Genomic DNA, 112,510 nt, shown 5'->3' with positions numbered 1-112,510 from the left:
CGATCTCGGTCACCAGGTGGGGCACGGACTTCCAGTGCTCTCCGCGCGAGCGGAGGTGAGCCGCTACTCTTCGGCGGTCCCGACCGAGGGCGGTCGTGCTCTCCGCGCGAGCGGAGGTGAGCCGCCTTTTTGGAAAGAATGAAAGTAGTTCAAAACGTGCTCTCCGCGCGAGCGGAGGTGAGCCGCGCCACGCCCACGACGAAAAGGTGAAGGAAGTAAGTGTGCTCTCCGCGCGAGCGGAGGTGAGCCGCGATCAGGAGACCCGGCCCAAAACCAGCAGTCGTGCTCTCCGCGCGAGCGGAGGTGAGCCGGAGGTCGATGTGTACTTCGACTCCCGCGTGCTGTGCTCTCCGCGCGAGCGGAGGTGAGCCGTAGAGGTCGAAGGCGAGGGTGCGTCGACCTTCGTGCTCTCCGCGCGAGCGGAGGTGAGCCGCGTGGGACGCGATCCTGGAGACGACGGCCCGCGTGCTCTCCGCGCGAGCGGAGGTGAGCCGGCCGAGGAGAAGAAGGCCGCCACCGCCAGCGCGTGCTCTCCGCGCGAGCGGAGGTGAGCCGAACGACGAGGAAGCCGCCCGGTCGGTCATGGCGTGCTCTCCGCGCGAGCGGAGGTGAGCCGGCCCAGGAGTCCGCCGACCTCAAGTCGGCACGGTGCTCTCCGCGCGAGCGGAGGTGAGCCGCCGGACGTCGACATCTGGGAGGCCGGGAACAAGTGCTCTCCGCGCGAGCGGAGGTGAGCCGCACCTGGACCACTTCTGGAAGCGGTTCGAGCGGTGCTCTCCGCGCGAGCGGAGGTGAGCCGTACGTGGTCGGCATGCCCATGTGGATGTGGGTGTGCTCTCCGCGCGAGCGGAGGTGAGCCGGACCCGGGCGACGGCATCCACCGCTACCAGCTGTGCTCTCCGCGCGAGCGGAGGTGAGCCGCGGCTTCGCGCCGAGCCGATTGCCCAGCTCTAGTGCTCTCCGCGCGAGCGGAGGTGAGCCGCCGGGTCGCTTGAGCGGGTGCAGACGGCTGGAGTGCTCTCCGCGCGAGCGGAGGTGAGCCGTCGTCATCGATCAGGCGCGGTCCATGTACCGGGTGCTCTCCGCGCGAGCGGAGGTGAGCCGTCGCATGCGGGTTGGTCCCGCCCCATCGAGCAGTGCTCTCCGCGCGAGCGGAGGTGAGCCGATCCTGCACAAGCGCAGCGGCTCGTACTTCAAGTGCTCTCCGCGCGAGCGGAGGTGAGCCGTATCCCTTGGGGCGCTGAGGGACGATTAGGCCGTGCTCTCCGCGCGAGCGGAGGTGAGCCCCTCGATGGGGAGGCCTACAACATCAACGACTCGTGCTCTCCGCGCGAGCGGAGGTGAGCCGACGATCAAGGTGTGCGATAAGGCTGCTCCGGCGTGCTCTCCGCGCGAGCGGAGGTGAGCCGCCGCCTGACCACCCGCCCTTCGCGCCACCGCAGTGCTCTCCGCGCGAGCGGAGGTGAGCCGGGGCAGTCATCGGCCTGGCTCCTCGGTCACAGGTGCTCTCCGCGCGAGCGGAGGTGAGCCGCCCGCTGGGAGCTCCCGGTATGGGGCCCGTCCGTGCTCTCCGCGCGAGCGGAGGTGAGCCGCCGAAGTGGGCCCGGTCGCTGACGGTCTGGCCGTGCTCTCCGCGCGAGCGGAGGTGAGCCGCCCCGCCCGTGAAAAGGACGGACGCTTCGAGGGTGCTCTCCGCGCGAGCGGAGGTGAGCCGGCGATGAAGACGATGAGGAGCGCGAGCATGATGTGCTCTCCGCGCGAGCGGAGGTGAGCCGCCCCGCCGGACACCCGGCGGGGCTTCTTACGGGTGCTCTCCGCGCGAGCGGAGGTGAGCCGGCCGATCCCTCTGCTTCGAGGGGGACGATAACGTGCTCTCCGCGCGAGCGGAGGTGAGCCGGAATACCCGTTCATGATGAGGTTGACTGATGGGTGCTCTCCGCGCGAGCGGAGGTGAGCCGCCCGCGGGCGTTGTCACGTTGTTGGGTGTGTGGGTGTCTGACTGTGCGTCGAGGCGTGGTGGGGCCGGGTGCCGGCCTGGGCTCAGGCCGCGGTAGGTCGGCCGGTGACGCCGGTGATCTGCTCCCAGGTGGTGAAGCGGATGGTCATTTCGGCTCGGTGTTCGGATGCGGTCATCAGGTGGCGTCGGGGCCGGAAGTGGGGTGAGATGCCGCTGAACGCGGACAGGAACCGCTGGGCCCCGCCCACGCTGCGGAAGCCCTTCATGGCCCGTTCGCGTTGCCTCGTCGGCTGGTGACTGTTCTCGGCCCGGTTGTTCAATCCCTTGTGGGAGCGGTGCTCCACCGAGGGCATGACCTCGCGGTGGGCGGCGCCGTAGGAACGCAGCCTGTCGGTGACGACCACTCGCGGCACCCCGCCCGTCGTCGTCATCAGCCTGCGGAAGAAGCGCCTGGCCGCGGCCGTGTCCCGCCGCTTCTGCACCAGGATGTCCAGGACATTGCCGTCCTGGTCGACAGCCCGCCACAGATACTTCTGCTCACCGTTGATCTTGATGAAGACCTCGTCCAGATGCCACTTGTCCCCCGGCCGTGGCTGTCGGCGGCGCAGCGCGTTGGCGTACGCCTGCCCGAACTTCAGACACCAGCGGCGCACGGTCTCGTGGGACACGATGACACCGCGCTCGAGCATCAGCTCCTCGACTTCACGGAAACTGAGCGGGAACCGGAAGTACAGCCACACACAGTGCGCGATGATCTCGACCGGGTACCGGTGCCCCCTGTACGACGGCGACACGCTCCCCACGGACGATCCCCCTCCACCATGATCAACCCGAGGATCCTCCCACGCCACCGCCAACGTGACAGCGCCGTGTCGTTTTGTCGGTGGGTGTTCGTCATTGTTTTGTCAGTGGTTTGGTGGGGTGTCCTGGCTGGTGGTGCGGGGTGCTGGGTTCTGACAGTGGATGCCGATGAGTGACTGTCGTTTTTGCGGGGTGTGGTGGTCGGTTTGCTGCTGATCGCTATGAGGGGTGGGGGTGTTCGTGCTGGTCAGCGGGGTGGTGTGGCCGGAGTTGGCCATGCGGGGTCGCCGGTCAGGATGCTGATGGCGGGCGTGATTCCTGATGCTGCGGCAGTCTCGGTGAGTTGGTTGTGGTGGTGGAAGTTGGTGTGCTGGAACAGGTGCCTGCTGGGGTGGTGGTGACCGTTGAGGTAGTGCCAGGCCCGCGCGGCGATCAGCAACGGCTGCGCCCATGTGGGGACGGGGTGCCAGTGGCGTGTGCTGGTGGGCCGGTACGGCCGGCGGGGGAGGGCGAGGGCGGTGGCGTCGGGTGCGAGGTCTGCGAGCCGGACGGCGGCGAGTTGTTCGGCCTGGTCTGTGTGGCTGAGGAGTTGGGCAGCGAGGAGCCCTGCGTGGAGCGGGTGCCCGATCTGCTGTACCTGCTGGATGAGTTTGCGTCCGCTGCCACGGGCGTGGGTGTCGGGGCCGTCTGTGTGCGGCCTCGTGCCCGGGTGTGCAGGGCCTTTCTCCCGGAGCCTGTCCCGGGCCGCGTCGAAGTCGTCGGTCCTCTGGTTGGCTTCGTTGATTTCTGGGAGCAGCGTTTGTCGACGCGTTCCGGAGCCAGATGGCGATCACTCGGATCGTGAATGTTGATGAGAAATGGGTTCTGGCACAGATCTTGGGGAGCGATCGCGGAGGGTGACGGCATCGTTCGATTGCAAGGGATAGTCGCGGACCTCGGGCCCGTCACCGCGCACCCCGACCACCACAGGCATGAGGCCGCCCTGTCCGACCCGGCACATACGCTGTCGCCACGAAACTGAGATCCTGAAGCTGGAGGCGGCGTGTCTTTGACGTGGCTGGAGACGGAGGGCGGCCCGTTCATCGTGGTTCCACGCTCCGCGCTGGTGCACTGGTCGGGAACGGAGGGCGACTACGACCGGGCTTGCGAGGTGATGGATCTCGTTGGAGTCCTCGCACTGGCCGACGGAGCCGAGGCGCTCGTCCTCGGGGACGAACCTCTGTCCACCGCCTACCTTCCTGAGTACCGAGTCCTCGTCCGCTGGTGCTACGCGGAGAGCGAGGAAGGTGTCGCTGACATCATCCGGGTTGGACTTCTCACCGCAGAGTGGGAGGAAGGGCCTGAACTGAGCACTACTGGCGAGCTCGTCATGTTCGACGCCGCCTACTTCGGCACCGAAGTAGGGACACTCACGGCCAGCACCGCTCTCGAACTCGGTGCTGGCCGCTACCGGGTGGACTCGGCAAGCGTCGAACCCGATCACCTGACGTCCTTTCGTGTCCACCGATTTGTCGAGCTGGCCTGACCCGACGTTGGTACAGATCCTGGGGAGTCGTGGCTGAGGGTCACTGAAGCAGGATCATCTTGCGTAGGAGTTCGAATCCGGCTCGCCCGTAGAGCTGCCTCTTGATCTTCTTGATGCGGTTCACGGCGCCTTCGATGCTGCCGGAACTCCAGTCCAAGGTGAGGCCGGCTGTCACGGCGTCGCGGTCACGGAGCAGGTGAAGTGCGAAGCCGGTGAGGCCGGGTAGTTGGCTGGCCTCGACCGCGTCGATCCAGGCAGGGAGCATGGCGCCGAGGCGGCCCGTGAGTAACTCTCCGAAGCCACGGACATGCCCGGCGGCCACGTCCAGTTCGGGACAGCGAGCCAGGACATTCTTCAGGGCGGTACGTTCCTCCTCGGTCAGGGCCGTGGGGTGACGGGTGAGCCAGCCGGTTACCTGCCGCACTGTCGGAGGCCGCGGCGGCGCGCTGGCCGGAGCCGTGCGCAAAGTGGCGATGTGGGCGCGAACCATCTGGTAGGTGACGGGCGCGTTGTCGGCGAGGAGTTCACGGTGGAGGTGGGTGACGCTGGTGCATCCCTCGGCAAATCGCCGTTCCAGGTAGGGCTTGTAGGGGTCCAGCCTGCTGGACCGGGGCCGGTTCTCGCGGATGGTGTCCTGCCAGCGTGCGGCGGTCGCGTACCGGAGCACGGTGTTGAGGCCCCAGCCCAGGTGCCGGGCGATCGCCCGGCGTGAGTGGCCTTGGGTGAGCATCTGGTGGACCAGGGCGTGTGCGGCCTTCTTGCGCTCGGCCCGCCGGCCGATGGGTTCGCAGTCGTCCTGCGGCCGACTGGACTCTGGGCTGATCGCCTCCAGCAGTGTGCCGCTGGGCGACGGGCTGCGCAGGCAGTCGCGGTGGGCGGCGACGCAGGTCTCCACGGCCCGGCCGAGGCCCTGCCACAGATGGAACCGGTCAGCGACCTGCAGGGCATCGGGGGCACCGCGCCGGGCACCTTCGGCGTAGGCGCCGGATCGGTCCCGGCAGATGATCTCCACGCCGGGGTGACGGATCAGCCACGCGGCCAGCGGCCCGGCTTCACGCGTCGGGAGCACATCGACCACGCGATGGGCTTCCACGCAGGTCAAGACGGTGGAGTAGGTCTGCCCGCGGCGGATCGCGAAGTCGTCCACGCCCAGCACACGCGGCGTGCTGAACTGCGGATCGGGCAATGCCATGACCCTGCGCAGCAAGGTCATCCTTCCCGCGCCGAAGCCCAGCTGGGCGGCCAGCCGGGCGCCGGCTCGCCCGGCCAGGGCGAGCCCTACTCGCTCCAGGGCGTGGTTGAGCCGAGTGGTGAACCGTGCGTACGGGGCGGCCAACCGTGAGAACGGCTCGGCGAACGTCCGGCGCGGACAGTCCGCCGCCCTACAGATGAAACGCCGGACCATCAACCGGATCACGAAGCCCTGCTCAGCGAGCGGAAGATCCTTCAACCTGCGGTGATAGCGGTCGTGCACCCGGTTTGAGAAGCGGCCGCAGTCGGGACACTCCGCCCCGGCCACCCGGCCTCTCGCCACCACCTCGACTGTGCCGAAGACAGCGGTCACCGCTTCGACGTCCACCTCGTCGATACCGTCGAACACGAGCGAGTCCCAGAATGATGCATCGGTTTGCATGACCAGCACGATCACCGTTCACGGCCGACCACGGCAGAGACGACCAAAGACTTGACGGAGCGTCATTTTTGGCTACCGGACGACCAGGCGTACGCGGTCTCACGCGACCCAGCCCCTCACAATCGAACACCAAGGTGACGCTCAGCGACCGCTCCCCAAGATCTGTGCCAGAACCGAGAAATGACGGCGCCGCGAACGCTCGGCCCCGCATCGTGCCGGTCTCCGGCTCCGAGGATGAACCGAGCCGTGGTTGGCGTTGAGATTGATCAGACCCGGCAGCGGGCGCAAGGGCATCGACGCGGTTCTCGTATTCGTGGCGGGCCTTGCGCTGTGCCGGGATCAGTCCGGAAGACGTTCGCGAAGGGCCCGGCGGTCGGCGAATTCCAGGGGTCGTTGCAACACGTGATCACCGACGTGTGGTGGCGAGCAGTTTAGACAGGCGCTCGGCTGGGGTTTCCCAGCCGAGCGCCTTGCGTGGGCGGCTGTTGAGTTCGGCAGCGACTGCGTCGAGGTGGTCCCGGGTGTGGCCGGACAGGCTGCTGCCCTAGAGACTGCCCGATTCGCGACCAGCGTACGGGCCCCAATCTCTCGCCCCATGGCAGCTCCAGCCCAAAGCCGCTCCCGCCGACCTCATCGGGCCCGTGTGCGATCGTCACGCCTCCCAGGTACGTTGAGCCGTCAGCCGAGGGAGAACGCTCGCGAGGGAGTCGCCCCGCAACGCGTGGCTGCGGGGCGCCGATCCACTTTCGCAACGGGTCCTAGTGGGGTTTAGTCGACCGTCTGCCCGTCGTACATACCACCCCTGCAGGTCGGGAGCACGGGCGTCGACCGATCGATCGTTCCGCCGCCGTCTGTGCACTCACCCGGGGTGACGCTGGCCGGGGTGACGCTGGCCGGGGTGACGCTGCCGGCGGTGGCGGTGGCGGCGCCTGTGAGGCCGAGTCCGGCGAGGGCTGCCGTGGCGAAGACTGCGGCGAGGATTCGTCGAATGCGCATTTGGTTCGCCTTTCACAGATTGCCTCGGTTGGGGCACTAGCCAGCTTGATCTTCACCCATGTGGGTGGCACGTCATGTTGGGCCATTCGGGTGACAGTGTTGTCGGGTGCGGGGCCTGCCGGGCCGGTCAGGGGCGGCCGCAGTTGTCGGAGGGCTGGTGATCGGCGCCGTTCTGTCGGTCCGGGTTCGGCGTCGTTTTGTCAGTGGTTTGGTGGGATGTTCTGTCTGTTGGTGCGGGGTGCTGGGTTCTGACAGCGAATGCCGATGTCTGACTGCCGTTTTTGCCGGGGTGTGGTGGTCGGTTTCCTGCTGATTGCTAGTAGTGCTTGGTCAGGTCGGTATTGGGGCGGGTATGTCGCGGTGGCAGGTGGGGCAGGCGCCGGTCCAGATCGCGAGCAGGGTCTGCAGTTCGCGGACGACTTGGTAGAGGCTCAGGCCGGCGCCGCGTCTTTTGGGGCCCGGGCCAGCCGCTGCAGGGTGCAGAAAGCGTGCGCGGCGGACACGAGGGTGACGTGGTGGTGCCAGCCGGCCCAGGTCCGGCCCTCGAAGTGGGCCAGGCCCAGGGCCTGCTTCATCTCCCGGTAGTCGTGCTCGATCCGCCAGCGGAGCTTGGCGAGCCGGACCAGGGTGGTCAGCGCAGTGTCGGCGGGCAGGTCGGACAGCCAGAACTGGACCGGCTCGCTCTCACCGGCGGGCCACTCGGCCAGCAGCCAGCACACGGGCAGCTCCGGGCCGTCGGTGGCCTGCCGGACCTCGCGTCCGGCAGGCCGGATCCGCAGGGCCACGAACCGGGAGTACATCCGTTTCACTCCGGAGCGGCCCGTGCCGGGCCGGGAACCCTCCCGCCATTGCACGGGCCTGGCCGCCTTCCGGCCAGCGGCGACCACCAGCTCTTTCACCGACTGCGGCTTGTCCGGGTACTTCGCCACCGGCGGGCGTCCGGTCCCGGAGTACGGCTCGGTCACCGGCGCCGCGTCGTCGGGCTGGGCCGACAGCGTGGTGGAGATCCCCACCACGTAGTTCAGGCCGCGGGCCTGCACCCCGTGCCGGAACGCGGCGGCGTCGCCGTATCCGGCGTCCGCGATGGCCAGCGGCACCTCGATGCCCCACGAGCGGGTCTCATCCAGCATGTCCAGGGCCAGCTGCCACTTCTCCACGTGCCCGACGTCCTCGGGGATCTGGCAGACGGCACGGCGGCCGGTTTTGTCCGGGTCGGCCTTCGGCGAGTCGGGGTCCCACGTCTCGGGCAGGAACAGCCGCCAGTTGACCGCCGCCGAGGCGTGGTCATGGGCGAGATGCAGCGAGACGCCGACCTGGCAGTTGGTGACCTTGCCCGCCGTGCCGGTGTACTGCCGCGACACACACGCCGAAGCGGTCCCGTCCTTCAGGAACCCCGTGTCGTCGAAAATGAGCGCGGACGGCCCGATCGCGGCCTCCATCCGCCAGGCCACCCTGGCTCGCACATGCGCCGGATCCCACGGACTGGTGGTCACGAAGTTGGCCAGCGCCTGCCGATTCCCGTCCTCACCCAGCCGGGCCGCCATCGGCTCGACCGACTTGCGCCGACCGTCGATCAGCAGCCCCCGCAGGTAGACCTGCCCCCACCGACGCTGGTCCTTCCGCGCGAACGGCTCGAACACCTCCACCGCGAACGCTTCCAACTCACCACGCACCGCCGCAATCTCGTCCGGAGTCACACACTCACAACGCCACCCGAACCCAACAGACACGCACCACCACAGCCGACCTGACCAAGCACTACTAGGACAATGGAGGTATGGGCGAGCGCGACGTGGAACAGGGCGAGTCCGCCGTACCGGCGCCGGTGCCCCTGGACGCTGTCGGCGCGCGTGTGGTGACGGCAGGGCTGCGGGAGGCGATGGATGATGTCCGGCGGTCGGTCGGCGTCCTCGCGGCCCGTGTCCGTGACGCGCACGCCGCCCGGGTCTGGGCACCGCTCGGCCATGCCTCGTGGGCAAAGTACTGCGCCGGGGAGTTCGGTATCAGCTGTCACGGGTCAGTGAATCTGCACAGTGGTCGCGCTTGTGACCTGGGGTTGTGCAGGTTGGCTGAGCGGGTTAGTGGCTGTGCTGGCTCACTGAATCTGCGCAGAGCACGGAGTGGGCCAGTGGTCTGACCTGCGGAGTTCCTAGCTCCGGGTCCGGTTGCGCAGGTTGGTTGGTACCGCGCAGTTTCACTGGTCCGCGATACCAACCAAGCGGGAAGAGGCCCGCCGTTGTTGAGTTTTCGGCAGAACTGTCAGCGGCTGCCGGGCACGTAGGGAGAGGGGCGACGGCATGACCGACCGCCAGGCGTTAGGTTTGGTGTTGTGCTTCCTCCTCGGGGCGTTTATCGCATTCCTGTGGTCGGAGGGGTTCAGGTTCGGCGCTCTCGCTATCGGCCTGATCGCCGGTTCGCACATCTATGACTGGATGGATGAGGCATCAGCAGATGAGGCAAAACGTCCAGCATTGACCGTATTCGTAGAAATCGCCGGGATTGTCAGCGCGCTGATCGCCCTTGGCCAGCTCATCAAAAGCTGAGCCCGATCCCCGACCAGCACGGCATGAGCTGGCAGACTGCGGCGGCAGGGCGGGGCGCCGCCCTCACACGCTCCCCGCCTACCAGCGCATCCCGAGCTGATCGAGGTCTGTCCGGCGTTGTTGGGGGAGTTTCGCGGCACGTTTGCGGGCGTTGTCGAGTCGCAGATCGGGCAGCGCGCAGGCGTGGGCCTCGGGAACGGGAGTTTTTCGACGGCTCGGGAGTCACTCACGGCTGCGTGGGTGGTTTCCGGGGCCACCCTTCGGCGAAGGCCCTGAGTTGTCTCCAGCGCTGCCCTGACGGCCTGTCGAGCCGTCCTCCGTCTCCAGCTCCTCGGCGTGCTTCCGGGGCACGCGTAGGTGTCCTTCCCGGGCGTGGAACTGCTGTGCCGCCGCGAGGTTGAGCGCCCACTTCGCATCCTGCGTCCGTTTCACCGGCCGCTCGTCCTCCTCGGCCGGTGTGATCTCGAGGGTGTTCTCCAGGATCCACGGCGCTGTCACGTTGGCGGTGGCGTGGGAGGATCCTCGGGTTGATCATGGTGGAGGGGGATCGTCCGTGGGGAGCGTGTCGCCGTCGTACAGGGGGCACCGGTACCCGGTCGAGATCATCGCGCACTGTGTGTGGCTGTACTTCCGGTTCCCGCTCAGTTTCCGTGAAGTCGAGGAGCTGATGCTCGAGCGCGGTGTCATCGTGTCCCACGAGACCGTGCGCCGCTGGTGTCTGAAGTTCGGGCAGGCGTACGCCAACGCGCTGCGCCGCCGACAGCCACGGCCGGGGGACAAGTGGCATCTGGACGAGGTCTTCATCAAGATCAACGGTGAGCAGAAGTATCTGTGGCGGGCTGTCGACCAGGACGGCAATGTCCTGGACATCCTGGTGCAGAAGCGGCGGGACACGGCCGCGGCCAGGCGCTTCTTCCGCAGGCTGATGACGACGACGGGCGGGGTGCCGCGAGTGGTCGTCACCGACAGGCTGCGTTCCTACGGCGCCGCCCACCGCGAGGTCATGCCCTCGGTGGAGCACCGCTCCCACAAGGGATTGAACAACCGGGCCGAGAACAGTCACCAGCCGACGAGGCAACGCGAACGGGCCATGAAGGGCTTCCGCAGCGTGGGCGGGGCCCAGCGGTTCCTGTCCGCGTTCAGCGGCATCTCACCCCACTTCCGGCCCCGACGCCACCTGATGACCGCATCCGAACACCGAGCCGAAATGACCATCCGCTTCACCACCTGGGAGCAGATCACCGGCGTCACCGGCCGACCTACCGCGGCCTGAGCCCAGGCCGGCACCCGGCCCCACCACACCTCGACGCACAGTCAGACACCCACACACCCAACAACGTGACAACGCCGCTCGCCGAGCACGGTGACACCGAAGACGCCCCGATCCCGGTCGCCATCGAGACCACCCGTGGCCTGCTCGCCCACCAACACCTCGGCGTGCGCGAAGAACAGCTGGTGATACCGCAGTGCCGGCAGCAACGACTCCGCCCTGGCCCCGGTGGCCGCGGCGTCCGTACGCGCTTGGCACCAGCACAGCCGGCAGTATCCCTTCCGCAGCGGGCCGTATCCGGTGCAGCCGGTACACCGGCCGTCCGAACCGGGGCGGGCGAAGGAGGAGCATCCTCCGCAGCACCGTATGAACAGCAGTCCCCAGCCCAGGCAGTGTGGGCAACTCTTTGGCTCCAACATGGAGTTACCGTCCTCGCGCCGACCGCCTCGTCACTGCGGCGGCAGGGACCGGCCGTCCCGCCGCCGCGGCAGCACCGCAGGCGCGGAGGCACCGACGGCGACAGCCTGCTGGCCAGCCTCCTCGCCGGGGCGGGTGACCTTGTCCGGTTCGGGGATCAGCAGGTCGCCGATCTCGCAGCCGAGAACGACGCAGATGACATCCAGATCCTCCAGCTTGAGGGAGACCGGCTGTCCGGACCACAGCCCGGACATCTTTCCCGCCGAGATCACCAGCCCGTGCTCGGCCAGGCCCCGCTGGAGCTCGGATGCCTTCCAGATACCCTTGTTCGCGGCGGTCAGCCGCAGGTTCCACCTCATCGGATCAGCCCTTCCAGCCGCTTCGCGGCCCGCTCGGTCCCGGCGGCCCAGGCGTCCTCGACCCGGGTCTGCTGGACGTGGACGTATCGCATCGTGGTTCTGGTCCTTCCAAGTGCCCGACGTCCCCGCGGATGGTGCCGTCCGCCAGGCCCGCCGAGGCCCGTGCGAGGACGAACCCGGACAGCGCGTCGGTCTCGAACCGCTCCAGCTCCTCCGCCGAGGCGGGCGCCCAGTGCTCACGCAGGTCCCGTACGACTGCCAGCGCCGCCAACCCGAGCCTCCTCACCTTCGGCCCGACTGCGGATCGGTCGGACGAGATGAGAACGCTTCAAGAATCCCGAAGTTACGTCACGAGACAGCAGAACACTCGAAGGAGGAAGAACCCCCTGGCCACAGGGACAGAGACTCAGCGGGGCTCAGGGGAACTCGCGGGATGTCGCACACTGGTGGGCTCGCCTATTCAGCTCTCGCCAGTTCTCCGTGGAGTCCACCCTGCTGGTGACCGTGTGTGGTCGCTGGGGGCGTATCGGCTCCAGGTTCCTCCGGCCTCGGACGTGAGGCGGGCGTGGTGACCTGGTGGTAGCCGAGGGCATCGGCGGGGCCGGCATCTCCAGGACCTGCTGGCGGATCGCTGCGGCCCGGCTGGCGGTCGTGGGGACACCGAGGTCGTTGACCAGCGCGGCGAGAGTGAAGGGATGCAGCGGCTGGCCGGCGCGTCGGCCGGGGAACAGCCAGTGGGAGTCGCGGTTCGTCGCGGTGTTCGGGTTGTCCCGGTTGGCGATCCAGGCGACGGCCGATCCCCTGAGTCACCCGAACCGGCGATGGCACCACACCTGTTGCACCGACTACCGTTGGCGCTCCGCGCGCTGAGCTGCCCGAACAGACCCCCAGCCGCCTCGCACCACACCACCTCCCCCAGAGAACCCGCTGTGCGGCCGCTGCCGGGACCGGCGACGCGGGAACCGCGAAACCTGACCCTGCACAGATCAGCCCCAGTTGGACCTATTGGAGCTAACAGGTCCAGCCAGGGCTGACGTGCGTCCGGATGCGGTCGCAGCACTAGGGCGCGTGTGAGGTCGTGATCAATATTCGTATTTCGCTGCCGTGCTGGGGCTGGGCGCGGTAGAACGCCGTGTGTGACACGCCGACAACTCACCGATGACCAGTGGAAGCTCATCGAGCCGTACCTGCCGATCGGCGAGTACGGCCCCTACCCGGCGAGGCTGCGTGACCAGTTCGAGGGAGTGATCTGGCGCTTCCGGTCCGGTGGCCAGTGGCGGGAGATGCCCGACGCGTTCGGCCCCTGGTCGACCGTCTACGGGCGCTTCCGCGTCTGGCGGGACGCGGGCGTCTTCACCGCCCTGCTGGAAGGCGTGATCGCCGAGGCCGCCCGGCAGGGGAAGGTGGACCTGTCGCTGGTCAGCGTGGATTCCACGACCGCTCGCGCGCATCACGACGCCGCCGGGATGCGTATCGACCCACAGGTCATGGAAGCCCTGGAGAAGGCCGCCCGGGAACAGGAGCAGGCCCGGTCAAAGGGGGCGGTATCGAGGAACAAAGCGGGCAGGGAGACCAGGACGATCCCGGCCGCGAGGAACGGCGACGTCTCCGGCGCAGACGCCGGGCCCGCCTGAAGCACGCCCTGCTCGGCAGGTCCAGGGGCGGGCTGACCTGCAAGGTCCATCTCGCCGTGCCGCTGACCGTAAGTGCCGCCCACTGGCGATCGTAGTGACCGCTGGACAGGCCGCCGACAGCCCGCAATTCATCCCGGTGCTGCAGAAGGTCCGCGTCCGGCTGCCTGTCGGCCGCCCGCGCACACGGCCCGCTGCCGTGGCCGGCGACAAGGCGTACTCCTCCCGCGCCAACCGCGCTCACCTGCGCAAACGCGGAATCAAGTCCGTCATCCCGGAGAAGAAGGACCAGGCCGCCCACCGGAAGAACCGAGGCAGCAGAGGCGGCCGGCCCGTCACCCACGACGCAGAGCTCTACAAGGACCGCAACACCGTCGAGCGCGTGATCAACAAACTGAAAGCCTGGCGCGGCATCGCGACCCGCTACGACAAGACCCCCGAGAGCTACGACGCCGGGCTCCACCTACGGGCCTCCACTGGATCAACGACCTCCTGCCCACGACAGGATGATCGCGACCTCACACAGGCCCTAGACGACCGTCGCCTTCGGCGTCGTCTCGCCGACGGGAAACGTCAGCTGTCCCGGATCAGGCTGCTCGGACGGATGCCGATGTACCCGCCCCTTCAACTGCTGAAGGTAGCGCGTCGCGCACGTCCCCGGCCCTGAAGTACGACTGGAGGCGGCCGGAATCCGGGTGCGGGCCGTGGTGGAACGCCTTCACACCGAGCCGGTGCATGGTCTTGGATGCCTCCTTGAGCGGCTCCAGGAACGCTGACGGTCGCGGCGTGCGAAAGCGGATGCGGGCTCATCGTGACTGCACCCGTGGCCGGGGTGAGCACGCGTGCATCAGCTCGCCGGGCGGTGAACCACTGCTGCTCGTACGGTCGGACATGAGCGCCCTGACAGGACGGTGCTCCCGGGACGGCCCTGCGGCCACTTCGCACGTTCCGCAGGGCCAGCCCATCTTTCAGATGTGACCACCCGCCAGCACGGCAGCCGGCACCCGCAGCCCTTGAAGGCAAGGGCCCGATGCTGGTCGACGTGATCAACGGGACGAGGCCATATCGCATCGCTGCCCGTACACGCGATGCTGCCCCGGGTGATAGCGAACATGCCGGGATCGGCTGACCACCACACCGCCCTGCCGCCGGCGGGGCCGATCCGCGGTCGGCTGGACATCCGTGCGCTGTGCTGCTGCCGGCAGAGGGTGAGGTGGGGTATCAGCGGCTACGGGTGGGGGGGAGCCGCAGTCCGGGCGGATGTCGTCGCAGCGTCCTGACCTGCGCGGCTCCGGTCGATTGTCAGTGACGCCCTTTACAATCCGGCCGTGGCAATCGATATCCCTGAAGATCTGATCATGCTGGAACGTTCCGCCGTCGCGGAACAGGAGAAGGCGCGCGCCGAGCCGTACACCGCAGAAGGCTGGGCCGCGTGGCGTGAGGCTGCGGCGAAGTTCCAGGCCGCGGTGACCGCGCACACCGAAGCCGCGGGAGTATCCCGGTCCGAGCTGGAGATGGCCGTGAAGAAGGCTGTCCTGCACCCGGAGCCGGAAGGCGACGGCTGACACACGTCCGCCCGCTCCCGGGCGCTGTTCCAAGGGGTGGGTGTCGGTGCTGGGCCGCCGTGACAGCCGGGCCGGGCCGCAGATGGCCCCGCCGACGGGTGATGCGGCGGGATCCAGACCATGGACGAAGCCGACGGCAGGCTCAACAGGACTAGAATCGAACTTATGTCCGATAATCCGTCGCGCCTGGTCATGCTGCGCTTCCTGAAAAGAGTGCAGGAGCAGCAGCTTGCCCAGACCGATCGTTGGATCGCCGACGAGGAGCGCCGGGAGGCTGAGCGGCTTCAGGGTGAGGAGCGACGGCCATCCGCCCCGGAGTGGGTGATGGAGCTCAGCATCGGCCTCGGCGCGCGCGCCATCGAGGTGCATGCCGGGTACTGCTATGCCATCGGGAAGCGTCACCGGCCGATCAGTCGCGAGCAGGCCCTCGCCGCTCTCGCCGAGGGGATCCGGGCGTGCGCGCACTGCCGACCGGACACTGAGCTCGGAGTGCTGTGAGCAGCAGTCCGGCGCACGCTGGAGGGATGAAGTCGTCCACGGCCTGTCCCGTTGTGGCGGGCGGAGGGTCGCCGTCAAGGGGAAGGTCGTCGGGCTCGCCCGTAACGACAGCGACCTGGTCGAATTCCTGAGGCGGGCCGGGCTCGATGATGCCTGGGAACTTGTCGACGACCCGCACTGGATCGAATGGCGCGGCGCACAGGTGCGAAGCAGCGCCGTTCACCTTGCCGGTCAGGGACTCAGCCCGTCCCGCCGTCCCTCCGGCCGGCGGGACGGGCCATCGGGAGTGCGGTCCAGGGGCTGGAGCTCATCGGCTCGGGCGGGGTTTCGCGCAGATCCGCTACCCCGGCGGCGACCGCGACGGTGAGCTCGGCCTGGGCGACGGCTACGGCGTCCGGGGCCGCCGGGGTAGCCGTGTTGCAGTGCTTCGGCCGAGGCTATGCGGCGAAGCCGATGTTGGTGACGTACTCGTACTGCCCCCACTGGGAACCGAGGTCCGGGAGGATGTCGGTGGTCCATGCGTCGTCCAGACTCTGGTCGTCACCGGCCGCCCATGCCTCGACGATGCGGTTCCAGCCACGGACGTTCATCGTCCGGTACTCCACCACCCGTTGCAGAGGCCTCGCCACCTGCGACTGGTTCAGCGGGTGGATCTCCACCCTGGTCCCGCGCCCGTCACGGTTGAGACGGGCCAGGAGATGCCGGGCCACATTACGGCGGCGCACCGTCCGGTAGGCGGCGTCGATGCGTTCCAGGTTGGCCTTCGACGGCCGGCGCTTGCCCTCCAGCCACGCCTGCAGCGTCCGGTCGGCCACGGTCAGGCCGGCATCCTTGGCGGCAGCACGGCTGTGGTCGGTCTTCGTCAGGTAGTGCAGACGGGCCATCAGGCCGCGCTTCACGGTGACCGGGGTGACGATGCCGCCCGCGAGGTCGTCGAGCTGCCTGATGACAGCGTCGCTGCCCTTGATGCCCCGGGCGCCGAACTTCCCGAAGTCGATGTTCCTCTCCGGCACTTCGCACCCTTCCGTCCAACTCCGTTGCCTGAAACGGTAGTTGAGATTCTACTGTATGCATGCCTATCAGCAGTTATGTGAAGCTTTCCTCTGGCGATCAACGCCTTGCCTGACAGCTGAAGCGCCCAGAACGCCGCACGGCCCCCTTCTCGATGGCACAGCCCTCCCCTTCCGCCCTGCCCCGGCCCGAGAAAGGGAGCTGAGATATGCGGGGCCTTACGGGACGGGGTACGGAGGTACCGGAGCCGCTCGGCCCTCCAGGGCCGAGCGGCGGAACCTGCCACCGGCACCAGCCACGCCCCCACGCCTTTTGAACGTCACGGCCAACACCACCCGAGATCAGTACCGCTGATACCCCCTACGATCCTCACGACTCCGCCAAGCCGCACGCGAAGCCTCCTCAGCCCCGTTCGCGGGCCGACGCGCAGCAGTTGGTGGGCCGCCGGCGGATGGATCCTCGGCCTCGCCTGCAAGGCCGCCGCCTGTCGCTGCATGCAGCGGTTGGAGGGGCGCGGCGCCGACCCCCTGGGGCGCGCCTCTAAAGATCAGATAGGAGCGAAGCTGTGACCTGCGACAACGCGAAAGTTCTATTCCCCTGCACGCATAGATCTCGGTCGTACGGCCCGAGTTCTATGCGCCCTAGCCGACTAGATCGACCCTGACTAGGGACACGCCCGAGGTGAATGGATCTCACGCATAACATCACCCATGAGGTATGTTATGCGCGTGATGATCATGGAGGAGAGCTAGTGGCCCAGTCCTTGCGGAGCCGTGCGCAGACGTCGTCGAAGACGTCGCCGCTGGTTCCGGTCCCGGCACCCGAGCGGGACTCCGTCAATGGCCTGGAGTCCGCTCGTGACCTGCTGAATCAGTTCCAGGAGCTGGCGAAGGGCGGGTCACTCAGCTACGAGCGGCGGCGGCGCCCCTATTCGTTCTACGGGGGGAACCACTCCAGCGTGTCCGACGCGCTGCAGGCGAACCTGTGGAAGTTCCGGCTGACGACGGTGGCGCGTGACGTGCTGGACTACATGGTCACGCATCACGACAAGCAGGCCCTGGTGGAGACGACGCAGGCGAAGCTGGGTGTGCACTTCGGCTGCTCGCAGACGAAGGTCAGCAAGGCCATCGGGCAGCTCTCCAGCCACAACTTCACCTGGAAGGAGAAGCGCGGGCTGTACCGCCTCAACCCGCTCTACGCTTATGGGTGGGGGAGCGACAACCAGCGGGTGTTGGTCGTGTCGCTGCAGAAGGTTCTGTTGGCGCACCAGATCGAGATTCCGACGGTTCGGAAGAAGGAGACCTCGTGATGAGCACTGTCGCTGGATTCCACAATCCGCAGCTGTTCGAAGTCCTGCCGAATGCCTGCCTGTCGGCCACGGCGCGTGACATTTTCGACGTGCTGACCGCTCGCCAGGAGCCCGGCGGCCTCGTGCACATCCGTCAGCAGGAGCTCGCCGAGCGCCTCGGTCTGTCGCAGTCCGCAGTCTCCCGAGCTATCGGTCAGCTACGCGACAAGGGCATCATCAGCGAGCGGCAGCGCAAGGGCACTCTGCTGATCCACCCGCTTCTGGCCGGCTACGAGTCGCTCGCCCACATGACCAACCACCTCAAGGCCCCGGACACGCACGTGTGGCCGATCAACTTCCCCACCGGTGACATCCGTCCCCCGCGGGTACGTGACGTCCGCACCGGCACCGACTTCGACCCCGACCCAGACGGCGGCGAGGACGCACCCACCCCCGAGGCCCGGCCCACGCTCCGGCTAGCCGGCTGAACTGCCGCCGCACGTCACGCACCACGACGGCGCCCCTCCCGGGAGGGGCGCCGTCGGCTGCTAGGCAGGCGGAAACCTTCTGGCGGGCCTGGCTGGTGAGCTCGATGACCTGGCCAGCAGGAGTCTTGGCTTTCCCATCGTCCGGTGCTTCTTCAACACGTATTCCTTTGATCGTCGTGGTCTTGTCCAACGATCAGTCGCTCTGCCCGATGCGCCCGTGTCCGGACCTGCTGTACGACGCCCGCGCCAACCCGCCTACGCCCAGCACCGCAAGGGTTCGTACGGAGCGTCGAGTTGCCTCGTCCGCGTGGGGCGGCCGGCCAACGCGGTTCTCCACGCTGGGGCCCGTACATTTGCAAGTGGTCCGGAGTCAGCTGCAATGACTCTGGACCACCTGTCTGTCTGGGGTGTTGCTTTTTGGGGTCAGGCGTCGTCTGCTCGGTCTCGTTCGCACGGGTCGCACATCGGTACGCGCCTGTCCGTGTCGAGTTCCCAGGCGAACGGGTCTCGCCTGATGGTCACGTCCGGCTTGTCCTCGTTGCAGAATTCGCAGTTCACAGTGCCTCCTTGCGGGCCGTTTGGATCAGAACCAGTGAGGGCGGTAGGCACCGCCGGCCCGGGTGGGGCAGTCATCGCCGGGCTTGAGCGGCAGTCGGCCGGCCTGGTACGCGGCGTCGATCTCCTTGGCGGTCAGCTCGCGTTCACCGACGGCGTCGAACTGCCACAGCCGCGACTCGACTTCCTTCCAGCTGTCTGGGGCGATCTCGTAGACGCGTCGCACGGTGCCGTCCACGGCAACGATGGCGTATCTCGCCTCGGCCCGGACCTGCTTGCCGACGGGCCACCTGCCCCTGTCGTTGCCGTACTGCTCGGCGCCGCCGACTTCCCCGACGCGGACGCGCGGGTCGTCGGCGTACTCGCGTACCCGGTCGCGGCGGGAGATGACCACGGCAACGTTCTCGCCCTGCCGGAGGTGGCCCCACCGCTTGGTGACGGCCTGGCGGGTGACTCCCAGGGCCTCGGCAATCTCATCGACGTCCGCCCCGTGGTCCAGGGCAAACAGCGCATCCTGCTCGGTCAAGAGGTCGACGTACCCGGCGAGGTGCTTAAGGACCCGGAGCCGGGTCAGCCGGACCGCCTGCGTGCGCTCGTCGCCGTGGTCGACGTCGTACGGAGTGAGCGGCGGTTCCCCGCCCCTGAGTCCCGCGAGGGTTCGGCCCCAGTCCCAGGTCAACTCGTCGACGGCCAGGTTCAGGCGGCCCCGGTCATTGCCGTCCATCGGACGGCCCTTCATCTCTTCCCGCATGGACGCAACCCTAGTAATCCCCTTTCATGATCACAAGGGGGGATCACCAAGGTTGCATCCTCACCAGGAGGGATCCCGGCTGGGAGCACCACGATTCGAACGTCTGCTCTAATAAGTGAGTGACGTCATTCCGTTTTCCCAGCGACCTGGTCGATCTCAGGCGCCGGCAGATCCGCATCTACAACCAGCTCGCCCGCCGCCCCGACAGCGGGGCGGCGGAGCTGCGGCGGGAGCTGATCCGGCTGTCGTGCCTGATCAGTGCCCACCCGTACTGGGCGGAGAGTGGCTGGAGCATGGCGGGCCGGGTCGAGCTGGTGCGGGCGGCCCGGAGCGGGCCGGACGGAGTCCGGGAGGTGGTTGTGCGGTGGAACGGCGAGGAGTTCGTCGTCACCGAGCCCGAGGAGTGTTCCCGAGCGGGTGGGAGGCCGCCGCGGCGGGGTTATCCACAGGGCCCGGCAGGGGCGGCGGGCATGTCGTAGCGTGCTGCCTCTGTCGATCACCAGGGGGCTCGGGATGTGTGACGTCCGGCTGGAGTGGCTCGCTGCCGAGGTTATGGACGAACTGCCGTCCGCCGAGGCGCGGACGGCAGTACAGGCCCTGCTCGCCGATGTCGCCGGGCATCCGGGCCGGTGGCCAGCGCCCGGCGGCGAGGAGATCGCCCACTCCTTCGGAACTTGGTGCTGGATCTCGTACGTGGCCTACGCGGGCGGCCTGGAAGTACGCGACATCGGCTGGGCTTGGTAGTCGTAAGGCGAAGCGGGGCCGCTCTGGAGCGATGCGGCGAAGCCGATGCTGGTGACGTACTCGTACTGCCCCACTGCGATCCGAGGTCGACGATGACGTCTTCCCGGGAGCCGTCCGGGCCCTGGGTCGCCGGTTGCCCAGGCCTCGACGATGCGGTCCCAGCGGCGGACGTTCATCGCGCGGTACTCCACCACCCGCTGGAGCGGACGGGGCACCTGGGCCCGACAGACGTTGTACCGCTGGCGGGCCGGCGCCTCCGAGGCAAACAAAGAATCCGGGGGCGACGCGGGAAGTCCGCGGCGCCCCCGGATTCTTTGCTTCTTTCAGGCTCCGCCGTCCCGGCGGGCTGCCTCTGCCAGTGTCTCCGCCAGCTCTCGGGTGGCGTGGCTTCGTACACGACAGTGAGCAGCGTTTTGACAGCAGTTCGGGAGGCGCTGCGGAGGCTGGCCCGCGTCGAATGTTCACGGCTTTGAGCAGCAGCTCGGGGGCGTAGGTGAGGTCGGCCGTCTGCCGCTTCCAGAGGGGCTGGGCAAAAACGCTGGCTACGGGGCAGGTGGTCCGTCGTGGCGGCACCGTTGCCGGGTGCCAGACCCGTGATCCGTGTTGCTGCTCAAAGCCGTGAACATCGGTATCGCCGCCGCGCAGGTGCCTCCCGCAACGGTGAACAACTGCTGACGCGAGTCGTGAACAAAGCCAGGTGGCGCGCTCCTGCTCTTCGAGCTGGCGGCGGAGCTGTTCCTGGAGTTCCTGGTCGTCCATGGCTTGTCCTTTCCGGTGCTTCGAGGATTTCTTGGAACCTTGCGGTGGGCTGGGGCTAGCTCCAATACCGTTCAGTTAAGTGCTTCTGGGTTATCGTGGGGGATGCCGCGTTCTGGTTGGGTGAAGCCGTCGTCTGATGTCCGGTTGTCGGATTTGGTGTCTGTGGGGTTGCTGACGCGGGTGTTTCCCGCGGATGTGGTTGACGCGGTGATCGAGGAGGCGGGGCGTACCGAGCGGCGTCACCGGTCGTTGCCCGCACGGGTGATGGCGTACTTCTCGATCGGGATGGCGCTGTATTCGGATGGCTCCTACGAGGATGTGTTCGCGCAGCTCACGGACGGGCTGTCGTGGGCGTCGGGGTGGTCGGAGTCGTTCACGCCGCCCTCGAAGTCGGCGATCTTCCAGGCCAGGTCTCGTCTGGGGTTCGAGCCGGTGCGGGATCTCTTCGCTCGGGTTGCGCGTCCGCTGGCGGGGCCTGGCACGCCGGGGTCGTGGCTGGCCGGGCGTCGCCTGGTGGCGATCGACGGGACGTGCCTGGATGTGGCAGACACGGCAGCCAACGCGGAGTTCTTCGGGCGGCCCGCTTCCAGCCGGGGGGAGCGGGCCGCGTTTCCGCAGGCCCGCCTGGTGGCATTGGCGGAATGCGGCACCCATGTGGTCTTCGACGCTGCCACCGGCCCGTGCAGCGTGTCGGAGATCGAGTTGTCCCGGCAGCTCGTCGGGCGGCTGGAGCCGGGCCAGCTGGTCCTGGCAGACCGGGGCTTCTACGGGTTCCGCCTCTGGCAGCAGGCCGCGGCCACGGGTGCGGATCTGCTCTGGCGAGTGAAGACGAACCTGCGGCCCCGGTATCTGGAAACCCTGGCCGATGGGTCCTGGCTGGCCCGGATCGTCCCGACGTCGGGCACGAACCGGGCCACGACGGAGCCGCTCACGGTCAGAGTGATCGACTACACGGTCGATGACGGCCGGGACAACGCCGAGGAGTACCGGCTGTTGACCACGATCCTCGACCCTGCCGAGGCCGGCGCCGAGGACCTCGCAGCCGCCTACGCCCAACGGTGGGAGATCGAGACCACCTTCGACGAGCTGAAAACCCACCAGCGCGGGCCCCGCGCGGTACTGCGCTCGAAAGCCCCCGACCTTGTCCAGCAAGAAATCTGGGGACACCTGTGCTGCCACTACGCCATCCGCACCCTGATGGCCGACACTGCCGCACTCTCCGGCCACGACCCCGACAGAGTTTCCTTCGTCAAAGCCCTCCGCATCGCTCGCCGTTCAGTCGCGCAGAGCGCATTTCCCCCCTCCGGGCGCTGACGCAGCCGACGCGATCTGGCATCACGCCATCCGATGGCTCACCCAACACCTCAACCCAACACGCCGAAAACGCTCACACCCCCGAGTCGTCAAACGCAAAGTCCTGAAATGGGCCGCGAAACGCTCCCACCACACACACTGGCCCCAGCCCAAACACAGCCCCCACATCACCATCCAAGCCACTAACTGAACGGTATTGGGGCTAGCTCAGGCCGGTGACGGCGAGGGCGGCGACTGCCAGAGCAGTGACATGGGCGACCTGATCGACATAGGGAGCACCACTGCCGTGCTTGGCGAACTCGGTCTGGCGCATGAGCTTCATCCATGTCGGTAGGTTCCGATATTCGGGCGTGCGGAATAGGGCAATGAGGCCCATGCCTCCAGCTCGACCGGGACACGGTGCCACAGGAGGCACAGGGGGCCGGAGCCTGCTGTCCCTGGGCTACTCGGTAGCGTCCTTCTGGTGAATCTCAACCTCTTCAACGATGTGCCCGACGGCCTGACTCGACGAGCTCGATCGTTCGTCCAAGTGCACGGAGTCAAAGTCGACGTCAGGCACGTCGAGGACCACAGACAGTGGTGGCTTGAGCGAGACATCCCGGCGGCGGTCATCGACCGGATGGCGGCTTATGAGGAGCGCTGGGGCGGTCTGGTCCTACCACCCGCATCTCGGTACGACGGCGGCCCGAGGTACCTCGAAGCAGACTCCCCTGAAGGCTCTGAATCTGAAGGTTGGTGGTTCGAGGCTGGGATGCAGAGGAGCGCGGTCCCGTACAGGTTCACGATCGGGCCGTCTGGCGAGTTCGGCATTCACTCAGGTCAGTGGGTGCCTCTCCATGCCACCGTCGAGGGCTGGGTGGAGTCGCTCGCGCTGACCCACCACGCGTCCATGTGGGCGGAGCAGATCATCAAGGTCACCGGCGACGATGTCGATGGCATCGTGCTGGACGGGTTCGAGCCGGTGCGCGAAGTGATGGGACTGGCCGACACCTGGTGGCGAGGAGCCGACTCGCTGGTGGCGGTCTATACAGGTGAGGCCGAGACCCTCTCCTTTCCGCGGGGCCGCACCGCGTTGATCTATTCCGGCTTGGATGAGTGGGGCCTGCGAGGAGGCGTCAAGGACAGCACCAGCTGAGGACATCAGGAGTGATCCAGAGTCTCGCCGGCGTCTGATCGGCGGGCCACCTCGGCTGCGTAGGCGGTTCTGACGGCTCCGGCTGCCCATCGGTCGGCAGCGGCGGGGCTGATGCCGAGGAGCCGTTCGAGGACGCCCGCCGGCATCGTGGTGCAGATGTCGAGCAGGGCCGCGCAACGACCGGACTCGGAGGGAAGCCCGATCTTCCGGAGTCGGGCAAGGAGCTGTTTGCTGGTCAGGTGCTTCCCCGGCTGCTGGGTCGGGAAGAGCCAGGGTGCGTTGGACTCGTTCGCCATCACGGTGTTCTGGTGATCGTCGGCGATGTCGACGATTCGGAGGACCAGGGTGTCCAGGGGCGACGGCAGCCTCAACGGGATCTCGTGGAGTTGAAGGGCGACGCCCTTGTCGTCCTGGATGACGTGTGCGGTGGTCAGACGGCACGTTCGGGCGGGGGTCTGGCCATAGAGCAGAACCATCAGCCCGGCGACGCGGTCCTTGGTCTCGATCGAGTCGTCGTTGAGGAGCCGACGGGCGATGCTCCAGCGTGCGTCGGCGTCCAGCGGGAGGTGGGAGACACGCCGGGGGCGGGCAGGGATGCTGATGTTGAAGGCGAACTTGCTGCGGACCGCCCAGGTGACGAACGGGTTTGCGGTGTAGGGGCCTTGGTGGTCTTCTGAGGTGAGCCAGAGGTCGATATGTGCTTGCTGGCAGGTGGCCAGTGTCTCGCCCTGGTCCTTGATCCAGTCGAGCAAGGCGATGGCCTTGACGATCTGGGTCTGGATGATGTCGGCCGCTTGGGCGGATATCGGCTTGCCGCGGGAGCGTCGCCTCAGACGTGCGATGCGGTCCCAGCGGACGAACGCGGTGATCAGCTTGCGGTCCTCGGCGTCGTCAATCGTGGCGATCTTCCGATCGATCCACTGTTCCAGCCGGGCCATGTACTCGTCGCGGACGGGCAAGATGCCGGCGGAGACGAGGACGGCGCGGAAGTAGTCGAGGGCCATGTCCTTCTGCCCGGCCCTGCGGGCATCGAGGGCCTCGTGTGTGAGGTCCCGGCAGGCCGCCGACCACGGCTACATCCTCGCCCTCCCTCGCCTGGCCGAGATGCGGGAGAAGGCCGGGGATCGGGACGGCGCCGAAACCCTCTACCGGCAGGCCGCCGACCACGGCGACAGCTTCGCCCTGCTTCACCTGGCCGAGGTGCGGGAAAGGGCCGGGGATCGGGACGGCGCCGAAACCCTCGCCCGGCAGGCCGCCGACCACGGCAACACCGACGCCCCGCTCCACCTGGACGCGATGCAGAATATCTTCAACGGGCTGTGGCCCTATGGCCTGGACCCGGATGGCACACCGACATCACCCTGGTAACCGTCCGTGTCCGTTGAACGGAGGGAACACGTACCGCCGGGCCCGTCGTAGGGATGCCGCCGTTTGCGGCTGGTGACGATCCTGCTGGGTACGGAATAAGCCAGCAGGATCGGTGACAGAGTTCTTACCGGAACCCCATCTCGTGGGCCGAAGGCGGGACCAGGCGGTCGCGGCGCGGAGGCCGCCCGACCTGTCCGGTGATCAGGGGAGTACCTCGGAGCGCATTGTCGTGACTCACGCTGCATGTACGCGGGGCGGGCAGCTCAGTGACGTGTGCCCCAGGGGTACAAACGCAAGTCGCCCCGGGCGGGAGACCCGGGGCGACTGACTGGCGCTCAGAGAGGTGTACAGGGTGCTCCAGGCGGCGAAGCCGATGGTGGTGACGTACTCGTACTGGCCCCGCTGCGGCCGTTCGGCGCGACCCTCTCCGGGGCAGGTGTGGTCTCCAGGCGGTCCAGGCGTTCGTAGAGGGCGCGGACGAGGCGGGCGCGGTTCTGGGCGCAGCGCGCGGTGCCTTTCAGTTTCGCGGACAGCCGGCCTTCCGCCTCGGCCAGGACGATGTCGGCGAGTGCCCGGGGGCCGCTGTTCTTGGGGAATTGGTCGGCGCGGTGGCGGACGTCGGAGGCGATGGCGCGGGCGTGGCCGGTGAGCTGGAGTGCGATCTGCTCGTAGTCGCGGGTCGTGAGCGTGTCTTCGCCGGTCCAGGCGAGGACGGCTTTGACGAGGCTTTCGTACGGCTCACGGTCGAGTGGGAGCCCGGCTTTGATCAGTCCTTCGGGGTCGTACAGGACCGTGTGTGTGCTGGGGTGCATGGCGGGCCTCGCTGCCGGGGGGTGTCTCGCGCGGGTGGCCGGCGGTCACCGCTGGATGTCCTCGCCGCCGTCGGCTCTTTCGTCCTGGTCCTCGGTCCGCTGGGCGAGGAACCGTGCGTAGCCCCGGTCCGCGCGGGCCAGCAGGGCCGGGGAAGGAACGCCATAGGCGGGCGAGGTGAGGCCGCGGCCCTCCGGGGCCGGGGCGGTGATGTCGGTGTGTGCGCGCATGCGGCCCCGCCTCTCCGGCTGATGGTCCGTCGGTGCCTTCGACGCTACGCAGCTACAGGCCGCGCCCTCAACCAAGTTGCGAGATATTGCAGAGGTTCACTCCAGGGCGTCGATCGCGGCCCGGATCAGGGCGCGGGCGGCGTCGCCGTACACGGCCATCTCCGCGAGGCCGGCGAACGCCTTCGCGTAGTCGGCGATCTCGCGCGGCTGCGTCACCTTGATCTCCGCTGTCAGCGTCTCCACCACGGCCATGGTGTCGTCGTGGACGTAGAACGCCTCCAACGGCCAGACGGTGCGCTTCGCGGTGAACGGGATGATGCCGAGCGAGAGTGACGCGAGCGGCATCACGGCCAGGAGGTGGCGCAGCTGCCCGCGCATCGCGTCGGGGTCGGCTGTTTGGTAGCGCAGGACGGATTCTTCCATGAGGACGACGTAGCGGTGGCCGCCCTCGTAGAGGAAGCGGGAGCGGGCGATGCGGGCGGCGACCGCTTCGGTGACGTCGTTGGGGGTGCCCTGGAAGGCGGTGATCTGTTCCATGAGGGCGGTGGCGAAGCCGGGGGTCTGGAAGAAGCCCGGCGGCACGTTGGAGACGTAGACCCGGCAGATTCGGGTCTGCTCATGAAGGGTGGTCCAGTCCTGTTGGACCTTGCGCATGCCGTTGCGGTGCAGGCGGCGCCACTCCAGGTACATGGAGTCGACGGCGCGGGCGGTGGCGATGAGGTCGTCGGCCTGGTCGTTGGCGCCGCACGCCGAACACCAGGTGCGGATGTCGGTGTCCGAGGGCGGGGCGTCGCCCTTCTGGATCCTGGTCGTCTTCGCGGGGTGCCAGCCGCACCGGGCGGAGAGTTCCTTCCCGGTGAGGCCGGCGTCCTTGCGCAGGTGCTGCAAACGCACGGCGAGCGCCTCGCGGGCGGCCTGGGCGCTGGAGGAGGGAGAGGCGGTCATGGTCGCGGGCAGTCCAGGGGTTCAGACGGTGAACTTCTCGTGGGGAACACCGCGTTCCCAGACGGTCTCGAACGCGGTGGAGCACAGCGCGGCCGCGGTGGGGTCGTCGGTGCGTTCCTTCCCGTCCGTCGCCCAGTCGCCGGTGCCGGTGAAGTGGTGGAACTGCACGACGCGGCCGTCCAGGAGCCAGAAGTCGTTGCCGGGCAGCGGGATGTCGCTCGCGTGGCGGCGGGGCAGCCAGCGCACGTCCTCTCCGGCCTGGAGGTTGAGCGGGGTGATGGCGTGCTCGTAGCGGATGTAGTCGGTGACCGGCTCGGAGACGATTCGGGCGCGGCGCATCACTACGCCGCGGGCGACTGCCTCCTGGACGAGCGGCATCCACTGAGGCCAGAACGAACGGGCCGGATCAAGGTTCGGGACGCCGGTGCGCAGGAAGTCCTCGAAGTCGTCCGTCTCGTCGCCCACCGCGTAGACGTCGCGCATCTCCAGATGGACGGCGCTGCGGTGGGTGGCCTCGAGGAGGTCAGCGAACGTCGCGCTGTTCAGCAGCTCGTTCCGCCGCATCGCACGCCTCCCTCACGATCGACACCATGTGGGCCGGAATCCGGATCACCCGCTCGTGCGGGGGGATCCCGACCTTGTGGCCGGGCACCCACTGGGTGGAGCCGACCTCGGTCTTGAGGAGTGCGTCGGCCTCCTCACCCTGGAAGATCAGATCCGAGCTCTCTTCTTCCACCCACACCGTCGGCGATCCCTCGCCTCCGGTGTTCGGGTCGATCCCGACGAACCGTAACGTCATCGCGTACTCCCGTGTCGAGTCGGTTGCGCTTAGTTGCGTGATGACCGTCCCGCGCACCGGCACCCTCGGTCAAGGCCGCGGCTCCCAGCTCTCCTTCGTCAGGGCCGCTGGCGGAACCAGCCGCGGCCCTGGTCCGGCTCCTAGTTGTCCTCCGGCTCTGGCGGCGCGGCGGCCTGGAGCGGGCGGCTTCGGCGCGGGTGACGTCGTCGGCGTGGCAGGTGCCGCGCACGAACACGTCACCGGCGCTCCAGGCACCCCTGTGCGCGGTGGTCTCCTCCCAGCGCTGGTCGGTGAATTTAAACGCAAAAAGCCCTGTCCCCCGGCTCAGGCCGGGGGACAGGGCTTTGGTGTGCCGGGGGCAGATCCAGGGTGCGGATGCTGGCGGCGGTCACGGGTGCAGCTGGGGGGTCACAGGGCGGTGATCGGGACGGCGCCGGGCTCGGGGCCGTCCCGATCACGGCGCCCGGCGGTGCAGCCGCGTCCCGATCCGGTAGCGGAGCGAGGCGTGCTCCTCACTCTTCTGGATGGCGTCTGCGAGCAGGTCCTCTTGATGCTGTCCTCACGGAAGGTCATAGGGCTCTCGCTCCTTGCGGGTGGAGGGTGCGGGCAGCCCAGAGCAGGCTCATCGGGTCGGCTCTGTTGCGGAGGCGGCCGGCTCGTCGATGTAGAGCCCCGCTGGCTGCGGGGCCGCCGTGGCTCGACTTCGGCCTCGTGGCTACCGGGGGCGCTTGGCGGTGAGCAGCGCGAGGGCCGCGGCCGCCGTGTCGGTCAGGGTGGTGCACACCGGTACGCCGAGGCGGCGAGCTACGTAGATCAGGTACCTGTTGCGCTCCGGGTTGGGGCAGTCGGGCGGGCAGCCCAGCACTGCCCTGCCCGTCGGCGCGTCCAGGCCGAACTCCACGTTGGTGGTCATGCCCGGCATGGTGTGCAGGTCGCGGGGGATCCAGAACAGGATCGCCGTGGCTGCCGCGCGGGCCTCGGTCTCCCAGTCGACCTGGGTCTCGTAGCGGTCGGCGCGCAGGCCATGGCGGGACTCGGGGCTCAGGACGGTCAGCGGCCGGTCGCCGGTCCACTGTTCGGCCAAGGCACGGACGGCGTCGGGCCGCCAGGACGGAACAGGTGTGCTCTTGTCCGGGGTAGGGCCGGCGAGGAAGACGGAGGGGTTGGCGGGCAGGGGTTCGCGGGCCATGATCAGGTGGATGTTCACTGGTGCTCTCCGTTCTCGGCGGCGGCGCGGGCGGCGTGCTGCGGGGTCCAGGGCAGGGGCAGGCCGTCACCGGTCTTGCGGGGCACGATGTGAACGTGCAGGTGGAAGACGGACTGGGTGGCCTCGGGGCCCTTCGAGGTGATCAGGTTCGCGGCGGGAAGCTCGGCCATCAGCTCGGCGGCGCGGCGCATCACCTCGGCGGTAGTCTCCGGGTCGGTGCCGGCGTCCTCCACATGGACGCGTGGCAGGACCATGACGTGGCCCTCGGTGCATCCGCCGCTGCGCGGGCGGACCGCGATGGCGTCGGGCCATTCGCGGACGATGACTGCCGGGATCTCTTGGGCGACGATGGCGCAGAAGGTGCAGGTCTTCATTCAGGACTCCTTGGTCCGGTCAATGACTCTGTGGCGGCCGCCCACGCGTCCGATGACAATGTGGCGGGGGCCGGCGGGTTCGCGGGGCGCCGGGGTGTTGAGGACAACGCCATGGGGGTGGCCAGCGGGGAGCCACCCCAGGACGGTGTCGTGATCACGTGCTGCCGTTCTCCCAGGCGTCGATCAGGTCGCTGATCGCGTCAGGGCCGACGGCCTCGCCGACCCAGTGGCCGGACGCGGTGAACACCGGCACCGGGTCCTGATCGGCGTCGAAGACCGCCGCGTAGTTCCCCCAGCGCTCAAGTACAAGGCCGTACAGCACAGGGGCTGGGGCGGCCTCCAGGACTTCCAGGGCGTCGACGGCGAAGTGGGCCGGGGTGGTCGGGTCGTCGGTCTGGACGACGATGCCTGTGACGCGCAGCAGGTCGCCGGGCTGTATCTCGCGCAGGAGTACGTCGGCGATGCGCGGGTCGACGGTGCTGCAGGCGTAGACGGTGTCGGGGGCGTCGGGAGCGGCCTGGTCCGCGTCGGCGGAGGAGTGGATCAGGTCGAACTTCGCGGTTCCCCAGCTGGTGCCGGGGACCGGGATCGCATCGACGTAGCCGTCGATGGCGAGGTGCATGGTGTCCATCAGCTTGCCTCCGCCAGGGGGTTGGTAGGGCGAGGGGGACGGGGTCGGGTGGTGTGCTGCGCACTGAGCAGGAGTTCGCGATTACGCCGCTGCTGCTCCGGGGTGATCGGCCGGGGCTTCGGGCCCAGGCGGTGCCAGAGCGGGGAAGCGGGCGGCTCGGGATAGGCAAGGGTGCGGTTTGCGTCGTGCTGTGGGGTGCTGCTCACGGGGACCTCCGCGGGAGGGGGCAGGCGTGGTCGTCGTCGCGCCGACGCTTGGCCTGGACGTCGGAAGCGAACCGGCCGAGGCGGCGGGCCTCGGTGGGATTCGCGGCAATCCAGGCCTCGGCGCAGCTCTTGTGAACGGGCTCCCCGGAGTGGGAGCGCATCGGCGTGGCCTTGTCGCACAGCGCGCAGGGGTGGTCCTGCCAGTGGTCGAAGTGCCGGGCGTCGCGCCAGTCCAGCAGGTCGCCGGGGACCGGGATCAGGCCCGGCTCCCACAGCGGCGTCTTGCTGCTCCTGCGGGTCATGGCCGCAGGTGGGGCAGCTGCTGGAGGACGTGGTCCACGAGATCCTGCGTCGGCTTCCAGGCCGGGAGCGCCCCAGTGGCGGGCACGGGCAGCGGCAGTTCGTGGACATCGGCGAGGACCAGGTGGTGAACGTCGCGCTGCGCCCACGGGCTGCTGCAGCGTTCGGGTCCCTGGTCGGGGTGGCAGTCGGTGAGCCGGGCGACGCCGATGACCGCGCCGCGGTGGAGCTCGCGGCCGCGGATCGCGGTGGCGACCAGCGGGTCACGCAGCAGGCGGGGTCCGGCTTGGCCTTTCCGGCGTGGAGGAGGACCCAGCCGCGCCAGGGCCAGTTGGCCGGGCGGTTCTCCGTGCGCTTCCCGGCGAGGATGCAGGTGGCCCAGGGCTGGCGGATCGTGATGCCGCGGATCCAGTCGCCGTCTTCGAGTTCGTTGCTCATGCGGCACGCTCCAGCAGTGCGGCGCCCCGGCGGCCGGCGCGGCGTCCGTTGACGGTGGGCGTCTCCAGGTCCTCGATCTCCGCCCATCCGTACTGTCCGGAGTGCTTGGTGCGGTACATGGAGGCGTCGGCGCCGCGCAGCAGGGCGGGCAGGGCGTGGATGCCGAGGTAGTCGGGGACGGCGGTGCCGACCGACGCGGCGACGGCGAGGGGCCCTGTCTCGGTGGGCACGGGCTCGTGCAGCACGCCCATCAGCTCCGTCAGGCGCTGCTTCATCGCGTCCTCGCGGGCCCGGGTGTCCACGCGGGTCGCGACGGCGAACTCGTCTCCGCCCAGGCGGCCGACGACTCCGTGCGGTCCGGCCCAGCGGGCGAGGCGTTCACCGGTCGCGGCGAGCGCGGCGTCGCCGGCGGCGTGGCCATGGCGGTCGTTCAGCCCTTTGAAGTGGTCGAGGTCGACCATGCAGAGCAGGGAGTCCTGACGGTGCCGGGCGAGTAGGCGCTGGGCGCGGCGCTCGAACGCGGCGCGGCGCTGGGCGCCGGTGAGCGGGTCGCGGCGCTCGGCAGCGAGGCGCCGGTGGAGCGCGAGCGCGTGAACGGTCCAGCCAGTGAGCGGGACCGCGAGGGTCGTGATGATGAGGGCGCGGCGTCCGAGCGGGGTCGCAACGCGCATGACGGGGTCCATACTTGGATCTCCCTCTCGTCTCGTACGGGATGGGTGAACCCGGGGCGGCCGACTGGTTTTCCGGCCTTCTACGGCCGTCCCGGGGCTTCTGATGCTTGAGGGACCACCGTGACCGTCCCGGCCTTCGCAGGCAGGGACGGCACGGAGCGTCCGTCAGACAGCAGCCGGAGCAGGGGCGTCGAGGTCGACGCCTCGCAGCGCGTCGAGGACGTACGGGTCGAAGCGGTGCTGGTGCTGGGCGGCGACGGCCAGGCCCACGGCGCGGGTGTAGGCGTAGTGCCGCACGCCGTGGCTGACGTCGAGGCCGGTGTGGGCGAGGACCTGGTCGACGGCGCTGCGCGCGAGGCCCTCGATCCAGGTCTGCGCGGCCGCCTCGCGGCGGCTGTGCGAGACCGAGCCCGCCACCGACTGCGCCCACTGGCCGCTACCGCTGGTGAGGCTGGCGCAGGTCTCCCACGTCCAGAGCCGTTGGCTCATGCCATCGGGGTCGGCGGTCCAGTCAGCGGCCCACCGGGCGGCGAGCTCGGGGATCTGGTGGTGAATGACGTCCAGGACGTCCCGGCCGCGGGCTCCGAGTGCCTGATGCGGATCGGTCTCCTCGATGACGCGGATCTGGTGGGCGAGCAGCCGGTAGGGGTAGTGGCGGGGGCTCCAGTTGCCGGTCTCGCCGACCGGTTCCACGATCCACAGCCGGATGGGCCAGGTGGCGGGCCAGATGCTGGTGTCTTCCAGGGCCTCGCCGGCGCGCTTGACCATGCGGAAGTACGAGAAGTCGCTTTCGTCGAACCAGCGGTTGGTGCAGGGGTTGGGGTGGTCGATGACGTCGCCGACGGCGGTGGCGAGGTTCACCGGGGTGCCGGCCTTGCGGGACATCTCGATGATGCCGTCGGCGGGGGTGGCGATGTACCAGGCGGCGGGCTTGCGGGTGCGTGACATGAGGTCCTCCCAGAATGGGTTGAGGTGGCCCGGGCGGGCGCCGGGCATTGGATGTGGAGGTGCGGAGCGGGCCGGGTGGGTCAGCGGCCGGCGCGGTGCTGGGTGTCGGCGAGGATGGCCCGGCCGTCGGGGTGTGCGGCAACGGCGGCTCGCAGCGCGTGCCACCAGGTGTTCGCGTACTGCTGGCGCTCTTGCAGGTCCCGCAGCTTCTGGACGAGGCGGCCGTAGCGGGCGGTGAGGGAGTCGCACAGGCATTCCGCGTCGGGGTCCTGGATCCGGGCCATGCACCCGGGTGCGAGGCAGAGCGTCCCGTCGGGGTCCATGAACCAGAAACACCCCGACGGAACGCTCTCGGGCGTCGTGGTCACCGGATTGTCGCGGGTGCCCGGTGCCGGCCTCGGCTGCTGAGACGGGGCCGGCCCGGGAACAGTGGGGCTCATGCCCGGACCGCGTCCGCGTACTGCTGCTCCAGGTCGGCGCGGCCTTCGGGGTCGTCCGGGCCGTGGTCGGTGCAGTACACGTCCGGGTCGGTGGCCAGGTCGCCGGTCAGGGCCCGCAGGAGGTCTGTGGCGGTGTGGACCGGGGCCCACGCCGCGCTCTTGCAGTCGGCGAAGACCGGGCAGGCCATCAGGACCTCGAAGCCGATGCCGCCCTCGCCGTCGGTGTCGGTGCGCAGAGCGAGGACCAGGCGGTCGGCGCCGAGCCGGAGTTCGGCGACGCGGTCGCCGCCCGCGAGCTGCGAGCCGTCGCGCCACCGCCACATCGGCAGGATTTCGGCACCGAAGCAGCGGCGCACCAGCAGCAAGTCACCCAGGCCGTCGCCGCCGTCCCAGCCGAGATCCGCGCGCCGGACGTCGCTGAGCCGTTGCAGCAGCGGCTGAAGGGGGTGGGTGGAGTCGGCGAACACGACGTGGTCGAAGCCCTCATCGCGCAGGCCGGGCACGGCGGCGACGGCTTCGGCGTGCTGGCGGCGTACGACGTCCTCGGGCACGTCCCGGTCCGGTGTCCGGGCAGTCTGGCGGTCGACACAGACGGAGACCGGCGGGGTGACCAGGAGCGCGACGGTGGGCACGCCGTAGGAGCGGGCGACCTGCAGAAGGCCGGCCCTGATGTGCTGCTCGGTGTTCGTGGCATCGATCACCGTGGTGCGCTTGCGGGCGAGGCGGGCCTCCAGCGCGCTGTGCATGATGATGGCCGCGGACAGGGTGGCCGACTGGTCACCGGCGTCGTCCGAGACCATCGCCCGGAAGGCGTCGAGCTCCAGGACCTGCGTGGTGGGCCGGGTGGAGGCCCACGTCGACTTGCCCGACCCGGCCGCGCCGATCAGGACCACCAGCGACGGGTCGGGAATCGTCGTGTCGACGGGCAGCGCGTTGTCCATGCGGAACGGCTTCATGAGGGTTCTCCCTGCGGGTCAAGAGCACGGGTGGCGTAGTAGGTCTGAAGGCCTGCGTTCTCGGTGATGAGCTCGGCGGCCTCGAACAGCGGGCACGACATCTCGCCGTCGTGGTCCGGCTCGATCCCGTTCGGCGGCCTGCGCGGCGACGGTGAGCAGCTGCGCGAGGGAGCCGAAGACGCCGTCCTGGCGGTGGTCCTCGTGGTGGAGCTCGCGCAGGATCTCCGCGAGCTCCTGGGCGTCGATGTCGGCGGTGAGGTCGTCCTCGAACTGCTGGAGGGCGAGCTTCGCGATCCCCGCGGAGGCGCGGACGCGGTCCAGGCGGGTGCGAGTCACCGGCGGGCGCCGGGACGGGTGGTGAGCCAGGTGGTAACGGCAGCGGCTCCGATGCCGATGGCGCGGTGGAGGGCCGCGTCCAGCTCCATCCACGCACTGCCCGGCCCGGTGAGCTCCTCAATGGCCTCGCCGTCGTCGTCGAGACGGACGGCCTGGCAGTGGTCGATGTAGCCGGTCTTGCCGGTCTTCTTCGCCAGCCACAGCAGTAAAGCGCCGCGGTCGATCGCGGCGTGAGTCGAGGCGTTGATGGCCGCGCCGGCGAGCAGCGCGGTCGGGGTGACGCGGTAGCCGAACGCGCGGGTGATCGCGATGGTCGCCCCGAGCTGCACGGCGGTGTACGACGCGACGTGGCAGGCCACGGCACGCCTGCCGAGGGTGCTGGTGGTCATGGTCGGGCGGGTGGAGTTGGGGGTGGCGGGGGAGCCGTCGGTGTGGACCAGGTCCTCGCCGTAGAGCCGCTTCCGCGAGGCCGTCTTGCTGCCCTGGACCCAGTGGTCACAGGCGGGATGCAGCTCGCCGAAGGTGGCCAGCAGAGTGCCGAACAGGGCCAGGCGCTCGGTGGTGATGGGCAGACGGGGCATGCTGGTGTTCTCCTGATCTCGAAGGGGTGAGGGAGCGGGGTGGCCGGCCCTTTGCCGATGCGCGGTCACCCGGCGGTCCCGGCCCCGGCCAAAGTGGCCGGGGCCGGGTCGTTCAGAACGGGCAGGTGGACCGGGGGCCTTCGAGGTCTCCGGCCGAGACGGCGGCCGTCGCGGATGTCTCTTCCGGGTCGTCGGCGTCCGCGGCCTTGCATTCCGGCGTGCAGTACCTACCGGCGGAGAAGAACGGAGCGCCGCACAGCGCGCACTCGGACTCTTCGCCGTCGCGGGCCTTGGACCAGTCGATGATCACGCCGGGGTCGATGCATGCCTCGCAGCGGCCGTCGTCCTGGTCCTGTACGCCGTAGCAGCCGTCGGCGCAGTTGTCCCGGTAGGTGCAGCTGCACTCCCGGCACAGGATCTTCGGGGCGGGCGCGGGTGGGGCCGGGGCGGTTGCGGTGGCGAGAGTGTCCCACAGCAGGCTGCTCGGGCCGAACTCCGGGTCGGTGAGGGTGATCTGGAGGGCGGGCGCGACCGCCTCCACGGCGTGGGGGAGACGCGGCCACATGGCGCTGATGTCGTCCAGGCCGAGGGCCTCGCCGAAGACATTGACGGCCTGGCCGTCGTGGGTGGTGACTGTGATGCCGTCGCCCGGCCCGTGCTGGGCGTCGAGGTAGTCGTTGAGGACAATCTTGAGTCCGGCGTTCTCGGCGGCGTCGACCAGGCGGCGGATGAGGATCGGATCGGTGGCGAAGCCCTGCACCGCGGCCCTCTGTCGCACCGTCCCGTCGGCGAGGCCGGCCTGTGCGGCCACGGCGAGGAACCCGGTGCGGTTGGCGGCGGCGAGGACCGCGGTGTGGTCGGCGAGCAGGGGGTGGGGGCGGTGGCCGGCGCGGTGGCCGGGCAGGTGGCGCACGGAACCTTCCCACCAGGCGGCGGCGAGGATTCCGAGGTCGGGCAGCGTGCGGGCTGCCATCCACCGCTTGCGGTCCGAGCGGCTCATCCAGGGCAGGTGCATGGTGCTTCCTCACACGAGGTCAGGGCGGGTGGGTCAGAGTGATTCCGGGCGGTCACCACCGGTCCGGTCAGCTGCGACGGCGGCGGGGGCCGGCGCCCTGGCGGGGGCGCTGGGGGATGCGCACGTCGCCGGACATGCTGTTGGCGCGCACGTCCAGGTCGTCGGTGACGGCCTGCTCGGTGGCGGTGACGGTGATGTCGCCGGACATGGTCTTGGCGGTGATGTCGCCGCCTGCGGTGGCGTGGACGCGGATGTCGCCGGACATGGAGTTGAGCTGGGCGGTGCCGCCGAAGTCGCGGATGGTGACGTCGCCGGACATGGTCTTGGCTTCCACGACGTCGGTACGGCCGAGCCGGATGTCGCCGGACTGGGTCTTGGCGATGATGTAGGGGGAGTTCTCCGCGTCGATTTCACCGGACTGTGTGCCTGCGGTGAACTGTTCGGTCTGGCCGGAGGCGCGGACAGCGCCGGACTGGGTCGAGGCTGAGACCGCGGCGAAGGTGCCCTCTGCGATGACATCAGCGGACTGGGTGCGGGCGATGACGGAGCTGCCCTCGGGCACCACGGCGACGATCTCGACGAGGGAGGCGCCCCGGACCGCGTTGACGGTGGCGCCGCTCTGGAACCGGAACCCGCTGCTGCCGAGGTTCAGGTCACCGTTGGAGACCATGACCATCGAGCCGTAGTTGTTCTGAACGCTCTGGACGACGCCGTAGTTGTCCCCGGCGATGAACGTGCCGCCCCCGCAGTTGATGACCGTGGCGCCGTTGATTCCGCCCTTGCCCTGGACGTGGGCGACCAGCGCGCTGCGGGAGTCCCAGCGCAGGTCGACGTCGCGGATGGCGTCGGCGGAGTCGCCAGTCTCATCGGCGGTGCGGATGGTGATCTCGGCTGCCTTGCGGGCGGGGTCGGTGCGGACGGTGACGATGCCGCCCGCGCCCAGGAGTTCGGTGTCGATCAGGACGGGGCCGGGCTGCTGGGCGGTGAGGGTGCGAGTGGGCATGGCAGATCTCCTCTGCTGGTCGGGTGATGCGGTGAAAGGCGGAAAGGAGCCCCGCTGTCAGGCGGCCGGCGTGATGTAGGAGCCGGAGTGAGTTGGTGTTCTCACCCGGTGCACACCCACCATGCTGTAAACGAGTTTCTTCTGTCAACGGGTTTACAGAAGAAAGGCGTTGACAGGTGACGATCGGGGCTTGATCCTCGAAGGCATGACGAATACGCAGCCCGCCGAGCACGTCGGCGTCACGGAGATCGGAGAGATGCTGACCGTCAGCCGCCAGCGGGCCAACAAGCTCGTGGCCAGGCCGGACTTCCCCGCGCCCGTCGCCCAGACGAAGGCCGGCAGGGTGTGGGCACGGGAGGCTGTCGTGAGGTGGGAGCAGGGCTGGGACCGTACGAACATCGGCGGTCGGCCCCCGAAGGGCTCCGCCCAGGAGTAGGTCAGCCCCTGCGGGCTTCCGTGTAAGAAATTCCGCAGGCACCACGTACACGGTGCGCCGCACGGGACTTCCGTGCGGCGCACCGTTGTGTCCGGTCGCAGCCTCAGGCAGCGGCCTGCTTCCTGGCCGGGCTCTCCTGGAGCTCGTCCTGCCACTGCTGCGGGTCGTGGCCTGCGGCTGCGGCTGCGTCCCAGGCCCATTCGCCGATCGCGCCGTCGTCGAGCTGCTCGGCGGTCTCGGCGACCACGGCGGCGGCGAGGTGCGGGTCGGCGGTGTGCAGGGCGTCGAGGTAGCGGTAGGCGGCCCATGCGGTGACCCCTGCGGTGGCGTGCGCGGCCATCGCCTCACTGTTGTCCACCGCAAACAGGTGCTGCGTGGAGTGCTGGACCTGCTTGAGGAGGTCCTCGGCGACCTCACTGATGGACTTGGACGCCTCGTCGCGCAACTGCGGCGGGGCGGGAAGGGCGGTCTGCGGGGTGATGGCGGGGCCGGCGGACAGGGCGTCCTGCCAGGCCGTGCGGACGTCGTCGAGGGTGGCCAGGGTGTCGGTGTCGGTGCTGAACCCGTCTCGTCGTGTCCGGGTGGGCATCTGGGCGCCGAGGAAGTCCTCGCCGACCACAAGCACCGGCTGATGGTCGCCGGTGGCACGGACACGGACCACGCCGTCGGCGCTCTTCCACCGGGCCTGCAGCCGGGTACCGAGCGCCGGGAACACCGGCTCACCGTTCGGGGTCTGCTCGGTGACGCCGCGCAGCAGGCCGCGCCAGTCGGCGAACTCGGCGTCGGGGTCGATGGTGATGGCGAGCTCGCCGGTGGGGGCGGCGAATCGGATCCGGTCGTCGGCCGGGGTCACGGTGACGGGGTCGTGGCCGGGCATGGTGCGGATCCACTCGCGCAGGGCGGGCAGGGCGGTGGCGGGGATCGTGCGTGCGAACGGGGCGGCGGGGGCGGTGTTTTCACTGTCCGGCTTGTGGTGGCGGTAGCGGGCGGCGGCGATAGTGAACCGGTCGGTCGCGACCGCGTACAGGTACTCGGTATCGGCGTCCAGGCGGATGCCGTGCAGGGCGGGGGTCAGGTCGTCGCCGATGTGGTCGGCGGTCCGGGCGATAAGGCGGCCGAGCTGGTGGGAGGTGATGGTGATGGACACGGAAGTCCTCCTGGTGGTCGAAGAGGCTGGACAGGCTGACCGGATGTGTTGCACCCCGTGATGCCGCCGTCCCGGCCGGATTCCGGCGGGGGCCGGTGGTTCTCAGAAAGGCGGCTCGTCGGCGGGCGCGGGCAGCGGCAGGAGCCGGACACAGAGCTCGCGTCGGCCTGCCCAGCAGGGGCAGGCCTCCATCTCCGGGTTCGCTCCGCCGACCCACCAGCCGCCCCTGCCGCGGCAGTCGGGGCAGGAGCGGCGGGGAAGGGGGGTGAGGTGGATGCGGTGCCGGTCGGCGTGCAGCTCCCAGCGACCGGCCTTGAGTACAGCGGCCGCCGTTGCTGCGGCGAGCGGAACGGCGGCGGTGAGCAGCAGGGCGCCGCGTAGGTGGCGGGCGGTCACCGCAGCGGGATGGCGCGGCAGCTCGCGGCGTAGTTGTTGGCGTCCACGTAGCTGCCGCCGACCGTGATGAACCGGATCAGCAGCTTCTGGGGGCGGTCCGGCTCGGTGAAGGCGGCGAGGGTGGTGGTGATCATGGTCGGGTGTCCTCTCGGATCAAACGGCCAGCTGGTGCTGGCGGGTCGGCGGGCGTGCCGTCGTGGGGTGTCGTGCAGGTGGGTACCGATCAGGTGGCCTGCCAAAGCGACAGTCGGCTGCGTGGTCAGTTCTCGGTGCTGAGCTCGCCCGGGCTGGTGGCCTGACGGCGCGGGATCGGGTCGATGCGTACCGGGCTGGGGCGGCGGCCCTGCCGCATCAGAACCGCGGTCAGGCGGGCTGCTTCGGGGTGGGTGCGCAGGACTTCGGCTGCCTCGTCGACGACGAATGTCAGGGGCTTCGGGGCGGGCAGAGCGGGGCGGGTCACGGGCTTCTCCATCGCTGCGGCCGCCGCCCGTCACGGCGTGGCGGGCGGCGGGTGGGCGGGTGTGGTGGTTAGGGCTGGAGCAGTGCGGTGGTGGTCCACAGGGCGGTGGCCGCACTGGTGGTGAGGGTGAGCCAGGCGAGTGCCCGGGCCCAGAGCGGGGCGCCCGAACCTTTCGGATCGTGAATGTCTGCGTAGGTGTCGGTGAGGCGGGCGTGGAGCCGGGCAACGAGGTCGAGGTCGGCGTACCAGCGGCTGCGGCAGTCGACTTCGCCAGCTCTTTCGCCGTCGGGGTGGTGGCCGCCGTGGAGCGCCTGGCGGTGGTGGTCTCCCTCGGCGGTGAGGGCTGCGGGGGAGTGGGTGAGGGGGCTGGTGGTCCGGCAGATCGGGCAGCGGTAGAGGTAGCGGCGCAAGGGATTCCTTCCGGATGAGGGCATGGGGCTGTACCCCCTCCCTCAGGACGGAAAGGGGGTCTGCGGGCGGGGAATCGGGGGGTGTGTGTTTGTGGCCTGCCGACCTGCCATTGCAGGTCACAGCGATATCGGCCTGGCGGCGGCCTGCCAGTGGCCTGCCGCTTCCGGCAGGCCACGGCAGGTCGTTGGCAGGTGGTCCGGCAGGTCAGCTGGAGCTGTTCATCGCCGCTTCGACGTCTTCGAGGCGGTAGGCCGTGGGCTCGCCGGGCTGGTTCCGCAACCGAGTCGTGGCGATCGAGATGCCTTCATCGGCCAGGGCCCTGCGCAGGGTCCGGCCGACCATCGCGAGCCGGTCCTCGCGCTCGTCCCACTTGCCCCACCGCTGGGGGTCATCGGCCTTGAGGTGGGTATGGATCCGGTCCACGGTGAGGAACTCCGGATCGTTCTCGTTCGCGAAGGCGTCTCGCAGGATCCGGAGAATCGGTGGCGCTTCGGGCCCCTCGTCGGCTGTCCCGGCGTCCGGTCCGGGCGCACTGGAGCAGGTCGTCGTCAGTTCGTTCCAGGCGTCGAGGAGTCCTGCTTCGGTGAGGGTGTGGGTGAGGTTGGCCAGGCCGGCGTCGCGGCGTTCGGTGGCGACGCGGTGGGCGTAGTCGGGGCTGATCTCGCGGACCTTGTAGCGGATGGCGCGGTCGGGCATGCCGGGCAGTCCCTGGCCGTAGATCTGGCCGGCGTCGTTGACGGCGGTGTGGGTGGCCGCGCGGATCAGGTCGGCCCGGTAGCCCTCTGCGAGGGCGCCGGCGCCGAGGAGTTCGGTGACATCGACCCTCCGGCAGGCACCCAGCAGCCGGGAGGAGAGCTTGGGGCCGATGGCTTCGCCGAGCCAGTCCTTGGTGCCGTACTGGGAGCCGCCGTAGACCCAGATCGCTTCCTTGCGGCCGATCAGCAGGAGCCGGATGAGGAGTTTCTTGGCGCGGTCCGAGAGCTGCGCCCACTCGTCCACGAAGACGCAGATCGCGGGGTGGTCGCGGCTGACGCGCCACTTGTTGCCCCATCCGTAGGCCGCGCGCTGCCGGGCGCGTGCCGAGCACCATTCGAGGAGGAATTCCAGGACGGCACGGATCTTGGTGTCGTCCATGCAGGCGTCCAGGGTGATGGCCGGTCCGAGGTCCCCGATCCCGGTTCCGGCCGGGTCGATGTTGATCACGGCGGTGTCGCGGCAGGCGGTGGCGACCTCGCCCATGGCCAGCATGATGCCGGACTTGCCGCCGCCGGAGTCGGCGACCATCAGCAGCATCAGCCCGGCCAGGGAGAACACCAGCGGGGTGGCGTCCATGGCCACTCCGTAGTCCGCCATGTCGACGATCGACATCGACTGCGGCGCCCGGTAGGGGACGGACCCGACGAGTTCGGGGGTGAACGGGTCGCTGATGATCATGCGGACGGTGCAGGTGTCACCGTGCTCCGGGTCCGCTTCGATCAGCAGCCCGTTGCGGCGGAGCTTCAGCAGGGTGATCAGGTTCTTGTAGGTGTCGTCCTTGTTGAGGTCATCGGGACTGCCCGAGGCGAAGACCACACGTGCCGACCACCCCCAGGGCTCCTGCCTCCCGTCGGTGACGACTTCGATGTCACCGTCTTCGTGAAGGATCGCTCTGCGCAGTGCTTCTTCGGCCTGGTCCACGGTGGTGACGTCGCGGACCGGGAACGGAGTGAGGTCCTCTTCCCCGGGTGCAGCCTTCGGGGTGGTGCCCGGTGTGTGCTGAACGGGCTGGGTGGGCTGGACGGGCTCGAGTTCGGGCGGGCCGACGAGGTCGGCGGGCAGGGCGCGTTCGGTGAGGGCGAGGGGGTGGTGGCCGAGCCACCAGGCGGCCCCGGCCAGGACCGGCAGGGCCACAAGGCCGGCGGCGGGTGCGGCGAGGACCAGGGCGAGGGCTGCGGCACTCGTTGGAACGATGACCCCGGCGAACCGGCCCAGGCTGCGCACGGTGCGGTAGCGGCGGACCTGGTCGGGTGTGGGCTGCAGCAGCTCGGTCTGGAACGGAATCCGCCCCAGCGCGGTGCCCGCGCGGGCCTTCAGCTTGAGCTCGGCGTGCGTGTTCTTCAGCCGGGCCGCCTCCTGGGGGGTGAGACCGAAGTCGACGGCCTCACGGGCCAGCTTCTGGGCCCGCTTGTTCAGCCGCTTTATGTCGGCGGTCGTGTCCTCGCGCTGGGCGGTGTAGACGTCGAGATGCACCTTGACCAGGCGCCGGCGGATCTCCTCGTCCGACATGGAACCCAGGGTCGTCCAGTGGACGGTGGCCGCCCACCCGTGACGCAGGCCAGGACCGGTCTGCCCGGCCACGTACCGGGCCGCGACAGCGGCGTAGCGGGCGATGTTTCGCCTGGTGCTCGCAGCGCCTCCAGCGGCGTTTCCGTGCTGCTGGGCCTGCTCCCGGTCGTGGTTGTGGTGCCGGCGGGGGCCGGGGTCTTCGTCGTCGACGATTTCGGCCCAGACGTATTCGCCTTCGTACGGCTCCATCTGGCTGTGGTTGGGGTGGGTGGTGCTCATTTCTCCTCCATGCGGGGGTCGTTCGGAGCAGCGCGAAGAGGGACCGGGCCTCTGGTGGGGCCCGGTCCGGGAGTGGCTGTGGCGCTGGGGGGGGGTGGGTTCGGGCTGGGGCGGCCCGCCGCACGCCCGCGGTGGCGGGGGTGTGGGGGACCGTCACGGCCCGGCGCCTATCCGCCGAAGACCCAGAAACCGACGTTATTGCTGATCAGAACGGCGGAGTTGAGGGCGATTCCGAGGAAGCCGACGCCGCTGCCCGCGGAGATACCGATCAGCGTGCCGCCGGCCATCTCCCGCCAGTCCCTCGGCTTCCACTTGGCGGCGTAGGACTTCACGAGGAACCAGACCAGGATGCAGATGCCCAGCAGCGCCCCGAACGCGTTGACGGGGGTGACGTGGGTGGTGGGCGGGTTGGCCGGGCTCTGGGCTCCGGCGAGGCCCTCGATGGCCTGCTCGCCCGCGATGTTCATGCCCACCCGCATCGCTCCGGCACCGCCGCCGAGCAGGCCGGCGGAGTTCACGGTGACAGCCAGGACCGCGAGGGCCACGAGGAACACGGTCTTCTTGTCCCTGAGAACGTTGAACTTGAATCCGGCGACGATCAGGACGATGGCGATCGCGCCGAAAGCGATGGTGCCGAAGCTCCCGTTGGCGACCGGGTTGTCGAAGAGGTTCATGATCAGGCTCCAGTGAAGAGGCGAAGGAAGTAGCGGCCGGTGAGGACGATCAGGCCGCAGGGGATGGCCCAGATGACGGGGCGGGTGATGATCCAGCTCAGGCCCGAGGACAGAAATTTCCGGGCGGCCAGCCAGACGGTCCCGCCGACGAAGGCGGCCGTCTTCACCAGGACCCTGCAGATCGCGCCGAAGGGGCCGGGGACGACCTGGCCCACGAGGACCGGGGCGATGACGCCGAAGGCGACACCCACGGGCCCGAACATCGCGTCGGTCAGCGTGTTGGTGTCAAGGACGTGGGCGACCCACTGGGCGGCCGTGCGGTCGCCCAGCGGGGGCACGGTGACCGCCAGGATCGCGAGGCCGTTGCGCTTGAGCTGCAGACGCCCCCAGTCGACCGGATTACCGTCCGCGTCCTCACGGTTGAACCGCTCGATCAGGCCCGTCGCGATGTCGATCCAGCCGACCCCCAGAGCAGCAGCGGCCACACCCTCAGCGGCGCGCCCGGCAACGTCCGTCCAGTCCGGCCCCGTACGCCCGCCCTGCTCGACACCCGCCCCGTCAACCTCGGTGCTGGTGTCGATGTCGGCCGCGTCAGTGGTCTTCGCGGCGAAGAGGTCTGCGCCGTTGTGCTGGTCGGGGACACGGCCCGGGGGAGCGGGGGGCGGGGTGGTGGTGCCGGTGATCGGGCACACGACGTACGTCTCGGCCGCGAGCGCGCAGCCCTGGCGGATCGGGCAGGCCGCGCAGCAGCCCCCGTCGACGGCCCCGGGCCACCTTGTGGACGGTTCGTTCGCCGTGTCCGGGGAGGGCCTGGCGGTCGTGTCCGTCACGATGCCACCCGGCCCGATGCCACCTGCCCGTGGAGCCAGGCACGCACCGTCATCTCATCCAGGTCCGGGGCACCCACCGGGGCGGCGGGATCCGTGGTGAGAACGGAGTGGAAACCGCAGGGCAGGGGCAGCGCGGCAACGGGCTTCGCAGCGGGCCCGAGACGGCCCGGGAGATGGGTGACAGTGGCACCCGGGGCGGCGAGGCGCCGCAGGTGGCGCAGACGGCTCGGACGGCGGATGTGCAGGCAGGCGAACAGCACGAATACTCCAAGGAGATGAGGCCGCGGGGCCGCACCGGCATCCGGTGCGGCCCCGCGGAAACGTGTGGGTGAGGTGCGGGCGGGCTGGTCAGCGGGTGCGCCACCAGCCGCCGCGGTCCTGGCGGGAGCGCTCGGAGGCCTCCCACGCCTGGCCCTGCTGGTCCGCCGCCCTGGCGTTGCGGTGGTGGCTCTCGCGGCGCTTGCGGGCCGCCTTGTCGCTCGCGGACTCGCGGTCGCTGTACTGCTGTGCGAGGTCCCGGTCGTTGCCGATCAGGCCGAAAAAGGACATGGTGAACACGCTCCTGACGCGGTGTTGGGGGTGATGGAGCCGCTCTTGGCCGGGCCCTGGTAAGCGGGCCGGGAGCGGCTTCGGCCCTGACGGCCGTGGCGCACCACCAGTCGTCGCCGGTCCGGAGTGATGCCGGTGGGCGGGGCTGGTGGCGACCATGCGGTGTCAGGACGTGGTGCGGTCCGGACCGCCGGGGCGGCGGTCCGTGTGCTGCTTGAGGGCGACGGCGATCTGGCCGGCGCGGTCCGTGGAGAGGGACCCGCCCTCGGTCCGGACCGCTGTGGCGATGTTGGACCGGTTGAGCGCCTTGCCTTCGGACCGGAGCCGGTCCAGGGCGGTCCGTTCCAGGTCCGTGAGCGTGATGACGGTTCGGTCCGGACCGCTGCCCGTTTCCCGGTCCGGACCGGAACCGCTGCCTCGGTCCGGGCCGTGCGCCGGTCCGGACCGGTCCGAGTACTGCGGCCCAGGGAGGAAGGTGGAGGTCCGGACCGTCACGCCGCGTGTGGTGGGTGTGGTGTGAGCGGCGGGCACGCTCGCCGAGGTCCGGTCCGGACCGGACCCGGTCCGCAGGTCAGTGCCCGCGTGGGCGGTCGGACCGGGTTCCAGCGCGAGCACCAGACCGGCGCTGCGGTCCGGGCGGTCCGTTGACCGGACCGGTCCGTGGACCGCGTTCCGGTCGCCCGGACCGGACCGGACCGCGTACGGGTCCGTCCGGTCCGGGCCGGGTGTTCCCGCGCTGTCGGCCGGTCCGGTCCGGTCCATGCGGGTGAGAGTGAGGACTGTGGGGATGGCGGCCGGACCGTGGTCGTCGGTCCCGATGCGGGGGACGACGACGCGGTGCAGGGCCCGTCCGGTCCGGACCGCTTTGCGGTCCGCGAGGTCCGCACCGGCCGCGGTCCAGGCCCGGTCCAGCGTGGTCAGGCGGGCGTCGGTGATCGCGAGGGACCAGGCGGTGAAGCTGTGGACCGGGTAGCGGATCCAGCGGACCATGCCGATCGAGGGGCGGGCCTTGGCGACCTTGCCGTCCTCACGGAGCTTGCGGCGGTGGATCAGCGAGGCGTAGAGCTCCCACAGCACCATCCCGACAATGCTCATCGCGGCAAAAGCCACGGCCTTCGGGGTGAAGTGCCAGTACGTGATCTGCTCCGTCCACGCCTGGGCCGCGTCGTCCCACACGCGACTGCCGGGCACGGGTTCGCCGGAGGCGTGCCAAAAGTTCATGACCGCGGCGCCGAGGGCGAAGATCCAGGTGGAGACCCGGTAGAGGGTTCCGGCGTCACCTCCCCGGCGGGCCTGGTGGTACATCCACCCGACGAACGCCGTCGACAGCTCCCAGGCAGCGGCGAAGAGGATCGTGAACGGCATGACCCAGCCGAGGATGTCCCCGGCGAACCCGGCCTGCCCGGTCCACGCGACCGCCATCGGCGCGGTGATCGGCCCGATCACCATCAACCGTTCCGCGTTGATCTTGACGAACTTCTTGATCCGTTCCGTCACGGCCGGCTGCCCGGCCCGACGTGCGGCCCGTGTCTCACGGGTCTTCGCCTTCCGGGCATCCTTCTCGTCCCGTCTCGCTGTACGGGCCTCGTACTTCAGGCGCTTGCGTTCCAGCACCTGCTCGGTCCGTGAAGTCGCGCGCTGCATCCGGGCATCTGCTTCTGCCAGGGCGTCGTCGGCGGCCTTCAGCGTGACCTCCGCGTCCGCTTCCCTCACCCTGGCCTGCGCGAGGGCGGTCTCAGCGGCCTCGATGTCGGCGTCCCGCTTCGTCCGGGCCTGCTCCACGAGCCGGTCGGCGGCTTCGCGAGCGGTGCGGGCGGTGCGTTCGGCGTCCTCGGCCGCGGTCGCCCGCAGCCGCTTGACGTCCTCCTCGGCCAGGCGCCGGACACGGGCCGCTTCCTGACGGGCCGTCTCCTGCTCCCGGGCCGCGTCCTCACGCATCCGGGCAGCAGCCGCGCGTGCCTCACGCAGCTGCCGCTCACTCTCGGAAGCAGCTTTCGCACGGACAGCCTCCAGCTCCTGACTGGTCGACGCACGCAGTCCGGCCGACGCCTCCTCGGCCTCCTCCCGCACCCGGGCCGCCTCGGCCTGCGCCAGGTCCCGCACGGACACGGCCTCGGTGCGGGCGGAGGCGAGCTGCTGCTCAGCCTCCACACCCGCCCGGTCCAGAACACCCTGAGCGGTGGCCCGGATCGTGGCGGCCTCGTCGGCAGCGGCGGCCAGGAGCGTCTGAGCCTCGCGGCCGGCGGCAGACCGGATCTGCTCGGCCTGCGCCTGGGCGCGTTGCTCGATCGCCGTGCCGATCCGGGCGGCTTCCGCACGGTGGCGCGCTGCCAGAGCCCGTGCCGCCGTCCGCGCGCCCTTGGCATCGGTGCGGGCCTGGTCACGGATCTGGTCCGCGTCCCGGTTCGCCGCGGTGCGGGTGATACCGGCGTCGGCCGTGGACTCACGCAACCGCCGTCCTGCCTCTTCGACGACATCGGTCATCACCTGGCGGGCGTGACCGTCAGCCGCCGCGCGAACGGCGGCTGACTGGCGGTCCGCTGCGTCGAGCAGGTCCTGGGCGCGGAGCTCAGCGTCGGCCAGGACCTGCTGCACCTGGCGGTGCGCGGTCTCCCGTACGAGGTCGGCGATGTCGGTGGCACGGTCCCGGGCATCGGCGGTGACCGGATCAGCGGCCGGACGCGCCGTCTTTGGCGCGACGACGACCGTGTCACGGGGTGCGGCAACCAGAGCGGCAGCGGCACTGGTCTTCGGCCTGGTCGTGGTGGTCTTTGAGGTGCGGGCCTGCGGCTTGCGCCGGGCCGGAGACTTCGAGCGGGCACTCGCCACGGCAGGGAACTCCTTGAAGTAGTGGGGCACCGGCCTACCCCCGGGATGAGAGTGGGGGCGGGCCGGTGCCGAAGAAGAGCAGGGTCAGGTGCGCGGGAGGTCCGGACGCCGGGAGGCAGTGGTGCTCTGCGCGATGAGCCAGGCCACGGCGGCCGGGGCCATGTCGGCCGTGCCCATGTCGGTGTCGAGCGGTGCGGTGTCGATGTCCCGCATCGCGTCGACCGGCGGCAGCAGCCGCATGTACGGGCTGCGGGCCAGCTTGATCAGGCCGCCGGTGTTGTCCAGGCGGGCCAGGGTGTAGCGGGTCTCGCCGCTGGCGAAGGGGATGACCCCGTCGACCCGGCAGACCACCGTATGGCCCGCCTTGCCGAGCCAGAACTTCTCGGGGTCGCGGTAGAGGACGTAGTCGTCGCACCGGTACGTAACCAGCGCGGCCACCTTGGGTACGGAAGAGCTGGCGTTCATTTGTCTCCTTCGGATCGGGTCGGGTCTGTGCTCGGAGCGGGGTTTCGCGAAAGGCCGGCTGCCCGTCGGGCGGGCGGCCGGCCAAGGAAAGGAGCACGGCCACGAATTCGCCGCCCGTCCCGTGGGTCAGGGCGAGCGCAGACCGCGGAGGTAGGCGTCCTGGAGGCCGGCGAGCCGCCGGTACTGCGGGGCACCGGCCGGACAGTGCTGCTCGGACCGGCAGGGCTCGCAGGTCTCGCAGTGGGCACGCCAGGTGTCGCGTGCGCGCTGGTAACGGGTGTACAGGTCGTCAGCCACGGCGGCCTGCCTGGTGGTTGGGCATGCGGGGTGGTGCCTCTCGCAGTGGTGCGGGGTGGGTGTCGGTGACGCGGTGCCCGGCGTCCCACGCCCTCGCGGCCGCCGTGGCGGCGGCCGCGAGGAGCGCGAAGGTGACCGGGTGGGCCAGACCGCGTAAGGCGATGGCCCGGACCGCGCGGCGCTGTGCTGTTCGGGCGGCTCGTATGTGCCGGTACAGGTCTCAGCCCTACCTCTGTCCAGTCCCGCTGCAGTCGGGGCAGGGCTGCATCTCGACGCCCTGGTAGGGGGTGCCGTCCGCGCCGACGTGGCACACGGTGACCATGCGCTGGCCGGTCCCGCTGCAGGGTCCGCAGGGATTCACTGGGCCACCCCCGATCCGCCGAGTCCGCGAGGGGCGGGCGCAATGCTGGGCGGGCAGTTGGTGCCGTCGCAGTTCCACCGGGTGCAGATCGGGCAGGCGTCGTTCGCCGCCCGCATCGGGAGCGGGCGGGTGAGGAGGAGTACCGGCTGGCGCTCGTACCCGGGGGCCATCTCGGCCAGCGTGCGGCGTGCGCAACGGCCCGCGGTTTGAGCACGGTCGTCGCCGTCGGTCACCAGGTGACGAACGATCTGGTGGAACGAAGTGTCGGTCTCGTCTCGCTCGTAGCCGCTGCCGTTGTGTCCGCTACGGTCGTCCTCGCGGCCGATCTCCTCGGCCTCTCCCGCGCGCGGAGCGAGGGCGGTACCCGTGCTATCGACATGGGTGAGCGTGAAGGTCGCACGCGTCATAATGCTCATGCGGATCAGGTCTCCTTGCTGGGAGGATCCGTGCTGGCCCCCGGCACGTATGGCGTCTCCAGCGCCGTGTCGGGGGCCTGCCCCGTTCCGGGGCGGTGCACAGTGGGGTTGTCCTGTAGCCCCACGCCGACACCAGCCCCGAACAGGGCTGGGGACGACGTGCAGAACAAGAGCAGGGTTAGGCCGCGACCGGCTGGTCCTCGCGTGCGAAAGCGAAATCGTCGGTGACGTCGATGTCGGACGCGTTGTAAACCGCGACGCCCCAGGCCTCGCCCCGGTCGGCCACACGCATGACCATCGCCCCGACCCGCTCCACGACATCGCGCCGCAGACCCGTCTTGGCGACCGGACCGGACTCCATGACGTAGGCGAGCGTGAACCGCTCGCGGGCCGCGGCGTTGGCCTCCAGGAGGTGCTGCCAGTCGGCCGCAGCAGCGACGGCGAGGCGGTCGGCCTGGCGAATCTCGCGATCGATGGCCAGCTGCTGCCCGGTTCGGCCGCCGCGGACCTGGTCGTCGCTGTTGCGGCCGCCCTCCCCGTACCGCAGCGCGAGCTCCTCGCACGCCGGCCGGACCGGGCACCCCGCACACAGCTTCTGGGCGGCCGCCTGCTGCGCCGCCCAAATCGCGGGCGGCGCACTGCGGTTGCGGTCGAGCAGATCGCGGCACTGCTCCCGGTCGCCACAGCGGGCGCCGGCGGTGACGGCGGCCTGGAGCACGGGGCGGCGAGCGAGGCGGGCGGCCTCGGGCGAAATTCTGTTGAGCGTCATGACGATTCCTTCCGTGGTGGGCTGGTGTGTGGGCAGCGTGATGAGCCCCCAGGCCGGGGCTTGGGGGCTCATCACGCGTGAGTTGTCAGATATGGAGGGGCTTGAGAGGCAGGCCGGGGCCGCCGTGCGTCGGAGCGGGCCAGGAGGCGGCGCGGCGGATGAGCTCGTGCTCATCGACGAGGGACGTCGACCGGGCCTCGGGGCGCGGGATGTTGTGACGGGCGCGGGTCGCCCGGTCCACCTTCGAGAGGACCGGGCGCAGCGACCGTTGGCGCGCTCGGGCCTGCTCCTGCTGCTCAACACGGTGCTGCCTGGCAGCGGTCCGGTCGGTGATGGCCTGCTGCTCGCGGGCGAGGACAGCGGTTGCCTCGAACTCGCGAAGCGCAATCTCCAGTTCGCGGCCCGTGCCGCACCGACCGCCGGCCCCGCACGTCATGCACGTAGCGCGGTGTGCGATGACGGTGCGGCGGGCCCGATCCAGCAGCGGGAGCAGCCGGGTGCCGGCGGGGGCGACCTGCTGTTCGCGGGTGGCGGCGAGCCGGTGAACGGGGGCCGGGGGTTGCGTCGTCTTGGGCTTGGGCAGCACCTTGGTGGCGCGGCGGGACGCCGTGGTCGGGGCCGCCTCGACCAGCTCGGTGCGCCAGTCGGCGACCGCGATGTCGATGGTGACCCGCCGGTTACTGCTGGAGCAGCGGCGCGGCTCAGTGGTGCGGTAGCGCTTGGTGTGGTGCGGCACCAGCTTCGGGGTGCCGAGCATGCCGGTGATCGGCGTCCACCCTTTGCAGCCGGGACAGATTAAGTGCTCCTTGCCCGGTGTCAGGTCGATCGCGTTGGTCTTGAACTCGGAGGCGACGATCGCCGGGAGGTTGCTGACAGTCTTGGTTCGGGTCTTGCGGCGGCGCTTACGGGCCTCGGGCTGCGCAGATGCCATGGCCATTAGGGGCTCCTCGTGTCTGAGGGAAGAGAGGTGCGTCGCGGTGGGCTCTCCGACCACCAAGCGCACGGCGGAGGCCGGCAGTCCTGGAGGAGGGACAACGCATCAGCGATGCGATGTGCACGGGAGCGCTCGGCCTGGTGACCGATCCGGGGGATTTGGTCGTGCTATCGACCCCGACCCTCCCCCTCTTCAGGGCAAGGGCTCCTGCGGTGGTGCGGTACTCAGTGCTGGCATGCCCCGCCTGAGAAACAGACGTGACACACCATCAACGTCTCGACAGTAAAGAGCCGTTGCCACTTCCTATCGGAAGCTGGAACCGACAGTAGAGCTCTCACGACACCCCGTCAACTACTTCCGATAGGAAGTTCGTTGGGGTCGACCTCGGACTCGCCAGGCGACCCCACCCATTACTTCCTATCGGAAGCTGCGCTAGGGTTCCGCCATGACCTCGAAACCAGCTACGGCCAAGTCGATTGCGGAGGAGTTCCGCGATCGGATCGCCACTGGTGATCTACTGCCGGGTGACAAGCTGCCCAGCACGCGGAACATCGCGGCCGAATTCGGTGCCAGCGAGTTGGTCGTCTACCGGGCGATCACCCAGCTCAAGGAGTCCGGCCACGTTGTCGCAAGGCAGGGGCTGGGAGCGTTCGTTCGCGTCTATGACCCGCTGCTTTGGAACCCTGGCGAATATGAACGCGGGGAACGCGCCGACGATCCAGTCACCAACACGGACGATTGGAAGGCTCAGGTTCGAGCGCAGGGGCGGGAACCTGAGCAGAGCGTTCCGCAGGTGTCGGTCGAGCCCGCGCCGAGGAGCGTTGCCGAATGGCTGGCCTTGGAGATTGGCACGCTCGTGGTCGTTCGCCGACGGCTCCGCCTCGTCGACGGTGAGCGCTGCCAGCTCGCGGACTCGTGGTTCCCTGTACACATCGCAGAGGGCACGCCGCTCATGGAAGAGCGGGATGTGACCATGCAAGGCGGCATCCTCGCTGCCACTGGCAACCCCCAGCACCGAATCCGGGATGAGCTGGACATCCGGATGCCTTCGAGCATTGAGATCGAGCGGCTTGAACTGCAGCACTTGCCCGGGACACCTGTGTGCCAGCATGCGCGCATCGGGTACGGCGCCGACGGCTCGCCGGTTCGCGTGATGGTGACGATCGCCCCCGGCGACCGCAATCGGATCATCTACGAGCTGGGGATTGACAAGTGAAACTGCGTCGAGCAACACCTACTGATGCGGACGCCCTCATGGACCTCCGTATCGAGGCCGAGCACTGGCTCGCCCAGGCTGGCGTCGACCAGTGGCGCAACCCTCGAACTCGTGGTCCTGCGCTGGCCAAGTGGATGGCCGACATTGAGGCCGGACGCACTTGGGCCGTCGTCGGCAATAACCAGGCCGTGCTCGCCACAGTTACGCTCGCCTCGCCTGACATGGACTTCTGGCAGGAGAACGACCACCCTCAGAACGCGCTGTACGTCGCAAAGCTCATCACCGCTAGGTCGTCCAAAGGCTCGCACCTGGGCGGCCGGCTCTTGGACTGGGTAGCTGGGCAGGCAAGGCGGCAGGGCAAGGACTGGATTCGTCTGGACTGCTGGCGCAGCAACACTAAGCTCCAGGAGTTCTACCTCTTCGAGGGCTTCCGGCATGTACGCACCGAGGCACCGTCACACCGTCTGTCAGGTTGGCTAGGGCAACGCCCGGCATCCGTTGTACGCCACCCGGAGTCGCCGCTGGCTGACGGGAATGTGGCAATGAAGAACGCACCGAAGAGCGCACGCTGACGTCTGTTCAGCGCGTGCTACCACATCGAGGAGGTGCAGCAAACGGATGAGCAAGGTGACCTGGCGCCGACACGCGCGCTGCCTGCTCGACTTCGGCACTGGCCGGGTTGACTGCGTTGAGCGCGGCCTTGAGCGTCAGGGTGTCCCGCTGCCACCTCTTCGGCGCGATGAGCTTCAGCCGCGGCGCGTCTTCTGGGGCGAGGACCTGGCTCCGGCAGTCAATGACCGGGATGAGTCCGAGGTTGTGTCCGTAGAGGAATACGGGCTTTCGCGCGATGAGCGAGCGCAATTCAAGTCGGGCGATGGGGCCGAGGAGATAGACGCGGCTACCGGGCCTCTTCTGCTTGCCCACGACGACGAGACCGTCGATTCCTCCGACGACGCTGTCCCAGTTGTACGGGCGGTCGGCGGTGAAGACGCTGCGGTAGTGGAGGATTTCGACGCCATCCGGCAGTTGCTCAGTGATCTGTGTAAGCCAGCTGGCCCACTTAGGGCTGTTCATCGTCCTGGGCGCTGCGCTGATGTAGATGCGCACGGGAGCGTCAGGTGCCCGGCTGGCAGCGATCCGTTCCATCGCTGTGGCGAAGCGGTGCTGCTGCGCCGCCTTGGCAAAGGTCTCAACGTCCAGGGGATCGGTCAGCGTGGCGTGCATGCCGCTCATCATGCCGGTCTGGACTCCCGGGCTACATCGAAGGGGCGGCGGGGTGTCTTCGATCTGGCGATGCGTCAAGAACGCACAGGGGAAGAGCGACACGGTTGGTACCAGGGTGTCGTTACATTATGTGCGGAGAGTAGTGTGTCTGTGGATAAGATCAATACAGACATAGCTAAGCCCCGCGAGGCTGCACTCCGGGGCACGGCCGCAGACCATCTGGGAAGGTCTCGACATGACTCAGGATACCCGTACCCTCTGTCAGACACACAAGGCACCCACTGCCGTAGTAGCGATGACCTGCACGTCGCTCCAGCAGGCGGGTGCCTTTTCCATGATGCCGTGCTGGTCCGGGCACGGATACATCTCACCCCTTGCGGGGGCGAGATGACGTGAACTTGAGGGCGGCGCCTGCCTCGCAGAACCTCTAGCCGCCCGGGGCCCGACCTCGCGGTGATGCCACTCACCTCGGCTCAGTACCCCATCTAATCTCCGGTTCCGGCCTGCCAGGGCCGTACCGAAGGAGCTGTTCGACCCGGTGCCAGCCGGCTTCGAACGGTTCAACTCTTGGTTCTCCAGAACCCGAAGCGCCAAAAGGGGCTTCGTTGTACCCACTCTCGACGAGGGATGCGGTTGCCATTTTGCACCACCGATTCACCTTTCGCCAGCCTCCCGGTGCCCGATTGATCCAAGTTTGCGGGCCCGTGGTGTCCCATGTGACACAAGATTCGCGTCCGATGCACCGACAATCCGCTACTCAACTGGAAGGCGTCGACCAGTCGAAAGGCTCTCATCGATCCGTCTCGTCGGGATCTTTCTGCGCCTTCGGTGTCACGTTTGCCGCCGGTTTCGCACTTGGGGCATGTGTGACGCACATCTGCACCCCCAGCCACCCCGGTCTGCAGCGCGAGCCCGTAGGCACGCCGAAAGGCAGCCGAGCATGGGCTTGCGGGGCTAACCCCCGCGTCGGCCACAGTGCCGCCATGACACCGAACCCTGATCTCCGCGCACCCTTCCGGGCGGCCCGGTGAGTGCCGTGGCGGCGCCGACCGCCCTGGACTCCCTGTTCGAGGACTTCTTCGACGACTCCGTTCCGGCGCAGGCCGGGCCGGGTCCGAGGCGTAAGGCCGGGCCTCCGCTGGCGTTGGGTGAGGATGCCCGCGCTCGGCTGAAGGGTGCGGTGCGCGCGTTGCTGGACACGGATGGTCTGGACGGTGTGCCGGACCCGGTGCGGCTGGCAGTGATCGTGCTGGCGTCGAGGACGCCGTCGGAGTCCGGTGAGGTCGAGATCCGCACGCGTGAGCTGGGCCGGTGGATCGGGCTGTCCAAGTCGCGCACGGCCTCGGAGGTCGTTCCTGCCCTGCGGCGGTCCGGCCTGGTCTCTGTCGAGACGCTGGAGGGTGAGTTCGACCAGCCTGCCGGGCTCCGGTGCAAGGTGCTGCCCCTGGGGGCGGCGCAGGACGTGGTCGGGCATGCGCTGAACCTGGAGAAGAAGGAGCTCGCGACGCTGCTCCGGCTGATGGAGGCTGTGATGGCGCCGGGCTGGGCGCACCGGGATGGCCGGGTGACTCCGGCCGGGCTGCTCGGTACGCGCACGGGCCGTGGTGCGGCGACGGACCGGCTGGCGCTGCTCCTGCTGGTGCTAAAGGCGCGGGAGACGGGCCGGGTGCGGCTGTGCGGCGGCACAGTGGACACGAAGCGCGGCCGGCCGGCGGCGACGCTGGCCCGACTGCTGGGCTGCTCGGTGGGAGCGGCGGAGCGAGTGCTGAAGCGGTTGGAGGAGCGGGACCTGGTGCGTCGGGTGCGTCTGCGGACGGCATCCGGGCTCGCGAACCGGACGCGGCTGATGATCCCGGCGGTCGCTGCCTCACACAACCGTGCCGGTGCCGGCGCTGTCCGGGAGGACCGTTCGCAGGCCCCGGGCCCTGTGTTTTCAGAGCCCGACGTTACGGCAGTGCAAAGTGAGGACCCGGCCCCGAGAGAAGACCCGCAGGTCAGCTGGGTGCCTGTGACGGATAAGGCGGATGTTGCAGAGCCCGACTTTGCGGCAGCCCTTCACACTGACCACCCTCACCTGGTTACTCCCGTCTCTCCTCTCTCGCTCTCTGGTGGCTGTTCCGGCGAAGGCCGTGGTGGGTCCGGTGATCTGCCGGACCGCGTGTGCGTGCGCGAGGACGGTGGCCCGCTGCGCGGGGAACAGCAGAAGAAGTCCCCGTCGATCAGCAGCAAGAAGCCCCACCGCGGGCCGGTGCCCGGTGCCGGTCGAGGCAGGCAGCAGCGGGGGAGGGTGCCTCTGCCACCGGAGGATCTGCGGACCGTTCTGGCCCCGGTCGACCTGGTGTGGGCACGGCTGGAGCGTCCAGCGGCCCGCCGCCTGGTGGAGGCCGCCGCCCGCAGCGAGCTGGGCAAGGTGGTCGGGTTCGCCGGCCGCGCGGACGCGCCGCAGATCCTCGCCGCCCGGCTCGCCCGGCACCTGGAGAACCAGATGCGGCTGGGCCGTCCGATCACGGACCCGGTGGGCTGGCTGATCGGCCTGGCCCTGCCCCAGCGTCAGCAGTGCGGCGACGTACGGTGCGACGACCGTGTGCTGCTCGGCTCCGGACAGGACTGCCCGCGCTGCACGGAGAAGCAGGACGACCGCCGCGACCAGCGTCGTGCGGTCGCGGCCGCCATCGACGCCGCAATGCCCAAGGCTTCCGAGGCCGAGCGCCGCCTGGCAACCGAGCAGCAGCTGCACCAGAACGTGACCGCCAGGGCCTGGGCCCGCGAGCACGAGCGGGAGCAGCACCGCGCCCGGCAGACCGCCACAGCCCAGGCCCGCGCCGAAGCCGCGGCCGCGCAACTGGCCGACGATGTCCCGGCCGCGCCGGTGGACCCGGTCGTGCTTCCCGCACCCCGTCCGGTCGCCGTCGTAGCCGCTCCCGAACCGGAGCCCGCTGACGTCGATGACGACCAGGAGCTGGTTCTCGAGAACCTGACCCGCGAGCAGGTCCGCAACTGGCGAGTGCGGGCAATGAAGGACCACCAGGTGGTGTTCGACCACGCCGACCGATACGGCGAGACGTCCGCGAGGCGACTGTTCAGCAACCAGCTGGTCGACGAAGCGCAGCGCCTGGCAGGCACGCACCACCTGGTCCTCGGGCACACCACTTGGGGGCAGGCATGAGCGGCGGCGAGGTGTCCGGGGTCGACCTGGCCCGGGTCGCGCTGCGGGCCGCGAGAGAAGCGGCACGGATGAACGGCACCGGCCAGAAGGCGAAGAAGAGGCCGCGGGCCGCCACGATGGTGCGGCGCGACGGGCGCGAGCCGATGGGCCTGGGAACCGCGATCGGCACGCTGGTCGCCTCCCTGCTTGGCACGTTGACAGAAGACGGCAGCCCGATACAGCTGGCCAGCACGCGGACGGCCGGGGCGGTCATCGTATGGCCGGTTGGAGACAGGCAGGAGCGCTTCGAGTTCACTGACGTGCAGCTCTACGACGGCACGTTTACGGCCGAGCCGACCGACCGGTACGAGACGGCTCGTTGAGGTGATGCCGAAGGGTGCGGCCCCCTCTGGGGGATCCTTCGGCGTCTGTTCCGCCACCGTGGTTGTCAGGTTTCAGGCTCTCAGGCGCAATCCCCAGGTGACGCTTTTGCACTGGGCGGTGACACGCTCGCTGCAGTGTCGAGTGGCCATGACTGCTGGTCAGGGGGCGATGTCGTTTCACAGCGGTGTCGGAGCAGTCGGATACGGGCTTCTCCAAGCCAAGCACGTTCCTCTGGAGGCAGATCGCGTCGCCCAACAAGGTGGCGGCGTCCGTTGCGCAACACGAACGTGCGTTGCCAAAATCCAGCAGCGTTGCAGTGCAACGGTCCAGCATCGAGTTGGGCTGCCACCACTCTGATCAGCCATAACGTCCATGGTCAGGTGACTTTGGGTGGTGGCAACAAGAACCCGCGTTGCAGCCTGTCCACTGATCCGGACTGCAACAGCTCCGGCGTCCTCCATCCTGTGATTCCCCTTCCGCAATCCGCTGGACGGGTGACAAGCTCCCATCCCTGCGGTGGGTTGATGAATGGAGATCCGGGTGGATCAGCCGCTGCTGTCGCTGAGAACGGCCTTGGTGTTCCTGCTCGCATTACTCGCCGGCGCGACAGCGGGCACCCTGACCGCACTTGCGGGTGAGGGAACGCCGCACAGCCTGCTGACGGGTCTTGGCGTCGCAGGACTGGCGGTTCCCTTCTTCAACCGCCTCATCGACGCCGAAGGCAGCCAGAACCGGCAGCACGAGCAGGCGGGCGCCGGGGAGGGAGAGGGAAATGGGTGAGCTGCGCCCGCTGGGAGACGACCTCACGGATGCCTCCCGCGCCCTCGCCCAAGCCCTGCGAGACCTGTTCGAGGGGATGGACGTGTCCGTGCGCCGGTACGCGGCCCGGCGCCAGCGTGATCCGGGGACGTTCTCGCGCTACCTGAACGGCACCCGCTTACCCCCGTGGCAGGTGATCACCGACCTCTTCACGGATCTCGCCGAGCATCGAGGCGCCGCAGTCACCACCGAGGCCATCGAGCTCGTACGCAGGCTGCACGGGTCGGCCGTCGACGCCGGGGCCTCTCCCAAACACGCGATGGAGATCCTGGAGCAGCAACTGGCCGACGCCGACCGGGCATCCCGGCGATCGAGCGTCCGCGGTGACGTCCTGGGCGATGCTCTGCTGGACCGTACGCACCGCATCGCGGACCTGGAGGTACGCCTCAGCCAGCTGGAGGCCGACCGGATTGCCGAACGGAAACGGGCCGACGAGCTCGCCGCGGCCCACCCCGACATCTCCGGCCTCCTGCAGGAACGCGACGCGCTGCAGCTCGACGTGCAGCAGCTGAGCGCGGAACTCCGAGAGGCACAAGCGCTGCGGGTTGCGGCCGAGGACCGCTGCAATCTCCTCGAACGCCAGCTGGACGCCGTCGAGAAGTCCCCGGCCCCGCTGCCCGCCACCGCACCTCAGGACATGCCCAAGATCCTCATCGTCGACGACCAGCCGGGCAACCTCCTCGCGATGACCGCAGTACTGGCATCCCTCGACCAAGAGCTCGTCACCGTCTCCTCCGGACGCGAAGCACTCAAAGCGCTGCTCGACCACGAAGACTTCGCGGTCATCATCATGGACGTACAGATGCCGGAGATGGACGGCTACGAAACGTGCGCACACATCAAGCGCCGCCCCCGAAACCGCGACGTCCCCATCATCTTCCTCACCGCGATGGGCGTGGACTCCGAGCACTCCGCCCGCGGATGCGCCGCCGGCGCCGTCGACTACATCAGCAAACCCTTCGACCCCTGGGCCCTGCGCGCCAAAGTCGCCGTGTTCACCTCCATCTACCTGGAGCGCCGCGCCCAGCAGTGACCCCTGCAGAATGACGGGACTCCACCGAACCGTCCCGAGGCGCAGGGCACTCCTCGCCAGGCTTCCCCGACGAGGAACTGGCCGACCATATCGGGTCCAACAGCCGGCCCTGTTCTCTTCCGGGGTGTGGATCACAGAGCCCTGCGGCAGCCCGCCTGTTCAGGCCACGCGCAGGGCGTGCAGCACGCGGTGCAACATTCGCGTGCAACAGACCCGCGTTGCAGCCCTGACCTGTGGAACCAGAGGGGAAGCCATACATGAGCGTGTTGCGCTCCGAGCACTCGGCGCTCAAGCGGGTCGAGGTACCGACAGCCGGGCCGGTGCCTTTGAATCTCGACCGTTTGACGGCGCTGCGCCACCTGCGAGCGTGGGATGGGTAGCGTCGGGACAAGCCCGGAAGTAGCTGGTCTTGTTGCTGGGCTGCACAGGCCGACGGTTTCTGAACGCCCGCTTACCTCCCGCGCCCACGGCGCCCCGTTACAGCCATCGGCGCCTCGAGGCGTTCACACCTGCCTGGAATCTGCTGGCCGCGTCCAGCCTGTCCATCAAGTGCGACATCATGCGACGGACAGTGCGCAGAGAGACACCGAGCTTGCGCGCAGCTGACTCGTCGGTGTCTCCGGCGGCGATGATTTCCAGGAGAGCGCGCTCGGTGGGCGTACACCCGTTGGCATCGGAAGGCGGTTGCTCCCCGTAGGCCGTGCCCGTCGCCCAGCATTGCTCGAATAGGGCGCAGAGGGCAGTCATGATGCCGGGGCTGTGGATCTCAAGAGCACCCGTACGCGGGTCCGCCGGGTCCAGGGGGATGATCGCGACACGACGGTCAACGATGACCATCTGAATGGGCACCGTCGGCACGGTGCGCATTTGGCCACCGCGCTCGATGAGCCACCGCGCGTAGGCGAGGGTGTCAGGGTCGTTGCGGAAACTGTCACGGCATACGGCCCGAATGGTGACACCACGTAGCAGCGCCTCTTCGTTGAGCGGTGTCGCGGCGTTGCGCGCGTCCGGGCGGTGGGCCCCGCCGGGGTTGAGGGACAGGCATTCGATCTCGGTGGTTCGTTGCAGCTCTTCGAGTCGGGCGCGGACCGTGTCGATGCCTTCGAGTCTGGCGACGTTGTCGAATCCGCGCGCGCCGAGGTGCTCGGCGGCGATGGCCGTGATCTCCGCGCGCGTCGTCTCCACTTGGGCCTGACGTGTCGCCAGTTCGGCTTCCGCGACGGCCAGCAGGGTGGCCAGGCCGACGTCCGGGCTGACCGCACGGAGCATTCCTTGGCGTTGGTCGGACGGCTTGAGAAGGGCGAGCGCTGCCAGTTGGTCGAATGCCTCGCGTATCGCCTTCTCCGGAAGGCCGGTCTCCACGGCCAAGGCCGCAACGCCGTGGTCCGGGTGCTGGAGCGCTGCCCGGTACACGGCCTCTGCGTTGGATGACAGCCCCAGTAGTTCCAGCATGTGGTCTCCCCTGGTTCGACCCTCGGCCGGACAAGAATTTCGCACGGTCAGGGTGTGATCAAGCGAGATTGGAGCCAACCTGCGTCAACGGTGGCTGATGTGGCGCCAAGGTGCCAGGCACGTTGGCGCCGGTTCTGAACCAGTGACATGGCAGCCCTGGTCGGACAGTCTTAACCCATCGAACGCAACACCCCCCAGACAGGGGCAAAGCGAGAACGAGTAGCAAACGATCTGATACCTGAAGGTGGAGCCCGCTATGTCCCGCATCGTCGCAATGCTTCTCACGTCCGCCGCTCTCGTTGCCGCTGTCGGAACCTCCGGCATCGCGGCTCACGAGGGGCCGGACACCCGCCGGGTGACGGCCGATGACGGCTTCGGCTGGGGAGGTTCCAAGTTTGCCGGCAGTGCGGCAGGCCCGCAGGCAGTCAATGACGACGGCTTTGGTTGGGTGACTCCCGAGGTGACCGACGACAACGGCTCGACAAGCCCGCAGGCGGTTGCCGGTGACGGCTTCGGTTGGGCCAACCCGCACATCACCGACGCCCGCGTGGGGATCTGACGCCCATCCCTGGCGGGAGCCGGCGGTGGCCCTCCACCTGAGGTTGCCATGTACATGATCACTTTACGTCTGGTCGGCTTCCGCGGAACGCCCGAGGCACCGAACGACTTCAAGGAACTTCTCACCGCCCACTTCGCCCCAACGGACCGGATCGAGCACCTGTGGGCACGCGCCGATCCCGGCCAGATCGATCTGGTTCTCTTCATCCTTGCCAACTGTGAAGCCGAGGCCCTGCTCACCGCTCGTGCAGCGTGTATCCGGGCGGTCGAACGCACACCCCGGCTCTACGCGTGGCACCTGTCCGGCCACGCAGACAGCAACGGACACAACTTCCTGTAACGCCGAGGCGTCCTGCTCCGCGCTCGGCGTACCGGGCCCCACCACTTTCACCGGGCGGCCTGCGCCCCGGCTACCACTACGAAAGGCAACGGAGAGGAATCACCATGTTCGAAACCACTGATCCAGGGCCGCGCGCAGCGCTCGACCGCACCACCACCCGCCGTCACATCGGGACCTTCCAGGTACCCGATGACGCCACCACCATGGAGTTCACCCTTCCGGGGGCCCGCCTCGAAGCCACCAATGTGAGCGAGAGCGACGGCACCAACGGCGTGGTGCGGGTGACCCGGATCTCGAACGGCCCGGGTATCACCGACTACGTCACCCATGAGAAGGACTTCGCCTACTCCGCCTACGGCATCCACATCGGCCAGGACGACCGGCTCACCTTCTTCGGCGAGGGCCAGCGCATCATCGTCCACCTGATCGACTGCCGCGAGGACTCACCCCAGCTCGGCGACGAGATCACCATCGAGATGGCCGTCTCGCCCTACCGGGTCCTCATCATCCCGAAGGGCGTCGCCCACACCCTCGACGGCCTTGGCGGAGTGGTCACCCGGGACGAACCGGTCTGGTACGCCGACCAGAACCCGGACTGGGAACCGGACAACGACCTGATCTCCTTCCTGCGTACCTCCCGAACGGCCCCCGTAGTACGCACCAACCGGCACGAGCTTCCGGTCGCCGCCCACCTGCTGCTCTCCAGGATGTCCCAGCAGACCAACTCCCAGGTCCGTGGCGCCTACGGAGCCCGGTACCGCGTCTCCATCGGCGGCAGTACCACCTATGCGACCATCAGGCCCTCGTGGCGGGCGGCCGAGACACAAGCCGACGACCACGACCTGATCACCCGCAACAACTTCGTGCTGACAGGTCCCGAGTCGTTCACCGTTGTGCCCTCCACGGACAGCTGCACCTCCGATGTCCTCGAAGTGCGGCTTGAAGGCCAGGACGGCCGGTTCATCCAGCACACGTACTCCCGCCGCCGGCTCACCTGGCTGGCGGGCAGCACGGACGCACAGATCGAGGTGGTGACCGCGGATGGCGAACACTCCGTGATCCCCCTGGGAGACCCCACCATCGGGGTCCGTATCCCCCCCGGAACCTGGTATCGGCTGACAGGCAGTGGCCGTGTCTGGCTCCGCACCGAGATGGAACTCCTGGACCTGGACCCCTGGGTTCTGGAGCACCCTCTGGGCCGCGACGTCACGACAGCGACCCCGGCCGAAGCCGGCCCCAGCAGGGCCGAGCAGGACAGCGACCGCTACCTGCCCGGACCCACGCTCCATGCGCTGGCGCGCATGGAAGCCAAGGCAATTTCACTCACCCGATGAAAGGAAACACCATGTCCATCACCACTGCCGAGACCACCGCGTGGAAGAACGAGCTCGCCGCCATGTCCGGTGATGTCACGGACCCCGCCGCCCGTGCCGCCCTGGCCAGCCTGAGCTCGGCGCTCGAGCCCTACTTCGAGACCCCGGAGTACTTCCGCAGCATCCTCGGGAAGATCGCCGCGCCGATGATCGACGCCGACACGGAGGAGCAGATCACCTCCCGTGCCTTCGCCGACCTGGAGGAGTTCAAGACCGCCCTTCCGGACGGCGTCGTCGTCACCACCATCTGACCCTGCAGTCGTGAGGGGCGGGTGCGCCATGACCGGCGCACCCGCCCCACGCATAGAGAAGGGAAGCACCGCATGTCCGCTCTGCCCAAGCCGCACCTGATCATGACCAAGACCCGTACGACGGGCATCAGTTCCGGCCTTCCGGGCGCGCGGCACATCAGGTCCTCCCGTAACAACCGGCCGTACCACTACATGGTCCACAGCCCGCACTTCGCGTACGAGGAGTACGCCGTGCACCTCGGGCAGTACGACCGGCTCTCCTTCTACGGCCCGGCGGGTGCCGAACCCGTCACCGTGCACATGTACGACTGCCGGGTGAATTCGCCGGAGTACGACCGCAAGCTGGAGATCGACGTTCCTGCCGACGGGGCCTGCGTACTGGCCATCCCCCCTGGCTACGCGCACTGGTTCGAAAAGCTCGGCAGCGTAACCACCCGCAACGACTACTCGATCCACGCCCCCGAAGATCCGTCCTCCCAGTGGTCCCCGTTCGACGACAACGCCACCTACTCCGTCGACGCCATGCGCCACGCACGTCCCGAGACCATTGCCAACACGGTCGAGCTGCCCATGCCGGCCCAGTTCCTGGTCTCCAAGGCGGTCTCCCGCAGTTGGCGCGGCGGTGCGACGGAACAGGGCGTCGTTGCCGCCGCTGAGATCGACGGCGAACTGCACCGCTACTTCATCGACCGGGATCTGGCCAGCCACCGGCCGGCCATGCTGCCTGATTCGGAACTTGCCACGGTCGTAGCCGCGATCGGTTCCTACCAGTCCATCCGCGACGACTCCTACGGAGTCGGTTCCAACGTCGACAACGGACTGGCGGACACCATGGTTTACGACATTCCCGCGGCCTGGCCACAGCATTTCAGCGTCCATCCCAATCTCACGCTGAAACTGTCACCGCTGCTGTACGACAATCCTGAAATGGAACTGCACCTCATCGACCGCCGCGCGGACTCACCGAGTTTCGGCGCCACACAGGTCATCCCCTTCCCGCGCGACCCGCGGGTCGTCCTGACGATCGAACCGGGTGTGCTCATGCGGGCCCGCGGCAGTGGAACGCTCCACTACCGCGTCGAGTACGACGTCCACGGCGCGAACGCACGGACGCCCGAACTGTTCGTTCCCGTCCCCGCCGACGCCCCGCTTCCCACCTTCGACGCGCCAGGTGCCGTCCTCGCTGACGATGTCGTCCGGGAGTTGGCCTACCAGTGACAACAACGACCAAGCAGCAGAAGGGCACCGAACCTACCGCGCTGGGCACCACATCGCGGTGGCTGGCCTTACTTCTCGTGGTGTTCGCCGTGCTCGTCATGGCCCGCTCCATGAGTGAAGGCATCTACGACATCGCGTTCGCCAACCTGGCACTGGACCTCTCCGGCCTGGTGAGCACGGTGGGCCTGGTCTACTGCGTGGGATACGGCGTGGAAGTCGTCGCATCCATCGCGGCCGGCCCGCTCCTCGACCGGGGCAACCCGAAGGCCGTCCTGGTCACGTCCTACCTCATCAAGATCGGCGTCTTCGTTCTCATCGGGATCGGCTCAACGTTTCTCTCGTCTCATCTATGGGCGATCGTCGTGGCGGCGGCAACAGTCGACCTCGTCCATCACGTCGGGGAAATGGCGCTGGTCGTGCTCCTGCCAAGAATTCTCGACGCCCAGACCCTGGTCAGGGTGCAGGGCATCGGAGGAACGGTCCGTTCGGCAAGCGAGCTCCTTTCGCCGGTCGTGGCAGGCCTGGTCATCGCACTCCTTCCGGGCTCGCGAGCACTGCTCGTCGCCGCGAGCCTCCAGTTGCTCGCCCTGGCCGTGTTCGCCGCCTTCATCGCCGTCGTGGTCCGGCGCCACGGATCCATGCGGCGGGACGAGCCTGCCGGGACGGACACCGAAGCCGAACTGGATCCGTCCCCGACGGACTTTCCGTCCCGCCGCACCGTAGCCAGGGCACTTGTCGCCAGCCCGGCCTGGCGACGCTTCCTGATCTTTCACGCTCTGACAGTCCTCGCGCTCTCCACGGTCATTCTCTCCCTCCTGTCCTTGATGCGGGAGACGCTGGACATGCCGCCAGCCCAGGCCGGCGCCTTCCTGGCCTTCTCGACCATCGGCGCCGTCGTCGGCGGCCTCGTCGTCGCCAAAGCCGGTCCGGAAGGCATCTACACCAGCCTTCGCTGGGCCACCGCCCTCGCTGGCGCTGGCACCTTGACCGTGGCACTGCTCGGGCAGGCGCCCGTGATTCTCGCCGCCGGACTCATCCTGTTCGGCCTCGGTTTCACCGTGTACCTCAGGTCCGCCGGCCTCCTCGTCCAACTCCGCGCGCCAGCCGCGGTACTCGGCACCTGGCACGGGCTCCTGGACGCCGTCATCCGCACCGTCAGCGCCGCGGCAATTCTCGTCACTGGATTCCTCTTCGACCGGTTCGGCGGGAAACCCGTCTACCTCGTCTTCGGTGCCTTGCTGCTCCTCACCGCCGCGCTCTGGTCCACCTTCGACCGGCAGGACCGGCAGAACCTGGGCTCAACACCGCTGCACCCCGGAAAAGCATCGGGCACACAAGAAACGCAGACCCAAGAATAGGAGCGAAGTCGTGGGTGAAGTTATCCAGGAAACCGAGATATCCGGTCTCAGGTTGGAGAGAAACCTGTACACTTCCTCACCGGACCGTCAGTTCTACTCCGTAGTCGCGAGCGATGGTCCTGGAATTTCGGATGTCGTTACCCACAGCCCGACATTCTCGTACACGCAGTACGGAATTCATGTGGCACAGGTCGACAGGCTCACTTTCTTCGGCAACCCGGACAAGAAGGTGACCGGTCACTTCGTTGACTGCCGGGAGGGGTCTCCCACGCTTCACCGCAAGGTAACCCTGGAGCTCCGCCCCGACCCCACGGTACTGGTGCACATCGACCGAGGTGTGGCGCACACCTTCGACGGTCTGGAGAACATCACCACCCGGGACGAGCCGGTCTGGTACCTGTCGGCAGACAATCCCCACTACAACATCGCGAACGATGTGGTGAACATCGACCGCAGCGAGCCGCTCGAGAACTTCCCAGTGGTCCGGGTCAACGAATACCCAATCCCGCGACAGGCGTACGAGTTCATGCTAAAAGTCCAGCATGTGACCCTCATGGAAATGCGCCGTTATCCCTCCAGATTCCAGATGGACATCGACGGGGAGAAGCGTTACGTCAGTCTCATCCCGAAGGGTAAGGCCGCCTGAAATGGATAGGAGCTCGGAGGCCAGGCACATGACGAGCATTCTAGGACTTCACTGGGAGCGCAATTTCTTTGCGGAAACCGGGGACAGAAGCTACACCCTGGTGGCGAACGAAGGGCCGCTCGTCAGCGACTTCCACTACTACGCCTACGAATCGGGGGATTATCTCCTGCACGTCGGACACCTCAATCGCTTCACGTTCTTCGGGGATCCGAAGCAGGAGATCACCGCCGAATTCGTCGACTGCCGTAAGGGATCACCCTCACTGCACGAACTGGTCCGGCTCGATTTCACCCCCGACCCGCGGAAGGTACTCCACGTCGCGCAGGGAATCGCGATGAAGTTTTCCGGCATGCGCGACATCCTGGTGCGGTCCGAACCCGTCTGGTTCGCACCCTCCTCGGCCACCACGAGCTACAACGTCGGCAACGACCAGACCTTCGTGCCCGGCGAAACGCCTGCTTCCCGTTTTCCCGAGGTCAGCGTGAACGATTTGCCGCTCCCCCCGGAAGTGCTGCAGATCATCCTCAAGCGGCAACAGGAGATTCTCCGTAACGGGGACTCCTACGACACAGCCTTCGACGTGGCGGTGGACGGCGAGATCAGCCGGTTCGCCTCGCGGCGGAATCAGTAATCCGACACACAGGAATGAGGAAACCATGTCTGATGTCCTGACTCCCATGCATGTCGCCCTGGACGAGCTCCGCGGCCTCGTGTCGACGACCACTGACGCCGCCGAGCGTCAGGGACTCGAAGCCTTCATCGAGTGCGTCACACCCCACCTTGTCGAGAACGCCCAGGCGACCTTCCTCGGGAAGATCACTCCCGACGCGCGGATGCATGCCCCCGTGACCGGCGCCACCTCCGCCGAAGCTCTCGAAGCCCTCAAGGAGCACTTCGAGATCGTCGTCGAGTAGGCCACACACGTTCGGGGGGCTGCCGGGCCATCCGGCAGCCCCCCGACGGCTTTTCAGGAGGACCGATGAACCGCCCGCTCGCCGCACTGGTCTCTGGGGCCTTCGCCCACCGCTTAGCTCAGGGCTTCTACGACCTCACACTGCCCCTGCTCGTCCTGCACATTACGGACTCGGCCCTGCTGATGAGCCTGATGTTCGCCACGGGCTACCTGGCCGAACTGGTTGTCAGCGTGTTCGGCGGTGCCCTCGTCGACCGCACCGGCCGACGCGGACTCCTCATCGGCATCGCGACAGTCGAGGCGGCCGTGCTGATGACAGCCGGAACAGCCCTCCTCGCCCATGCGCTCTCGACGCCCCTGCTCTTTCTTACGGCCTTCGCCATCGACGGCCTGGTGCGGCTGTACCAGTTGGCGGATTCCACTGCCCTGGCCTGGATCGTTCCTCCGGAAGAGCTGCCCCAGGCACATGGGTACATGCAGATGGCCCTGTCGACAGCGCGTGCGTCTGGTCCGGCCCTCTGCGGAGTGGCCATCGCAACCGTCGGACTCACCGGTAGCGTGTGGATCACCGCTGCTACCTTCGTGCCGTTACTGGTGATGATGCTCGTCGTCCGCTGGCCGGCCCGTCTCGTTGGGGAGACCGCGCGGAAGTCAGAAGACCAGGGCTTTATCGCCTCAGCCGCGGACGGCCTCACGTACACGCTCCGGACCCCTCTCTTCCGGGTGATCCTGATGTGGCAAGGAGCCTTCAACTTCCTTTTCGGAGCGGCCTATCTGATGTTTCTCTTCTACTTCCAGAAGGAACTCCGCCTGAACGGCTGGCAGATCGGCACGGTGATGGCGATGGGTGCGGCGGGAGGATTCCTTGGAGGCCTGGCCTACGCCCGGCTGCAGGCCCGCTTCCGGTCGGGGCCACTGATGCTCGGCTCGACGTCGGCGATGGGTGTGCTGATCCTGCTGATGACCTGGGCGACGCACTGGCTGCCGCTCGGTGCGCTCGTTGCTCTGATGATGTTCCACGGGTCTCAGATATCCCGGCTCACGGCCATGCTCTTCCAGGTGACCGCACCCCCGCACATGCTGGGGCGGGTGATCGCGGCCTCGCAGATCCTGACTACGGCCGCCGGCCCGGTCAGCGTCCTGTCGGCCGGCTGGCTCGCCGGGCAGCACGGTGCACGGTGGGTATTCGGCATCGTGGGTGCCGGAGTGCTCCTCCTCGCGGCCGTCTCCCAACGCTCCCTGCTGGCCCGGTCGGACTGGGGCATCAGAAGCCGTATCTCAACCGAACGTGATTCGTCGATTTCTGCTGGTCAGGCATGGTCTAGCTCGGGGTGAGGGAGGCATGCGGCGTCTTGTGTTCGCTTCATGATCGAGGGGTGCGCGGTGGCGTCGGTGCTGGGAATGCTGCAGGAGCGGGAGGCGGCTGCCCGGGCGCGGGTGGAGGGGCTGCGGGAGGAAGCCGCGCGGTTGGCTGAGGTGTTGGAGGCCCCGCGGACGAACCGGGAAGCGACGCCAGCGCCATCAGCTTCGTGGCGATCGCCTGCCCCGACTGCGGGGTGGCGGCCGGGAAGCGCTGCAAGACTCCAGCGGCCACCCGCATCAGACCCGAGTCGGACGGTTCCGGCGCCGGTTCCCCAGCGCCTGAACTCTCTGGCCGCTCGTCGCCAGCTGCGGTAGCAAAGAGATCCGGCCGGGCGGAAGTGCCCCCCGCCGCCGGCGGCAGCATCCTGGAGCAGTGGCCCACCATCGCCCCCGCCCGGCAGGTCGCCGCCGTCCACTACGACGACGAGACCCGCACCCTTCACCTGCGCCCGGCCACACCCGCCTACCGAACCCAGTTATCCCTGCACGAGCGGGAGCTCGTCGCCAAGGTCAACGAGGCTGTCGGCTCGGGCACAGTGCGGCAGTTGGAGATCCTCCCCGCCGCACTCACCGCCGCCAACTCCTCACACGGTCCGGCCACGCTGGGCACTGCAACCACCGCGCCGACCCCGGCCGCAGCGAAAGCGCCAGTCAAGACACGGGCGGACGCCTCGGCCGGGTACCACCAGGTCCTCACTGCGCACCGGGCCGCCTGGGCCCCCGAGAGGAAGACGGACCCCAAGGTGCTGGCCGCCGCTGAGCGGCAGGTCCGGGACCAGGCCCGTGAGCCGGTGGAGCAGTTCGGGGACGGCCGCCAGGCGCTCGCCGGCCTGGAGGCCCGTACTGCCGCGGCCAGGTCCCAGTCCAGTGATGCCTCCCGGGCACGGGCCCTGCAACGCCTGGCAGCCGAACGCACCGGGCTCCCTGCCGTCACGCCCACGCCCGCCGGACCTCGTCACGTGGGACGTTCCGCGTGATTCCCAGCTCGCTCGAGAGGGATCCAGCCAGAAGATCGGTTTACCGTCATTCACCGGCAAACCAGCAATAACATCACTGCCCGCCCACTACACAGGAAGCCGGGATGCTGCTCTCCGGTTCTGAGGTGAGGGTGGCTCGGGCTGACGGGAGGTTCAACGGCTGCCGACGATCAATGTGGCAGTACTACTTGCGGCCGTCGTCATCCTCCGGCTGCGCCGTCGTACCGAAGTACAGCCAGCAGGACGAGGACTCCACGGTGATCAGCTTCCTGGCACCGGGCGCGCCCATCGCCTTGACTCCGTGGGTCGGGTGATTCTCGGCTTCGTCGGCGAGCTCGCGAGCGGCATCACGCAATCCAGCCGCTGAGACCGCCGGGCCGACCCGGCCGACCCGATAGTCACGGTGTTACCGGTGACCAGGCAGAAGACGAGGACGCTGTTGACAACGCCGAGCATTCCCACTGTCGCACCCCTGCTCGGCTACCGTGACCGGTTGCGGGCCTGCTACAGCGCGGCGGCAGATGAGCGGATCGAGAAGGCACGTACCGCCGCCCTCGCGCTCGGGCATGCGGACGAGGTGCCTTGGGACGACATCCACGCGATCTACGTCCGGCCCTCCCGTACTGCGTGGAAGAGCTGTCTAGCGGTCATGAGCGATGCTCTTGCGACTGCACTCATTCGGTCGGTCGTGGTGGGCTACCTCCTTCTGGTCGTGGTGGCGATGTCCGCTGTGACTGCTCCGGACACGACGCCTGGGGCCAAACCGCTGTCGGCGGAGGAGCGGCAGAAGGCAGAGCGTGAGCAGGTGGGCCAAGGGATGGAATTCGCCGCGAAGGCATGCGTACTGGTCTTCGCTGTCTCTTCGTTCCGGCGGTTCTCCGACAAACGTGCTGCTATGAAGAAGGGGTACGCCAAGGACGGCGACCAAGTGGTATCCGAAGCCCTGGAAACACTCCCCGCACTCGCCACTCTCGCTTCCACGCCGGCGGGCCGAACGCGCAACGAAGCGCTTACCGACGTACACGTGAAGGTGTCCCAGCTGGTGACAGCGGTGACAACCAGCACCAAAACGGCCGCGGGCATGCAGGCCAAATACATTGCCGACCACGAGCGACTGCGCGAACACGGCCGGAGGGTCCGCGCCGCGTTTACCGACAAACTCTCCGAACTGGTGGAGAACCGCGAACCTGCAGTACGTGAGCTTGGCGCCTTGGCCCTCACAGTGGCCGCCCGCCAGTCCCAGGCGGCGTACGGGGCACTCCTGGATCCGGAGATACTGCCCACCGAGGCAGATCCTGAAGTCAGGGAGATAAGAGGGCTGGGCGTAGTGTTCGCCCTCGCCGGCCTCCCGGCCGTGGCAGCCCTCGTGTTCGGCCCCGCACTCGGCGTGGAGGGAGCAGCACTGCTGTTTTTCCCTCTCTCGGCGTTCGCTCTGGCGGCCTTTCTCATTGCCGCGTTTACACGGAAGCTTCCCCAGCTGAGGCGGGTGCTCGGCCGAGGCGGGGTGGGAGGCGGGGCGCTGTAGCCCCGCAGGTCAGAGTGATTGTCAGTGCCGTCTCCTAAAGTCGGCATCGATCTGGCACCAGCGAGCAGACAGAGGGAGGGGTTCATGCGGTCCGAAGTGCTGCGAGCGTTCCGGTTCACGCTGGACCCGACCCGTGCCCAGGCAGAGGCGCTGCTACGTCACGCCGGGGCGGCGCGTTGGGCGTTCAACCATGCGCTCGGTATGAAGGTGTCCGCACATCAGCAGTGGCGCCAGCAGGTCCAGGCCCTCGTCGACGCGGGGGTCGCGGAGGCGGAGGCCCGTAAGCAGGTCCGGGTGCCGGTTCCGACGAAGCCGTCGATTCAGAAGCACCTGAACCGGATCAAGGGTGACTCCCGTGCCCCGGACCTGCCCGAGGGGGCCCTGGGGCCCGTGCGGCCGTGTCCGTGGTGGTACGAGGTCAACACCTACGCGTTCCAGTCCGCGTTCATCGACGCCGACCGTGCGTGGGGGAACTGGCTGGACTCGCTGCGCGGGAAACGTGCCGGCCGCCGGGTCGGATACCCCAGGTTCAAGAGGAAGGGCCGTTCCCGGGACGCGTTCCGCCTGCACCACGACGCGAAGAAGCCCTCGATCCGGCTGGCCGGGTACCGGCGTCTGCGCCTGCCCACCGTCGGCGAGGTTCGAATCCACGACTCCGGGAAGCGGCTCGCGCGGCTCGTCGAACGGGACCGGGCGGTCGTGCAGTCGGTGACCGTGTCACGGGCCGGACACCGCTGGTACGCGTCCGTGCTCTGCAAGGTCACCACCGACCTGCCCGACAAACCGACCCACCATCAGCAGGCCCGCGGCACTGTTGGCGTCGACCTCGGCGTCAAACACCTCGCCGCCCTCTCCCAACCCCTCACCCCCGACGACCCCGCCACCCTGTTCCTCGCCAACCCCCGCCACGTACGCCGAGCCGAGAAGCGACTCGCCAAAGCCCAGCGGGCGCTGTCCCGGACACAGAAGGGCTCCGCACGCCGGACCAAAGCACGCCACCGCGTTGCCCGCCTCCACCACGAAGTCGCTGTACACCGCGACACCACCCTCCACACCATCACGAAGCAACTCACGACCCGCTTCGCCGTTGTCGCGATCGAAGACCTCAACGTCGCGGGCATGACCAGCTCCGCCCGCGGCACCACGGCAGCACCCGGCAAGAAAGTGCGACAGAAGGCCGGCCTCAACCGGTCCATCCTCGACACCGCCCCCGGCGAGCTGCGCCGCCAGCTCACCTACAAATCTTCCTGGTACGGCTCCCAGCTCGCGGTCCTGGACCGCTGGTGGCCGTCCAGCAAGACCTGCTCGGCCTGCGCATGGCAAAACCCACGCCTGACGCTGGCCGACAGGACGTTCCACTGCGACGCCTGCGGACTGCGGATCGACCGCGACACCAACGCCGCCCGCAACATCGCAGCCCACGCCGTCCTCGACGGCACTCAACCAGCAGGAACGGTCGCCCCTGGTAGCGGGGAGACCCAAAACGCCCGCGGAGCATCTGTCAGCCTTCCCGGCCCTCGGGCCGGGAAGCAGGACGCGAAGAAACGGGAAGACGCCGGGCCCACCAGCCCGGCGCCACCTCGGCGGAGCAATCCACCGACGTCCCCCAACCCACGCCAAGAACAAGCAAAACTGTTCTGAACGCCCAGGTCACGAAGGTCTGGCCCGGGCGCGTGAGGGACGACCGAGACGTGCGGTCGTAGTGGGCGCGCAGCGCGGTGGGCCTGCCATGCTCGCCATCCACGTGTCTGGCCCGGGCGCGTGAGGGACGACCGTCCCGGCGGACACCGGTGCCCCGGAACAGAGCGTCTGGCCCGGGCGCGTGAGGGACGACCGGTGGAACTGCACCTGGTCGGCCCATACAACCAGTCTGGCCCGGGCGCGTGAGGGACGACCGTTGAACAACTGGATGCGGGCGACGCTGCCGTCGTCTGGCCCGGGCGCGTGAGGGACGACCGTCTGTACGGGACGCCCGGCAGGCTGCGGCGGAGTCTGGCCCGGGCGCGTGAGGGACGACCGCCGCGTGGATCGACGGCGTCACGGCGGCCAACGTCTGGCCCGGGCGCGTGAGGGACGACCGCACCAGCTCGACGCCGACTTGTCCGCGGCGTAGTCTGGCCCGGGCGCGTGAGGGACGACCGTAGGTGAAGCCGTCGCAGTCACCGTCGCAGTCGTCTGGCCCGGGCGCGTGAGGGACGACCGCGACGACGCAGTAGATGTCGATGCACACCGGCGTCTGGCCCGGGCGCGTGAGGGACGACCGCAGGCGCAGCAGGTCCCGACCGACCCCGGCCCGTCTGGCCCGGGCGCGTGAGGGACGACCGCGTCAGGAGGCGATCGGGGTCCAGCACGCGGTGTCTGGCCCGGGCGCGTGAGGGACGACCGCTCCTCGCTCAGCTCGAAGCGCTCGACGAGGAGTCTGGCCCGGGCGCGTGAGGGACTACCGCGTCTCAACGGCAGGCTCCGGAAGGTCGACCCGTCTGGCCCGAGCGCGTGAGGGACGACCGCACAGAATCCACCCGTGCCACCACCGCAGCCGGTCTGGCCCGGGCGTGTGAGGGACGACCGGAGACCTGCGTGGGCACCGAGCCAGTCGTGTTGTCTGGCCCGGGCGCGTGAGGGACGACCGAGAGATCATCCCGGCAGCCTCGCGCGGACCGCGTCTGGCCGGGCGCGTGAGGGACGACCGGAAGTAGAAGATCATCGCTGAAGGGTTTAAGGAAGTCTATTTTCAGGACGGCGGCGGTCGCGCTATGGGACTGTCGGACGTGGCAATCAATGACATTGATTACCTGGACCTGGATTACTGAAAGCAGGCATAAATATGACCGCTGAATTCCCGGTGTGACTGAGCGCTTCACTTGGCGGGTGAGCGCTTGAGTTGGTGAATGTCCTGCGAAACGGGGTCTCGACTGCTTGCAACTCAAGATTGGCCACAGCCCGCAGCTCCGTGTTACGGCCCTGAGCAGCTGCCTGCGCATGATGAGCACGAAGACCTGCCGACCCTGAGTACACCCGCGCAAGCGAACCGGCGCCGGAGTCGATTGGCTGTACCCATGCACGAGACAACACCCTCCCTGACCACCGACCGCGCCGCCGAGACGTCTACGACGGACGCGGCGTTGCGGTGGGTCACGACCTTGGCGGTGGCCCTGATCCCGGTGGCGTTTGTCTTCGGGGCCCTGGCAGGAATGGCCGCGGAGGCTCATCCTCAGACCGTGGCGGTCGTCAGGGCCTGCTGGTTTGGATCCTGGACGGCCACTCCACTGCTCGTGGTGACCTTCTGGCTGTGCCGACGCCACCCCGCCCTGGCCATGGCGGGCCGCTGGGCGGGGCGGGTCGCGACCGTCCCGCCGACGGTCACGATCCTGCTGGCCCTTGGCCTGTAGACGGCGGCCTTGCAGCGGGCGCGCATTGCCGCCCGCCGGTTCGTCAGCGAAGATGAGCCGGGACAAGATAGTTGGAACCAACGTGGTGTGGTGACCTGGAGGGTTTGACCTTGCGGGACACGTTTGTTGGAACCATCGGGTCACGCTTCTTGCAACCTGCGGTGGATTGCCATTCATGTTGACACCGGGTCCGAGCAATCCCGGGATCGCGGCGTCCGTGACCGCTCCCCTGCGGATCTCTCATGGTGGCACCGCCGGTCCGCAGCTGACCTTCAGGTCCTCCGGGGAAAGCTACCGATCCACGTCGACGGGAACTCCACGCATCTGCAGCCGGGCCTTCAGGAACTCCATCTCCGACAACGTCCCCACCAGACCGTCGTGGCTCAGTTCCCCGACCAGTTCACGAGCCCGCGACAACGAGGCCGCTGAGACCTCCCGAAAGACCTTCAAGGCCGGCACGAGACTGGGAACCGAACCGACCAACCGCAGCCTGGCGGACCCGTGCGCTGCGAGCAGAGCCCCCCGAACGTCATCAGGCGCTGGTCCCGGACCAGCGTGTTCGCACAGGCAAGTGCCACAGGACCCGCAAGAGAACTCCGAGTCCCACCACAACTCATCGTGAAGGATGAACTGGTTCACCTGTCGCACCGCCATGCTGCCGCACTCGCAACGCGATGCGATCTTCGCGGTCTGACCAGTCACCCGGGCTCCCTGACGTTCCACCCCCGCGGCAGGTTCTCGCCGCAGAAGACGCATACGAAGTCCTCCTCCCGCACGATGTTGAGCTCCCGGCAGGAGCGGCATCGGCGAAAGACCACCTCGTGCGTGAACCCGGACGGTCGATGGATCCCGACTCGATCCAGAGCCTCGGCAACGGACGGCCATGAGCTGACGTCCGGGCAGTAGCCGGTCGACTGGTTGCTGACCTCCTGGACCACCCACCGCCCGGACTCCTCACGGAAGCTCATCTCGCCGGCGCTCAGTACCTCTCCGCCGCCGGCACACACCACGTGCTCGCTGCGGCGCGGAGCCAGTCGCAGCACCCCGCCGTCATCGACGACGAACGTGAACGGCTCGGCCAACTCATCCAGGGACAGCGCAGAGACCCACTCGCCGAAGTCCGCCGACGAGCGGATGCTCCGTCCCTCACCACCCGCCCGGACGAGCGCCTTCGGCTCAGCTGGCCCCACATACCGATACCTCTGCCCCCGCGTCTCCACGCGCACCAACCTAGTGGCTCACACAGCAGGAACCGGGGGATTTACGGGCTCTGGTAAAGATCGCGATCGTTGACAGGGCGAGGCCTCGGCGTCAGCCATCAAGACTTGGTGCCAACAATCAAGATCAGGTTCCAACTACCGGGTCCCGGCTCAGAAGGCCGGCCGTTGCCCTTTGCGCACGTCCGCCAAGTGAACCGCTCACCCGCCAAGTGAAGCGCTCAGTCACACCGCCCATGAGCCGCAGCACGGTAGTTGTCACATAGGCAGGCGTGTTGTCACCTGCGACGTTTGGCGCCGGAAGGTCGTTCGCCCGCGATGCGTCCGCGGAGGGCGTCTTGGTCGGTGTGGAGGACGAAGTGCCGGACCGGAATGGCCTGATGGGCAAGGATCGAGCTGATCTCGTGCCCCCTCTGGGGCTGCCCCGCTCAGCTATCATGCTGGCCACGCTCAAAGACGAGGGGATACGGGGCCGATGTCGCACGAGTGGATGGAACTGTCGCAGGGGCGCTGTCACGTTGTTGGGTGTGTGAGTGTCTGATGGCGCGTCGGGGCGTGGTGGGCTTGCGCTTCGGGCCTGGGGTCAGGCCGTGGTGGGCCGGCTGGCAGCTTGGGTGATCTGGTCCCAGATGGCGAAGCGGACGGTCATCTCGGCTCGGTGGTCGGAGGCTGTCATCAGGTGGCGGTGAGGGCGGAAGTGGGGTGAGATGCCGCTGAACGCGGACAGGAACTGCTGGGCTCCGCCGACGGAGCGGAAGCCTTTCATGGCGCGTTCGCGTTGTCGGGTGGGCTGGTGGCTGTTCTCAGCCCGGTTGTTGAGGCCCTTGTGGGCACGGTGCTCGACGGAGGGTATGACCTCGCGGTGGGCCGCGCCGTAGGAACGGAGCTTGTCCGTGACGACCACCCTCGGCACGGCCCCGATTCCCTTGAGGAGCCGACGGAAGAACCGCCTGGCCGCAGCGGTGTCCCGCCGGTTCTGGACCAGGATGTCGAGCACGTTGCCGTCGGCGTCGACGGCTCGCCACAGGTACTTCTGCTCTCCGTTGATCTTGATGAAGACCTCGTCCAGGTGCCACTTGTCGCCGGGCCGGGGTCGCCGGCGGCGCAGGCCGTTGGCGTAGGCCTGGCCGAACTTCGCGCACCAGCGGCGGACGGTCTCGTAGGAGACGATCACACCGCGCTCGAGCATCAGCTCCTCCACCTCGCGGAACGACAGCGGGAAGCGGAAGTACAGCCACACACAGTGGGAGATCACCTCGACCGGGTACCGGTGCCCCCTGTACGACGGCGCACTGTCCACGGACAACCCCCTCCACCATGACCAACCCGAAGATCATCCCACCTGGCCAGCCAACGTGACAGTGCCGTACACACGGGTGGAGACGGACCTGGTCGTGGAGGTGCTGGCCGGGTCCGGCCGGCACGGCACCCTCACCGTGGTCCGGATGAGGTGAGGGTGTGGTGCCTGACTGCTGGTCAGGGGGCGACCTTGTACTTCACGACGGTGTCCGCGCAGTCCTTGGCCAGCTTCTCCAGGGCCGCGCGCTCCTTGTCGTCCATGGTGAGCTTCCACCGCAGCTTGGTGCCCACCCAGTCGGCACCGTACGTGCACTGTGCGGACGCGGCCGGCGGGAGCCATTCAGCCGGGTCCCGGTCGGCCTTGCTCCTGTTGGTCTTCGCGGTGACGGCGACCAGCGACCGGTCGGCGCCGAGGTCGTTGGCGTACTGCTCACGCCGGTCCGCATCCCACTTCGAGGCACCGGAGTCCCAGGCTTCGGCGAGCGGCACGACGTGGTCGATGTCCAGCTTGGTCGCCGCGGTCACGGTGACCTCGTCGTAGTAGCTCAGCCACTCGCCGCCGCTCAGCGCGCATCGCGCGCCCTGAGTCGGCGCCTTGACTGCCTCGGCGATCAGCACCTCCTTCCTGGTGTCGCAGCCGTCCTTGTCCGCGTCGACCCACAGGTGGAAGGAATCGCGCTCGTACCCGGTGCGGTTCTCCGTACCGGCGGGGATCTTGGCGATGGCCTCGGCCAGGGACAGGTCGTTGCCGCCCGCAGGTGCGCCGGGTGCTGCGGACTCCTTGCCCGGCTGGGAGGCGGCGGGGGCCGAGGGTTTGGAATCGGAGTCGGACTTGGCCGCGCTGGGATTGCACCCGGCGAGGGATGCGATGAGGAGGGCGGTGGCGATCGGGGCGAGGCGACGTGCTGTCACAGCGGTACTCCGGCAGGTCAGGGGCTGGTGCGCCCTCATGATGGCAGGAGTGGATGGGCTGGTGACAGACGGTCAAATGTGCAGGTGGTAAGCCTTGCTGCGGCAGTACGGCATTCAGCGACGGGACCGTTGATGTTGCGGTGGCGGACGGGGATGCGCGAGTTCGAGAAGGCCTGCGTCTTCGACGCCATCACCATGAAGCCGGTCACCGGCCCATCCCTGGATGGAGACCTCGGTGCTCAGCCACAGCCTCGGTGGCCTGTTCGGGGGTGCCCGGCTTCCCGGACCAGTGCGCGCGGTGGATGACGCTGGGACCTCCCGCTACACCTACGGAGCGTGTGAGATTGGTCACGCCATGTGAGTAGATGTGCAGGTCAGGTGCCGTTAAGTAACTGGTTGATCACACAACATGAGCGAACGTGCGTCTCACGCCTAACTCTGAGGGGGCTCCTGATCGGTGTAGGGGTGCAAAAAGCCCCCGGCGCGCAACGGCGCACGCCGGGTCTCGAACTGGAAGAAGAGGAGGAGTCCGTGAGGCTTTTCAGGGCCTGGTACACGCCGCTGGTACAACCCGGCGCCTACCGGTTGACCGCCTCGCAGGCTCGCGCGTCCTACCGCACCGCGTGCCCACGGCCGTCCCACCCGCCTGCCCACAAGGGGGCACTGTGAACGGCGGCCCCCACGAGAGCCACGAACTCGCCCCGGAACAGCAGCCGATGGACGCCGAGTTCCGCGACTTCCTCATCCGCCACAAGGACGAGTTCCTGCGCATCGCCATCAGCCACCTTCGCGACCTGTTCGACGCGGACGAAGCGGTCCTCGACGCAGCACTGAAGATCCACAACAAGTGGCCCAAGATCAAGGCCCACAACAACCCTCTGGCCCTTGCCCGGAGAATCGTGCACGCCACGAGCATCGACTTCTACCGACGCCGCGCCCGTCTCGTCAGCCGGGAGATCCCCCACTCCGGGCTCCTGCACGCCCCAACCGCGGACGACCTGCTGGAGCTTCGCGGATACGACCGGCTTGACCGGGCCCGCGCCATCCTTCAGGACCGGGCACCGAAGCAGGCGGAGTGTGTCCGGCTCCGCTACATCGAGGAGATGGAGTTCGTCGAGATCGCCCACCAGCTCAGCATCACGCCCAATGCGGCCAAGACCAACGTCCATCTCGGGCTCAAAGCCCTGCAAGCTCTCATGACTCCCCCCGAACCGAGGAATGGAGGAGATTCCTGATGCTCGAAGAGACACTGCGCGCCGAAGCACAGGTCCTGCACGACATGCTCAGCACCCACGACACCGACGACTTCATGAACCGGCTCTCCACACGCATCGAAGAACACGCGACCCGTCCGCCCAGAGTCCACGACGACCCCACACGCTCCTTCTCCGCGGACACCTGCACACCCCCTTCTTTCAACCCGCAGCGTCAGCGCTTCACCCGTCCCGCCATCCGGCGCGGCCTCCGACGCCGCCCTCTCCCGGTCGTCACGCGCAACCCAGCCGACCAGCCGGCGGTCACGCTCAACCACCTCCGGCAGCTGTGCGAAACAATCCTCAGCGCCGAGAACGCCGCCACCCTCATGGCAGCCTTCGACCTCGACTACGACGCAACCGGAGCCTGCGCCTTCGCCTGCCTCCTCTACATCCTCGGCCGGCGCGACAGCGCCCTCTACTGGTGGCGTTTCGCAGCTGGTGCCGAAAACGCCCTCGCCGCCCACGTCCTGGCCCTGTACCACGCCGCCAAAGGAACCGTCCCGGAAGCCAGAGTCTGGTGCGCGCACTCCCGACTTCTCGGGTTCACCGCCGACAAGCACCTGCCCTTCCCGATGCACCTCGCCCGAGCCGCCCCCCCGGGCCGCGACATCGCAAGCTCCGCGCCAACGCCGACCAATGAGGCCATGGCCTCATTCGTCCTGAACGACCGCCTGCCCGAAGGACTGCCTGAGACCGCACTCGTCCGCCGCTGACGACCTTGCCGATCCTCGTCCCGCCCTGTTCGGCAACCAGCCGCAGGGCCCAACCGGCCTGCCCTCGAACCAAGGATCCAGAAATGAGCACTGCAAAGCCCTGCCCGGAAAGGCCCCCAGGCCTGTCGCGCCTGCGCAGGTGGGCCCTCGCTCAGCGGCGCCCTGCCGCAAGCCACTTCGTACGCGGCCTGTGCTACGGCGCCGGCACTCTGGCCGCCAGCCTCATCGCACTCTGGCTCCAGCAACGCTCCTGACACAACCGGTCGACGGCACCGACACCTAGGAAGTTTCGTTTGGATCACCGCGCAGACCAGAGGAAGATGCCCGCGATGTGGAGTCCGGCCAGGTAGATGGTCGCGGTCTTCTCGTAGAGGGTGGCGATGCCTCGCCACTCAGGCGGTTGATGCAGCGTTCGACGGTGTTGCGCTGCTTGTAGGCCTCGCGGTCGAAGGCGGGTGGTCTGCCGCCCCGGCTGCCGCGCCGCCTGCGGTGGGCGGCCTGGTCGGCTGAGGTCTCACCGGCATCGTCACCAGGACTAACCCGTGTGTGCGCCGAGGAGGCTGGAGAGACGGTGTGGTGGCCGCCGCACCCGCCGTCTTCGCTGGTATGGAGGCGTCTCGTATGCTGGCCCCGTGGAGCGGGGAAAGCTGATCGTGGACCGTTACGAGCTGATCGGCCGTCTGGGTCGGGGTGGCATGGGCGAGGTGTGGGCCGCGCGGGATCGCGTGCTCCACCGTGAGGTCGCGCTCAAGCTGCTGGATCTCGACGGGATTACCCAGTCTGACCTGACCCGGCGGTTCGAGCGCGAGGCGGTGGCCGCTGCCCAGATCGTCCACCCCAACGTCGCCGCCCTGTACGACCGGGGCATCCACGACAACTTGTTGTTCCTGGTCATGGAGAAGGTGGACGGCCAGACGCTCACAGCGCGTCTCCAGGCCGAGAGTCCTTTCCCCCTGACGCGTGCCATGGCCATCGCCAGCGGCATCTGCACCGCGCTGGAGGCCGCCCACCGAGCCCAGGTCATCCACTACGACATCAAGCCCCACAACGTCATCCTCACCGGCGACGGGCTGGTGAAGGTCATCGACTTCGGGATCGCCGGGTTCGTCCAGGCCGCGTTCACCGTGGCGCGCTCCTCCCAACTGACCCCGGCCGGAACGCCGGAGTTCGGCGCACCAGAGCAGTTCCTCACGGAACGCGGCGACGAACGCTCCGACCTGTACGCACTCGGTGGGATGCTCTTCGCGATGCTCGCCGGCCGGCCGCCCTTCACCGGGCACAACAGCATCGCGGTCGTGCGGCGCAAGCTCGACGAGGAGGCCCCGCCCCTCGACGCGTTCTGCCCCGGTCTGCCGCCGGAGGTGACCGCGCTCGTCGCCGAACTACTGGAGCGCGATCCCGACCGGCGCCCCCAGTCGGCACAGCAGGTCCAGCAGCGACTTCAGGCACTCCTGGCATCGTGCACGGCAGCGGAAGCTCCCACCACGGCGATGCCCCCGCCCCCGCGCACCCGCCTGATGGACGTCACGCGGCGCGAGCCTCGGCCGCCCTCTCCCGACTCCTGGAACCGCGCCTCCACCGACGAGACGCCGTTCACCCCGGACGCCCTGCTGCCGCGGCGGTTCACCAACGACTTGAGCATCGAGTTCGCGCGGATCGCCGAGGGCACCCGCCTGTCCCGTGAAGCGGGCCCCAGCGACCTGGTCGGGGAACTCACGCGCCGTGGCTGTACCGAAGTGGTTGTTGGCGTCTACACAGAGCAGCCCGGTCCCCACGCCACGCCCGAGAACCCCGTCCACGTCTCCGTCCAGGTCTTCGCGTTCCCCGACGCGGCGACGGCCCGGGACGCACACGGGTACCTGGGCGACGGGGGCGCGAGCTGGCGCCTCACCATGTGGAGCGCCCGTGACGGGGGTGGCCTCGCCCCCTGCCCCGACGAGGTCTACCGCAGCTACCGCTGGCGGTACAGCCAGAGAGTCCACCGCTACCTGACCGTGGCGCTGGCCTACCGCGCCGACCTCACCAACGACGGCTCGATCGGGCCCTGGCTCACCGCAGCCGCCCGCAGAGTCGCGCTCTCCGCCGGGCCGCAGAACCACCACGGCGCCTGAGCCGTTTCGTTCGGATCATCCGATCGTTAGGCCGGGTGTGCCGTTAACCGATGTGCACGGGGTTGGGGAACATCGGTACAGCCATTAACGCTAAGCATTTGATCATGGTCGGCGCATCGTGATCACTTAGCACAAGTGATCCGTTTCGCGTGGGTCTTCGGTGGAAGATCCACGGCCGCTCACGACCAGGTGGTTACGTCCGCCGCATGCCAGTGGAGTTCTTATCTGACGATCAGGCCGCGTCGTACGGGAAGTTCAACGAGGAGCCGACCCGGCCGGAGCTGGAGCGGTTCTTCTACCTCGACGACGAGGACCGCAAGCTGATCGCGAAACGGCGCGGGGACCACAACCGACTCGGGTTCGCGCTACAGATGTGCACTGTGCGCTTCATCGGCCGGTGTCTGCCGGACGATCCGCTCGATGTGCCGTGGGTGGTGATCGAGCACATCGCCGAGCAACTCGGCATCGAGGACGTCTCGTGCGTCAAGGCGTACACCGAGCGCAAGCCGACGGCGTACGAGCACGCGTGGGAGATCCGGGACGCGTACGAGTATCACGAGTACGACGATCCGGAGTGGGGGCGGAAGTTCCGGACGTTCCTGCACGGGCGGGCGTGGACCGCGCATTCGGAGGGGCCGAAGGCTCTGTTCGACTATGCGGTGGGCTGGCTGCGGAAGAACCGGGTGCTGCTGCCCGGTGTTTCCGTGCTGGCGCGGCAGGTTTCCGAGGTCCGCACGATCGCGGACAAGCGCCTGCACACCACGGTCGCCAAGGCGGCCTGGCGGGCGGACCCGTCGCTGCCCGCCGACCTGGTGGCGCTGCTGGAGACGCCGAAGGGCAGGCGGTACTCGTACCTGGAGGCCTTCCGCCGGCCGCCGACGAAGACCACGGGGACGGCGATGAAGCGGGCGCTGGAGCGGGTGGATGAGATCGCCGTGTACCGGCTGGGGCGGGTGAAGCTGGACAAGCTCCCGCCGAACCGGCTCGCCGCGCTGGCCCGTTACGGCCTGGGGTCGAAGGCGACGAGCCTGGAGCGGGCGAGCGAGCCGAAGCGCACCGCGATGCTGACCGCGGTGATGCGGCACATGGAGGCCAAGGCCATCGACGACGCGCTGGAGCTGTTCACGGTGCTGATGTCGACCAAGCTGCTCAGCACCGCGAAGCGGCTCACGAACAAGGACCGCCTCTCCACGCTGCCGCAGCTGGAGAAGGCGTCCCGCATCACCGCCCGCATGTCGAAGGTGTTCATGGAGGAGCTGGAGCACATCGAGGAGAGCGGCAAGGCGGTGGACGCGGCCGCGATGTGGAAGGCCCTGGAGGAGATCGCGCCGAGGGCCCAGCTGTGGAGCGCGGCCACCACGGTGGCGAGCCTGGTCCCGGAGGACGACGACTCGGCGGAGATCGCGATCCGCGAGGCGCTGGCCAACCGCTACAACACGGTGCGCCCGTTCCTGTCGCTGCTCGGCGACACCAAGATGCTCGGCGCGGCCCCGGCCGGGGAGCGGGTCCTGGCCGCGGTCAAGGGCCTGCCCGCGCTCAGCCGGCGCCAGGTGACGAAGAAGCCGCTGCTGAAGCGGGAGGTCGACGACAAGGTAGTGCCGCCGTACTGGCGCAAGGCGGTGTACGCGAACAAGGACCTGCCGCAGGGCGCGGTGGACCGCGACGCCTATGTGGTGTGCGTGCTGGAGCAGCTGTACCGGGCGCTGGTCAGCCGCGCCATCTTCGCTTCCCCCTCGCACCGCTTCTCCAACCCGCGCGCCCGTCTGCTGGACGGCAAGCCGTGGCTGGCGGTGCGCGAGGACGTACTGGCGGGCCTGAGCCTGGAGGCGCCCGTCGAGGAGCATCTGGCGGAGCTGGTGCGGGTACTGGACGCGGCGTGGAAGCAGATGGCCGAACGCCTCGAAGAGGCCGGCGCGGATGCGAAGGTCAGCATCGAGGTGCAGCCCAACGGGCGGGCCAAGCTGAACGTGGACGCGCTCGGGGCACTCGGGGTGCCCAAGTCGCTGGCCTGGCTGCGGCGCCGGGTGGAGAAGATGCTCCCGAAGATCGACCTGCCGGACCTGTTGTTCGAAGTGCACTCCTGGACCGGGTTCCTGGACGCCTTCGTGCACCTGGGCGACGGCAAGACCCGCATAAAGGACCTCACCACCTCGGTCGTCGCGCTCCTGGTGAGCGAGGCGTGCAACATCGGCATGACCCCGGTGACCAACCCCGGCCACGAGGCGCTGACCCGCTCCCGGCTGGTCCACGTCGACCAGTACTACCTTCGCGCCGACACCATCGCCGCGGCCAACGCCGCCCTGATCGCCGCCCAGGCGAAGGTCCCGATCGTGGCGCACTGGGGCAACGGACTGCTTGCCTCCGTCGACGGACTGCGCTTCGTCGTCCCGGTCCGCTCCATCAGCACCGCCCCGAACCCGAAGTACTTCGGATTCAAGCGCGGCATCACCTGGCTGAACGCCGTCAACGACCAGGTCTTCGGCATCGGGCAGATGGTCGTCCCTGGCACGCCCCGCGACTCCCTGCACATCCTGGACGCCCTGCTGAACCTCGACGGCGGGGTGAAGCCGGAAATGGTCGCCACCGACAACGCCTCGTACTCGGACATGGTGTTCGGCCTGTTCAAGATCCTGGGCTACAACTTCTCCCCGCGGTTCAAGGACCTGGACGACCAAAGGTTCTGGCGGGCGGAGATGGACGGGATCGAGACCGGCGGCTACGGGCCGCTGACGGACCTGGCCCGCACGAACAAGGTGAACCTGAAGAAGGTGACCACCCAGTGGGAGGACATGCTGAAGGTGGCCGGCTCGCTGGTCACCAACCAGGTGCGGGCCTATGACCTGCTGCGGATGTTCGGCAACCATGGACGACCGACGCCGCTGGGGCAGGCGTTCGCCGAGTACGGGCGCATTGCCAAGACCCTGCACCTGCTCCAGGTCGTCGACCCGGTCGATGACACCTACCGACGGCAGATGGGCAAGCAGCTGTCCGTCCAGGAGTCCCGCCACACGCTCGCCCGGGACATCTGCCACGGCAAGCGGGGCACCATCCACCAGGCATACCGAGACGGCATGGAGGACCAACTCGGATCGCTGGGACTGGTGCTGAACGCCGTCGTGCTCTGGACGACGAAGTACATCGACGCTGCGGTCGCCCAGCTGCGTGCCGAGGGCCACGAGATCAGCGATGAGGATGTCGCCCGCCTCTCCCCGCTGAAGTTCAAGAACCTCAACGTCCTGGGCCGCTACAGCTTCACCCCCTCCACCCCGCGCCAGGGCCTGCGTCCGCTGCGCGACCCGGACGCTCCCGAGCTCGACGATGACGAAGACGGGGACGAGTGGGCCGCCCCGGCACAGGACTCGTCAACTTCTCGCAGTACTACGACTGGGCTGGGAGCAGGGTGAGGCGAACGCTTCGGCCCTCCAGGTGGAAGCTGAGAGGAGAGTGATGAACGAACCGGACGATATGGCCCTTAGAACCCGTCTTTGAACGGCCCTCGAGCAGACTGTCGGGAGAGATCGCGGGAACGCCTCCTCTGATTGGGAACGCATCGAGCCTTCTCGCCGGGCTGAGCGGTCATCGATCGCCCGGCCGTCTCGCTGCCGGGGCGGTTGCGGCAACTCTGATGGACGCGCATCAAGGTGCGAGCGATGAGGTCTCGCGGCACTTCGCCGCCTGGGCAGCGGCTCAGCGGGCGCGGCGGATGGGCTGCCTGGTCTGGGTGGGATTGGTGGTGAGGAAGTCCAGGATGGCCCGATAGACCGGCTCCGGCTTCTCCATCACCAGGAGGTGGGATGTGCCGGGTACGACGGCGAGCTCGGACTCGGGGATCGCCCGGTAGAGCGCGATCGTGTGCTCCAGCGTTACCGCGTCGTCGTCCCCGGACATGACGAGGGTGCGGCTCGCGATGCGGCCGAGGTCGTCCTCTGTCAGGTTCGGCTCGGACCGCGCCATGCGCAGCAGCTTGTCCACGACGACGGGGAAGTGTTCCTGGCCGTCGGGTGACACTTCGCCGTAGCGGGCACCCAGGTACGGCACGGCCTCGGCGAATCCGTCCAGAACGCCGGGCACCAGGCCGCCGTGTCGGAAGTTGCCGCTGATCAGGACGAGACGCCGCACGAGGTCGGGGCGGCGCATCGCGACGATCATCGCCACGTTCGCGCCGTCGCTGTGGCCGACCAGGTGCGCCGGGCCGCCGACCGCCTTCTCCAGGAAGGCGATCATGTCGTCGGCCATGACGTCATACGACAGCGGGCCATGGACGTCGGGTGTGTGGCCGTGACCGCGCCGGTCCACCGTGATGACGCGCAGGCCATCGAGAACGGGCAGGGCCGGGACGAACATCCGCGAGTCGACGAAGCCACCGTGGAGCAGGACGACGGGTTCACCGTCGCCCTGCTCGTCGTACCAGGTCGCAACCTCACCGAGCTGAATGATCGCCATATGATCCATTGTGGCCCACGTGGGACAGCGACGGCATCGGCGGGTCGCCCTGAAGAAGATCGACGTCGTCGGCTACGCCGTCTGGGCCGGCATCGGAGCCATCGGCGCGGCCGTCCTCGGTCCGGTGTTCCGACTGACACGCATTCCGTGTGCCGGTCAGCCGATCGTCCTGGCTGCCCGGCACACGGACTCCGGCCTTGAGGGCCATCGGGGCAGCCGTTAGCGCCAAGGGCTGCCCCGATGGTCCCCAAGGCTGTAGACATCGGCCCCGACCACGAGTTCGACGCCGGGATGGTCGCCGTCGCACGGCGACAGGTCGAACGGATGCGGATGATGGAATGGGAACTTACGGGCGCCCACCCGAGCGACGTCGACCCAGACGCCGAGTGATTCTCACAAACGACCATCTGTGAGAGTTCTGAGAACAGCCCCCGGGTGATCACGTTTCCGCAGGTCACCATTCGCAAAAGTCCTCTCGAAACCGGCGTGTTGTGCGAGGTAGTTCTGAGAGACTGCCGTCATGGACTTGACGCCCGATCAGGCCGCATTGGCGGTAGAACGTCACGACTGCCCGAACTGTGACGCGCCCGCCGGCAGCGCCTGCCGCACCCGGGGCGGGAAGACCGCCGCGAAGTACCACACCCCGCGCTTCGTCCTCGTCCCCGCGCTCCGCGAGGAACTGGAGATCCCCGTCCCCGCCGACCGGCTCCCCGGCCGTGCATGGAAGCAGGGCCCGGCGCTCGCCGTCGTCCCCGCGCCCCGCACCGAGCGGCCGGTGCGGATCGGGTACGCGAGGACGTCGACCGCCCGCCAGGAGCTGGCGAGCCAGCTCGAAGCCCTCCACCGGGCGGAGTGCCACAAGGTCTTCAAGGAGCAAATCAGCACCCGCATCAAGGTCCGGCCCGAGCTGGAGAAGGCGCTCGCGCTAGCCCACCAGTTCAAGGAGGCCGCGCCCGAGACGCCGGTCATCTTCACGGTGCACGAGCTCAAGCGTCTGGCCAGGAACGCGGCCGAGCTGATGACGCTGTCCGCCGAGCTCCAGGCCGGCGGCATCCAGCTCGAACTCCTCACCGGTCCCCTCACCGGGATCTACGACCCCAACGGCATGGGCGCGATGTTCTTCGCGGTGCTCGCCGTCGCCGGGCAGATCGAGCGCAACTACATCCGGGAGAAGACCCTCGAAGGTCAGGTCATCGCCGCGTCCAAGGGCAACCACGGCGGACGCCCGAAGGTCATCGACGACGACATGCTCACCTTCGCCGTCGCGCTGAAGGACAAGGGCGTCCCCGTCCCCGCGATCGCAAAGAAACTGACCATTAAGGTCGGGAAGAACGCGGGCAAGTCCCCCTCTGTCGCCTCGCTGTACCGCGCGCTCGCGGAAGCGGAGGTCACCGCAGTGGACGACGGCCTGCCGCTGCGGCCCAAGCCCGTCCGCATCCGCCGGCCCGAAGACCCGCTCACCGCCGAGGAGATCGACCTCCGTGAACGGCTCCAGACCCAGCCCCACCCGAACGCCGAGCTGCGGTAGAGCCTGCGTGTTACCGGCTGAGGTCGGGTACGTGGCGTCCGTCGTCCAGACGTACGTAGTGCCCTGCGGGATAGTCTGCGTTCAGGGTGAGGTGAGGTCGGCCCGTGTCCGAATCGACAGTCCAGTCTCCGGAGCCGCCGGTGAGGATCAGCGGCGGCTCGTCACCGATCCCGCACTCCGTACTCGGCCCGGTTCTCGTATAGCTACGGCCAGGTGTCGTGTACCTGAGAGTGAGCGGGACTGGCACCGAGGCCAGGGCCCGAGTCACCACATGCGACGGGATCGACGCCGAGCACGTAATGAGGGGCCGTGTACGCCCAAGCCACCAGAGCTCATGTGACGTTCCGCAAGTCAGCGTGACCCGAATTCCCTTGGACGCCAGGCTCAGGCGTCCCGGATACTTGCCTGATGATCAATCAGGCTCCACGCTACGGTGAACGAGTGATCAAGGCTGACTCGGTTCTCGCCGATATGGATGAGGAATACGGCGATGAGTTCGGGAGCCCCGTCCACGGTAACTCGACCCGCCTCAACCACCTGCGTGGCCTGATCACCGCCCAGTCGGTCGAGATCGACGCTGTGCTCCAGAACGTCCTACACATGATTGCGCCGGGCGCACTGGGTAAGAGGAAAAAGTGGACAGCTGGCCAGCTGCACCACGAGGTAGCGGCCTCGCTGTCGGCGGCCGAGGACAGCGACACTGCCGGGCACCTCGACCTCATTGACAAGGCGGTCAAGCGCCGGAACACCTCGGCGCACGGGTCCCTGGACGTCGTCGTCATGCTCGACAAGGCTCCGCAATACCCAGGGGACTCCGGGGGCACTCGCTACGAACTCGCCTTCCTGAACGGTGAGCAGGTGACGGATGTTGACCTGCTCACCGATCTTGCCTTGCAGCAGGAGGCGCTCCGGGCCGCAGTGCAGATCTGGATTGACCTGCACAGATGAACGTCCCGGATGAGTACCGCGCGACTCCGTCATCAGGCACCCCACACCGGGATACGCCCATGACGAAGAGGAGCGACCCCGCCTTGCAAGGCACGGCACCGACCACCTGATGCCGTCAGGCATGGCCCTGTTCTCGTATAGCTGCCGCCAGGTGGCGAGTAGCTCTCTGTAATCACCCTTGACCTGCGGCGATGCTGCGGAGCCAGTCGCCCGATCGTCGGGTCAGGGAAGCGCTCTGGTGCCCTTCAGTTCGCTGACCTGCGGCTTTCTTTAATTTCGGGATTCGTGAACTCACGGCCGCGGCCCCGTGGGCACCACGACCTCGATCGGGGTCGAGTCGTCCAGCCCCGCGAGGAGGAGAAGAAGACCGCCGACAGTCAGCGGTTCCGGCGGAGCTCATAGCGGTAGACCATGCCCATCAGCTTCCCAGAGGACGCGACCGCCAAGGGCTTGACGCACGGTGCGACAGGGATTATCCGACGCCAAGCCCATGATCACCGGCTTAGCGTTAACGGCTGTACCGCTGTGCCCCAAGGCCGGTGCAGTGGGCGCGGATTGAGTGACGTCATCCGTTCGAGCGGACTGCCCCGGATCGAGTCGCACCAAAAAATCGAACAAGTGCTCTAATTGGGGTATGTCCTTCTCTTTCCCCGACGACCTGGTCCGGGCCCAGCGCGACCGGCTCGCCACCTACCGGCAGCTCGCCGAACCCCGCCCCCGCCACACCACCGCCCTGCGCCGCCGCCTCCTGGACCTGTCCGCCTACCTGCTGTGGCATCCGTTCTGGTCCACCCCGCCCGGCACACCCGCCGCCCGGGTCGAGCTGCGACGGCTCGCCGACCGCCAGGAGCAGCGCGGTACGCGAGCGGCATGACCCGGCCCGACGGCGCTGTCACGTTGGCGGGTGGCGTGGGAGGATCCTCGGGTTGATCGTGGTGGAGGGGGATCGTCCGTGGGGAGCGTGTCGCCGTCGTACAGGGGGCACCGGTACCCGGTGGAGATCATCGCGCACTGTGTGTGGCTGTACTTCCGGTTCCCGCTCAGTTTCCGTGAGGTCGAGGAGCTGGTGCTCGAGCGCGGTGTCATCGTGTCCCACGAGACCGTGCGCCGCTGGTGTCTGAAGTTCGGGCAGGCGTACGCCAACGCGCTGCGCCGCCGACAGCCACGGCCGGGGGACAAGTGGCATCTGGACGAGGTCTTCATCAAGATCAACGGTGAGCAGAAGTATCTGTGGCGGGCTGTCGACCAGGACGGCAATGTCCTGGACATCCTGGTGCAGAACCGGCGGGACACGGCCGCGGCCAGGCGCTTCTTCCGCAGGCTGATGACGACGACGGGCGGGGTGCCGCGAGTGGTCGTCACCGACAGGCTGCGTTCCTACGGCGCCGCCCACCGCGAGGTCATGCCCTCGGTGGAGCACCGCTCCCACAAGGGATTGAACAACCGGGCCGAGAACAGTCACCAGCCGACGAGGCAACGCGAACGGGCCATGAAGGGCTTCCGCAGCGTGGGCGGGGCCCAGCAGTTCCTGTCCGCGTTCAGCGGCATCTCACCCCACTTCCGGCCCCGACGCCACCTGATGACCGCATCCGAACACCGAGCCGAAATGACCATCCGCTTCACCACCTGGGAGCAGATCACCGGCGTCACCGGCCGACCTACCGCGGCCTGAGCCCAGGCCGGCACCCGGCCCCACCACACCTCGACGCACAGTCAGACACCCACACACCCAACAACGTGACAACGCCGTCATGACCGATGCAAGGTCCGGTCACTGCGCAGCGGTATGAAGTTCCAGTCCAGCCTCTGCTCCTCGTCAACTACCGGCGTGTAGCCGTTGAGGGGCTGGTCGGTCTCGAGAGACGTGGCGATCGCCTCCATGAGCAGCGGCAGGGACGTCCACATCTCGTGTGATACGCGCATAATGCCTTCCACGGCCTCGGCTTCGTGGACGCGCCCCCGGTCGATCTCGGGACGATGGTCCAGTACGAGGCAACCCCCGCCGACGTTCCGCGCAATGGGGATCAACTGCGGATGTCCGTACAGGACGAAGCTGGCCCCGATCTTCATGAAGTCGTAGTCCGCCTCCTCTCCTTTCTCATCCGCCGTGCGCTTGTCATAGAATCCGGTGAAAAGTTGCCACGCAGCCGCTATCTCGCGTGCGCTCATCAATCTATAGAACCCTGGCAGCAGCGAGCCCCGCTGATCGAGGAGACCGTCGTGCCGCAGCAGCGACATCACCAAGGGCTTCAGCAGCGGCCGGCCGATGACGCGTTCGACTGCGGCGATGTCCGCCGGATCCGCGGGCGGCGCCAGCGCAGCGTAGGTCGCCGAGGCGTGCTCGGCCAGCCAGTTCTCGATTCGCGTCCAGGACTCACTGATCGGTGCGGTCATAGCACGGCATCCTGCCACCTGGTACTGACAACCTCCGGGAAACACCCAGACGGTGGCCGTGACCCCGATACGTCCGACTGGAGCCGTCTCCGGGCCGTGCGAGGGGACTCAACGATGACAGGCGACGACAACCGCCGACCGCTAACCCGCAGGCCAGAAGGGTGGCGGCTGGAGTACGTGCAGGTCAGAAAGGTGCCGCGTCACTTCTTCGGCTACTGATCGCGCTCGATGGAGCACAGCGCCTCGCGTCCGCCCGTCCTCCAGGTGCGCCGCCACTGGTAGACCGACTTCTCACTCACCCGTAACTCCCGTGCGATGCACGGGACTTCCCCGTCCTCCTCGAAGAGGTCAACGGCCCGCATCCGCACCTCTTCCCGGCGCTTGCGCTGCTCGGCGGTCAGCCCGCCCCCATCCGGATACCGCATGTCTCCGGCGTACCAGCCCGGACGGACCGCGTCACCGGTCCCGACACAGATCCAGACCCCAAGACGCCGAAGTCAGTAGGACAACCCGAGGGCACGGCGCCCTGCAGCCCACGGCGCCCGGCGTCAGCAGGCTTTCGCCGCCTACCCCGCGATGCCGTTCGAGTCGCCAGCAACTTTGCAATAGTGCTTATAGAGTTCGATTGCGACCCGGCTCCTGGGGTGGCTTTCGGTCGGCTCTATAAGCCTATTGTCTGGAAACTTGCAATTCGCTTGATGGGTGGAGGTCCTGTCTATACGTTTGCTCAGGTTGCAGCAGCCAAGGTTGTTGCGTCGGTCGTAAGTGTGCCTGGCCGCAGCACAGCGCATCGCTCGGGGGAGCCAGTTGACACCTCCAGCCCTGCCCTGCTGCGTTCCGGGCCGTCAGGAGGGGGAATCAATTGAGCATCACACGTCAACGGATCGCGGCGGTCATCGGAGCGGCAGGCATCACAGCTGCCCTCATGACCGGCACCGCACCCGCCCATGCGCAGCCCGCCGCCCAAGCACTGAATGCCGATTGCCACAAGGCCGTTCAGTCCGCCGCCGCGCGCGGTGAGCACACCGTCACCTGTACCCAGGCGACCGGGACAACGGCCGCCACGTCCACCGCGATGTCAGCGGCGGCTGGGCTGACATGCAGGGCCGGCTACCTCACCTATGACCGGCACAAGGCGTGCTCGGTGAGCAGCCTGCGGTTCGACATCATCGAGGTGCCCAGCGGGAAGCTTCTGGGCACGATGAACATCCGGGTCACTCAGCGCACGTCGCTGGCGGCCAGGGACTCACGGACTTGGAAGCACACGATCGGTCTTTACCCGACCAGCGCCAGCGGGGCGGCGCGGGGCGTGATCGCAAGTCTGAAGCTGAATTGCGGCAAGTCCGCGAAGACCAAGTGCACGGTGACCTCCGCTCCCGGTGCCAAGGGGCTGTCAGTCAAGAAGGAAACCAGCTTCCCGTTCGCCCTGAAATCACCCGGGTCGAAGACGCTCAAGCACAAGGAAACACCCGTCGTCACCCTGAAGGCGGCCGTCGGGTCACCTGCCACCGGCAGCCTCGCGCAGGCCGCCACCGTGCGCTGCGACTCCGTCAAGGGGATCACGACCAAGGCAGGCGGGTGTGTTCACCCCGGGTACGTTTCTGTCTTCGCGATGTCCCGCACCGACAAGAACGTCAAGGAAGCGGCGCAGCATGTCTGGGACGCGCAGCGCAAGCTGAAGGGGCATCCGGGGCTGCCCGGCGTGGGCAAGCCCCTGCACCGCACCACTGACAAGGCGCTGATTAAGAAGAACCGCGGCAAGGCCTGCCCGAGCAGTCTGCCCCGCCCGACGGGCAAGAGCTGCGATGAGTACCCCTTCGCGTCGACCAAGGAAGGCGGAGCGACGGGTGTCTTCAGCCGCAGGATGATCAACGAGAAGCACAACAGCACCGCCGGTGGATCCAAGTACCTGCTCAAGGCGTACAAGGACAATAGGATCCTGAACGGCGACGCCTTCTGGGTCGCCATCTCCTGACGCCGAGGAGGCACCCGGTATGCCGGAAGAACGCGGGACCACCCGTGTGTGGGTGTATGCCCGTCAGTTCTACATCGTCGACCCCGACCTTGGTACCGACCAGGCACCGGACATCGCGGACGCCGGCAACGGGCTGATCGCCGTCGAGGAGGACGGGGCCGGCATCCTGACCGGACTGACCGTCGGACCGGTCGAGGTCACCGTCACCACGCAAGCGTCCGAGCCACCGCTCCACGAGGGTGACTGGGACGAGGTGGTGGAGACGTCGTTCCTCTCGACCACCGGCTCGGCTCTTGTCGCCTCCTGGGAGGACGGCGAAGCCGAGGACCTGCCCGACCTTGCCCCCAACGGACCGGGATGCTACCGCGTGCGTGTCCATGCCCGCGGCCGCGACGAGGGACGCGCCAAGGATAGTCTCGGCCCGGACGACGACCCGGTCGAGGTCTACCTGCTTCAGGTGTGGCCCGCTCCCGCGGCCGAAGAACGGATCATCCGCCAGACCGACCAGGTCGGCGACGAATGGCGCCAGCTCTAGAAGAACGACGGGTCCGCCGCAAAGCGGCGGACCCGTCGCTGAGAGACCAAGGCTAGAGACAACCGGGCCCCACGCTGAGATACGCAGCAGGAAGCCACGGCTGAGTTCCAGACCAACCCGGCGAGCAGAGATCAACGCCGACGTCGAATGCGAGCGCATCCGGCGCTCTGCCCCGTCAACGGACAGCGGCGACACCAACTGATCTTGACAGCCGAACAACGCCACGGCGCGGTCAGCATCGGTGGCACCAGGCGCGCCCTGACGCACTGTCACCTCAACCGTTCAGGCCCACGGTGGTGGCCCACCTCGGAGGAATGGGGTGGGCCACCGGTTTGTGGCCGGGTCAGCCGCAGTCGTTGCGGTTGATCTTCAGGGATCGGGTCTGGTCGTTGAGGTTGTAGCCGCGCAGGTCGTGGATGGAGCCGCCGCTGCGGGTCACGCACACCCAGCGGCCGGAGTAGTTCCGCTTCTCGTAGACGCGGGCGGTTCGGTCGGAATTGTTCCGGATGGAGCTGCCTCGGTCCCGGATCTCGGAGGGCAGGTCTTTGACGCTGCCGTCGACGGCGCGTCGGACCCAGGGCTGGCCGCCGAAGTTGATCTCGGGGTAGATGCAGACGTAGCCGGACGGGCAGTCGATCGCCGCCTGCACCCCGCCGGCCGGAGAGGAGGCGGAGGCGGTGGTGGCGGGAACGGCGAGCGGCATGAGGGCCAGGGCGGCGAAGGCCGCGACACGCTTCACAGTTTTGATCACGGCACCAGACTTCCCGGCCGTCCTGGCTGGATGCGGGCGATCTTCTGCGCGTTCACTCCGCCAGCGGAGCGCGGAAGAAGCGTGCAGGGCGCGAACACGGCAGGCCGGCCCAGCTCATTACCCCGGCACGGCCGACGAGAACGCCATCACCGCATGTCCCCGTACTCGTCTGAGTGCACCACCAAGTACAGAGATACGTGCACCACGGCACTGTCACGTTGACTGGCCGGGTGGGATGATCTTCTGGTTGGTCGTGCCGGGGAGGGATTCGTTCGTGTCGTCCGCGTCGCCGTCGTACAAGGGCCACCGGTACCCGGTGGAGGTGATCGCGCACACGGTATGGCTGTACTTCCGCTTCCCGCTGTCTTTCCGCGAGGTCGAGGAGCTGATGCTGCAGCGCGGCGTCATCGTCTCCTACGAGACCATCCGCCGCTGGTCCGCCAAGTTCGGCCAGGCCCACGCGGACGGACTGCGCCGCCGTCGGCCACGGCCCGGGGACAGGTGGCACCTGGACGAGGTCTTCGTGAAGATCAACGGAGAGCAGAAGTACCTGTGGCGGGCCGTCGACCAGGACGGCAACGTGCTCGACATCCTCCTGCAGAGCCGCCGGGACAAGGCCGCGGCAGGACGCTTCTTCCGCCGCCTGATGAAGAAGACCCGTACGGTGCCGCGGGTGGTCGTCACCGACAAGCTCCGTTCCTACGGCGCGGCGCACCGCGAGGTCATGCCCTCGGTGGAACACCGTTCCCACAAGGGCCTGAACAACCGGGCCGAGAACAGTCATCAGCCCACGCGGCAGCGCGAACGTGCCATGAAGGGATTCCGTTCCGTAGGCGGGGCCCAGCGGTTCCTGTCCGCGTTCAGCGGCATCTCGCCCCACTTCCGCCCTCACCGCCACCTGATGACCGCCTTCGACCACCGAGCCGAGATGACCGTCCGCTTCCTGATCTGGGACCAGATCACCGGCGCTACCGGCCGGCCCACCACGGGCGCTGTCACGTTGTTGAGGGTGTGAGTGCCTGATGGTGTGTCGGGTGTGGTGGGGCCGGGTTCCGGCTCCGTGCTCAGGCCGCGGTAGGCAGGCCGGTGACGCCGGTGACCTGATCCCAGCTGGCGAAGCGGGTGGTCATCTCGGTGCGGTATTCGCTGGCGGTCATCAGGTGGCGGCGGGGCCTGAAGTGGGGTGAGATGCCGCTGAACGCGGACAGGAACTGCTGGGCTCCGCCGACGGAGCGGAAGCCTTTCATGGCGCGTTCGCGTTGTCGGGTGGGCTGGTGGCTGTTCTCAGCCCGGTTGTTGAGGCCCTTGTGGGCACGGTGCTCGACGGAGGGTATGACCTCGCGGTGGGCCGCGCCGTAGGAACGGAGCTTGTCCGTGACGACCACCCTCGGCACGGCCCCGATTCCCTTGAGGAGCCGACGGAAGAACCGCCTGGCCGCAGCGGTGTCCCGCCGGTTCTGTACGAGGATGTCGAGCGCGTTGCCGTCCTGGTCAACGGCCCGCCACAGGTACTTCTGCTCTCCGTTGATCTTGATGAAGACCTCGTCCAGGTGCCACTTGCCGCCGGGCCGGGGCCGTCGGCGGCGCAGGCCGTTGGCGTAGGACTGCCCGAACTTCAGGCACCAGCGGCGGATGGTCTCGTGGGAGACGATCACGCCGCGCTGCAGCATCAGCTCCTCGACCTCGCGGAGGCTGAGCGGGAAGCGGAAGTACAGCCACACGCAGTGCGCGATGATCTCGACTGGGTACCGGTGCCCCTTGTACGGCGGCGGCGTACTGCCCACGGACAACCCCCTCCACCATGATCAACCCGAAGATCATCCCACCCGGCCAGCCAACGTGACAGTGCCCTCTGTAGCGGATCTGGGGTGTGCTTGTCAGCGGTTTGGATCTTCTGGGTCTGTCGGGGGCCGTGCTCGGTGAGGTTGGTCCGGTCATGACGACCGGAGGGGGCTTCTCGCTGGACGACACCGAGGCGGACCTGCGCGAGAATGAGCCCGACATAGACCAGATCCGTGCTGACCTCACCGCCGTGACCGGCATCGCGGCGCTCACCGACTTTGCCGATACGGTGTCGTATCACCTGCTGTTCACGTTGCCGCGGGGGGTCACACGGGCGCACCGAGGGGATCAATATGGCGACGATCACGGTGGACGTGGCAGTTCCCGATGCGCTGCGGCCGGTCGTGGATGTGGCAGCGTTGTCAGCGGCCCTCGGTGACGCGGGGCCGGCGTGGCTGGTGCTGTCCGAGGACGGACGGCTGGCGCGGTGGACGCCGACGACCGGCGAGGTGCAGGACGTGGCCCGGTATCGGGAGGAGAGGCTGGCGTCCGAATACGGTGGCGGCGTTGGACTGCGGCTTCATGTGTCTCGATGTGGCCGTTGGGCGGCGGTGGTTCAAGACCGCGGTCGGTACGGCACCGTCGTCGATCTCACCACCGGTTCGCCAGCGTTGAAGTTGGACGGCGGGGATTACTGCTGTGAAACCGTCCCGTTCGCGTTGGCGTTCGCCGAACACGGTGGCCGGCCGGTTGTCGTCCATCGCACTGACTGGAACCGGTTGGATGTCACCGATCTCGCGTCCGGCGAGGTGCTTACGGCGCGGGACAGCCCGGATAGAGATGAGGAAGATGCGGAGTACGACCTCGATTACTTCCACGGCGCGCTGTCGCTGAGTCCTGACGGGACTCGTGTCTACGACGGCGGTTGGGTGTGGCAGCCGTGGGGGATGCCGGCGGTGTGGAGCCTGACCGCCTGGCTGCACGACAACCCGTATGAGTCCGAGGACGGGCCCAGCTATGCGGTGTATCCCGAGGTCTCGGAGTGGAACTGGCCGGTGGTGTGGATCGACGACGGGCGGATCGCGGTGTATGACCGGGATGATGCCGGCAGCGGTACCGTCCACGTTCTCGACCCCACCTCGATCGAACTGCGCTCGCCGGGCGTCCGATGGATCAAGGCGGTCGCGACGTTCCCCTGGCCGGTCGGCGATTTCGGCTTTTTCACCGACGGAGAGCATCTGCTGATCGCCGACGAGGCCGGTCTGCAGGGCGTCGACATCACCAGCGGACAGCAGGTGTTCGCGATCGACGGGTTCCGCCCGGCGCGTCAGGATCGACATACCGGAATGCTGATCCAGGTCGGCAGCGCCAATGCCCGGTTGTGGACGCCGCCGGAGTGGACTGCGCGCGCTGGCTGAGCTGCCATGTCCCGCAGGGTGCCGAGCGGGAGAACATCCGCGAGTCCACACTGGAAGGGCTCGACACCGCCTCTCGCAAGGGCAAGCACGGCGGCCGACCGCCGGTCATCACCGACGACATGCTGCACACCGTGCTGCGGCGCCGCGCGAACGGCGAGTCCGTCGAGCAGATCCAGCCCGATCTGATCATCCCCACCGGCAAGCGCAAGGGGCGCAACCCCTCGGTGGCCAGCATCTACCGGGCACTGGCTGAGCACGCCAAACGCGAGGCGTACCCCGAAGCTGCCGAGAAGGCCCCCGCCGGCGTTGTCACGTTGGCTGACCGGCGTGGGATGATCTTCGTGGTGGTCGTATCGGGGAGGGGACTGCTCGTGTCGTCCGTGTCGCCGTCGTACCGGGGGCACCGGTACCCCGTCGAGATCATCTCCTACTGCGTGTGGTTGTACCACCGGTTCCCGCTGTCGTTCCGGGAGGTCGAGGAACTGATGCTCGAGCGCGGTGTGGTCGTCTCCTACGAAACCGTCCGGCGGTGGTGCCTGAAGTTCGGTCAGGCCTACGCCAACGCGCTGCGTCGCCGGCGTCCCCGTCCCGGCGACAAATGGCACCTGGACGAGGTCTTCATCAAGATCAACGGTGAGCTGAAGTACCTGTGGCGCGCGGTGGACCAGGATGGCAACGTGCTTGACATCCTCGTGCAGAACAGACGCGACAAGGCCGCGGCCAGGCGTTTCTTCCGTAAACTCCTCAAGAAGACCCGCTCGGTGCCACGGGTGGTGGTCACGGACAAGCTCCGCAGTTACGGGGCCGCCCACCGCGAGGCGATGCCTTCCGTCGAGCACCGCTCCCACAAGGGCCTCAACAACCGGGCCGAGAACTCCCACCAGCCAACGAGGCAACGAGAACACGCCATGAAGGGCTTCCGCAGCGTCGGCGGAGCCCAACGGTTCCTGTCCGCGTTCAGCGACATCTCACCCCACTTCCGACCCCGACGCCACCTGATGACCGCCACCAACCACCGTGCCGAAATGACCGTCCGCTTCGCGATCTGGAAGCAGATCACCGGAACCGCCGGCCTGCCCGCCACGGCCTGAGCACGGAGCCGGAACCGACCCCAGCACGCCCCGACGCCCCGCCAAGCGCCAACACCCCCGACAACGTGACAACGCCGGGTGAAGCCCTTCAGCTGACCCACCCCCTCCGAGGGCGGGGAGATATCTGGCCGCCGTTGGGGAACTTCTGCTGGCCGTCAGTGGGGAGAACTACTGGCCGCCTCTGGGGAGCACTACATGGCCGTTGACACTGCAGTCCCTCGGCCTGAGCCCGGGAGCCCAGCTCGTCGATTAGCCGGTCGTCCACCACCCTCGCCGGCTGCGGCTCGACCGTCCCGCTGATCTCGGTCTCGGTCACGTTCTCACTGGTCATCGGTGCATCCTCCATGATCGGGAGTTACACCGAACGATTTACCGTCCCGTGATGGGTGAGGGCCGGACTCTGGAGCAGATGGGTGAGCGGATCTGGTATCGGTGGTCGACAGCCTGGCGATGCGGATCCGTGACGAGTTGGGCGAGCTATTCCCGGACGCGGACTTCGCCGGGTTGTACCCGGCCAGGGGGAAGCCGGCGTGTGTCGGTGGCGGCAACTCCTGAGCCATGACTGGTTGAATCACGGAGATACTTCCGAGTGACATCCTCAAAGAGAACGCGCAAGGTGTAAGAACGGGGGCAACCCGGAGTTACGCGGAGTTGCTTCTGCCAGTCCCGCCACTACGCCAGCCTCACGTCGGAGCCACGGTGGTTATGACCCACCGCTCACGTTGGCACGTGACTGGGATCGCAAGCACAGTGCCGAAAGGAGAAAACCATGAGAGGAAAGATCGCCCTGAGTGCCGCTGCAACAGTGGCGATTATCGGAGGTATGGCTGTGATCGCCGTCGAGCCGGCTTCTGCTGCTCCGAACCCGAAGTGTCGGGTGATAGCGAGTAGCTTGACGGGAGAGAACTTCGCCTCTAATGGGACGTTCAACATCTCGCCTGGGGCGAAGATGGTGCGCTCTTCTTCTGACGGGCGCATCGGACCGACTGCCGTTGCGGGCTCGGGCAACTTCTCCGTAGGTTCTGTGGCCTGCACCGGGGCGGCAGCGACGTCGGCAGCAGGTGGAACAGGTACAGCCGCTGCCATAGCTGCCGGAACGCGTGCAGCACAAGCGGCGAGAAGTAGCGGCGCCTCCCCGCAAGCTGCAAGGACGCAGGGCATAGCAGCGGCACAGACCGAGGCGAGAAGCCTTGGCTTGTCGCAGACGGTGATAAACCAAGTCAGCAATCAGACAACCAACAACGTGAACCAAATCATTGATTCCAACGTCACTGGCCCCGTCAGTTTGGGGATGGGTAACCCGGTGCAGACTGGTGGGAACCCGCAGACCGGTGGGAACCCGCAGACCGGTGGGAACCCGCAGACCGGTGGGAACCCGCAGACCGGTGGGAACCCGCAGACCGGTGGGAACCCGCAGACCGGTGGGAACCCGCAGACCGGTGGGAACCCGCAGACCGGTGGGAACCCGCAGACCGGTGGGAACCCGCAGACCGGTGGGAACCCGCAGACCGGTGGGAACCCGCAGACCGGTGGGAACCCGCAGACCGGTGGGAACCCGCAGACCGGTGGGAACCCGCAGACCGGTGGGAACCCGCAGACCGGTGGGAACCCGCAGACCGGTGGGAACCCGCAGACCGGTGGGAACCCGCAGACCGGTGGGAACCCGCAGACCGGTGGGAACCCGCAGACCGGTGGGAACCCGGTGCAGACTGGACCGATAAAAACGGGGGGGCCGGTTGTGCAGCAGACGCCGCAGCCCTCCCTGTCAGACTCTCGTGAGACATGAGGACAATCGAGTCTTCTGTTGTGAGTAGAGCGAGAACAGGATCTTTCGAGCGTGACGCTGGGGCCTTGACCCCGAATCCTGAACACGGTTTAGGTCGTGTCCGATGGGTCGCGTGACGCTCCTGCTGGGTACTCGTTCCGTGAGGCATGGGGCGGGGAGATCTTTCGGATGAAGAGTGGGCTCGGCTGGAGCCGCACTTGCCGACGAATCGCGGGCGAGGTGGACGCTGGCAATGCCACCGTCGTGTGATCAACGGGATTCTGTTCCGGCAACGGACCGGCCTCCCCTGGCGGGACCTTCCTCCCTGCTTCGGCAGCTGGAAGACGGTTCACGACCGTCATCGAAGGTGGTCGGCAGACGGCACGTGGGAGAGAATCCTGCGGGCCGTCCAGGCCGACGCCGATGCCGAGGGCCGGATCGACTGGAGCATGGTCAGCGTCGATTCCACGACCTGCCGCGCTCATCAGCACGCGGCCGGCGCCACCACTCGTGCCCCGAAGGTCCCGGACCGGCACACGAGTCCGGAGCGTCACCGTCCCGATGAGGCCCTGGGACGCTCGCGAGGCGGGCTCACGAGCAAGATCCACCTTGCTGGGGAAGGTGGGTGTCGCCCGCTTGGGTTTGTCATCACGCCCGGCCAGTGGGGAGACGCACCGCAGATGATTCCCGTCTTGCAAGAGATCCGCGTGCCCCGGCAGGCTGGTGGACGACCGCGCACCCGGCCCGACCATGTCGGGGGAGATAAGGCGTACTCGTCACGCCGTAATCGGCGTCACCTGCGCAGACGTCAGATCAAGCACACGATCCCCGAGCCGAGAGACCAGCGGGCCAACCGCCGGCGCCGCGGCAGCCAAGGAGGCCGGCCCACAGGCTTCGACAAGACGGTCTACCGCCGCCGCAACGAGGTCGAGCGGACCATCAACCGGCTCAAGAACTTCCGAGCCGTCGCCACGCGCTTCGACAAACGGGCGTATGTCTTCCACGGGACGGTCACCGTGGCGGCGATCCGCCTGTGGCTACGCCCGGAGTGAAGCGCCCGTTCAGAGGTCCTCGGCGCCCGGGTAGTGGTGGCGAAGTTCGCTGAGTACGCGCTCGTCGACAGCCCTGACGTCCCAAGATGAGTCGTCGAACTCGCTCTACCAGGGTGAGCGGGTGTCGCGGCGTGCTTCTGGGGTCTGCTCGGGCAGAGCCGTGTTCTGGTCGATGCGCAGCAGCATGCCCGGGTCGGGTTCGAAGTCCTCATTGGGCGGTGCCGGCTGGTGGAAACGCTCGGTGCGCGGAATGGTGACTTCCACCAGCCGGCCCTCCTGGAACATCCATAGCCCGAAGCAGTCGTCGTCCTGGTCGCGAAGCAGAACTTGCACCGTATGGGGATGCGGCCACGGCAACGACTCCAGGTGCCTGAGCAGGCCCTTGCGGGCACGCATTTTCTCGAACTCCAGGGCCCACCCGAACTCGTAGCCCCAGTGCCCCGCTATCGGAACGAAGCGGCCTCGCCACGTGCGTTCCGGGTCGTCCTGGGTCAGCGGTTCCATCACCTCGTCCGCCCAGCGGGCGAGCACGATGACCTCGGCGTCTCTACTCATGCCGGAGTATGACCGCATCCGCCTGATCCACCGCAACCAAATTCCTCAGCCGGCCAACGCAGGCAAGGGGCCGATTGGCGACGAGCTCTCAGCCTCAGCGAGCCCGACGACGGCGTCTTCGGAGAAGCTCATCTGCGCCTATGTCACGGCCCTGGTCAGTTCGCACGACCCACCGGACAGCCCCTAAGCGCAATACCGGTGACTTTGGTAATGCTGGCTCGTTGAGTTGGTGTGCCAAGGCCCGGACAGTTGAAGGTAGTTGAGGGCGATCGGTTTTCGGATCGCATCGCCCTTGGAGTGCTCACGCGTGCGTTTCCGCCGGAGTTGGTGGATGAGGTGGTGGCGGAGTGCGGACGCACCGAGGAACGTCAGCGTCTGCTTCCCGCTCGGGTGGTGATGTATTTCGTGCTGGCGATGTGCCTGTTCTCGGGGCAGGGGTATGAGGAGGTCGGACGGCTCCTCACCCAGGGCCTGGAACGCGAACGCCGCTGGTCGAAGACGTGGCGGGTGCCCACCAGCGGGGCGATCGGACGGGCCCGGTTGCGGCTGGGGGCGGAACCGATGAAGACGTTGTTCGCCAGAGTCTGTCGGCCCGTGGCGCTCCCGGCGACGACGGGAGCGTGGTTTCGGGGTCTGCGGTTGGTGTCGGTGGACGGGACGACCTTCGACCTTCCCGATACGCAGGCCAACGCCGCCTTCTTCGGACGGCCGGGAACGGGGCGTGGCCAGGGCAGGAGCGCGTATCCGCAGGCCAGGGCCGTGGCCCTGGTCGAGTGCGGTACCCACGCCGTGTTCGCCGCCGACGTCGCGCCACTGGCGGTGCATGAGACGGCCCTGGCCCGCCGTCTGTTCCCCTCGCTGACCAGAGGAATGCTGCTCCTGGCGGATCGGGGCTTCCTCGGCTTCGATCTGTGGCGGGCCGCCGCGTCGACCGGCGCGGACCTGTTGTGGCGGGTCCGGAGCAACGCGGTCCTGCCCGTGGTGGCCGCGCTGCCCGATGGCTCGTATCTGTCGGAGATCGTTGCCGCCCGGGACAAGAACCGGCGGGCCGACCCGGCACAGGTTCGCGTCATCGAATACGCCTTGGGCCCAGGTGGGGAGGGCGCCGTTTACCGGCTGGTCACCACGCTCCTGGACCCGGCCACCGCACCGGCCGTGGAGCTCGCCGCGCTCTACGCCGAGCGCTGGGAGATCGAGACCACCCTCGACGAGATCAAGATCCACCTGGGCGGACCCGGATTCGTCCTGCGCTCCCAGTATCCGGTCGGGGCCGAGCAGGAGATCTTCGGGTTCCTCCTGGTGCACCACGCCCTGCGCGACCTCATGCACCAGGCCGCCCGGCAGGAGAGGAGGATCCGGACCGGATGTCCTTCACCCGCACCTTGCGCGTCGTCCGCCGGCAGACCACCAGCCAGGCGGGATTTTCCCCCTCCCGGCTCACCCGGGCACTGAAGCAGACCCTGCGTGAAATCACCGAACGCCTCCTGGAACCACGGCGGTTACGGTCCAACCCGCGTGTGATCAAACGCAAAATGTCCAACTGGGCACTCAAACGCACCGAACACAACAACCCACCTCGCCCGGCCACCCCCGCCGTCACCCTCGTCGAACCCACCAAAACATCCCCAAACCCACGAATTAAGCACTAAAGCACCGGTATTGCGTCTAGGGGTTAGGGGAGGGACACCCGGTGCTGTTCCTCTCCTCCTGCAGACCGCGTGGCTCGCGCTGAACTGGATGCTCGGTCTCGGACTGGACGCACGGGCAGCGCAAGACCACCCGGATTCCGGACGCGCGGCCCTGGAACGGGCTCGTGGACCACCGGGATCGGCGGCCTGAGAGCGGCAGACCCCTCTCATCAGAGCCTGCAAAAACTGTTTCAAAAACCAGGGTGGTTCAACCACCTTGAGCACGCGTACTCACGCCCCCGCCGCGCCTGCGAAGGGACACTGGGACCATGACCCGTCGTACCAGCACGGCCGCAGTCGCGGTGCTCTTCGTCCTCGCTCTGACGAGCTGCGGGAAGGGCGTGGACGATCTCTTCTCGAATCTCAGCGGCACCACGTCGTCCGACACCTCCGAACACGAAACCCCGAGCAGCGACACGGCCGGCCCGGATGCGCCGCCCTTCTACGGCGACAACAGCCGGGCCCGACGCCCGGACCGTCCGGCCCCGGCGGACGAGAAGCAAGCCCGGGAGAAAGTCAAGGACATCACGCAGGCCCTTGAGGACCTGCGACGTCAGCATCGGACCCGGCCCGCCCAGGTGCGCGAGGCCCTTGCACCACTGGCCGCTCCTGCCCACCTAGAGGTGACGGAGCGGCCCACCTCAGGAGACGAAAGCCCTGCTCAGGGCAGCATGTACGGAATCTGGATCGGCAGAACCGCCTGCCTCACCGGTGCCGTCAGCGCAGAGCGCGTCTGGTCGGACGTCAACGGCCACTTCCCGGAGACAGGCTGCCTACCCCCGGCGCGGGCCCATTGAGGCGCTCAAGCCCACGGTCGTGTCCCGCCATGTGGTGTAGCAGCGATTGTGAGTACCTGTGTCTGAACCTCGGCCGAATGTTTGCCCAGGTCAGGATTCGAACGGGGCGGGCTTGGGCTGCTCCGGCGGCGACATCAGCGGTTCCGCTGACGGCCTTCCGGTGGTGATGGCCCTGTTCTCCCGAAGCTACGGCGAAGTGACAAGTAGCAGGCGGGGGGGCGTTGTCACGTTGTCGGGGGTGTTGGCGCTTGGCGGGGCGTCGGGGCGTGCTGGGGTCGGTTCCGGCTCCGTGCTCAGGCCGTGGCGGGCAGGCCGGCGGTTCCGGTGATCTGCTTCCAGATCGCGAAGCGGACGGTCATTTCGGCACGGTGGTTGGTGGCGGTCATCAGGTGGCGTCGGGGTCGGAAGTGGGGTGAGATGTCGCTGAACGCGGACAGGAACCGTTGGGCTCCGCCGACGCTGCGGAAGCCCTTCATGGCGTGTTCTCGTTGCCTCGTTGGCTGGTGGGAGTTCTCGGCCCGGTTGTTGAGGCCCTTGTGGGAGCGGTGCTCGACGGAAGGCATCGCCTCGCGGTGGGCGGCCCCGTAACTGCGGAGCTTGTCCGTGACCACCACCCGTGGCACCGAGCGGGTCTTCTTGAGGAGTTTACGGAAGAAACGCCTGGCCGCGGCCTTGTCGCGTCTGTTCTGCACGAGGATGTCAAGCACGTTGCCATCCTGGTCCACCGCGCGCCACAGGTACTTCAGCTCACCGTTGATCTTGATGAAGACCTCGTCCAGGTGCCATTTGTCGCCGGGACGGGGACGCCGGCGACGCAGCGCGTTGGCGTAGGCCTGACCGAACTTCAGGCACCACCGCCGGACGGTTTCGTAGGAGACGACCACGCCGCGCTCGAGCATCAGTTCCTCGACCTCCCGGAACGACAGCGGGAACCGGTGGTACAACCACACGCAGTAGGAGATGATCTCGACGGGGTACCGGTGCCCCCGGTACGACGGCGACACGGACGACACGAGCAGTCCCCTCCCCGATACGACCACCACGAAGATCATCCCACGCCGGTCAGCCAACGTGACAACGCCCGACCACCCGTTACGGGGCGGCCTCGAACTTCACGACGGTGTCCGTGCAGCTCTTGGCCAGCCTCTCCAGCGCCGCCCGCTCCTTGTCGTCCGCGGTGAGCTTCCACCGCAGCTTCGTCGCGACCCAGTCGGCGCCGTACGTGCACTGCGCGGATGCGGCCGGCGGCAGCCACTCACTCGGGTCCCGGTCGGCCTTGGACCGGTTGGTCTTCGCGGTCACGGCGACCAGCGACCTGTCAGCACCGAGGTCGTTGGCGTACTGCTCACGCCGCTCGGCCGTCCACTTCGAGGCACCTGAGTCCCAGGCCTCGGCCAACGGCACGACGTGGTCGATGTCCAGCTTGGTGGCCGCGGTCACGGTGACCTCGTCGTAGTAGCTCAGCCACTCGCCCCCACTCAGCACGCACCGTGCCCCCTGGTCCGGGGCCTTCACCGCTTCGGCGATCAGGACCTCCTTCCTGGTGTCACAGCCGTCCTTGTCCGCATCGACCCACAGGCGGAAGGAATCGCGCTCGTACCCGGTGCGGTCCTCAGTACCAGCAGGGATCTTGGCGATGCCCTCGGCCAGGGACAGATCGCTGCCGCCCGCAGGTGCGCCGGGCGCTGCGGATGCCTTGCCCGGCTGGGAGGCGGGCGCCGACGGTTTCGAGTCGGAGTCGGTCTTCGCCGCGCTGGGATTGCACCCCGCGAGGGACGCGATGAGCAGAGCGGTGGCGATCGGGGCGAGGCGGCGTGCTGTCACAACGGTTCTCCGGCAGGTCAGGGGCTGATGCACCCTCATGATCGCAGGACCGGACCGGTTGGTGACAGACGGTCAAATGTGCAGGTGGTAAGCCTTAACACGCTGGTGACCACGCGCTCGGCTTCTGGCGGTTGCTGCACAGAACAGGGGCCGGACCCACTGAGGTCCGGCCCCTGACCTGTCTGTGCGGGCGTGAGCCAACACGCACGCACGATTCCCTGTTCAGCAGTGGTTGGAGCCAGTAGCAGTCAGGGCCGCGACCGCAGAGCGGCGCTGGCGGGATCGTCGCAGTACGGGACCGGTAGCGGCAAGCGAAGTGTGCCAAGAATGAATGAATATCCGATCGAGCCCACCGGAAGGCTCGGCTCCGCATACAGGGCGCGCCGTATTACCTGGTCGACCGATCCGACTTGTTACGCAGCCGTACACCCATGGCCAATGAAGATGCGGCACTTGCCAAGTCAGGCCCTCCCTAGCGCACGTGACAGATACGAATTAAGTATCAGAAGGTGGCGTTCGCGCTCTTCGATCACTGGCACGATTCTGTCCACCGCAGCACGGCGGAGCCAACCGCCTGCGGTACCTGGTTGGAGCCAGTCCCCAGAGTTCGTACACGCCGCATCGGCGTGAGTCAGAAAGGGCCTCCCATGTCCTCCTCTCGATCCGCAGCAGCGTGTGCGCCCGGCACCCGCCCCCGTCTTGGCTTAGGAGAAAGCACCGCCATTGCCACGATGGAGACGCTCGCGACTACCCACGGCACTTCGCCGGGAGAGGTGCCGGCCACGCTCGGCAGCCCCGGGCTGCTCGGCGCACTCGTGATCCGCCACACCCGGAAGGGCCTGCTCACCGCGGCGATCCGTCGGGCAGGACGCGTCCTGTTCCCGGCCCAGGCGTAACGCCATGCCAGCTCGACGAGGACGTCCGATGGCACCGATTGACGATCCCCACAACGGCGTCGGCCGACTTGCCCGCGAGCTGCGCGAAGGCCGTTCCCGGCGCGGCCTGACGCGCCGGGAACTCGCCAGAAGGATCAACCGCTCAGTCACGACGATTCAGCGCGCCGAAGCGGGCGAGGTGAGGCCCACGCTGCTGGTGACCCAAGAGATAGCGGGAGCGTGCGGCGTAGGCATCGACGAGATCGAGATCCTGTGGAAGAAGGCATCCCGACTGGGCAGGGGCCACCGCATGACCGATGCGCCCCGCCTGAACCTCGTACGTACCTCGGCCGACCTCGCGGCAGCGCTGAGACGGGTCTGGGAAGAGAACGGCGAGCCTTCGTCCAGGCAAATGGAAGAGAGAGCAGAAGCCCGATCCAAGGAGTTCGCACCGCTCTCGCGGATGTCCGCCTGGCGCATTCGGGAGCGAAAGCAACCGGTCACCTCAGTTCGCCAGATGCACGCCTACCTGATCGCCTGCGAGGTACCGGAGTACTCCTTCCCTGGCTGGGTCAAAGCGTGGCAGCGGGCCAAGCATGCCGACCGACGGGCCCCTAAGCCCGCTCCGGCACCAGCCCCTCGGCATCCGCGCCGCGGAGTGACACCACCAGAGGCCGTCACCTTCATGCTTCAAGCAGGACTCAAGCCACTCGATCCCTTTCCCGGACAGATGGCACCGTGGACAGCCGTCTGTACAACCTGCAGCTCAGTCAGCCGTGTTCGATACTCCAAGGTGAAGGTAGGCGTCGGCTGCCGCATCTGCTCCCGCGAGGCAGCCTGATACCCCACAACAACCCAGCCACCCCCGGATCCCCGACCACTCCTGGACCAGAGAGGAGGGGACGCGCGGTGCATGGCGCTGACAGACGCGGGAGAGGCCCGAATCCCACTCCATGGGTTGCCGGAGGTGAGCAGGCGTCCCCCCACCCCCGGCAACGGCGCTTTGGCCCGTGGACTCGTACCGACGAGTCTTGCCTTCCGTGCTGGAGCGCGGCCGGCGGGTGCTTGCGTGATTAAGCATGCCGGGGCGCACTGTGCTGCACCCACCCCGTGGCGGCCTCGATGCCCTGTCACCGACCCCTGGCCGGGGGCCGGAACGGAAGTTGTGAGAATTGGATCCGCCGGCCATCGACGCAGTGGCGAGCTCAGACGTGAATATCCATGCGAAACCGCATGGTGCTAATTAGAAACGCAGGACAGGTATCTGACCCTCACATAAAAAAGGTCTTGTTTTTCAGGTGTCAGTATCTGGGAACCAACCCGTACGCGTTCCTGCCGAGCGCGTACTGCGCCACCTGAAACGAGGACAACCAATGGATACCAGCGTTCCGCCGACCCCTGCCCCGGCGACCCCGGAAGCCCCCGCGGCCCCGGCGGCCCCGGCCACGCCGGTTCCGTTCGGGTGGGTGCCGGCGGCATTAGCCGCGATCGGCGTTGTAGTGGCCCTACTTGCGTGTGGGTTCGGAGCGTTCCTCGCCTACGCCTACCCAGCACTGCGGGAACCGCTGGGCGTCGCTGTGGGCATCGCGGGGGTGCTGGGCATGCTGACGGCGCTGATCGTCTCCATATGGCGCCGGTGACCTGGGTGCGGCCTTCCCGGCCTCGGGGACCGGGAAGGCCGCCGTACGATGATCGGCGTGACCGTCCGCCGCGCCCTTGGCGCAGGCCCCCAGGCTCCCGCGCCCAGCATCCGCGCCGCCCAGGCCGACCTCCTCGACACTCTCCCCGGAGAGCGCCTGTCCGACCTCGACGAACTGCGAGCCCGAGGCGTACTCGGCACCCGCCCGGCCGCGCCCCCGTCCCCGCGGCGGACCCTCGGGGCCGGCGGCCACGCCGACGAGGAGTAGCCCCACCATCCGGCCTGATGAATCGGCTGGGATCGACATCCCCTCTGCGCACCCCCTGCCGCCCGACTACCGAAATGGAGAGAGTGGGGGCGGGGCGGGCGGGAGCGCCTCGGGGACCGGCGGCCGGCCACTCCCACTCGCGCGACGGCGGGGCCGCGCGCGACGGCGGCTCGGTGCTTACTCGCGGCAGTGGCATCCCACGCACACCCGGCAGCAGCGGCAGGAAGGGCACTGCTGCTGCGTCAGATCGCCGCACGGCTGGTACTGGTCGTCGGCCGGCCCCGGGCAGTAGCACTCGCAGCAGGAGCCGCATGCGCCGTGGACCCGGTCGACGCGGCGGCCGTTGAGCACGGTCGTGCCCCGGTCCCCGCAGTCCCGGCACCGGCGGGGCACGACCGGCGCGGGCTCCGGCAGCGCTTCCATCTCCCGTGCCCACTCCCGCAGCGCCTGGAGGCCGGCGGTGGTGATCCCGGCGGCCGGGTCGACGGCGTGCGCGAGGACCGGGCCGACTGTCGAGAGGTAGGCGGTGGTCCGGCGGATCTCCTCCCGGTGATGGTCCCGGGCACGCACCCATGCCACCGGGCGGTCGTGGGTGCGCGCCCAGGAGACGATCTCCTCAGCCCGCCAGTGCAGGCCGGCCGCCGCGTCGGGGGACCGGCCGGGGTCGTCGACCCGCATGTAGTGGATGGTCGCGGTGTGCCGCATCGGCACCAGCGGCGGCACCGTCTCCCACCCGAGGGCGGGCAGCAGCGGCTCCAGCTCGGCAGGGGTGTACGAGGAGACCAGGACCAGGTCCGCCGGAAGATCCGCGAGGGCCCGGCCGACCTCGGCGTTCAGGGCGAGCCGTAGACCGCGCGGGCGGGGGTAGACCATCGCGGCCCACTCCTGCCAGGCAGCCGACGTCACATCGTGCAGGCTGTGCCCGGCGGGAAGCGGCCCGTCGTACGGGGAGAGCACACCATCGATCTCGATCGCAATGTATGGACGTATACCCGGAGAATACGAAATAAAAAGGCGCACCACGGCCAAATACCCTTATTACCTTGCGAGTTGGGCGATGACATACGACCGGAGGCCCGGATCCCCATCGGATCCGGGCCTCTCCGGCGTTCTGTGCTCCGGCCGTCTACCAGCGCATCCCGAGCTGATCGAGGTCCGCACGGCGCTGCTCGGGGAGCTTGGCGGAGCGTTTGCGGACGTTGTCGAGCCACGTGCCGAGCTTGACCACCACGGGCCCGGCAGCACCGTTCTGACGGCCTGCCGGGGCCGTGCCCGCATTCAGCTCCTCGACATGCCTCCGAGGCACCCGCAGATGCCCCTCACGGGCGAAGAACGCCCGTGCCGCCGCGAGGTTGACCGCCCACTTCCCATCCTGCGTCTGCTTCACCGGCCGCTCCTCCTCCTCGACCGGTGTGACCTTGAGAGTGTTCTCCAGGATCCACCGCTGCACGGGCAGGAGCTGCTCCCACCCGAACCGCTGCGCCGTGACCCAGCGTCCGAGGTCCTCGCCCTGGACGACGACGTCGCCCGCAGCCTCCGGGAGGGTTCCGCCGGCCTGGACGTGGATCTGAACGAGCCGGAAGCAGCGCTGCCACCCGGTGTCCCAGACCGGGCACCACCCCGGATCGACCGCATCCAACTCATCCCGCCGCGCCTCGGGCATCGCCCCGGCCGCCGAAGGGACAGGGAGGCCGGCCGCGCGCAGCTCCTCGTTCTCCCGCGCCCTGCGGGCCGCCGCTCTCGCGTTCTTCGCCCACACCCCGATCGGATGCCCGTCCCACACCGCGGTGGCCGGCGGGAGGAAGTGGCCGTGCACCGCGGCGTATTCCTTGGCGACGGCGATCCCGTCCGCCCAGGCCGCGTCCTGCTCGGACCAGACCATCCCGAGCTTCTCCAGCTCGACCACCCGCCCGGCCCCCAGCGTCCCGGCCGTGTAGGAACGGCGCTGCTCGGGGATCCACTGCCCGAGCGGATACCCGCCCACCCTGCCCCAGTCCTCCGGCGTGACGACCGTGTACGGCACCCGCAGCACGGCGTTCCCGGTCTCGCGCAGCCACCGCCCGGCCGCCTCGATCCCACGCCGCCAGTACGCCCCTTCCGGATCGATGACCCGCAGCCGCACGAACTGGGCCAGCACCGCCGGATCGCGGTCCTCACTGAACCGCAGCACCCCGGCCGCCGCCCTGCTCAGCGCCACCGGAACGGACTGCCGCTGTCGCTGGGTATATCCGGCGCGAACATGCACGACAGCCTCGGCCTCCAGCCGCTCGTGCGCGGCATCCCGCCCATCCGATCCCGCCGAGATCCACGCCGCCGAAGGCCCGAAAGGCTCCACGCGGACAAGGGCTACGACTACGACCACCTGCGCCGATGGCTCGGCACCCGCGGTATCCGACACCGCATTGCCCGCAAGGGCATCGAGTCCTCACAGCGACTCGGACGCCACCGCTGGCTGGTCGAGCGGACCGTGTCCTGGATGGCTGGCTGCCGACGTCTGCACCGCCGCTACGAACACAAGGCCGAACACTTCCTCGCTTCCAACGCGCGGTCACCCCCGCCAGATTGGAAAGGGCTCAGTGGTGTCCACACCGCCGGGGTCACCTCACGTCAGAGACGTGACCTACGGCGAGGACGCCTCACGCGTGCGCACCGGCACCGCGCCGCGCGCCATGGCCACGATGCGGAATCTGGCCATCGGCCTCATGCGCCAAGCCGGCTGGACCAACATCGCCGCCGCAACCGACCACTACCGGTCACGCCCCGAGCACGCAACCGCCCTCTCGATCTCACCGCCTGAGAGCGCATTCGCCCTGAACTCCAGGGTGTTAAATGTGAACCATTTGCCAGATTCGTTCCATTGGCGAAGTGGCTGAATATTGGGATGGGTTTCGATGCCATTCGGTAAGCACTTGAGGGGTACTTGAGGTTCAGTCCCATCTCTATTTCACCGGAACCCTCACTGGCCCTCCCGCTGACGCCCGTTTGCGTGAAATCAGAGACGTGATCAGGGCTGTGTGGTAAAGTCGGTTTCGACCAAGATCGATGTTCGTGAAATGATTCGATTTTCGAATCGAAACGGGGAGGAAATCGTGAAGCGTGGCCTGAAGAGCATAGGTGTAGGGGCAGCCGTCGTTGCTTCCATCCTACTTTCTTCTACTTCGGCGCAGGCGGCTACGACGGGTAAGGGGAAGTCGTACTACGGCTGCACCAACACGGTGAAGATGTGGCGCTCCGGGGGTACCATCTATGCAAACGCGAAGCAGGTTTGCGCGCATAAAATGAAAACCCAGAGGCCGTCCATTGCGCTTTCGGGTAACAATGGAAAGACTTTCGTCAGCAAGATAGCTGGATGCAAAAAAACCAAGACGTGTTCGACCCCTACGGTCAAGCTCAAGGCGACGAAGAAATGGACCTACCGGGCTTCGAACTCCGGGACCGGTTCGTTCGCTTCGCAGGGCACGGGTGACTTTTGGTGGCCTGTAAACACGGTGGCTCACGCCACGTACAAGTACAAGTAGCCTGGGAAATGCTCCGAGGGATTCCGTCGGCCTGGTGATCTGGGTGGGATTCCGTGTGCGTCTCGCGGCAGAGAGCACGGGTACGGAGCAGGGGCTGTACAGGTCGGCTGGCGTCCCGGGCCCACCCTTTACGTGGGCCTGGGACACAGAGGTGCGGGTCCTGAGTGGGAGTGGGGCTTAGAGGCAAATACCGTTCAGTTAGTGGCTTACCGGCCGTACGTGGGGCCCTCGCACTACCGTCGGCAGAGCGAGGCGAGAACGCCCTCCGGAGGCAAGCCTTCCTGCCGGCCCGGGCTGCGGCGGTTCCTGCGGCCTCCTGGGCCTCGTTGTCGTCCCGCGAGCAGTGCTGGCCGTGGTCCGGTCTGGGATCTCCTGCATCATCCCTTCTCGGTCGTCGCGCATCGAAAGTCCCCTGCAAGGAGGGGACTTTCGTGTTTATCGGGCGAGACCAATAGGGGATCGGTGCTGATTCCAGAAAAGAGCAGGGTTTGGTTTTGACGCACTTTCGGATTCGGAATAAAAGGGTTCACAGATTCCGAATCCAGTTTCTTTTCGGCGCTCAAGGGATGCCTTTTCTGATGGTGGGTGAGTTCGGGGGAGTGGGTTTTTGAGGAGGCGTGAGGCGGCTCAGGTGGTGCGTTCTGATTCCCAATCTCATCTGGGGTCAGGTTTTGACGCACTGTCTGGTTGGGCATGGGGGAGAGTTCCGGGTGTCCCGCCCGGTCCTTACGTTCCGCCACATATCGTTCCGGCCGAGGTCCCCATCCACCTAGCCAGCCGCCCGCGTAGCGGGCTCTGAGCAGCCACGGAGTGGATGCTCGCGTGGTCGGTGCGGAGCTCCGACCACGACCAAGGGTCACGGAGTGACCCGGCATCCCGGGCCGCAGGCCCGGGATGCCGCGCGGAGCGCGGTGCCTTCCTTTCCGCCGCGTAGTGGCGGCGCGTCGTGTCTGCGGG

General features: G+C 68.1%; 114 protein-coding genes, 9 pseudogenes and 2 CRISPR repeat arrays (1 of these 125 cut by a window edge). Of the genes and pseudogenes, 59 read left to right on the top strand and 64 right to left on the bottom strand.

The window, feature by feature from the left end; translation table 11 throughout:
* A CRISPR array of direct repeats spans positions 1–1,958; the repeat unit is 29 nt; unit sequence GTGCTCTCCGCGCGAGCGGAGGTGAGCCG (it extends 821 nt beyond the left edge of the window).
* 82 nt (positions 1,959–2,040) lie between these two features.
* Both OHA19_RS44970 and OHA19_RS44965 read right to left on the bottom strand, forming a co-directional pair.
* Positions 2,041–2,760 (bottom strand): IS6 family transposase, encoded by a 720-nt coding sequence (locus tag OHA19_RS44970; RefSeq protein ID WP_331734831.1) that lies wholly within the window; start codon positions 2,758–2,760, stop codon positions 2,041–2,043.
* Between the two features lie 245 nt (positions 2,761–3,005).
* On the bottom strand, positions 3,006–3,197 hold the full coding sequence (locus tag OHA19_RS44965; RefSeq protein ID WP_331734570.1) for a hypothetical protein: 192 nt from the start codon (positions 3,195–3,197) through the stop codon (positions 3,006–3,008).
* 603 nt (positions 3,198–3,800) lie between these two features.
* Here OHA19_RS44965 and OHA19_RS44960 point away from each other — a divergent pair.
* The gene (locus OHA19_RS44960; RefSeq protein ID WP_331734568.1) at positions 3,801–4,283 is read left to right on the top strand and encodes an Imm21 family immunity protein; all 483 of its coding nucleotides are present in this window, start codon (positions 3,801–3,803) and stop codon (positions 4,281–4,283) included.
* Positions 4,284–4,323: 40 nt separating this feature from the next.
* Here OHA19_RS44960 and OHA19_RS44955 read toward each other — a convergent pair whose 3' ends face one another.
* The 3 genes from OHA19_RS44955 to OHA19_RS44945 form a co-directional block, all read right to left on the bottom strand.
* Positions 4,324–5,916 (bottom strand): ISL3 family transposase, encoded by a 1,593-nt coding sequence (locus tag OHA19_RS44955; RefSeq protein WP_331754044.1) that lies wholly within the window; start codon positions 5,914–5,916, stop codon positions 4,324–4,326.
* 768 nt (positions 5,917–6,684) lie between these two features.
* Entirely contained in the window at positions 6,685–6,912 is a 228-nt protein-coding gene (locus OHA19_RS44950; RefSeq protein WP_326605255.1) for a hypothetical protein, read from the bottom strand.
* A 431-nt stretch (positions 6,913–7,343) separates the two neighbouring features.
* Positions 7,344–8,594, bottom strand: coding sequence for an IS701 family transposase (locus tag OHA19_RS44945; RefSeq protein ID WP_405753552.1), 1,251 nt, complete (start codon positions 8,592–8,594; stop codon positions 7,344–7,346).
* Between the two features lie 615 nt (positions 8,595–9,209).
* On the opposite strand from OHA19_RS44945, the gene OHA19_RS44940 reads away from it, so the two are divergent.
* Positions 9,210–9,455 carry a hypothetical protein gene (locus tag OHA19_RS44940; RefSeq protein WP_331734560.1) on the top strand — a complete coding sequence of 82 codons (246 nt, stop codon included), beginning with the start codon at positions 9,210–9,212 and terminating at the stop codon, positions 9,453–9,455.
* A gap of 222 nt (positions 9,456–9,677) precedes the next feature.
* Here OHA19_RS44940 and OHA19_RS44935 read toward each other — a convergent pair whose 3' ends face one another.
* Positions 9,678–9,953 (bottom strand): helicase associated domain-containing protein, encoded by a 276-nt coding sequence (locus tag OHA19_RS44935; protein ID WP_331734559.1) that lies wholly within the window; start codon positions 9,951–9,953, stop codon positions 9,678–9,680.
* A gap of 55 nt (positions 9,954–10,008) precedes the next feature.
* Between OHA19_RS44935 and OHA19_RS44930 the strand changes: the two genes are divergently transcribed.
* The gene (locus OHA19_RS44930) at positions 10,009–10,728 is read left to right on the top strand and encodes an IS6 family transposase (protein ID WP_331734831.1); all 720 of its coding nucleotides are present in this window, start codon (positions 10,009–10,011) and stop codon (positions 10,726–10,728) included.
* A gap of 446 nt (positions 10,729–11,174) precedes the next feature.
* Here OHA19_RS44930 and OHA19_RS44925 read toward each other — a convergent pair whose 3' ends face one another.
* Both OHA19_RS44925 and OHA19_RS44920 read right to left on the bottom strand, forming a co-directional pair.
* Positions 11,175–11,501, bottom strand: coding sequence for a helix-turn-helix transcriptional regulator (locus tag OHA19_RS44925; RefSeq protein ID WP_331734552.1), 327 nt, complete (start codon positions 11,499–11,501; stop codon positions 11,175–11,177).
* Between the two features lie 106 nt (positions 11,502–11,607).
* Positions 11,608–11,772, bottom strand: a pseudogene (locus OHA19_RS44920) (site-specific integrase); the annotation flags it as partial.
* A gap of 865 nt (positions 11,773–12,637) precedes the next feature.
* Here OHA19_RS44920 and OHA19_RS44915 point away from each other — a divergent pair.
* The 3 genes and pseudogenes from OHA19_RS44915 to OHA19_RS44905 all read left to right on the top strand — a co-directional run bounded on the left by OHA19_RS44915 (position 12,638) and on the right by OHA19_RS44905 (position 15,195).
* A pseudogene (locus OHA19_RS44915) lies at positions 12,638–13,642 on the top strand (IS5 family transposase).
* 818 nt (positions 13,643–14,460) lie between these two features.
* Positions 14,461–14,697 (top strand): hypothetical protein, encoded by a 237-nt coding sequence (locus OHA19_RS44910; RefSeq protein ID WP_331734551.1) that lies wholly within the window; start codon positions 14,461–14,463, stop codon positions 14,695–14,697.
* Between the two features lie 120 nt (positions 14,698–14,817).
* The gene (locus OHA19_RS44905) at positions 14,818–15,195 is read left to right on the top strand and encodes a DUF6233 domain-containing protein (protein ID WP_331734548.1); all 378 of its coding nucleotides are present in this window, start codon (positions 14,818–14,820) and stop codon (positions 15,193–15,195) included.
* Positions 15,196–15,632: 437 nt separating this feature from the next.
* Here the strand turns inward: OHA19_RS44905 and OHA19_RS44900 are convergent, their stop codons facing one another.
* Positions 15,633–16,208 (bottom strand): transcriptional regulator, encoded by a 576-nt coding sequence (locus OHA19_RS44900; protein ID WP_331734546.1) that lies wholly within the window; start codon positions 16,206–16,208, stop codon positions 15,633–15,635.
* 749 nt (positions 16,209–16,957) lie between these two features.
* Here OHA19_RS44900 and OHA19_RS44895 point away from each other — a divergent pair.
* Both OHA19_RS44895 and OHA19_RS44890 read left to right on the top strand, forming a co-directional pair.
* A complete protein-coding gene (locus OHA19_RS44895; protein WP_405723044.1) occupies positions 16,958–17,515 on the top strand; it encodes a hypothetical protein in 558 nt (185 codons plus the stop codon).
* On the top strand, positions 17,515–17,982 hold the full coding sequence (locus OHA19_RS44890; RefSeq protein ID WP_331734541.1) for a helix-turn-helix domain-containing protein: 468 nt from the start codon (positions 17,515–17,517) through the stop codon (positions 17,980–17,982). The genes OHA19_RS44895 and OHA19_RS44890 overlap by 1 nt, the downstream gene beginning before the upstream one ends.
* Before the next feature lie 583 nt (positions 17,983–18,565).
* Here the strand turns inward: OHA19_RS44890 and OHA19_RS44885 are convergent.
* Positions 18,566–19,288: a hypothetical protein gene (locus tag OHA19_RS44885; protein WP_331734540.1), complete on the bottom strand. Its 723-nt coding sequence runs from the start codon at positions 19,286–19,288 to the stop codon at positions 18,566–18,568.
* 119 nt (positions 19,289–19,407) lie between these two features.
* Between OHA19_RS44885 and OHA19_RS44880 the strand changes: the two genes are divergently transcribed.
* Both OHA19_RS44880 and OHA19_RS44875 read left to right on the top strand, forming a co-directional pair.
* Complete coding sequence (locus OHA19_RS44880) at positions 19,408–19,767, top strand: hypothetical protein (protein WP_331734538.1); 360 nt, start codon at positions 19,408–19,410, stop codon at positions 19,765–19,767.
* A 34-nt stretch (positions 19,768–19,801) separates the two neighbouring features.
* The gene (locus OHA19_RS44875) at positions 19,802–20,032 is read left to right on the top strand and encodes a hypothetical protein (RefSeq protein WP_331734537.1); all 231 of its coding nucleotides are present in this window, start codon (positions 19,802–19,804) and stop codon (positions 20,030–20,032) included.
* Positions 20,033–20,064: 32 nt separating this feature from the next.
* On the opposite strand, the pseudogene OHA19_RS44870 reads toward OHA19_RS44875, so the two are convergent.
* Positions 20,065–20,256, bottom strand: a pseudogene (locus tag OHA19_RS44870) (transcriptional regulator); the annotation flags it as partial.
* A 637-nt stretch (positions 20,257–20,893) separates the two neighbouring features.
* Between OHA19_RS44870 and OHA19_RS44865 the strand changes: the two are divergent.
* Entirely contained in the window at positions 20,894–22,105 is a 1,212-nt protein-coding gene (locus OHA19_RS44865) for an IS4 family transposase (protein ID WP_331734825.1), read from the top strand.
* Positions 22,106–22,568: 463 nt separating this feature from the next.
* Positions 22,569–23,240, top strand: a complete 672-nt coding sequence (locus OHA19_RS44860; protein WP_331734533.1) for a hypothetical protein — start codon at positions 22,569–22,571, stop codon at positions 23,238–23,240.
* 5 nt (positions 23,241–23,245) lie between these two features.
* Here the strand turns inward: OHA19_RS44860 and OHA19_RS44855 are convergent, their stop codons facing one another.
* Entirely contained in the window at positions 23,246–24,244 is a 999-nt protein-coding gene (locus OHA19_RS44855) for a hypothetical protein (protein ID WP_331734532.1), read from the bottom strand.
* 40 nt (positions 24,245–24,284) lie between these two features.
* On the opposite strand from OHA19_RS44855, the gene OHA19_RS44850 reads away from it, so the two are divergent.
* Complete coding sequence (locus OHA19_RS44850) at positions 24,285–24,608, top strand: hypothetical protein (protein WP_331734529.1); 324 nt, start codon at positions 24,285–24,287, stop codon at positions 24,606–24,608.
* A gap of 335 nt (positions 24,609–24,943) precedes the next feature.
* Here OHA19_RS44850 and OHA19_RS44845 read toward each other — a convergent pair whose 3' ends face one another.
* The 18 genes and pseudogenes from OHA19_RS44845 to OHA19_RS44760 all read right to left on the bottom strand — a co-directional run bounded on the left by OHA19_RS44845 (position 24,944) and on the right by OHA19_RS44760 (position 36,498).
* Positions 24,944–25,420: a DUF6415 family natural product biosynthesis protein gene (locus OHA19_RS44845; protein ID WP_331734527.1), complete on the bottom strand. Its 477-nt coding sequence runs from the start codon at positions 25,418–25,420 to the stop codon at positions 24,944–24,946.
* Positions 25,421–25,465: 45 nt separating this feature from the next.
* Positions 25,466–25,648: a hypothetical protein gene (locus OHA19_RS44840; protein WP_331734525.1), complete on the bottom strand. Its 183-nt coding sequence runs from the start codon at positions 25,646–25,648 to the stop codon at positions 25,466–25,468.
* 96 nt (positions 25,649–25,744) lie between these two features.
* Positions 25,745–26,593 carry a helix-turn-helix transcriptional regulator gene (locus OHA19_RS44835; protein WP_331734523.1) on the bottom strand — a complete coding sequence of 283 codons (849 nt, stop codon included), beginning with the start codon at positions 26,591–26,593 and terminating at the stop codon, positions 25,745–25,747.
* Positions 26,594–26,614: 21 nt separating this feature from the next.
* Positions 26,615–27,157: a DUF6879 family protein gene (locus tag OHA19_RS44830; RefSeq protein ID WP_331734521.1), complete on the bottom strand. Its 543-nt coding sequence runs from the start codon at positions 27,155–27,157 to the stop codon at positions 26,615–26,617.
* Complete coding sequence (locus tag OHA19_RS44825; protein ID WP_331734694.1) at positions 27,117–27,392, bottom strand: hypothetical protein; 276 nt, start codon at positions 27,390–27,392, stop codon at positions 27,117–27,119. The genes OHA19_RS44830 and OHA19_RS44825 overlap by 41 nt, the downstream gene beginning before the upstream one ends.
* A gap of 715 nt (positions 27,393–28,107) precedes the next feature.
* Complete coding sequence (locus OHA19_RS44820) at positions 28,108–28,581, bottom strand: nucleoside 2-deoxyribosyltransferase domain-containing protein (protein WP_331734692.1); 474 nt, start codon at positions 28,579–28,581, stop codon at positions 28,108–28,110.
* A gap of 14 nt (positions 28,582–28,595) precedes the next feature.
* A complete protein-coding gene (locus OHA19_RS44815; RefSeq protein ID WP_331734519.1) occupies positions 28,596–28,973 on the bottom strand; it encodes an HIT domain-containing protein in 378 nt (125 codons plus the stop codon).
* 154 nt (positions 28,974–29,127) lie between these two features.
* Positions 29,128–29,604, bottom strand: coding sequence for a hypothetical protein (locus tag OHA19_RS44810; protein ID WP_331734518.1), 477 nt, complete (start codon positions 29,602–29,604; stop codon positions 29,128–29,130).
* Between the two features lie 202 nt (positions 29,605–29,806).
* The gene (locus tag OHA19_RS44805) at positions 29,807–30,112 is read right to left on the bottom strand and encodes a hypothetical protein (protein WP_331734515.1); all 306 of its coding nucleotides are present in this window, start codon (positions 30,110–30,112) and stop codon (positions 29,807–29,809) included.
* Positions 30,109–30,548, bottom strand: a pseudogene (locus tag OHA19_RS44800) (hypothetical protein). Before OHA19_RS44800 ends, OHA19_RS44805 begins: the two are co-directional and overlap by 4 nt.
* Positions 30,545–31,219, bottom strand: coding sequence for a GGDEF domain-containing protein (locus OHA19_RS44795; RefSeq protein ID WP_405723035.1), 675 nt, complete (start codon positions 31,217–31,219; stop codon positions 30,545–30,547). The pseudogene OHA19_RS44800 and the gene OHA19_RS44795 overlap by 4 nt, the downstream one beginning before the upstream one ends.
* Before the next feature lie 165 nt (positions 31,220–31,384).
* The gene (locus OHA19_RS44790; protein WP_405723032.1) at positions 31,385–32,167 is read right to left on the bottom strand and encodes a hypothetical protein; all 783 of its coding nucleotides are present in this window, start codon (positions 32,165–32,167) and stop codon (positions 31,385–31,387) included.
* An 80-nt stretch (positions 32,168–32,247) separates the two neighbouring features.
* Positions 32,248–32,535 (bottom strand): hypothetical protein, encoded by a 288-nt coding sequence (locus OHA19_RS44785; protein ID WP_405723029.1) that lies wholly within the window; start codon positions 32,533–32,535, stop codon positions 32,248–32,250.
* 68 nt (positions 32,536–32,603) lie between these two features.
* Complete coding sequence (locus OHA19_RS44780) at positions 32,604–33,563, bottom strand: ATP-binding protein (RefSeq protein ID WP_331734811.1); 960 nt, start codon at positions 33,561–33,563, stop codon at positions 32,604–32,606.
* An 18-nt stretch (positions 33,564–33,581) separates the two neighbouring features.
* A complete protein-coding gene (locus tag OHA19_RS44775; protein ID WP_331734508.1) occupies positions 33,582–33,899 on the bottom strand; it encodes a hypothetical protein in 318 nt (105 codons plus the stop codon).
* On the bottom strand, positions 33,896–34,480 hold the full coding sequence (locus tag OHA19_RS44770; protein WP_331734507.1) for a hypothetical protein: 585 nt from the start codon (positions 34,478–34,480) through the stop codon (positions 33,896–33,898). Before OHA19_RS44770 ends, OHA19_RS44775 begins: the two co-directional genes overlap by 4 nt.
* Before the next feature lie 112 nt (positions 34,481–34,592).
* Positions 34,593–35,495 (bottom strand): DUF6919 domain-containing protein, encoded by a 903-nt coding sequence (locus OHA19_RS44765; protein WP_331734504.1) that lies wholly within the window; start codon positions 35,493–35,495, stop codon positions 34,593–34,595.
* A 67-nt stretch (positions 35,496–35,562) separates the two neighbouring features.
* The gene (locus OHA19_RS44760) at positions 35,563–36,498 is read right to left on the bottom strand and encodes a DUF4097 family beta strand repeat-containing protein (RefSeq protein ID WP_331734502.1); all 936 of its coding nucleotides are present in this window, start codon (positions 36,496–36,498) and stop codon (positions 35,563–35,565) included.
* A gap of 205 nt (positions 36,499–36,703) precedes the next feature.
* Here OHA19_RS44760 and OHA19_RS44755 point away from each other — a divergent pair, with 205 nt between their 5' ends.
* Positions 36,704–36,934, top strand: coding sequence for a hypothetical protein (locus OHA19_RS44755; protein ID WP_331734500.1), 231 nt, complete (start codon positions 36,704–36,706; stop codon positions 36,932–36,934).
* A 103-nt stretch (positions 36,935–37,037) separates the two neighbouring features.
* On the opposite strand, the gene OHA19_RS44750 is transcribed toward OHA19_RS44755, so the two are convergent.
* The 16 genes from OHA19_RS44750 to OHA19_RS44675 all read right to left on the bottom strand — a co-directional run bounded on the left by OHA19_RS44750 (position 37,038) and on the right by OHA19_RS44675 (position 50,019).
* The gene (locus OHA19_RS44750) at positions 37,038–38,081 is read right to left on the bottom strand and encodes a hypothetical protein (protein WP_331734498.1); all 1,044 of its coding nucleotides are present in this window, start codon (positions 38,079–38,081) and stop codon (positions 37,038–37,040) included.
* Between the two features lie 102 nt (positions 38,082–38,183).
* Positions 38,184–38,477 (bottom strand): hypothetical protein, encoded by a 294-nt coding sequence (locus tag OHA19_RS44745; RefSeq protein ID WP_331734496.1) that lies wholly within the window; start codon positions 38,475–38,477, stop codon positions 38,184–38,186.
* On the bottom strand, positions 38,474–38,611 hold the full coding sequence (locus OHA19_RS44740; RefSeq protein WP_331734495.1) for a hypothetical protein: 138 nt from the start codon (positions 38,609–38,611) through the stop codon (positions 38,474–38,476). The genes OHA19_RS44745 and OHA19_RS44740 overlap by 4 nt, the downstream gene beginning before the upstream one ends.
* Before the next feature lie 125 nt (positions 38,612–38,736).
* Entirely contained in the window at positions 38,737–38,937 is a 201-nt protein-coding gene (locus OHA19_RS44735; RefSeq protein ID WP_331734493.1) for a hypothetical protein, read from the bottom strand.
* 68 nt (positions 38,938–39,005) lie between these two features.
* On the bottom strand, positions 39,006–39,371 hold the full coding sequence (locus OHA19_RS44730) for a hypothetical protein (RefSeq protein ID WP_331734491.1): 366 nt from the start codon (positions 39,369–39,371) through the stop codon (positions 39,006–39,008).
* Between the two features lie 181 nt (positions 39,372–39,552).
* A complete protein-coding gene (locus OHA19_RS44725; protein WP_331734490.1) occupies positions 39,553–41,892 on the bottom strand; it encodes a hypothetical protein in 2,340 nt (779 codons plus the stop codon).
* 167 nt (positions 41,893–42,059) lie between these two features.
* Positions 42,060–42,566, bottom strand: a complete 507-nt coding sequence (locus OHA19_RS44720) for a hypothetical protein (protein WP_331734485.1) — start codon at positions 42,564–42,566, stop codon at positions 42,060–42,062.
* A gap of 2 nt (positions 42,567–42,568) precedes the next feature.
* Entirely contained in the window at positions 42,569–43,396 is an 828-nt protein-coding gene (locus tag OHA19_RS44715; RefSeq protein ID WP_331734483.1) for a hypothetical protein, read from the bottom strand.
* Positions 43,393–43,656 (bottom strand): hypothetical protein, encoded by a 264-nt coding sequence (locus tag OHA19_RS44710; protein WP_331734482.1) that lies wholly within the window; start codon positions 43,654–43,656, stop codon positions 43,393–43,395. The genes OHA19_RS44715 and OHA19_RS44710 overlap by 4 nt, the downstream gene beginning before the upstream one ends.
* 88 nt (positions 43,657–43,744) lie before the next feature.
* Positions 43,745–43,945 carry a hypothetical protein gene (locus OHA19_RS44705; protein WP_331734480.1) on the bottom strand — a complete coding sequence of 67 codons (201 nt, stop codon included), beginning with the start codon at positions 43,943–43,945 and terminating at the stop codon, positions 43,745–43,747.
* 165 nt (positions 43,946–44,110) lie between these two features.
* Positions 44,111–46,774, bottom strand: coding sequence for a hypothetical protein (locus OHA19_RS44700; RefSeq protein WP_405723019.1), 2,664 nt, complete (start codon positions 46,772–46,774; stop codon positions 44,111–44,113).
* Between the two features lie 84 nt (positions 46,775–46,858).
* Complete coding sequence (locus tag OHA19_RS44695) at positions 46,859–47,239, bottom strand: hypothetical protein (protein ID WP_331734475.1); 381 nt, start codon at positions 47,237–47,239, stop codon at positions 46,859–46,861.
* 126 nt (positions 47,240–47,365) lie between these two features.
* Positions 47,366–47,536, bottom strand: coding sequence for a hypothetical protein (locus OHA19_RS44690; protein WP_405723016.1), 171 nt, complete (start codon positions 47,534–47,536; stop codon positions 47,366–47,368).
* 357 nt (positions 47,537–47,893) lie between these two features.
* A complete protein-coding gene (locus tag OHA19_RS44685) occupies positions 47,894–48,313 on the bottom strand; it encodes a hypothetical protein (protein WP_331734473.1) in 420 nt (139 codons plus the stop codon).
* A 178-nt stretch (positions 48,314–48,491) separates the two neighbouring features.
* Positions 48,492–49,082 carry a hypothetical protein gene (locus tag OHA19_RS44680; protein WP_405723013.1) on the bottom strand — a complete coding sequence of 197 codons (591 nt, stop codon included), beginning with the start codon at positions 49,080–49,082 and terminating at the stop codon, positions 48,492–48,494.
* 85 nt (positions 49,083–49,167) lie between these two features.
* Positions 49,168–50,019: a hypothetical protein gene (locus OHA19_RS44675; RefSeq protein WP_331734470.1), complete on the bottom strand. Its 852-nt coding sequence runs from the start codon at positions 50,017–50,019 to the stop codon at positions 49,168–49,170.
* Between the two features lie 442 nt (positions 50,020–50,461).
* Here OHA19_RS44675 and OHA19_RS44670 point away from each other — a divergent pair, with 442 nt between their 5' ends.
* Together OHA19_RS44670 and OHA19_RS44665 are read left to right on the top strand one after the other, a co-directional pair.
* On the top strand, positions 50,462–51,232 hold the full coding sequence (locus tag OHA19_RS44670) for a GntR family transcriptional regulator (RefSeq protein ID WP_331734468.1): 771 nt from the start codon (positions 50,462–50,464) through the stop codon (positions 51,230–51,232).
* Positions 51,233–51,270: 38 nt separating this feature from the next.
* Positions 51,271–51,804, top strand: coding sequence for a GNAT family N-acetyltransferase (locus tag OHA19_RS44665; protein WP_331734467.1), 534 nt, complete (start codon positions 51,271–51,273; stop codon positions 51,802–51,804).
* 7 nt (positions 51,805–51,811) lie between these two features.
* Here the strand turns inward: OHA19_RS44665 and OHA19_RS44660 are convergent, their stop codons facing one another.
* Positions 51,812–52,456 (bottom strand): hypothetical protein, encoded by a 645-nt coding sequence (locus tag OHA19_RS44660; RefSeq protein WP_405723008.1) that lies wholly within the window; start codon positions 52,454–52,456, stop codon positions 51,812–51,814.
* 1,036 nt (positions 52,457–53,492) lie between these two features.
* Between OHA19_RS44660 and OHA19_RS44655 the strand changes: the two genes are divergently transcribed.
* The 4 genes from OHA19_RS44655 to OHA19_RS44640 all read left to right on the top strand — a co-directional run bounded on the left by OHA19_RS44655 (position 53,493) and on the right by OHA19_RS44640 (position 57,837).
* Positions 53,493–55,622 carry a hypothetical protein gene (locus OHA19_RS44655; protein WP_331734462.1) on the top strand — a complete coding sequence of 710 codons (2,130 nt, stop codon included), beginning with the start codon at positions 53,493–53,495 and terminating at the stop codon, positions 55,620–55,622.
* Complete coding sequence (locus tag OHA19_RS44650) at positions 55,619–55,984, top strand: hypothetical protein (protein WP_331734460.1); 366 nt, start codon at positions 55,619–55,621, stop codon at positions 55,982–55,984. The genes OHA19_RS44655 and OHA19_RS44650 overlap by 4 nt, the downstream gene beginning before the upstream one ends.
* Before the next feature lie 541 nt (positions 55,985–56,525).
* Positions 56,526–56,765, top strand: a complete 240-nt coding sequence (locus tag OHA19_RS44645) for a hypothetical protein (protein WP_405723004.1) — start codon at positions 56,526–56,528, stop codon at positions 56,763–56,765.
* Positions 56,758–57,837 carry a response regulator gene (locus OHA19_RS44640; protein ID WP_331734454.1) on the top strand — a complete coding sequence of 360 codons (1,080 nt, stop codon included), beginning with the start codon at positions 56,758–56,760 and terminating at the stop codon, positions 57,835–57,837. Before OHA19_RS44645 ends, OHA19_RS44640 begins: the two co-directional genes overlap by 8 nt.
* A gap of 477 nt (positions 57,838–58,314) precedes the next feature.
* Here OHA19_RS44640 and OHA19_RS44635 read toward each other — a convergent pair whose 3' ends face one another.
* Positions 58,315–59,289 carry a LuxR C-terminal-related transcriptional regulator gene (locus tag OHA19_RS44635; RefSeq protein ID WP_331734452.1) on the bottom strand — a complete coding sequence of 325 codons (975 nt, stop codon included), beginning with the start codon at positions 59,287–59,289 and terminating at the stop codon, positions 58,315–58,317.
* Between the two features lie 256 nt (positions 59,290–59,545).
* Here OHA19_RS44635 and OHA19_RS44630 point away from each other — a divergent pair, with 256 nt between their 5' ends.
* From OHA19_RS44630 to OHA19_RS44580, 11 genes are all read left to right on the top strand, one after another.
* The gene (locus OHA19_RS44630) at positions 59,546–59,848 is read left to right on the top strand and encodes a hypothetical protein (protein ID WP_331734796.1); all 303 of its coding nucleotides are present in this window, start codon (positions 59,546–59,548) and stop codon (positions 59,846–59,848) included.
* Between the two features lie 54 nt (positions 59,849–59,902).
* Positions 59,903–60,187, top strand: coding sequence for a hypothetical protein (locus OHA19_RS44625; protein WP_331734449.1), 285 nt, complete (start codon positions 59,903–59,905; stop codon positions 60,185–60,187).
* Between the two features lie 104 nt (positions 60,188–60,291).
* Positions 60,292–61,521 (top strand): hypothetical protein, encoded by a 1,230-nt coding sequence (locus OHA19_RS44620; protein ID WP_331734446.1) that lies wholly within the window; start codon positions 60,292–60,294, stop codon positions 61,519–61,521.
* Positions 61,522–61,532: 11 nt separating this feature from the next.
* Positions 61,533–61,811, top strand: coding sequence for a hypothetical protein (locus tag OHA19_RS44615; RefSeq protein ID WP_331734444.1), 279 nt, complete (start codon positions 61,533–61,535; stop codon positions 61,809–61,811).
* A 72-nt stretch (positions 61,812–61,883) separates the two neighbouring features.
* Positions 61,884–63,029, top strand: coding sequence for a hypothetical protein (locus tag OHA19_RS44610; RefSeq protein ID WP_331734442.1), 1,146 nt, complete (start codon positions 61,884–61,886; stop codon positions 63,027–63,029).
* Positions 63,026–64,387: an MFS transporter gene (locus tag OHA19_RS44605; protein ID WP_331734440.1), complete on the top strand. Its 1,362-nt coding sequence runs from the start codon at positions 63,026–63,028 to the stop codon at positions 64,385–64,387. The genes OHA19_RS44610 and OHA19_RS44605 overlap by 4 nt, the downstream gene beginning before the upstream one ends.
* A gap of 10 nt (positions 64,388–64,397) precedes the next feature.
* A complete protein-coding gene (locus tag OHA19_RS44600) occupies positions 64,398–65,033 on the top strand; it encodes a hypothetical protein (RefSeq protein WP_331734438.1) in 636 nt (211 codons plus the stop codon).
* A gap of 28 nt (positions 65,034–65,061) precedes the next feature.
* Entirely contained in the window at positions 65,062–65,664 is a 603-nt protein-coding gene (locus OHA19_RS44595; RefSeq protein ID WP_331734788.1) for a hypothetical protein, read from the top strand.
* Between the two features lie 25 nt (positions 65,665–65,689).
* A complete protein-coding gene (locus OHA19_RS44590; protein WP_331734434.1) occupies positions 65,690–65,947 on the top strand; it encodes a hypothetical protein in 258 nt (85 codons plus the stop codon).
* Between the two features lie 65 nt (positions 65,948–66,012).
* Positions 66,013–67,281, top strand: coding sequence for an MFS transporter (locus OHA19_RS44585; RefSeq protein WP_331734432.1), 1,269 nt, complete (start codon positions 66,013–66,015; stop codon positions 67,279–67,281).
* A 365-nt stretch (positions 67,282–67,646) separates the two neighbouring features.
* Positions 67,647–68,285 carry a DciA family protein gene (locus OHA19_RS44580; RefSeq protein WP_331734430.1) on the top strand — a complete coding sequence of 213 codons (639 nt, stop codon included), beginning with the start codon at positions 67,647–67,649 and terminating at the stop codon, positions 68,283–68,285.
* A 184-nt stretch (positions 68,286–68,469) separates the two neighbouring features.
* Here the strand turns inward: OHA19_RS44580 and OHA19_RS44575 are convergent, their stop codons facing one another.
* Positions 68,470–68,640 (bottom strand): hypothetical protein, encoded by a 171-nt coding sequence (locus OHA19_RS44575; protein ID WP_331734428.1) that lies wholly within the window; start codon positions 68,638–68,640, stop codon positions 68,470–68,472.
* A gap of 57 nt (positions 68,641–68,697) precedes the next feature.
* Between OHA19_RS44575 and OHA19_RS44570 the strand changes: the two genes are divergently transcribed.
* From OHA19_RS44570 to OHA19_RS44555, 4 genes and pseudogenes are all read left to right on the top strand, one after another.
* Entirely contained in the window at positions 68,698–69,810 is a 1,113-nt protein-coding gene (locus OHA19_RS44570; RefSeq protein ID WP_331734785.1) for a hypothetical protein, read from the top strand.
* Positions 69,811–69,894: 84 nt separating this feature from the next.
* Entirely contained in the window at positions 69,895–71,451 is a 1,557-nt protein-coding gene (locus OHA19_RS44565) for an RNA-guided endonuclease TnpB family protein (protein WP_331734425.1), read from the top strand.
* A gap of 17 nt (positions 71,452–71,468) precedes the next feature.
* Positions 71,469–72,439: direct repeats of the CRISPR family, unit length 29 nt; unit sequence GTCTGGCCCGGGCGCGTGAGGGACGACCG.
* Between the two features lie 67 nt (positions 72,440–72,506).
* Positions 72,507–72,620 (top strand): annotated as a pseudogene (locus tag OHA19_RS44560) (XRE family transcriptional regulator); the annotation flags it as partial.
* Between the two features lie 246 nt (positions 72,621–72,866).
* On the top strand, positions 72,867–73,199 hold the full coding sequence (locus OHA19_RS44555) for a hypothetical protein (RefSeq protein ID WP_331734424.1): 333 nt from the start codon (positions 72,867–72,869) through the stop codon (positions 73,197–73,199).
* 698 nt (positions 73,200–73,897) lie between these two features.
* Here the strand turns inward: OHA19_RS44555 and OHA19_RS44550 are convergent.
* The 3 genes from OHA19_RS44550 to OHA19_RS44540 form a co-directional block, all read right to left on the bottom strand.
* The gene (locus tag OHA19_RS44550; RefSeq protein WP_331734689.1) at positions 73,898–74,419 is read right to left on the bottom strand and encodes a hypothetical protein; all 522 of its coding nucleotides are present in this window, start codon (positions 74,417–74,419) and stop codon (positions 73,898–73,900) included.
* Positions 74,420–74,999: 580 nt separating this feature from the next.
* On the bottom strand, positions 75,000–75,722 hold the full coding sequence (locus OHA19_RS44545) for an IS6 family transposase (protein ID WP_331734422.1): 723 nt from the start codon (positions 75,720–75,722) through the stop codon (positions 75,000–75,002).
* A 170-nt stretch (positions 75,723–75,892) separates the two neighbouring features.
* Positions 75,893–76,627, bottom strand: coding sequence for an HNH endonuclease family protein (locus OHA19_RS44540; RefSeq protein WP_331734779.1), 735 nt, complete (start codon positions 76,625–76,627; stop codon positions 75,893–75,895).
* 665 nt (positions 76,628–77,292) lie between these two features.
* On the opposite strand from OHA19_RS44540, the gene OHA19_RS44535 reads away from it, so the two are divergent.
* Positions 77,293–77,862, top strand: coding sequence for an RNA polymerase sigma factor (locus OHA19_RS44535; RefSeq protein ID WP_331734418.1), 570 nt, complete (start codon positions 77,293–77,295; stop codon positions 77,860–77,862).
* Positions 77,862–78,596 (top strand): hypothetical protein, encoded by a 735-nt coding sequence (locus OHA19_RS44530; RefSeq protein WP_331734417.1) that lies wholly within the window; start codon positions 77,862–77,864, stop codon positions 78,594–78,596. Before OHA19_RS44535 ends, OHA19_RS44530 begins: the two co-directional genes overlap by 1 nt.
* Positions 78,597–78,894: 298 nt before the next feature.
* On the opposite strand, the pseudogene OHA19_RS44525 reads toward OHA19_RS44530, so the two are convergent.
* A pseudogene (locus OHA19_RS44525) lies at positions 78,895–79,103 on the bottom strand (IS5/IS1182 family transposase); the annotation flags it as partial.
* 125 nt (positions 79,104–79,228) lie between these two features.
* Between OHA19_RS44525 and OHA19_RS44520 the strand changes: the two are divergent.
* Positions 79,229–80,707: a serine/threonine-protein kinase gene (locus OHA19_RS44520; protein WP_331734412.1), complete on the top strand. Its 1,479-nt coding sequence runs from the start codon at positions 79,229–79,231 to the stop codon at positions 80,705–80,707.
* 206 nt (positions 80,708–80,913) lie between these two features.
* On the top strand, positions 80,914–84,111 hold the full coding sequence (locus tag OHA19_RS44515; protein WP_331734776.1) for a Tn3 family transposase: 3,198 nt from the start codon (positions 80,914–80,916) through the stop codon (positions 84,109–84,111).
* A 283-nt stretch (positions 84,112–84,394) separates the two neighbouring features.
* Here OHA19_RS44515 and OHA19_RS44510 read toward each other — a convergent pair whose 3' ends face one another.
* On the bottom strand, positions 84,395–85,150 hold the full coding sequence (locus OHA19_RS44510; protein WP_107408357.1) for an alpha/beta fold hydrolase: 756 nt from the start codon (positions 85,148–85,150) through the stop codon (positions 84,395–84,397).
* Between the two features lie 43 nt (positions 85,151–85,193).
* Here OHA19_RS44510 and OHA19_RS44505 point away from each other — a divergent pair.
* The 6 genes and pseudogenes from OHA19_RS44505 to OHA19_RS44480 all read left to right on the top strand — a co-directional run.
* Positions 85,194–85,280, top strand: a pseudogene (locus OHA19_RS44505) (QacE family quaternary ammonium compound efflux SMR transporter); the annotation flags it as partial.
* A 110-nt stretch (positions 85,281–85,390) separates the two neighbouring features.
* Positions 85,391–85,540 (top strand): hypothetical protein, encoded by a 150-nt coding sequence (locus OHA19_RS44500; protein WP_177328314.1) that lies wholly within the window; start codon positions 85,391–85,393, stop codon positions 85,538–85,540.
* A gap of 130 nt (positions 85,541–85,670) precedes the next feature.
* Complete coding sequence (locus OHA19_RS44495; RefSeq protein WP_331734407.1) at positions 85,671–86,678, top strand: recombinase family protein; 1,008 nt, start codon at positions 85,671–85,673, stop codon at positions 86,676–86,678.
* Between the two features lie 408 nt (positions 86,679–87,086).
* Positions 87,087–87,626 (top strand): hypothetical protein, encoded by a 540-nt coding sequence (locus OHA19_RS44490; RefSeq protein ID WP_331734405.1) that lies wholly within the window; start codon positions 87,087–87,089, stop codon positions 87,624–87,626.
* Between the two features lie 634 nt (positions 87,627–88,260).
* Positions 88,261–88,500, top strand: a complete 240-nt coding sequence (locus OHA19_RS44485; RefSeq protein WP_331734401.1) for a hypothetical protein — start codon at positions 88,261–88,263, stop codon at positions 88,498–88,500.
* Between the two features lie 78 nt (positions 88,501–88,578).
* Entirely contained in the window at positions 88,579–89,298 is a 720-nt protein-coding gene (locus tag OHA19_RS44480; protein WP_331734774.1) for an IS6 family transposase, read from the top strand.
* A gap of 77 nt (positions 89,299–89,375) precedes the next feature.
* Here OHA19_RS44480 and OHA19_RS44475 read toward each other — a convergent pair whose 3' ends face one another.
* Positions 89,376–90,020, bottom strand: coding sequence for an SMI1/KNR4 family protein (locus OHA19_RS44475; protein WP_331734397.1), 645 nt, complete (start codon positions 90,018–90,020; stop codon positions 89,376–89,378).
* A 212-nt stretch (positions 90,021–90,232) separates the two neighbouring features.
* Entirely contained in the window at positions 90,233–90,445 is a 213-nt protein-coding gene (locus tag OHA19_RS44470; protein WP_331734395.1) for a helix-turn-helix domain-containing protein, read from the bottom strand.
* Between the two features lie 500 nt (positions 90,446–90,945).
* Here OHA19_RS44470 and OHA19_RS44465 point away from each other — a divergent pair, with 500 nt between their 5' ends.
* Both OHA19_RS44465 and OHA19_RS44460 read left to right on the top strand, forming a co-directional pair.
* A complete protein-coding gene (locus OHA19_RS44465; RefSeq protein ID WP_331734771.1) occupies positions 90,946–91,995 on the top strand; it encodes a NucA/NucB deoxyribonuclease domain-containing protein in 1,050 nt (349 codons plus the stop codon).
* Between the two features lie 19 nt (positions 91,996–92,014).
* Positions 92,015–92,530 (top strand): hypothetical protein, encoded by a 516-nt coding sequence (locus tag OHA19_RS44460; protein ID WP_331734390.1) that lies wholly within the window; start codon positions 92,015–92,017, stop codon positions 92,528–92,530.
* Between the two features lie 343 nt (positions 92,531–92,873).
* Here the strand turns inward: OHA19_RS44460 and OHA19_RS44455 are convergent, their stop codons facing one another.
* Positions 92,874–93,281 carry a peptidase inhibitor family I36 protein gene (locus OHA19_RS44455; RefSeq protein ID WP_331734388.1) on the bottom strand — a complete coding sequence of 136 codons (408 nt, stop codon included), beginning with the start codon at positions 93,279–93,281 and terminating at the stop codon, positions 92,874–92,876.
* 235 nt (positions 93,282–93,516) lie between these two features.
* Here OHA19_RS44455 and OHA19_RS44450 point away from each other — a divergent pair, with 235 nt between their 5' ends.
* Positions 93,517–94,296, top strand: a complete 780-nt coding sequence (locus OHA19_RS44450; protein ID WP_331734768.1) for an IS6 family transposase — start codon at positions 93,517–93,519, stop codon at positions 94,294–94,296.
* 49 nt (positions 94,297–94,345) lie between these two features.
* On the opposite strand, the gene OHA19_RS44445 is transcribed toward OHA19_RS44450, so the two are convergent.
* Positions 94,346–95,065, bottom strand: coding sequence for an IS6 family transposase (locus tag OHA19_RS44445; RefSeq protein ID WP_405722983.1), 720 nt, complete (start codon positions 95,063–95,065; stop codon positions 94,346–94,348).
* Between the two features lie 351 nt (positions 95,066–95,416).
* On the opposite strand from OHA19_RS44445, the gene OHA19_RS44440 reads away from it, so the two are divergent.
* The 3 genes from OHA19_RS44440 (at position 95,417) to OHA19_RS44430 (ending at position 100,389) form a co-directional block, all read left to right on the top strand.
* A complete protein-coding gene (locus tag OHA19_RS44440; RefSeq protein ID WP_331734764.1) occupies positions 95,417–96,481 on the top strand; it encodes a hypothetical protein in 1,065 nt (354 codons plus the stop codon).
* 332 nt (positions 96,482–96,813) lie between these two features.
* Positions 96,814–97,572, top strand: coding sequence for an IS6 family transposase (locus tag OHA19_RS44435; protein WP_331734361.1), 759 nt, complete (start codon positions 96,814–96,816; stop codon positions 97,570–97,572).
* A gap of 1,932 nt (positions 97,573–99,504) precedes the next feature.
* On the top strand, positions 99,505–100,389 hold the full coding sequence (locus tag OHA19_RS44430; RefSeq protein WP_331734343.1) for an IS5 family transposase: 885 nt from the start codon (positions 99,505–99,507) through the stop codon (positions 100,387–100,389).
* A gap of 105 nt (positions 100,390–100,494) precedes the next feature.
* On the opposite strand, the gene OHA19_RS44425 is transcribed toward OHA19_RS44430, so the two are convergent.
* Positions 100,495–100,944, bottom strand: coding sequence for a hypothetical protein (locus OHA19_RS44425; RefSeq protein ID WP_331734341.1), 450 nt, complete (start codon positions 100,942–100,944; stop codon positions 100,495–100,497).
* Positions 100,945–101,175: 231 nt separating this feature from the next.
* Here OHA19_RS44425 and OHA19_RS44420 point away from each other — a divergent pair.
* A pseudogene (locus tag OHA19_RS44420) lies at positions 101,176–102,374 on the top strand (IS4 family transposase); the annotation flags it as partial.
* A 527-nt stretch (positions 102,375–102,901) separates the two neighbouring features.
* Positions 102,902–103,429, top strand: coding sequence for a hypothetical protein (locus OHA19_RS44415; RefSeq protein WP_331734759.1), 528 nt, complete (start codon positions 102,902–102,904; stop codon positions 103,427–103,429).
* A 293-nt stretch (positions 103,430–103,722) separates the two neighbouring features.
* On the opposite strand, the gene OHA19_RS44410 is transcribed toward OHA19_RS44415, so the two are convergent.
* Entirely contained in the window at positions 103,723–104,481 is a 759-nt protein-coding gene (locus OHA19_RS44410) for an IS6 family transposase (RefSeq protein ID WP_331734361.1), read from the bottom strand.
* Positions 104,482–104,521: 40 nt separating this feature from the next.
* Positions 104,522–105,253, bottom strand: coding sequence for an HNH endonuclease family protein (locus OHA19_RS44405; RefSeq protein ID WP_331734756.1), 732 nt, complete (start codon positions 105,251–105,253; stop codon positions 104,522–104,524).
* 731 nt (positions 105,254–105,984) lie between these two features.
* Here OHA19_RS44405 and OHA19_RS44400 point away from each other — a divergent pair.
* The 4 genes from OHA19_RS44400 (at position 105,985) to OHA19_RS44385 (ending at position 108,035) form a co-directional block, all read left to right on the top strand.
* On the top strand, positions 105,985–106,149 hold the full coding sequence (locus tag OHA19_RS44400) for a hypothetical protein (RefSeq protein ID WP_331734357.1): 165 nt from the start codon (positions 105,985–105,987) through the stop codon (positions 106,147–106,149).
* Positions 106,150–106,177: 28 nt separating this feature from the next.
* On the top strand, positions 106,178–106,969 hold the full coding sequence (locus OHA19_RS44395) for a helix-turn-helix transcriptional regulator (protein WP_331734354.1): 792 nt from the start codon (positions 106,178–106,180) through the stop codon (positions 106,967–106,969).
* A gap of 625 nt (positions 106,970–107,594) precedes the next feature.
* Positions 107,595–107,768: a hypothetical protein gene (locus tag OHA19_RS44390; RefSeq protein ID WP_331734753.1), complete on the top strand. Its 174-nt coding sequence runs from the start codon at positions 107,595–107,597 to the stop codon at positions 107,766–107,768.
* 57 nt (positions 107,769–107,825) lie between these two features.
* Positions 107,826–108,035 (top strand): hypothetical protein, encoded by a 210-nt coding sequence (locus tag OHA19_RS44385; RefSeq protein WP_405722977.1) that lies wholly within the window; start codon positions 107,826–107,828, stop codon positions 108,033–108,035.
* Between the two features lie 177 nt (positions 108,036–108,212).
* Here the strand turns inward: OHA19_RS44385 and OHA19_RS44380 are convergent, their stop codons facing one another.
* Positions 108,213–108,941 (bottom strand): hypothetical protein, encoded by a 729-nt coding sequence (locus OHA19_RS44380; RefSeq protein ID WP_405722975.1) that lies wholly within the window; start codon positions 108,939–108,941, stop codon positions 108,213–108,215.
* 220 nt (positions 108,942–109,161) lie between these two features.
* Complete coding sequence (locus OHA19_RS44375) at positions 109,162–110,157, bottom strand: helicase associated domain-containing protein (RefSeq protein ID WP_331734682.1); 996 nt, start codon at positions 110,155–110,157, stop codon at positions 109,162–109,164.
* Between the two features lie 75 nt (positions 110,158–110,232).
* Here OHA19_RS44375 and OHA19_RS44370 point away from each other — a divergent pair.
* Positions 110,233–110,571 (top strand): annotated as a pseudogene (locus OHA19_RS44370) (transposase); the annotation flags it as partial.
* A 79-nt stretch (positions 110,572–110,650) separates the two neighbouring features.
* The gene (locus tag OHA19_RS44365) at positions 110,651–110,908 is read left to right on the top strand and encodes a hypothetical protein (RefSeq protein WP_405721060.1); all 258 of its coding nucleotides are present in this window, start codon (positions 110,651–110,653) and stop codon (positions 110,906–110,908) included.
* Positions 110,909–111,930: 1,022 nt separating this feature from the next.
* On the opposite strand, the gene OHA19_RS44360 is transcribed toward OHA19_RS44365, so the two are convergent.
* Entirely contained in the window at positions 111,931–112,248 is a 318-nt protein-coding gene (locus tag OHA19_RS44360; protein WP_331734744.1) for a hypothetical protein, read from the bottom strand.
* Positions 112,249–112,510: the final 262 nt, after the last annotated feature.

The organism is Streptomyces sp. NBC_00012, from assembly GCF_045040875.1.
Classification (GTDB): domain Bacteria; phylum Actinomycetota; class Actinomycetes; order Streptomycetales; family Streptomycetaceae; genus Streptomyces.
Note: the sequence above shows the minus strand (reverse complement) of the source record. Positions and strands in the feature narration are given on the sequence as shown.

Bases quoted from the DNA above. Each gene is read 5' to 3' on its own strand.
- OHA19_RS44955 (WP_331754044.1), bottom strand. From the start codon at position 5,916: ATGCAAACCGATGCATCATTCTGGGACTCGCTCGTGTTCGACGGTATC.
- OHA19_RS44950 (WP_326605255.1), bottom strand. From the start codon at position 6,912: ATGCGCATTCGACGAATCCTCGCCGCAGTCTTCGCCACGGCAGCCCTC.
- OHA19_RS44940 (WP_331734560.1), top strand. From the start codon at position 9,210: ATGACCGACCGCCAGGCGTTAGGTTTGGTGTTGTGCTTCCTCCTCGGG.
- OHA19_RS44925 (WP_331734552.1), bottom strand. From the start codon at position 11,501: ATGAGGTGGAACCTGCGGCTGACCGCCGCGAACAAGGGTATCTGGAAG.
- OHA19_RS44905 (WP_331734548.1), top strand. From the start codon at position 14,818: ATGGACGAAGCCGACGGCAGGCTCAACAGGACTAGAATCGAACTTATG.
- OHA19_RS44890 (WP_331734541.1), top strand. From the start codon at position 17,515: ATGAGCACTGTCGCTGGATTCCACAATCCGCAGCTGTTCGAAGTCCTG.
- OHA19_RS44885 (WP_331734540.1), bottom strand. From the start codon at position 19,288: ATGCGGGAAGAGATGAAGGGCCGTCCGATGGACGGCAATGACCGGGGC.
- OHA19_RS44875 (WP_331734537.1), top strand. From the start codon at position 19,802: ATGTGTGACGTCCGGCTGGAGTGGCTCGCTGCCGAGGTTATGGACGAA.
- OHA19_RS44865 (WP_331734825.1), top strand. From the start codon at position 20,894: ATGCCGCGTTCTGGTTGGGTGAAGCCGTCGTCTGATGTCCGGTTGTCG.
- OHA19_RS44855 (WP_331734532.1), bottom strand. From the start codon at position 24,244: ATGGCCCTCGACTACTTCCGCGCCGTCCTCGTCTCCGCCGGCATCTTG.
- OHA19_RS44845 (WP_331734527.1), bottom strand. From the start codon at position 25,420: ATGCACCCCAGCACACACACGGTCCTGTACGACCCCGAAGGACTGATC.
- OHA19_RS44840 (WP_331734525.1), bottom strand. From the start codon at position 25,648: ATGCGCGCACACACCGACATCACCGCCCCGGCCCCGGAGGGCCGCGGC.
- OHA19_RS44835 (WP_331734523.1), bottom strand. From the start codon at position 26,593: ATGACCGCCTCTCCCTCCTCCAGCGCCCAGGCCGCCCGCGAGGCGCTC.
- OHA19_RS44830 (WP_331734521.1), bottom strand. From the start codon at position 27,157: ATGCGGCGGAACGAGCTGCTGAACAGCGCGACGTTCGCTGACCTCCTC.
- OHA19_RS44825 (WP_331734694.1), bottom strand. From the start codon at position 27,392: ATGACGTTACGGTTCGTCGGGATCGACCCGAACACCGGAGGCGAGGGA.
- OHA19_RS44820 (WP_331734692.1), bottom strand. From the start codon at position 28,581: ATGGCCCGCGAACCCCTGCCCGCCAACCCCTCCGTCTTCCTCGCCGGC.
- OHA19_RS44815 (WP_331734519.1), bottom strand. From the start codon at position 28,973: ATGAAGACCTGCACCTTCTGCGCCATCGTCGCCCAAGAGATCCCGGCA.
- OHA19_RS44810 (WP_331734518.1), bottom strand. From the start codon at position 29,604: ATGGACACCATGCACCTCGCCATCGACGGCTACGTCGATGCGATCCCG.
- OHA19_RS44805 (WP_331734515.1), bottom strand. From the start codon at position 30,112: ATGACCCGCAGGAGCAGCAAGACGCCGCTGTGGGAGCCGGGCCTGATC.
- OHA19_RS44795 (WP_405723035.1), bottom strand. From the start codon at position 31,219: ATGCGCGTTGCGACCCCGCTCGGACGCCGCGCCCTCATCATCACGACC.
- OHA19_RS44790 (WP_405723032.1), bottom strand. From the start codon at position 32,167: ATGTCACGCACCCGCAAGCCCGCCGCCTGGTACATCGCCACCCCCGCC.
- OHA19_RS44780 (WP_331734811.1), bottom strand. From the start codon at position 33,563: ATGAAGCCGTTCCGCATGGACAACGCGCTGCCCGTCGACACGACGATT.
- OHA19_RS44770 (WP_331734507.1), bottom strand. From the start codon at position 34,480: ATGCCCCGTCTGCCCATCACCACCGAGCGCCTGGCCCTGTTCGGCACT.
- OHA19_RS44765 (WP_331734504.1), bottom strand. From the start codon at position 35,495: ATGCACCTGCCCTGGATGAGCCGCTCGGACCGCAAGCGGTGGATGGCA.
- OHA19_RS44760 (WP_331734502.1), bottom strand. From the start codon at position 36,498: ATGCCCACTCGCACCCTCACCGCCCAGCAGCCCGGCCCCGTCCTGATC.
- OHA19_RS44755 (WP_331734500.1), top strand. From the start codon at position 36,704: ATGACGAATACGCAGCCCGCCGAGCACGTCGGCGTCACGGAGATCGGA.
- OHA19_RS44740 (WP_331734495.1), bottom strand. From the start codon at position 38,611: ATGATCACCACCACCCTCGCCGCCTTCACCGAGCCGGACCGCCCCCAG.
- OHA19_RS44730 (WP_331734491.1), bottom strand. From the start codon at position 39,371: ATGCCCTCATCCGGAAGGAATCCCTTGCGCCGCTACCTCTACCGCTGC.
- OHA19_RS44725 (WP_331734490.1), bottom strand. From the start codon at position 41,892: ATGAGCACCACCCACCCCAACCACAGCCAGATGGAGCCGTACGAAGGC.
- OHA19_RS44720 (WP_331734485.1), bottom strand. From the start codon at position 42,566: ATGAACCTCTTCGACAACCCGGTCGCCAACGGGAGCTTCGGCACCATC.
- OHA19_RS44705 (WP_331734480.1), bottom strand. From the start codon at position 43,945: ATGTCCTTTTTCGGCCTGATCGGCAACGACCGGGACCTCGCACAGCAG.
- OHA19_RS44695 (WP_331734475.1), bottom strand. From the start codon at position 47,239: ATGAACGCCAGCTCTTCCGTACCCAAGGTGGCCGCGCTGGTTACGTAC.
- OHA19_RS44685 (WP_331734473.1), bottom strand. From the start codon at position 48,313: ATGAGCATTATGACGCGTGCGACCTTCACGCTCACCCATGTCGATAGC.
- OHA19_RS44680 (WP_405723013.1), bottom strand. From the start codon at position 49,082: ATGACGCTCAACAGAATTTCGCCCGAGGCCGCCCGCCTCGCTCGCCGC.
- OHA19_RS44675 (WP_331734470.1), bottom strand. From the start codon at position 50,019: ATGGCCATGGCATCTGCGCAGCCCGAGGCCCGTAAGCGCCGCCGCAAG.
- OHA19_RS44670 (WP_331734468.1), top strand. From the start codon at position 50,462: ATGACCTCGAAACCAGCTACGGCCAAGTCGATTGCGGAGGAGTTCCGC.
- OHA19_RS44665 (WP_331734467.1), top strand. From the start codon at position 51,271: ATGGACCTCCGTATCGAGGCCGAGCACTGGCTCGCCCAGGCTGGCGTC.
- OHA19_RS44660 (WP_405723008.1), bottom strand. From the start codon at position 52,456: ATGCACGCCACGCTGACCGATCCCCTGGACGTTGAGACCTTTGCCAAG.
- OHA19_RS44650 (WP_331734460.1), top strand. From the start codon at position 55,619: ATGAGCGGCGGCGAGGTGTCCGGGGTCGACCTGGCCCGGGTCGCGCTG.
- OHA19_RS44640 (WP_331734454.1), top strand. From the start codon at position 56,758: ATGGGTGAGCTGCGCCCGCTGGGAGACGACCTCACGGATGCCTCCCGC.
- OHA19_RS44635 (WP_331734452.1), bottom strand. From the start codon at position 59,289: ATGCTGGAACTACTGGGGCTGTCATCCAACGCAGAGGCCGTGTACCGG.
- OHA19_RS44630 (WP_331734796.1), top strand. From the start codon at position 59,546: ATGTCCCGCATCGTCGCAATGCTTCTCACGTCCGCCGCTCTCGTTGCC.
- OHA19_RS44625 (WP_331734449.1), top strand. From the start codon at position 59,903: ATGATCACTTTACGTCTGGTCGGCTTCCGCGGAACGCCCGAGGCACCG.
- OHA19_RS44620 (WP_331734446.1), top strand. From the start codon at position 60,292: ATGTTCGAAACCACTGATCCAGGGCCGCGCGCAGCGCTCGACCGCACC.
- OHA19_RS44615 (WP_331734444.1), top strand. From the start codon at position 61,533: ATGTCCATCACCACTGCCGAGACCACCGCGTGGAAGAACGAGCTCGCC.
- OHA19_RS44610 (WP_331734442.1), top strand. From the start codon at position 61,884: ATGTCCGCTCTGCCCAAGCCGCACCTGATCATGACCAAGACCCGTACG.
- OHA19_RS44595 (WP_331734788.1), top strand. From the start codon at position 65,062: ATGACGAGCATTCTAGGACTTCACTGGGAGCGCAATTTCTTTGCGGAA.
- OHA19_RS44590 (WP_331734434.1), top strand. From the start codon at position 65,690: ATGTCTGATGTCCTGACTCCCATGCATGTCGCCCTGGACGAGCTCCGC.
- OHA19_RS44585 (WP_331734432.1), top strand. From the start codon at position 66,013: ATGAACCGCCCGCTCGCCGCACTGGTCTCTGGGGCCTTCGCCCACCGC.
- OHA19_RS44565 (WP_331734425.1), top strand. From the start codon at position 69,895: ATGCGGTCCGAAGTGCTGCGAGCGTTCCGGTTCACGCTGGACCCGACC.
- OHA19_RS44555 (WP_331734424.1), top strand. From the start codon at position 72,867: ATGCACGAGACAACACCCTCCCTGACCACCGACCGCGCCGCCGAGACG.
- OHA19_RS44530 (WP_331734417.1), top strand. From the start codon at position 77,862: ATGCTCGAAGAGACACTGCGCGCCGAAGCACAGGTCCTGCACGACATG.
- OHA19_RS44515 (WP_331734776.1), top strand. From the start codon at position 80,914: ATGCCAGTGGAGTTCTTATCTGACGATCAGGCCGCGTCGTACGGGAAG.
- OHA19_RS44510 (WP_107408357.1), bottom strand. From the start codon at position 85,150: ATGGCGATCATTCAGCTCGGTGAGGTTGCGACCTGGTACGACGAGCAG.
- OHA19_RS44500 (WP_177328314.1), top strand. From the start codon at position 85,391: ATGGTCCCCAAGGCTGTAGACATCGGCCCCGACCACGAGTTCGACGCC.
- OHA19_RS44495 (WP_331734407.1), top strand. From the start codon at position 85,671: ATGGACTTGACGCCCGATCAGGCCGCATTGGCGGTAGAACGTCACGAC.
- OHA19_RS44490 (WP_331734405.1), top strand. From the start codon at position 87,087: ATGATCAATCAGGCTCCACGCTACGGTGAACGAGTGATCAAGGCTGAC.
- OHA19_RS44485 (WP_331734401.1), top strand. From the start codon at position 88,261: ATGTCCTTCTCTTTCCCCGACGACCTGGTCCGGGCCCAGCGCGACCGG.
- OHA19_RS44475 (WP_331734397.1), bottom strand. From the start codon at position 90,020: ATGACCGCACCGATCAGTGAGTCCTGGACGCGAATCGAGAACTGGCTG.
- OHA19_RS44470 (WP_331734395.1), bottom strand. From the start codon at position 90,445: ATGCGGTATCCGGATGGGGGCGGGCTGACCGCCGAGCAGCGCAAGCGC.
- OHA19_RS44465 (WP_331734771.1), top strand. From the start codon at position 90,946: ATGACCGGCACCGCACCCGCCCATGCGCAGCCCGCCGCCCAAGCACTG.
- OHA19_RS44460 (WP_331734390.1), top strand. From the start codon at position 92,015: ATGCCGGAAGAACGCGGGACCACCCGTGTGTGGGTGTATGCCCGTCAG.
- OHA19_RS44450 (WP_331734768.1), top strand. From the start codon at position 93,517: ATGATCTTCTGGTTGGTCGTGCCGGGGAGGGATTCGTTCGTGTCGTCC.
- OHA19_RS44440 (WP_331734764.1), top strand. From the start codon at position 95,417: ATGGCGACGATCACGGTGGACGTGGCAGTTCCCGATGCGCTGCGGCCG.
- OHA19_RS44435 (WP_331734361.1), top strand. From the start codon at position 96,814: ATGATCTTCGTGGTGGTCGTATCGGGGAGGGGACTGCTCGTGTCGTCC.
- OHA19_RS44430 (WP_331734343.1), top strand. From the start codon at position 99,505: ATGGGGCGGGGAGATCTTTCGGATGAAGAGTGGGCTCGGCTGGAGCCG.
- OHA19_RS44425 (WP_331734341.1), bottom strand. From the start codon at position 100,944: ATGAGTAGAGACGCCGAGGTCATCGTGCTCGCCCGCTGGGCGGACGAG.
- OHA19_RS44415 (WP_331734759.1), top strand. From the start codon at position 102,902: ATGACCCGTCGTACCAGCACGGCCGCAGTCGCGGTGCTCTTCGTCCTC.
- OHA19_RS44410 (WP_331734361.1), bottom strand. From the start codon at position 104,481: ATGATCTTCGTGGTGGTCGTATCGGGGAGGGGACTGCTCGTGTCGTCC.
- OHA19_RS44400 (WP_331734357.1), top strand. From the start codon at position 105,985: ATGGAGACGCTCGCGACTACCCACGGCACTTCGCCGGGAGAGGTGCCG.
- OHA19_RS44395 (WP_331734354.1), top strand. From the start codon at position 106,178: ATGGCACCGATTGACGATCCCCACAACGGCGTCGGCCGACTTGCCCGC.
- OHA19_RS44360 (WP_331734744.1), bottom strand. From the start codon at position 112,248: ATGCCCAACCAGACAGTGCGTCAAAACCTGACCCCAGATGAGATTGGG.